The sequence below is a fragment of the Pseudomonas sp. UMAB-40 genome (assembly GCF_900095275.1).
Classification (GTDB): Bacteria; Pseudomonadota; Gammaproteobacteria; order Pseudomonadales; family Pseudomonadaceae; genus Aquipseudomonas; species Aquipseudomonas mandelii_B.
Genome location: NZ_LT607552.1, coordinates 24,657 through 137,621, shown reverse-complemented (window position 1 = coordinate 137,621; position 112,965 = coordinate 24,657). Strand labels below are relative to the sequence as shown.

The window sequence follows — 112,965 nt, the reverse complement described above, 5'->3', positions numbered from 1 at the left end:
GAAGTCACCGTAGATCAATTGAAACCCGAAACTTTTCATTGTCGACCCAAGGCTGAGGCGGGCGAGGCTTCTGCTGGCAGAAGACGATTATTATTGTATGCGTAACCCGATTCTACACAGCGTAAATAGGTTTGTCCGCCTTCTGTATCAAATCCCCTTTTTCCCTGCTCGCGCAAGGGGTTTGTTGCACAGGAAAATCCCCGCGAGAATCAGCCCACCTCCCAGGCACATCACCAGCGTCAAGTGTTCACCTAATAACAGCGCACCAAGGATCACGGCGGTCAGCGGATTCAGGGCAATGAACACCCCCGAACGCGTAGCGCCGATCTGGCGAATACCATCGTAATAGGCAATGTAGGCCAGCGCCGAGCCCAAGACGCCCAGGTACATCAAGCTCATCCATTGCTGCGGACCGAGGCTGATGAGCGCGCTGACACTCAGCTCCCCCCGTATCGCACTTGCCACCCACAGCATCAGGGTGCCGAGCAGAATCGAATACGTCACCGTCTGTACCGGCCCCAGCGAGTGGTTCAAGTCTTTGGAGAACAACGAGTAAATCCCCCAGCCGAGCACGCAGCCGAAAATCAGCAGGTCACCGATCCAGGCGTCGGCGTTGCCGGCCAGCAACTGCGGGTTGCGGCTGACGATCACCAGGCTCGCCCCGGCGATGCACACCGTGACGCCGATGACTTTCTCCCGGCTCAAGCGCTCCTTGAACAGCAGCCACGACGCCAGCCCGATCACGGCGGGGTTCAGCGCCACAATCAATGACGCCCGCGACGCATTGATGTAATGCAGTCCATAAAAGAAGCACAGGTTGTAGAAGAAGATGCCGAAGAACCCCAACAGCGCCAGTTGCAGCCACTGCCTGGGGCTCGGCTTCACCAGTGGCACGCGGGCCAGCAGCAAAAACAGCAGCAATGCCACGCTGGCCAAGAGGAATCGCAGGCTGGCGGCGAACAATGGGCTGAGGCTGTCCGCGAGAAACCGGCCGGCCACGAACGTCCCGCCCCAGATCATGGTGACAGCGGCGAGTTTCAAGTAAACCGGTATGTCCGATGAGGTTGTTTGCGCATAAGCATTCATGAGGCGTAAGGACTTCAGTCAGGGTAGATGACGTATCATTCGACTAATGCACGATCATCGTAAAATGAGTAAAGACTCATGACCCTGACACAACTCGAGATTTTTTCACTGGTCGCCGAACTGCGTGGTTTCACGGCGGCGGCCAACCGGCTGGGGATTTCCCAATCGGCGGTGTCGCATGCCTTGAAGTCGCTGGAACAGGAATTGGGGGTTGAGTTATTCCGGCGCCACCAGTCCCAAGTCGAACCGAGCGACATCGGTCTACAGCTCTTATTGCGCGCCCGGGCCATGCTCGGGTTGGCCAACACCTTGCGCCAGGAAGCGGCCGATGCTCGCGGGATGAAGCGCGGCACCCTGCGCATCGGCTCGTTCGGCCCCACCTCTTCGATCAAACTGCTGCCACAGATCCTGCAGCACTACCGCGCCGCTCATCCCGGTATCGAAGTCCACATCGACGAAGGTCCGGACCGGCAGATTATCCAGTGGCTGGAAGAACGACGAATCGATATCGGTTTCGTGGTGCTGCCCGAAGATCGCTTCGATACCTTCCCGCTGATCGAAGACCGGATGGTCGCGCTGCTGCCCTCCGATCATCCGCTGGCCAGTCGCGACAGCCTGAGTTTAAGCGACTTGTGTCACGACCCGTTCGTGCTGACCGAAGCCGGGTCTTCGGAGCTGGTTTCTCGACTGTTCACGACTGCCCGGCTGACACCGAACATCCGTTATCGCTGCTCGCAGTTGCTCAGCACCCTCGACACCGTAGGCCGAGGCGATGCCCTGACCGTGGTCGCCGAAGGTTCGTTGCCCGATGACAACGACAGCCGCTACGTGAAAAAACCGCTGTCGCCATCCGTCAATCGGCAGGTGGGCCTGGCAGTGCTCGACCAACGTCAATCGTCGCCCGCAACGCTAGCGTTTATCCAACTGGCTTCAAGCCTTGATTATCGTTGAGCGGCATAAGTCCCGACGGCCATCTATCATGCCCACTACCTGAACTCTTTATGGGAGACGTGCCGTTGTCTTCCCAGCATTTGAGAGCCGTATCCCATCGTCACAGGCTTTGCGAATGCCACTGAACGCCAAGACCCACAAACGCGGCAAACGAATGGCTGTAACCCTTCTTAGCGGGGTGCTCCCGGTGCTACTGGGGAGCGTCATTCTCTATATGCAGGCCGAACGTGCACTCAAGCAAAGCACCGAGCTGACGGCCGAAGAAGCCATCCGCCAATTCGAACTGATGCTCGACAGTAACGCCAAGGCCGCTCGGGAACTGCTGCCGCTGGCCGGCCAAAGCTGCAATGACGTCAAATTGGCCCTGCGTGAACAGGTCACCCGCGGTCCATTCGTGCGCGCGACGAATCTGGTGTGGGACGACAGCATTTATTGCAGTTCTTTGTTCGGTGACTACCACGAAAAGCTCAGTGCCGGCGACTACTCCAAAGGCCGGTTGCTGCTGATGAAAGGCAACCTGGTCACGCCTGACACCGCGGTATTGGTGTATCGGCTCGGTGAAGGTAAACAGGGCGCCTTGAGTACGCTGGACGGTTATCACCTGAGCAACGTGCTGCGCATGATTGGTCGCAAGACGATCCTGTTGCTGCAAGTCGGTCCCCACTGGTTATCCGCCGACGGCAAGGTTCACGATGACGCCCTGCCCGCCCCGCCTGTGGCCGAAAGCAAACTGACGTCCACGCGTTATGGCTTTACGGTCGCAGCCGGTTTCCCCGAGGGTGAAACCTGGCGCTACATGAGCAGCGAGTACCCGCCGCTGTTCAGTTTGCTGATCTTCTTCGGCGTGGTATCGAGCGCTATCGGGCATGTACTGCAACAGCGTTCGTCGTCGCCCAGCCACGAAATGCAGCGCGCGTTGGAGGCAGCCGAATTTGTCCCGTACTTTCAGCCCGTGGTGCATGGCGATACTAAAACCTGGTCCGGCGCCGAAGTGTTGATGCGCTGGAATCATCCAAAGGAAGGCCTGGTGCGCCCGGACCTGTTCATTCCGTTTGCCGAGCATTCCGGGTTGATCGTGCCGATGACCCGCTCATTGATGCGACAGACCACGGCGTTGTTGGCACCTGCCGCTGCCTCGTTCGACGGGCCGTTTCACATCGGCATCAACATCACCGCCAGCCACTGCAAGGACCTGGAGCTGGTCGAGGATTGCCGGGAATTTCTCAGTGCCTTTGCGCCGGGCGCCATCAACCTGGTGCTGGAGTTGACCGAGCGCGAACTGATCGAGCCGACGGCCATCACGCACCAATTGTTCGAGCAGCTTCACGCCTTGGGCGTAATGATCGCTATCGACGATTTTGGCACGGGTCACTCAAGCCTTGGTTACCTCCGCCAGTTCAATGTGGACTTCCTGAAAATCGATCAGAGTTTTGTCGCCATGATCGGCGTTGACGCGCTTTCCCGGCACATTCTGGACAGCATTATCGAACTGTCGGCCAAGCTTGATCTGGGGATCGTCGCCGAAGGCGTGGAAACCGAGGAGCAAAGTGACTATCTGGCCGCACACGGCGTGAACTTTCTGCAAGGTTATTTGTTCGGTCGACCGATGCCCGGTGCCGAATTCATTAATGCATTAAGGCGTCATTAACCTGCGGTTTTACGCGACGAGGCAACGAAGCAGCGCACCAAATTGAATCAAAAGACTACTGTAGTTACATGAAGAAAAAGACATGATTTACTCTTGGCCAATTAACTACTACAATTTTTCATGCCTGTGCAAGATTGGCAGGTGAGCCACTATCACCGAGTCGCTTCAAGGCTCTTGGCTTATAGCTTTGTTTGCGGTTGGTATCAGCCAAACACACTATTGGAGTAATGAATTTGTCCAGACTCGCTGAATTTCGTGCCGCTGAAAAGGCCCTTCAAGAACAGCTCAAGCAGCTGGAATCGCTGAAGAATGATGCCGGGCTCAAGAAAGAAATCGAATTCGAAGAAAAGCTCCAGGGGCTGATGAAAACCTACGGCAAAAGCCTGCGCGACATCATCGCCATCCTCGATCCGAACCCGGCAAAATCCGGTCTGCAGGCAGCAGCCCCTAAAACCCGCCGCGCTCGTGTGGTCAAGGTTTATCACAACCCGCACACCGGTGAGCTGATTGAAACCAAGGGCGGCAACCACCGCGGCCTGAAAGCCTGGAAGGAACAGTACGGTGCCGCTACCGTAGATTCCTGGCTGCGAGGCTAAGCACTCGCGGTGATAAAAAAAGCCCTGCCAATGCAGGGCTTTTTTTATGGACGGCCTCTAAACGCAACGAGGGGAGTCGTTCAACTCGCTACTTACCGACTAAACTTTATGCTTAATCCGTTTGGGTATCTAAAGATTTCAAATCGCGCTGAAATCTGCAGTCACGCAAACCCTCAACTAAAGTTTCAAGCTGTTACGAGCCGCCGCAATTTCATCCTCACTTGCCTTATAAGCCTCAGCCTGCCCCGCGTAGGAAAGAACATAGGCCTTATCGGCATCCACTGCCGCGACCAATGTTTGCGACAGCACATGTCGACCATTCTGTGTAATCGTGCAGGTAGTTTCCAATCCCGATAAGCGGCTCAAGGGCGCTGGATGAATTTTGTTGCAGACACTTTGATAGCCGCCTTGAAAGAAGTCCTTCTGCACCGACTTGCGCATTTCCAGCAACACACCCTCCAGATTGACCTGATGACCGCTTTCTACTTGAGTCATGGTCAATTCCATCACCATGACCGGCGTGCCGCCCTGGTCGACTTTCACCGCGCGCTGCCGGGAAACCCCTGGTTTGGCATCATCTTGCGGAATGGCTTCGACCTCCCAGCCGTTCGGCCAGGTCACCACCGGTGCATCCGCATGAGCGCTGGTAACACCTGACAGCAGGCAGAACAGGACGAAGGTCGATTTACAGAATCGGATCATTGCAATGAGCACTCACGGATTGAACCGTAAAGTCTGAGCCTCACCCGTCTGTCAGGCAATAGCCGACGGTTTGGGTTTGGTGATGTCAGAGCCCTTGCGTATCATTGTCGCCATTCGTTAGCCCCACTTATTTTCCGGAGGGCCCATGAGCCTGCACGAATTGAACACTTTCCCCGGCGTGACTGCTCAACCTGACACCGCCACCCAGAAGTTCGTCTTCAACCACACCATGCTGCGGGTCAAGGACATCACCAAGTCCCTGGATTTCTACACGCGCATCCTGGGTTTTTCGCTGGTGGAAAAACGCGACTTCCCGGAAGCCGAATTCAGTCTGTATTTCCTGGCGCTGGTTGATAAAAACCAGATTCCGGCCGACGCTGCCGCCCGTACCGAATGGATGAAATCGATCCCCGGTATTCTCGAACTGACCCACAACCACGGCACCGAGAACGACGCGGATTTCGCCTACCACAACGGCAACACCGACCCGCGCGGCTTCGGCCATATCTGCATCTCCGTGCCGGACATCCGAGCGGCTTGCGAACGTTTCGAAGCGCTGGGCTGCGATTTCCAGAAACGCCTGAACGACGGGCGCATGAAGAGCCTGGCGTTCATCAAGGACCCGGATGCTTACTGGGTTGAAATCATCCAGCCAGCTCCGCTCTAAGCCCCACCACACATCCCACATTGGGAATGTGTGAAGCACAAAAAACCCCATGATCGCTCATGGGGTTTTTGTGTTTTCAGCGTTGGCGTTTAAGCCGGCGCGGAGGTGCGGATCAGGTGATCGAATGCGCTCAGCGAAGCCTTGGCGCCCTCACCCACTGCAATCACGATCTGCTTGTACGGCACGGTGGTAACGTCACCGGCAGCGAACACGCCAGGCATCGACGTTTCACCACGGGCATCGACGATGATCTCGCCGCGAGGCGACAGCTCGATGGTGCCTTTGAGCCAATCGGTGTTAGGCAACAAACCGATCTGCACAAAGATCCCTTCCAGATCGACAGTCCGTGACTCGTCAGACTGGCGGTCCTTGTAACGCAGGCCATTGACCTTCTGACCGTCGCCCAACACTTCAGTGGTTTGTGCACTGGTGATCACGGTGACGTTCGGCAGGCTGTGCAACTTGCGTTGCAAGACCGCGTCGGCGCGCAGTTGTACGTCAAACTCCAGCAACGTGACGTGAGACACGATGCCCGCCAGGTCGATGGCCGCTTCGACGCCGGAGTTACCGCCGCCAATCACCGCCACGCGTTTGCCTTTGAACAGCGGACCGTCGCAGTGCGGGCAGTACGCCACGCCTTTGTTGCGGTATTGCTGCTCGCCCGGGACGTTCATTTCACGCCACCGCGCACCGGTTGCGAGGATCACAGTTTTGGCTTTCAAGGTCGCGCCGCTGGCGAAGTGGACTTCGTGCAGCTCGCCGTTCTTGCCCGGCACCAGTTTGTCGGCGCGTTGCAGGTTCATGATGTCGACGTCGTATTGCTTGACGTGTTCTTCCAGCGCCACCGCCAGTTTCGGGCCTTCCGTTTCCTGCACGGAGATGAAGTTTTCGATGGCCATGGTGTCGAGCACCTGCCCACCGAAACGCTCAGCCGCCACACCGGTGCGAATGCCTTTACGCGCAGCGTAGATCGCTGCCGAAGCACCGGCTGGGCCACCGCCGACGACCAATACGTCAAAGGCTTCCTTGGCGCTGATTTTCTCGGCCTGGCGCTCGATGCCGCTGGTGTCGATCTTGGCGAGGATTTCTTCAAGGCCCATGCGGCCCTGGCCGAAGTTCACGCCGTTGAGGTAAATGCTTGGCACGGCCATGATCTGACGATCATCGACTTCGGCCTGGAACAACGCGCCGTCGATGGCGACGTGGCGGATGTTCGGGTTCAGCACCGCCATCAGGTTCAGCGCCTGGACCACGTCCGGGCAGTTCTGGCAGGACAGCGAGAAGTAGGTCTCGAAGCTGAACTCACCTTTGAGCGAACGGATCTGTTCGATCACTTCAACACTGGCCTTCGAAGGGTGGCCGCCCACTTGCAGCAAGGCCAGCACCAACGAAGTGAATTCATGGCCCATCGGGATGCCGGCAAAGCGCAGGCTGATATCGGCACCCGGGCGGTTGATCGAGAACGATGGTTTACGTGCATCGTCACCGTTATCGAGCAAAGTAATCTGGCTGGAAAGACTGGCAACGTCTTTCAGGAGTTCGAGCATTTCCTGGGATTTCGCACCGTCGTCGAGGGAGGCAACGATCTCGATCGGCTGGGTGACCCGTTCCAGGTATGACTTCAACTGGGCTTTAAGAGTGGCGTCCAACATACGGGCGATTTCCTTTTTGAATTCGTAAAAAAACGCCCGAGCGAATTTCGCCCGGGCGTTTTTTGAGGGCGGTTGCAGCTTACTTAGGTGCGGATACCCGCCCTGATGATGCTTTCACAGACTTAGATCTTGCCGACCAGGTCCAGGGACGGAGCCAGAGTGGCCTCGCCTTCTTTCCACTTGGCTGGGCAAACCTGGCCTGGGTGAGCAGCGACGTACTGGGCAGCCTTGATTTTGCGCAGCAGCTCGGAAGCGTCACGGCCAACGCCGCCATCGTTCAGTTCAACGATTTTGATCTGGCCTTCAGGGTTGATCACGAAGGTGCCACGGTCAGCCAGGCCTGCGTCTTCGATCAGCACGTCGAAGTTGCGGGAGATGGCGTGAGTCGGGTCGCCGATCATGGTGTACTGGATTTTGCCAATGGCTGGCGAAGTGTTGTGCCAGGCAGCGTGGGCAAAGTGGGTGTCGGTGGAAACGCTGTAGATCTCGACGCCCAGTTTCTGGAACGCGTCGTAGTTGTCAGCCAGGTCTTCCAGTTCGGTCGGGCAAACGAAGGTGAAGTCGGCTGGGTAGAAGAACACGACAGACCACTTGCCTTTCAGGTCAGCGTCCGACACTTTTACGAAGTCGCCATTTTTGAAGGCGTCAGCTTTGAACGGTTTAACTTGGCTGTTGATGATAGGCATCGATGACTCTCCGTCAGGGTTGAAAAGTTTGGTTGAGAAGTTGATGGGGTGAATCCTACCCACTCGATCGCCGCCTGGCTCATTGGCAAAGCTCATGCTGCTGATTGGTTTTCGCTATTAGCAGACAGTATTAATAGAAGAAAACGGTATCTAGCGCGCCACTGGCTTCTCGGCGACTCGGGCCATTCCGAGAAACGGGCTGGCTTCAACATAGCGCATGGCTGACTTCACATCCTTCCAACCCACATAACTCATCAACGATTTCAGATCCCAACCACTCTGATGGGCCCAACTGGCAAAACCGCGTCGCAGGGAATGGCTGGTGTAGTGGTCGGCCGAAATGCCGGCCCGTTCCAGGGCCTGGCGCAGCAAAGGGATCACGCTGTTAGCGTGCAAGCCCTCCTCGCTCAAATGGCCCCAGCGGTCGATTCCGCGAAACACCGGCCCACGGACCAGCGCAGCTTCCGTGACCCATTGGATGTAGGCGTTCACCGGGCAGAGGCGCTGCAGGGCCGGGGTCTGGTAAGTCTTGCCGAGGTTCTCGCGATCGCTCTTGCTGCGTGGCAGGTAGAGGTTGATGCCTGAGCCGGCGCTCGCCTGCACGTGTTCGATCTGTACGCGGCACAACTCATCACTGCGAAAGCCACGCCAGAAGCCCAGCAAGATCAGCGCAGTGTCGCGTCTGGCGCGAAGCAATCCCGGCTGATCGTTTTGCGCCCTGGCGGTTTGCGCCTCCTGTTCCAGCCATGCCACCACTTGCTCCAGATGCTGAAGTTGCAATGGCTCAGCCTGTTTCTCCTGGGCGGGGTGCAACGCCCTTATACCCTTGAAGACCTTGCGCACCACCGGCGACTTGGTGGGGTCGGCGAAACCCTGGCTGTTATGCCACTGCGCCAGCGCGGACAAGCGCAGCTTCAACGTATTGATCGACAGCACCCCCGCATGGGCCACCAGGTAGCGCGCCACGCTGTCACTCGTCGCCGGCAGGAAACCACCCCAATTGACTTCGAAGTGTTCGATAGCCGCCCGGTAGCTGCGGCGCGTGTTGTCGCGGGTGGCGGCTTGCAGGTAGCGATCCAGATCAGTCATGGGCTCATCTCTCGAAAATTTACCGCTTTGGTGAAGTAAAACCTGTAACGCGGCGTATCACACGGGGTAATACCAGTATATCCCGCATGAATAACTTACATTTTTTATCTTTTTATTGATGATGGTACACTGCGTACTTTAGTGGCATGTACCACAGTACGAAATCGTAGGAGAACACATGGCTCGTGGCGGCGTAAATAAAGCGGTGGTGCAGGCGGCACGGTTGGCAATCCTCGCCCGTGGCGAAAACCCCAGCATCGATGCAGTACGGATTGAGATGGGCAATACCGGCTCAAAAACCACCATTCACCGCTATTTGAAGGAGTTGGACGATGGTGGCGAACGCGTCGAGACGCCTTCGGAACCCATCGATGACGAGATCGCCGGCTTGGTCTCGCGCTTGGCGCAACGCCTGAAGGAACAGGCGCAAGAACCCATCGAACAGGCACGCACGCAGTTCGATCAGCAACGAAAAGAACTGGAAATCCAGCTGACTGAAGCCCGGCAAGCCAACACTGAACTGCACCAGCAATACGAAATTCAAAGCCTGGCGCTGACTCAAGAGTCCGAAGCGCTGCACGAAACCCGCTCCATGCTGCAGACCGAGCAAACCCGCAACGCCGGACTGAAACAGGCGCTGGCCGATTTCGAACTGCGCTTGCAAGACAAGGATGAGCAAATCCGCTCACTGGAAGAAAAGCACCTGCACGCACGCGATGCGCTGGAACACTATCGCAACGCCGTCAAGGAACAGCGCGAGCAGGAACAGAGCCGCCACGAGGGCCAGGTGCAGCAGATTCAGATGGAATTGCGCCAAGCCCAGCAAAGCGCCTTGGTGCGTCAGGACGAGATCACTCAATTGCACCGCGACAACGAGCGCTTGCTCACCGAGAATCGTGGAACACTGCGCGAACTGGGGCTGCTGCAAGAGCAACTCAAACACACCCACAGCCGCCAGGATCAACTGCTGGAGCAGGTCAACCGCATCGACAGTGAACGCACCCTCCTCCAGGAACGCTTGCGTGCCGCGCTGCTGGAAAGTCAGTCGCTCAAGCAAAGCGTCGACGAGCAGTCGCAGTTAAACAAAGCGCTGGAAATCGATTTGCTCAAGACCCGGGCGAGCCTCGATGAAAGCCTGCGCCTGGCCGCTGTCATTGCAACAGCGCCAGACACATCAGAGCGCGAAAAGAACGATTAACCGGCAACCGGTGTGCGCATGGTGACGAACTCTTCGGCGGCAGTAGGATGCACGCCGATGGTTTCGTCGAAATCGCGCTTGGTCGCGCCAGCCTTCAAGGCAATCGCCAAGCCCTGAACAATCTCACCGGCATCCGGCCCAACCATGTGGCAACCCAAAACCTTGTCGGTCTTGGCATCGACCACCAGCTTCATCAGCGTGCGCTCCTGGCACTCGGTCAGGGTCAACTTCATCGGCCGGAAACGGCTTTCGAAAATCTGCACCTCGTGGCCAGCTTCGCGCGCGTCTTCCTCGCTCAAGCCGACAGTGCCAATGTTCGGCAGGCTGAACACGGCGGTCGGGATCATCTTGTAATCCACCGGACGATATTGCTCAGGCTTGAACAAGCGACGCGCCACGGCCATGCCCTCAGCCAGAGCGACAGGGGTCAGCTGGACACGGCCGATCACATCACCAAGCGCCAGGATCGACGGCTCCGCAGTCTGGTACTGATCATCGACCTCGACGAAACCTTTCTTGTCGAGTTTGACGCCGGTGTTTTCCAGCCCGAGGTTGTCGAGCATCGGCCGGCGACCAGTGGCGTAAAACACACAATCCGCCTCCAGCTCGCGACCGTCCTTGAGCGTCACCTTCAGGCTGCCATCGGACTGTTTGTCGATGCGCTCGATGTCGGAATTGAATTGCAGGTTCATGCCGCGCTTGGTCAGCTCCTCTTGCAAATGCTTGCGCACCGCACCGTCGAAGCCTCGCAGGAACAGCTCGCCGCGATACACCAACGTGGTGTCGGCACCCAGCCCGTGGAAGATTCCGGCGAATTCGACAGCGATGTAACCGCCGCCCACCACCAGAACGCGCTTGGGCAGCTCTTTGAGGAAAAACGCCTGGTTGGAACTTATCGCGTGTTCGTGCCCCGGAATCTCCGGAATCTGCGGCCAGCCGCCGGTAGCAATCAGGATGTTCTTGGCGGTGTGGCGCTCGCCATTGATTTCGACCGTGTTCGGGTCGACGATTTTGGCGTGGCCTTCATGCAAGGTCACACCGCTGTTGACCAGCAAGTTGCGATAAATGCCATTCAGGCGATTGATCTCGCGATCCTTGTTGGCAATCAGCGTTGCCCAATCAAACTTCGCTTCACCCAACGTCCAGCCAAAGCCCGAAGACTGCTCGAAGTCTTCGGCGAAGTGCGCGCCGTAGACCAGCAATTTCTTCGGCACGCAGCCGACGTTCACGCACGTACCACCCAGGTAACGGCTTTCGGCTACGGCCACTTTCGCACCAAAACCAGCCGAAAAACGTGCCGCCCGTACACCGCCGGAACCGGCGCCAATCACATAAAGGTCAAAATCGTAGGCCATTTTCAATCTCCTCGGCAGGCAACCAGCATAACCGCAGGTGTCCGTTGGGCAAGCGTTGCAAGCGATATGGGGGCGGAAAATGAAAAAGCCACCCGAAGGTGGCTTTTCAATACAAGCAGGTCAAACGCTATCAGTAAGCCTTGCCAGTCTTGTAGAAGTTCTCGAAGCAGAAGTTCGTCGCGTCGATGTAGCCTTCAGCGCCACCGCAGTCGAAACGCTTGCCTTTGAACTTGTAAGCCATGACGCAGCCGTTCTGGGCTTGCTTCATCAAGGCGTCGGTGATCTGGATTTCACCACCCTTGCCTGGCTCGGTCTGTTCGATCAGGTCGAAGATGTCCGGGGTCAGGATGTAACGGCCGATGATCGCCAGGTTCGACGGTGCATCTTCAGGTTTTGGCTTCTCGACCATGCTGTGAACACGGTAGATGTCGTCCCGGATCATCTCACCGGCAATCACGCCGTACTTGTGAGTTTCTTGCGGGTCGACTTCCTGGATGGCAACGATCGAGCAGCGGAACTGCTTGTACAGCTTGACCATCTGGGTCAGGACGCCGTCGCCTTCGAGGTTGACGCACAAGTCATCCGCCAGGACCACGGCGAACGGTTCGTCGCCGATCAGTGGGCGACCGGTCAGAATCGCGTGGCCCAGGCCTTTCATTTCGGTTTGGCGGGTGTAGGAGAACGAGCAGTTGTCGAGCAGCTTGCGGATACCGACCAGGTACTTCTCTTTGTCGGTGCCTTTGATCTGGTTTTCCAGCTCGTAGCTGATGTCGAAGTGGTCTTCCAGGGCGCGTTTGCCGCGACCGGTGACGATGGAGATTTCAGTCAAACCAGCGTCCAGTGCTTCTTCGACGCCGTACTGGATCAGTGGCTTGTTTACCACCGGCAGCATTTCTTTGGGCATGGCTTTAGTCGCTGGCAGGAAGCGAGTACCGTAACCGGCTGCTGGGAACAAGCATTTCTTGATCATATAAGTCCTTGAAAGGGCTGTGTGTACGAGTTTCGGCGCAGTCTAATCAGGCGGCGTGCACCTTACAATGCCCCGCGCTGGCTAACCGATGCCATCATAGAGAAATATTCCAGCGGATAGTTCCATCCAGATTTTTGCGCGGTCAAATCAGCGTAGCTCAAAGAGGCCGACAAACTGGACCACCATACGCTTATCGCCCCCCAATGCGAGCATTTGCCGGTATCATGGCGACTTTGAACCAGTGAACGAGACAGATAGATGACCGTAGCAAAAATCATCAACGGGTACACGGTCGACAAAGGAAAAGATGGCCAGTGGCACATTACCGCCGCGAATGGCGAAGATGTTTCCGGGCCGTTACCCAGCGAAGCGATGGCGATTGAAGTGGCGTCGGTGCTCGACTACACACCCCCCGCGCCGAAGCGACGCGGCAAGAGTCAGGACTGATCTCCTGCGGCATACGCAGAGCCCTGCCATCCAGCAGGGCTTTTTTATGGCCGGGTGCAAACAAGTGGCCATTCGCTATAACCTTTTGATGCCTGCGCTGTCACAGGCTTAGCCCCATCATCCTGACGACGACAACGACATGACTAAATTTTTGCCCCTGATTGCAATCCTGGCCCTGAGCGGCTGCGCCACTTCCGAGAAAATGTACCTGAACAACGGAGAGCAAGGTCTGGAAATCGACTGTTCCGGCGAAGCCAATTCCTGGGCCACGTGCTATGAAAAGGCCGATGCCTCTTGCGCGGGCACCGGCTACCGGATCGTCGGTACCGACGGAACGCCTTCCACCAAGGAAAGCGACAAAACCCTGGGGGTCGATGTCGGCAACTTCAAGAACCGCAGTGTCGTGGTGGTCTGCAAGTAGGGCGCCCTGCCCTACATGTGAATTTCCGCAAATTTGATTCCGAGACCACGCACGGTCTCGATCAAATCGTCGAGACGAGCAAACGATTCGACCTCGTCGTTATCATCCACCAGAAAATAGCTGCGCCCGGCGCTTTTCTTGAAAAACACGATCCATTCCCCCGGGTTCGCGGGATTTTGAATGACGTGGGTGGCAGAGATCAGTCCCTCTGCATGGCATTCCCGTAAATGTTCTCGCTTCATGCTCGACTCCAGAAAAGACAATGCCGCCAAAGCATGACTTTGACGGCATCGGTGTAAACGGTGGCCAGTCTATCAGCCGGAAATGCAGGCATTGGCGGCTTTTTGCACGTCTTTAGGACGCACCGGCACATTGGACATACGCTCGTGCAGCTTGATAGCACTGCCACCCGAACGGTCTTCGATGTCGAATACGGCTGCCGGGGCCGACGAGAATTTCGCCGGTACGATCACGCGCATCCCATCCTTGTGTGACTCCAGTTGCAGGGCGCCACGACTGTCGGCCAGTTTTTCAACCAGGCATTGCGCGTATTCATTGGGCTTTTTGCCTGAGATCACGTTCATGGTAGGCAGCGTCTCGTTAATCTCCGAGACACTCGCACAGCCACTCACTACCAATGCCAACGGCAAGGCCAACACACCCCACTTCATACAAAACCTCCGATAAAGACCCTCCGACAGCACAAATGCTGATTTTCTCCGAGGCTCGCTGCGTTTATCGCTCATAGAATTCCGAATAACTGTTTTTAATTGTCAAAGCGAACCTCGACGACCGGATAATAACCTGTTCGGGCTGATAAACTGCGCCAATCGCCCATGCTATCGTTTTGATTTTGTAGAAAAAGCCCTTCTGGAGGCGCCTCATGAAATTTATCCACCAGCGCGAGCACCTCAACGAAGACGACATCGTCGTCATCCAGTGCTCCCAAACATGCAACATCCGCTTGATGAACGACGCCAACTTCCGCAGCTTCAAGAACGGCGGTCGTCACACTTACCACGGCGGTGCGTTCGATACTTTCCCGGCCCGGATTACCGCGCCGAGCACCGGTTTCTGGAACATCACCATCGACACGGTCAACCGCCGGCCGATCAGCGTGACCCGCAAACCGACCCTGACACACTCGATCAAGATCATCCGTCGCTCCAGCACGAAACTGAGCTGAGCCACGTTCCCACACGAATAAAAGCAGGTATGACCGTGGCCCAAACGACCAAGTACGTCATCAAATACAAGCTCAACGGCGAACGCCGCTTCGAATTTGCCCAGCTCGAAAAAGGCACTGAAGAAGAAGCCAAGGCCGCGCTGGACGCCATTCATGGTTCGAGCGAAGACGTCATCAGCGACATCGCCGTCAGCAAAGCGCTGTAACGCGACACGGCACCCGGAGCAACAACAAGGACGTCATGCTCCGCGCCCGTTTTGAATTCGACCGCAAGCGCCGGAGTGTTCACTCCCTTGGCGCGCCCTAGACTGGCCACCTCGACCTTTGGTTAAGGAGTCAGAACATGCCTACTTCCCCGATTCGCTACATCGGCGGTACTTCCAGCCTCGGCGTCTTGTTGCTGGCATTCAGCGCCGAGGGCCTGTGCGCGTTGCTGCTCGGTGACGACTTGATCACGCTCGAACGCGATCTGGCGCGGCGTTTCCAAGGCCCGACGCCGCAGCGCGATAATGGTTTGATGCCGGCCCTGGAGCAAACTCTGCGCCACCTCGAAGACCCACGCACCGCACTCGATCTCCCACTGCACCTGACCGGCAGCGTATTTCAACGGCGAGTCTGGGAAGTCCTGCGGCAAATCCCCGTCGGCGAAACCGCCAGCTACCGTGATATCGCCCAACGCCTCGGTCAGCCCAGCGCTTCTCGGGCGGTAGCGAATGCCTGTGGAGCCAACCCGGTGGCCGTTATCGTGCCTTGCCATCGAGTGTTGCGCCAGGACGGCAGCCTTGGCGGTTACCGCTGGGGACTGGAGCGCAAACGGCAGTTGCTGGATCGCGAGGCTCAGCGATGAGCGAGCAAGCTTTCGATGCGCTGGACTGGGCAACCCTGGAGCAACAACTCGACCAGGATGGCTGCGCCGTCATCAAGTCGCTGTTGAGTGCGCAGGCGTGCGATGACGTCAGCGCCCTCTACCCCCAGTCAGCGCCCTTTCGCTCTCAAGTGATCATGGCGCGTCACGGTTTTGGCCGTGGCGAATACAAGTATTTCAACTACCCCTTGCCGGACACGGTCGCCCGCTTGCGCAGTACGGCCTACCCTCGGCTGGTACCGATCGCCAATCGCTGGTACGAATGCATGGACCTGCCGACCCGTTTCCCCGCAACCCACGAAGCATTTCTGCAACGCTGTCATGCCGCCGGTCAGGAACGCCCAACACCGTTATTGCTGCAATATGGCCCGCAGGACTACAACTGCTTGCATCAGGACCTGTACGGCGAACACGTGTTCCCGCTGCAAGTGGCGATTCTTCTGTCAGAACCGGACGAAGATTTTACCGGCGGCGAGTTTGTGCTAACCGAACAACGCCCGCGTATGCAGTCACGCCCGCAGGTGATCGGCCTGAAGAAAGGCGATGGTGTGATCTTTGCCGTGAGCCAGCGCCCGGTCAAAGGCGTTCGCGGCTATTACCGAGTGACGATGCGTCACGGCGTGAGTCGCCTTCACAGTGGAAAACGGCATACCCTTGGAATCATTTTTCACGATGCGTTATGACCCCATGAGTCCGACCACCTTCGATCTGTTTGCCGATGCCGAACCCGAGCAGGAGCCCAGGCGTGAGCAGATCGGTGAACAGTCCTGCGTCTTGCGCGGCTTTGCCCTGTCCCGGCTCGATCGGTTGCTGCCGGCACTGGAAGCGGTTCTGACAGCTGCACCGTTCCGGCAGATGATCACGCCCGGCGGCTTTACCATGTCGGTGGCTTTGAGCAGTTGCGGCACTTGGGGCTGGACCACTGACCGCAGCGGCTACCAGTACACGCGCAACGACCCACAGACCGGACGACCCTGGCCCGAGATGCCCGACGTGTTTTTCGAACTGGCACAAGCGGCGGCACGGGAAGCGGGATTTGCAGATTTTGTCCCTGATTCGTGCCTGATCAACCGCTATGTCCCCGGGGCGAAGATGTCATTGCACCAGGACAAGAACGAAGGTTCCTACGCCGCACCGATCGTGTCGGTGTCATTGGGGTTGCCGGCCATGTTCCTGTTCGGCGGGTTTGAACGAAGCGATAAAAGCCAGCGCATACCGTTGCTGCATGGCGATATCGTGGTCTGGGGTGGCGTCGATCGTTTGCGTTATCACGGCGTCTTGCCGATCAAGGACGGCCATCACCCGAGACTGGGCGAGCAACGGATCAACTTCACCTTTCGCACTGCCGGATGACACCCTCGAATTCAACCGCAAGACTCGGAGTGCGGCGGCGTTGCGGGCTGGTTAGTCTGAAAAAAACGGGTCAACGGACATGAATCCATGACAACTCATTCGACCAGGATTGCCACCGAGGACGATCCTCGCTGGGCCGCCGTTGTTGCACGGGATCCCGGCGCCGACGGGCAGTTTGTCTATGCCGTGAAAACCACCGGAATCTATTGCCGCCCCAGCAGCCTGGCGCGCTTGCCGAAACCGCAGAATGTCGAATTTTTCGACACGGCGGAACAAGCGCTGGCGGCGGGTTATCGTCCGAGCAAACGGGCCACGAAGGATCAAAGCGATGTCGCCGCACAACACGCAGCAACCGTCGCAGCCGCCTGCCGCCACATCGAATCCGCCGAAAATCCGCCGGCGTTAAATGAACTGGCGCAGGCAGCGGGCCTGAGCAGCTTCCACTTCCATCGCGTATTCAAAGCCGTGACCGGTCTGACACCCAAGGGTTACGCCACAGCCCATCGCTCACGCAAGGTTCGCGAACGCCTGACCGACGGCGGCTCGGTCACCGACGCCCTGTATGACGCCGGTTTCAACTCCAACAGCCGCTTCTATGAATCGGCCGATCATCTGCTGGGCATGAAGCCGGGGGATTACCGCGCGGCGGGCCAGAACAACGACATCCGTTTTGCCGTTGGCCAGTGTTCCCTGGGCGCGATTCTGGTGGCGCAAAGTGAACGTGGCATTTGCGCGATTCTGTTGGGGGAAGATCCGCATCAACTGGTCTGCGATCTACAGGACAAGTTTCGGCGTGCCAATCTGATTGGCGCCGATCACGCGTTCGAGCAATTGATTGCCAAGGTGGTCGGTTTTATCGAAGCCCCAGCGATTGGCCTGGATTTGCCGCTGGACGTGCGCGGCACTGCTTTTCAAGAGCGGGTCTGGCAGGCGCTGCGGGAGATTCCTGCGGGTAGCACCGCCAGCTACGCCGATATCGCTCAGCGTATCGGCGCGCCCAAAGCCGTGCGCGCAGTGGCTCAGGCCTGCGGCGCGAACAGTATTGCAGTGGCGATCCCGTGCCACCGCGTGGTGCGTAGCGACGGCAACCTCTCGGGCTATCGCTGGGGTGTCGAGCGCAAGCGTCAGTTGCTTGAACGCGAGACCGTGTAATCAGCGATTCACATCGACCACAACCCGCCCGCGCAATTGCCCGGCGAGCAAGCGGGGCGCGGCGTCGATGGCTTCGCTCAAGCCGATTTCATGGCTGATCAGTGGCAGCAACGCGAAGTCCAGATCCTTGGCCAGCCGATTCCAGGCTTCCACCCGCTTGGCTTTGGGCTGGGTCACGCTGTTGATCCCGGCCAACGTCACGCCACGCAAAATGAACGGCGCGACGGAGGCTGGAAAATCCATGCCTTGTGCCAGACCACATGCGGCAACCGTGCCATTGGCCTTGGTGCTGGCGCAAGCGTTGGCCAGCGTGTGGCTGCCGACCGAGTCAATCACCGCCGCCCAGCGCTCCTTGGCCAGCGGTTTGCCCGGCTCGGACAGCGTCGCGCGATCAATGATCTCGCTGGCCCCCAATTGCTTGAGGTAATCGTGCTCTGAGGTGCGGCCCGTGGACGCTACGACTTTATAGCCGAGCTTGCTTAGCAGCGCGATGGCGAAACTGCCCACGCCGCCGTTGGCACCGGTGACCAGGACTTCGCCCTGCTCAGGCGTTACACCATTATGTTCCAGCGCCAGGATGCACAGCATCGCTGTGTAACCGGCTGTACCGATTGCCATGGCTTGAGCCGCGGTGAATTCCTTGGGTAGCGCAATCAGCCAGTCGCCCTTCAGGCGTGCTTTTTGCGCCAGTCCGCCCCAGTGCCCTTCGCCCACGCCCCAACCATTGAGCAGGACCTGGTCACCGACCTTGTAGTCCGGATGCTCGCTGACTTCGACCGTGCCGGCCAGATCGATCCCCGGCACCATCGGGAATTTCCTGACCACCGGGCTGCTGCCGGTGATCGCCAGGCCATCCTTGAAGTTCAGCGTGCTGTACGCGACGCGCACCGTCACATCGCCTTCGGGCAGTTGATCGTCATTGATCTCTTGCAGTATGGCCCGGTAACCGCTGTCGTCTTTGTTGATCAAAATACCTTTGAACATCATTGCCTCTCAATGGAATGAATCCGGTTGTGGGGGGCATTGAAATACCACAAAGAAACACCTCGCCGTACAAGACTTTAGCCAAACGAACAAAGCGCCGAGCGTTTCCATGACGTGTGGCTATGCCTTTTTTGTGGGGGCCTGGAATAACGGAAAACGTCCCGGATACAAAAGTCGACTGGCTCTGCGTCAACCATTGCTGGTAAAAAAACGGTTCTACCCGTCGGAGAATCATTGAAATGAGCCAATGGCCAGACACCCGTATTCTTGACCTGCTCGGCATCGAACTGCCGATCATCCAGGCTCCCATGGCCGGCGCTACTGGCTCGGCCATGGTCATCGCCGCGAGTAACGCCGGCGGCCTGGGCTCGATGCCCGCTGCGATGCTGAGCATCGAGCAGTTGCGCGAAGAGCTGAAAACGATCCGCCAACACAGCCAGCGACCGTTCAACATCAACTATTTTTGCCATCAGACGCCAGCGGCCGATGAGCAACGCGCTCGGGACTGGAAACATTTGCTGGAACCGTACTATCGAGAACTGGGCGTCGATTTCGAAGCGCCCACTCCGGTCTCCAATCGCGCGCCTTTCGATAACGCCGCCTGCGATGTGCTCGAAGAATTCCGCCCCGAAGTCGTGAGTTTTCACTTCGGCCTGCCGGAAAAATCACTGCTGGATCGGGTAAAAGCCACCGGCGCGAAAATTCTCTCCTCGGCGACCACCGTCGAAGAAGCCGTCTGGCTGGAACAACATGGCTGCGACGCGATCATCGCCATGGGCTACGAGGCAGGTGGACATCGCGGGATGTTCCTCAGCGATGACTTGAGCAGTCAGGTGGGCACATTCGCCCTCGTGCCTCAAGTCGTCGATGCGGTGAAAGTGCCGGTGATTGCAGCGGGCGGGATCAGTGATGCTCGGGGGGTGGCGGCCGCTTTTCTGTTGGGCGCTTCGGCGGTGCAGGTGGGGACGGCTTACCTATTCACGCCGGAAGCCAAGGTCAGCGCGTCTCACCACAAGGCGTTGCGCACGGCCAAGGAAAGCGAGACGGCAGTGACCAATCTTTTCACCGGCCGCCCGGCACGAGGAATCCTCAATCGGGTGATGCGCGAACTCGGCCCCATGAGCGATAAAGCCCCGGCCTTCCCGTTGGCCGGTGGTGCGTTGATGCCGTTGCGGGCCAAGGGTGAAGCGGACTTCAGCAATCTCTGGGCGGGGCAGGCGTTCACGTTGGGCATTGAAATGAGCACGTCGGAGCTGACTCGGCGTTTGGCGGAGGAAGGTTTGGCCAAGTTGCTCCGTCGGTAAGTCACGCTGTTGTAGCAGGTGCCGAGCAACGCGAGGCACCTGCTACAAGTCGTGCGCAAACTCAGTACCGACACATTCCGTTCCCGGGCATTTCGCTATATATTCCGATATATAGCGTTTCACTCCCTCGTCGCATTCGCCTATCACGGAGCCGTTCCATGCCCCTGCGTGCCTCACGTTTTGCCCCGACCTGCCTCGCAAGCCTGCTCGCCGTCTTCGCTTTCGGTTCCGCCCAGGCGGACGAAGTCCAGTTGGCCGTCGCCGCCAACTTCACCGCGCCGATCCAGGCCATCGCCGCCGATTTCGAAAAAGACACCGGACACAAACTGGTCACCTCCTTCGGTGCAACCGGCCAGTTCTACACCCAGATCAAGAATGGCGCGCCGTTCGAAGTGTTCCTCTCGGCCGACGACACCACCCCGCAAAAACTCGAAGCTGAAGGCGACACCGTCAAGGGTTCGCGCTTTACCTACGCCATTGGCACGCTGGCACTGTGGTCAGCCAAGGAGGGTTACGTCGATGCCAAGGGCGATGTGCTGAAAAAGAACGAATACAAGCACCTCTCCATCGCCAACCCGAAACCCGCACCTTACGGCCTTGCCGCCACTCAGGTGCTGGCCAAACTGGGCCTGACCGACAAGGTCAAAGACAAGCTCGTTGAAGGCCAGAACATCACCCAGGCCTATCAGTTCGTTTCCACCGGCAACGCTGAACTCGGCTTCGTGGCCTTGTCGCAGATCTACAAAGACGGCAAAGTCACCGGCGGTTCGGCCTGGATCGTTCCAGCCGATATGCACGACCCGATCAAACAAGACGCGGTGATCCTCAACAAGGGCAAGGACAACCCGGCCGCCAAGGCGCTGGTTGACTACCTCAAGGGGCCGAAAGCCGCCGCTGTCATCAAGTCCTACGGTTACCAACTCTAAATGACGCTGACGAGTGCCGATTTTTCCGCCATCTGGCTGACCCTGAAACTGGCGTCCCTGACGACGGTTATCCTGTTGATCATCGGCACCCCGATTGCGTTATGGCTGTCGCGCACCCGCTCGTGGTTGCGCGGCCCGGTGGGGGCAATCGTCGCCCTGCCCCTGGTCCTGCCGCCCACGGTGATTGGCTTTTATTTGTTGTTGGCGCTCGGCCCTAACGGCTTTGTCGGCCAATTCACCCAGTCACTGGGGCTCGGCACGCTCACCTTCAGTTTTGCGGGGCTGGTGATCGGTTCGGTGCTGTACTCGATGCCGTTCGTGGTCCAGCCGCTGCAAAACGCCTTTTCTGCCATTGGCTCCCGTCCGCTGGAAGTGGCTGCGACTCTGCGCGCCAATCCCTGGGACACCTTTTTCAGCGTGATTCTGCCGCTGGCCAGGCCCGGTTTCATCACCGCTGCCATTCTCGGTTTCGCCCACACCGTCGGCGAGTTCGGCGTGGTGCTGATGATCGGCGGCAACATTCCCGACAAGACCCGCGTGGTCTCGGTGCAGATCTACGATCACGTTGAAGCCATGGAATACGCCCAGGCCCATTGGCTGGCCGGGGCGATGCTGGTGTTCTCCTTTGCCGTATTGCTGGCGCTCTATTCCAGCCGTAAAACCAAAGCGGGCTGGAGCTGATCGATGATTCATACGCGCCTGAAACTGAGTTATCCGGGATTCACCCTGGAGGTGGATCTGCAATTGCCCGGCCGCGGAGTGACTGCACTTTACGGCCATTCCGGGTCAGGCAAGACCACGTGCCTGCGCTGTATCGCCGGTCTGGAGCAGGCCGAGCAGGGCTTTATTCAGGTCAACGATGAAGTCTGGCAGGACAGTGACAAGAAGATTTTCGTACCGCCGCATAAACGTGCGCTGGGGTATGTTTTTCAGGAGGCCAGCCTGTTTCCTCACCTTTCGGTGCTGGCCAATCTGGAGTTCGGGCTGAAGCGCATCCCCAAGCCGCAACGTCGGGTCGACATGGCGCATGCCACTGAACTGTTGGGCATCGGTCACCTGCTGGACCGCCATCCGCAGCACCTGTCCGGCGGCGAACGGCAGCGAGTCGGCATCGCCCGCGCGCTGCTCACCAGCCCGAAACTGTTGCTGATGGACGAACCGTTGGCGGCGCTGGATAGCCAGCGCAAAAACGAAATCCTGCCTTACCTGCAACGCCTGCACGATGAACTCGATATCCCGGTGCTGTACGTCAGCCACTCACAGGATGAGGTCGCCCGACTGGCCGACCACATCGTCCTGCTCAGCGACGGCAAGGCGCTGGCCAGCGGACCTATCGGCGAAACTCTCGCGCGTCTCGATTTGCCCCTGGCGTTGGGCGACGATGCGGGCGTGGTGATTGAAGGCCATGTCAGCGCCTATGACCCGCACTATCAGTTGCTGACGCTGCAATTGCCCGATACCGACCTGAGCATTCGGGTGGCGCACGCTCCGATGACCCAAGGCCAGGCCCTGCGTTGCAAGGTCCAGGCGCGGGATGTCAGCCTGAGCCTGCAAGGCGTCGAGCACAGCAGCATCCTCAATCGCTTGCCGGTGACGGTGATCAGTGAAATCGGCGCCGATAACGCCGCCCACGTGCTGATCCGCCTGAATGCTGCCGGCACGCCGCTGCTGGCACGCATCACCCGCTATTCCCGGGATCAACTGGGCGTGCACCCCGGCCAGCAACTTTGGGCGCAGATCAAAGCGGTGGCCGTGTTGGCGTAAATTGTCGGCACCACGGCGAACGGGCGCGGTCAATGGCTTTACAGGCCCCCTGACTTCGTCGCCAAGGATCTTTTGCCATGTCCGATACCGCGCTGCCCGATGTGCTGCCACCCGACCTGCACTATGTCGATGACACGCAGCCTGGAATCACCCGCAAACTCTTGCGGGGCAAATTCTGCTACTTCGATCCCGCGGGCCAGCGCATTACCGATCCCGACGAAATCAAACGCCTCAACGCCCTCGCCGTGCCGCCGGCCTATACCAATGTGTGGATCTGCGCCGACCCACGTGGCCATTTGCAAGCCACCGGACGTGACGCTCGCGGTCGCAAGCAATACCGTTATCACGCGCGTTGGCGCGAAGTGCGCGATGCCGACAAATACTCGCGCCTGCGGGACTTTGGCCTGGCGCTGCCGAAATTGCGCAAACAGCTTGAAGCGCTGCTGGACGCTCCGGGCTTCAGCCGAGATAAAGTCATGGCCACCGTGATTACCTTGCTCGATGCGACGCTGATCCGGGTCGGCAACACCCAATACGCACGGGAAAATCGCTCCTATGGCCTGACCACCCTGCGCAGCCGTCACGTCGAGGTCAACGGCAGCGCGATCCTGTTCCAGTTCCGCGGCAAGAGTGGTGTCGAGCACCAGATCACCGTGAAAGACCGACGCCTGGCGCGCATCATCAAGCGCTGCCTGGAGATTCCCGGGCAAGACCTCTTCCAATACCTGGACGAAAATGGCGAGCGACACACCGTCAGCTCCTCAGACGTCAATGCCTACCTGCAAACCCTGACCGGCGCCGACTTCACGGCCAAGGATTACCGCACCTGGGCCGGGAGCGCGCTGGCGTTGTCGGTGCTGCGCGAGTTGCAGTGGGAGCCTGAGTCGGACGCGAAGCGGCATGTAGTCGAAATGGTCAAGAACGTTGCCAGGCAACTCGGCAACACCCCGGCGGTGTGCCGCAAGTGCTACATCCACCCGGCGGTGCTCGAAGGTTTTATGCTCGGCGCATTGGCCCAACTGCCCCGGCCGAGGCTGCGTAAAGGCCTCAGGGCGGAGGAAGTCGGACTGGCCATGTTTCTGGAAAAAATGATCGCGGCGGCCGAACCGACGAACTGACTGTCCATTTTTTGCACGATCACAAAGAACTTCTATAGTTGATGTGGACACGAATCAGCTGCGGTGACGCCATGGAAGACATTTTCGTTGTGAAGCGTTGCAACAAGATCATCATTCATGGCCGCCGGGCCGGAGAAACCGGCCACCCGCCACCCGACGCTGAAGTCTGGTTTCGCATCGCCGACACCCGCACCCAGGGCTTCATTGGTGACGGCTTCGATCTTGAAGAAGATGCCCGACGTGAATGCCAGCAGCTCAATGCCAGGTCCCAAGTGACGGCCCGACAGGCCTGAAGTCCGGGTCTATACTGAAATCAGCTGAAGGACCAGTGACCCCATCGGCAGAAAGCTCGCACCCAGCGGGCTTTTTGCTGCTATTTGTCAGGTTTCTTGAACGGAGGTGTTTGCCATGTCCGAAAAAGAGTCCATCACCACCCTGCTGACCCTGCTCGACTCCCGCCAGGCTCGACTTGCCGCAGCCTGCAAGGAGATTGCCGACTGGGTGGATCATCAAGGGGGGCACCCGACAGCCCTCAGAATTCGTGACCGCCTGAACGACATCGAAAAAGACGCGCCACTGATTCGAAACACCTTGTCTTCGTTAAAACCTGTCGACCCGCCTCTTCCGCGGTTCAGATGATTCGATCTGGACGCGTGATTAGAGAAACGGCCTGATTCAGGACGCATGAACGGCGACTTCATCGTCACCGCACCCGTGCCTGTCTGATTATCGTGCGCTTCACCCCCCACCCGGCCTGGCGCTGGGCTTTTTTTTGCGACCCTCTTTTCACGTAACGTTCACAACATACGCCTTACAGTGAGCCACTCCTTTGAAGTAATACCCCTGGTCTGCCCGCATGCAGACCTTTTTTTGCCTGTGATTTGAGGGCTTTCGAAGCGGTGGCTGCAATGACAGTTGTGGCGAGCGAGCTTGCTCCCTCGCCACAGGTTCTGCGCCTGCCGCACCGTCACCCCGGCAATTAACAACGCATTAACCCCCTGTCTTTTTCCTGTCGATACAAGCTGTTACTGTACGGCCCACAAAGCCCAAGCCGCCTGGATCGGATCTCTGACTTGAAGCGCCCCCTCCTCCTCTTCCTGATCAGCCTGGCCTTGAGCTCCACCGCAAGCGCGACGATCAGCGAAAGCCATGGTTATGCGCAGTTCGGCACGCTCAAGTACCCGGCCAGATTTACCCACTTCGACTGGGTCAACCCGCAAGCGCCCAAGGGCGGTACGTTGCGGGTGATGGCGTTTGGCACCTTCGATACGCTCAACCCCTACACATTCAAGGGCTCAAGCCCGGTATCCACTCCCAATTTCCTGCAATACGGCATCAACGAACTCAACGAACCGTTGATGGTCGGCACCGGCCAGTACGCGCCGTCCGGCGATGAGCCGACCTCCAGTTACGGCCTGATCGCGCAATCGGTGGAGTACAGCGAAGACCGCAGTTGGGTGGTGTTCAACCTGCGCCCCGAAGCGCGGTTCCACGACGGCACGCCGATTACCGCCTATGACGTGGCGTTTTCCTACCGCTTGCTGCTCAAGGAAGGTCATCCGCAGTACCGCACCAGCCTTCAGGAAGTGTTGCGAGTTGACATCCTCAACCCGCAGCGCATTCGATTCGTCTTCAAGCGCACCGGCAATCCGTTACAGATCCTGCGCCTGGGCGAATTGCCGGTGCTGCCACAGCATTACTGGAAAGGTCGCGACTTCAAGGCCACCACCTTCGAACCGCCGCTGGGCAGCGGACCGTACCGCATCACCTCGGTCACGCCAGGACGCCAGATCGTTTTCGAGCGGGTCAAGGATTACTGGGGCAAGGACCTGCCGGTCAATCGCGGCAAGTACAACGTCGACCGCATGGAAGTCGAGTTCTACCGCGACAGCGATGTGGCATTCGAAGCCTTCAAGGCTGGCGAATTCGACATCTACATCGAGCACCAGGCGAAGAACTGGGACAACGGTTACAACTTCCCGGCCGTGCGCCGCGGCGACGTGATCAAGGCGCAGATCCCGCACCAGATTCCGACGCAGACCCAAGGCCTGTTCATGAACAGCCGGCGTCCGACCTTCTCTGAGACCAAAGTCCGCGAAGCGCTGGGGCTGATGTTCGACTTCGAATGGACCAACCGCACCCTGTTCAGCGGCGCTTACAAACGCGCCATGAGTTACTACCCCAACAGCGAATTCTCCGCCACGGGCCTGCCGGTCGGTCATGAATGGCTGTTGCTCAAGCCGTATCGCGAACAGTTGCCCGCCAAGCTCCTCACCGAGCCGTTCAGCCTGCCAAAGACCGAAGGCCGCGGCATCCCCCGGGAAACCATGCGCAAGGCCCTGGCGCTGCTCGCCGAGTCCGGGTGGAAGCTCAATGGGCAACGGATCGAGAACGCCAAGGGCCAACCGCTCAAACTCGAGATCCTGCTGGTCAACCCGAACCTGGAGCGCATCCTTCAGCCTTACGTCGAGAACCTCGCCAGCATTGGCATCGACGCGCGGCTGCGCACGGTCGATCGCGCCCAGTACAAACAACGCCTCGATCAGTTCGATTTCGACATGATCCTGATGACGCTCAACCAGACCCTCAGCCCGGGCCTGGAGCAATGGCAGTATTTCCACTCCAGCCAGGTCGGGGTCAAGGGCAGTAAAAACTACGCCGGCATCGCCAACCCTGTGGTCGATCACCTGCTCGAACAATTGCTCGCCGCGCAAACCCGCGACGAACAAGTGGCCGCCGGCAAAGCCCTGGACCGGGTCTTGCTGTGGCAGCACTACATCATTCCCAACTGGTACCTCAATTATCACCGCCTGGCCTACCGCAACCGGTTCGCCTTTGTCACCACGCCGCCCTACACCCTGGGCCTGTCCGCGTGGTGGCTGAAATCTTCGGAGAAGGATCGATGAAACCCCTGAGCGCCCTGCTGTTGCAGGCCAGCGGTCTGCTGTTCGCCGGGCTGGCCTGCGCCGCCCCGCAACATGCCGTGACCCTGTACAACGAGCCGCCGAAATACCCGGCCGACTTCAAGCATTTCGATTACGTGAACCCCGACGCGCCCAAGGGCGGGATCTTTCGCCAGGCCGGATTCGGCGGCTTCGACAGCCTCAACCCGTTCATCAGCAAAGGCGTACCGGCCGACGACATCGGCATAATCTACGACACCCTCGCCAAACAGGGGCTGGACGAACCGTTCACTGAATACGGGCTGGTCGCCGGCAAGATCGAAAAAGCCCCGGACAACAGCTGGGTGCGCTTCTACCTGCGTCCTGAAGCGCGCTTCCACGACGGCCATCCGATGCGTGCCGAAGACGTGGTGTTCAGCTTCCAGATGCTGACCAAGGAAGGCGCCCCGCTCTATCGCGGTTACTACAGCGATGTCGAGGAAGCCGTCGCCGAAGACCCGCTCACCGTGCTGTTCAAGTTCAAGCACACCAACAACCGCGAACTGCCGCTGATCCTCGGCCAGCTGCCGGTGTTGCCCAAGCACTGGTGGGCGAACCGCGATTTCAACAAGGGCAACCTTGAAATGCCGCTGGGCAGCGGCCCCTACAAGGTGACCGAAGTGAAGGCCGGCCGCTCGATACGCTACGAGCGGGTCAAGGATTACTGGGGCAAGGACCTGCCGGCCAACCGTGGCTTCTACAACTTCGACGTAATGACCACCGATTACTACCGTGACAACACCGTCGCGCTGGAAGCCCTCAAGGCCGGGCAGTTCGACTACTGGCTGGAGATGAGTGCGAAGAACTGGGCCAACGCCTACAACATCCCGGCGGTCACCGAAGGCCGATTGAACAAGGAACAAATCCCAAACGGCAACCCGACCGGCATGCAGGGCTTTGTGTTCAACCTGCGCCGTCCGGTGTTCCAGGACGTGCGCGTGCGCCAGGCCTTTACGTTGCTGCTGGACTTTGAATGGACCAACAAGCAACTGTTCAACGGTGCCTACGTGCGTACCCGCAGTTTCTTCGAAAACTCGGAAATGGCCGCGACCGGCCTGCCCGACGCCGATCAGCTTGAAATTTTGAGTCCGTTCCGCGGCAAGATCCCCGAGCAGGTGTTCAGCGAAGCGTTCCAGAACCCGATGACCGACGCCAGCGGCATGATCCGCACCCAGCAGCGCAAGGCTTACCAACTGCTGCAAGAGGCCGGCTGGCGGATCGTCGACGACAAGATGGTCGACGCCAACGGCAAACCGGTGACCATTGAGTTCCTGCTTGCCCAGACCGAATTCGAACGTGTGCTGCTGCCGTTCAAGCGCAACCTCAGCGACCTGGGCATTGACCTGGTGATCCGCCGGGTCGATGTCTCGCAGTACATCAACCGCGTGCGTTCACGGGACTTCGACATGATCGTCGGCAGCTTCCCGCAATCCAACTCACCGGGCAACGAGCAGCGCGAGTTCTGGATGTCCGCCGCGGCCGACAAACCCGGCAGCCGCAATTCCATGGGCCTCAAGGACCCGGTGGTCGATCAACTGGTCGAGCAGCTGATCAACGCCGATTCGCGCAAAAGCCTGGTGGCCCATGCCCGGGCACTGGACCGCGTGCTGCAATGGGGCTATTACGTGATCCCCAACTGGCACATCAAGACCTGGCGCGTGGCCTATTGGAACCACATCGGTCACCCGAAAGTCTCTCCCAAGTACGACATCGGCACCACGACCTGGTGGGTCAAGCCTGATGCGAAACCTGCGGTAGAAGTCGAAACCAAACTGCAAGCCGACCCTGCGGGCACGGAGTAATCAGATGCTGGCGTATATTTTTCGGCGACTGCTGCTGATCATCCCGACCTTGCTCGGCATTTTGCTGATCAACTTCGTGATCATCCAGGCTGCCCCCGGTGGGCCGGTGGAGCAGATGATCGCCAAGCTCGAAGGCTTCGAAGGCGCCACCAGCCGCATTGCCGGCGGCGGTGCCGAAGTCTCGGTGGCCGGCTCGGCCTATCGCGGCGCGCAGGGTCTGGACCCGATGCTGGTCAAGGAAATCGAGCACATGTACGGCTTCGACAAATCGGCGCCGGAACGCTTGTGGATCATGATCAAGAACTACGCCACCCTGGACTTCGGCGACAGTTTCTTCCGCGACGCCAAGGTCATCGACCTGATCAAGGAAAAGATGCCGGTGTCGATCTCGCTCGGGCTGTGGAGCACGCTGATCATGTACCTGGTGTCGATCCCGCTGGGGATCGCCAAGGCGACGCGACACGGCAGCCACTTCGACGTCTGGACCAGTTCGCTGATCATCGTCGGCTACGCGATCCCGGCGTTCCTGTTCGCCATCCTGCTGATCGTGGTGTTTGCCGGCGGCAGCTACCTGGACTGGTTCCCGCTCAGGGGACTGACTTCAAACAACTTTGATGAGCTGAGCACTGGCGGCAAGATCCTCGATTACTTCTGGCACCTGGCATTGCCGGTGACAGCGCTGGTGATCGGCAACTTCGCGACCATGACCCTGCTGACCAAAAACAGCTTCCTTGATGAAATCAACAAGCAGTACGTGGTGACCGCCAAGGCCAAAGGCCTGACCAATCACCGTGTGCTGTACGGCCATGTGTTCCGCAACGCCATGCTGCTGGTGATCGCCGGGTTCCCTTCAGCGTTTATCGGGATCTTCTTCACCGGCTCGTTGCTGGTGGAAGTGATTTTCTCCCTGGACGGTCTCGGTTTGATGAGTTTCGAAGCAGCGATCAACCGCGATTACCCGGTGGTGTTCGGCACGCTGTTTATCTTCACGTTGCTGGGGCTGGTGGTGAAACTGATTGGCGATTTGACGTACACCTTTGTCGATCCGCGCATCGACTTCGAAAGCCGGGAGCATTGAGATGAATTTGTCCCCGCTCAATCGCCGGCGTTTCGAACTGTTCAAGGCCAACAAGCGTGGCTGGTGGTCGCTGTGGCTGTTTCTGGTGCTGTTCGGCCTGAGTCTTGGCGCGGAGCTGATTGCCAACGACAAACCGCTGGTGGTGCATTACGACAACGGCTGGTATTTCCCGGCGCTCAAGCGCTACCCGGAAACCGCGTTCGGCGGCGAATTCCCGCTGGAAGCCAACTACAAGAGCCCGTACATCCGCGAATTGCTCAAGGCCAAGGATGCCTGGGTGCTGTGGGCGCCGATCCCCTACAGCTACCAAAGCATCAATTACGACCTGAAAGTCCCGGCGCCGGCGCCACCTTCGGCCGACAACCTGCTGGGCACCGACGATCAGGGTCGCGATGTGTTGGCGCGGGTGATTTACGGCTTCCGCATTTCGGTGCTGTTTGCCCTGACGCTGACCATTCTCAGCTCGATCATCGGCGTGATTGCCGGGGCCTTGCAGGGGTTCTATGGTGGCTGGGTGGATCTGGCCGGGCAGCGTTTCCTGGAAATCTGGTCCGGGCTGCCGGTGTTGTATTTGCTGATCATCCTCGCCAGTTTCGTGCAGCCGAACTTCTGGTGGCTGCTGGGCATCATGCTGCTGTTCTCGTGGATGAGCCTGGTGGACGTGGTGCGCGCCGAGTTCCTGCGCGGGCGTAACCTGGAATATGTACGCGCGGCCCGGGCGCTGGGGATGCAGAATGGCGCGATCATGTTCCGCCACATCCTGCCCAACGCCATGGTTTCGACCATGACCTTCATGCCGTTCATTTTGACCGGCGCCATCGGCACCCTGACCGCGCTCGACTTCCTGGGCTTCGGTCTGCCGCCGGGCGCGCCGTCGTTGGGTGAACTGGTGGCCCAGGGCAAATCCAACCTGCAAGCACCGTGGCTGGGCATGAGCGCGTTTGCCGTGCTCGCACTGATGTTGAGTTTGCTGGTGTTTATCGGCGAGTCCGCTCGCGATGCCTTCGACCCGAGGAAGTGAAATGAATCAGGACAATCTGATCGAAGTGCGCGACCTGGCCGTCGAATTCGTCGTCGGCGATCACTGCCAGCGAGTGGTGGAAGGCGTCAGCTTCGACATCAAGCGCGGCGAAACCCTGGCCCTGGTCGGCGAAAGCGGCTCTGGCAAATCGGTGACCGCGCATTCGATCCTGCGCCTGCTGCCCTACCCGCTCGCCCGGCATCCGTCCGGGACCATCGAGTATTCAGGGCAAGACCTGCTGAGTCTGAAAGAGAAAACCATCCGCCACATCCGCGGCAACCGGATCGCGATGATCTTTCAGGAGCCGATGACCTCGCTCAACCCGCTGCACTCGATCGAGAAGCAGATCAACGAGGTGCTGGGCATCCACAAGGGCCTGGTCGGCAAAGTGGCGACCCAGCGCACGCTGGAATTGTTGGAGATGGTCGGCATTCCTGAGCCGCACAAGCGCCTCAAGGCCTTGCCCCATGAGTTGTCCGGCGGCCAGCGCCAGCGGGTGATGATTGCCATGGCCCTGGCCAACGAGCCGGAACTGCTGATTGCCGACGAACCGACCACCGCGCTGGACGTGACCGTTCAGCTGAAAATCCTCGAATTGCTCAAGGAATTGCAGGCCCGCCTGGGCATGGCATTGCTACTGATCAGTCATGATTTGAACCTTGTGCGAAGAATTGCGCATCGCGTATGTGTCATGCAGCGCGGTTGCATCGTCGAACAGGCATCGTGCGAAGAGTTGTTCCGCGCGCCGCAGCATCCGTACACTCGGGAACTGCTGGCAGCGGAGCCCAGCGGCAAGCCGGCGACCAATGTAATTGGCCCGCCGTTGCTGCAGGTCGAGGACTTGAAAGTCTGGTTCCCGATCAAGAAAGGCTTTCTGAAAAAGACCGTCGACCACATCAAAGCGGTGGACGGCATCAATTTCAGCCTGCCCCAGGGACAGACCCTGGGGATTGTGGGAGAAAGCGGTTCGGGCAAGTCGACGCTCGGTCTGGCGATTTTGCGGCTGATCGGCAGCAAAGGCGCCATCCGTTTTGAAGGCAAGCAGCTAGACTGCTTGACGCAGGCCGAGGTTCGGCCGTTGCGCCGGGAGATGCAGGTGGTGTTCCAGGACCCGTTCGGCAGCCTGAGCCCGCGGATGTGCGTGAGCCAGATCGTCGGCGAAGGCCTGCGGATCCACAAGATGGGCACCGAGGCGGAACAGGAACAAGCGATTATTGCGGCATTGAAGGAGGTAGGCCTGGACCCGGAAACCCGGAACCGCTACCCCCACGAATTTTCCGGTGGGCAGCGGCAGAGAATCGCCATTGCCCGGGCATTAGTGCTAAAACCGGCGTTGATTTTGCTGGACGAGCCGACTTCGGCCCTCGACCGCACCGTGCAACGCCAAGTGGTGGAGCTGCTGCGCTCACTGCAAACCAAGTACAACCTGACGTATCTGTTTATCAGCCATGACCTGGCTGTCGTCAAGGCGCTGAGCCACCAGCTGATGGTGGTCAAGCAGGGCCAAGTGGTCGAACAGGGAGACGCGCAAAGTATCTTTGCCGCCCCCCAACATCCGTATACACAGCAGTTGCTGGAAGCCGCTTTCCTGGCTCCGGCCACTGCGCAATAACCTGAAAGAGAGGAGCAACACATGGGTTTTCTCGCCGGTAAGCGCGTACTGATCGTCGGTGTCGCCAGCAAGCTGTCCATCGCATCCGGCATCGCTGCCGCCATGCATCGCGAGGGCGCTGAGCTTGCCTTCACTTATCAGAACGACAAACTCAAGGGTCGTGTCGAAGAGTTCGCACAAAGCTGGGGCTCCAACCCTGACCTGTGCTTCCCGTGCGACGTGGCCAGCGATGAAGAAATCGCCAAGGTTTTCGTTGAGCTGGGCAAGAAGTGGGACGGCCTGGATTGCATCGTGCACTCCGTCGGCTTCGCCCCGGGCGACCAACTGGACGGCGACTTCACTGAAGCCACCACCCGTGAAGGTTTCCGCATCGCTCACGACATCAGCGCGTACAGCTTCGTGGCCCTGGCCAAAGCTGGCCGTGAAATGATGAAAGGCCGCAATGGCAGCCTGCTGACCCTGTCGTACCTGGGCGCCGAGCGCACCATGCCGAACTACAACGTAATGGGCATGGCCAAGGCTTCGCTGGAAGCCGGCGTGCGTTACCTGGCCGGCTCCCTGGGCCCGGACGGCACCCGCGTCAACTGCGTTTCGGCCGGCCCGATCCGCACCCTAGCCGCTTCCGGCATCAAGAACTTCCGTAAAATGCTGGCCGCCAACGAAGCGCAAACCCCGCTGCGTCGCAACGTCACCATCGACGAAGTCGGCAACGCCGGCGCCTTCCTGTGCTCGGACCTGGCGTCCGGCATCAGCGGCGAAATCATGTACGTGGACGGTGGTTTCAACACCACTGCGATGGGTAGCCTGGAAGAGTGATCTTCTGCTAGCCCATAAAAAACCCGCCGGTTATGGCGGGTTTTTTATGCCTGCGATTCAGGCCTGATGCAAACCCCCTGTGGGAGCAGGCTTGCTCCCACAGGAATTTATGGCTTGCGTGTTCGTAAAAACACTATCAGCTCAGGATACCCAAGACTTTCGGACCTTGAGCTTCACTTGAGTCCAGATTAACCGCGAGGATGAGTCGATTGACGGTGCGCTGGACAATCATGTCAGTCAACCGGCCTGTTTGCTGCCGAACCACCCCAGAGTCACCAAAAGTAGGGTCGAGCTCACCGCCTTCGGTGGTACGCAGCCAGTACAGCTTTTGCACAGGAAAATTCTCACTCCCTGCGACCACGATTTTTTTATCCGGCTGTACGGTGACGGAAGGGATGTTTACAAAGTCGGAACCCAGATCAACCACCAACGGCAATCCACTGTTAAACGTTTCATCCGATGCGCCATTACCCGATACCCGCTGCACGGCAACATAACGTTTACCATCGTCATTAATCGACGTGGCAGCGGCGATGATTATCTTGTCATCATCCACCACCATCGAGCCAAAACTGGTGTAATTTTCGTTCTCCCAAAATCCGTCAATGCCGAAGGTTTTGTTCAACGTGCCGTCTCGGTTGTAGCAAGCCAAGACCGCTCTCGGGACTGATATGCCTGAAGACGGTCGGTCAACAATCCCAAACACAACGATGCGCCCGTCTGAAAGGACGCCGATGCTATGGATCGTCGTAATCAGCCCCTTGAATCTGACTTCAAAACCAGTGTCGGGATGACCTTGGTCATCTAGGGTGTATACCCTACCCGCCGAATCGATAGTTGTGCCCTCGTTGTCCACCCGTTGGTAACTTTCGGCCACTAAAACATGGTGGTCAGCAGTGAGACATCCCGTAGGTCCGAATGTCTGCAAACCCTGTTCCGGAGGAACGGGATCGACGGGTAAAGGCAATATTCTTGTGCCAAAGACTAAATCAGGACTTCCTCCCTCGTTGAATCGCGTAATCGCAGCCTGCCGGATAAAGGGCTCTTTACCCGAGTTACCAATCAACAGGAATTTGCCGTCTCTTCGAGCAAGTAAACGTGTGAAACTTTCGAATTGGCCTTTGGCGAAGTCCCACGCGAACGGTTGGAAAGTCGGATCGGAAGTGCCATCAGCCATGGCTCGATAAATCCATGAGACACGGCCTGTTTGAGCCACGTAAAGCAGTTTCCCGGCAGATGTTTCAACGACACATTGAGACGAACCTTGAGGAATATTGATCATCCCGTTGTCAGCAAATCCCACATCCAGATCACCTGGTGCTCGTTGCTGCGTGTTGGCTTGCGCTGTCATGCCGCTATCCTCCTGAAGTAAGGGCTCCATGCAATCAGGGGGAATGCAAAAAAACATCCATCCCGACAGCCAGATCCGTTTGACAGCGCCACGATAGTGCGAAAGCCGAGACACACATCACTGTCATAAATAACAGTTTTAATGTCTTCAAGAGCCAAAATTCATTCTTCACAGCACATAAATTGCCGCGCCTGAGTTAGCCGGCAGGTTGCGTCAGGCACTTGGCAAACAACTGCTGGATCGGCTGTGTGCGCTGGCTGTAGCGCTGCAGCAGCACGATTTCGCGGTAGAACGTCAACTCGCCCAACGGGACAATCCTGACCTTCGCCCCATGTTCAAGCCATAGCCCGGCCTCGGGCAGCAGTGAAACGCCGAACCCGCATTCGACCATCTTCACGATGGCTTCCAGCTCATCCAGCTCCATGGCCACGTGCACATCAATCTGCTGTTCACGTAAAAATCGCGTTATCAGGCGTCCACCGAACGAGTTGCTGTCGTAACGCACGTGCGGATGGCTCGCGAGGATCTGCAACGGATCATCGCCCTCAAGGTCCATCGGCACGATCAATACAAACGGCTCCCGGCGAATCACCTGCGCCGACAGCTCTTTGGGCAGTTCAAATGGCGGCTTGATCAATATCGCCAGATCCACCTCACCGGTATCTACCTGACTCAACAAACTCATCGACACGCCCGGCACCAGTTTCGGCTCCAGCAGCGGTGCCTGCTCCCTCAACCTTAAAAATGCCTGAGGCAACAACCCGGTCTGGACCGTGGCCACTGCGCCGATTTTCAACTCGCCACGGTACTCGCTGACATCATCACTGACGGCCATCCGGCTAAACGTGTCGAGGATCTGCTGCGCCATCGGCAACGCCCGTTGCCCTGCGGCATTGAGAATCGCCTGGCGCCCGGTGCGATCAAACAGGCGGATACCCAGCGCCTGTTCCAGATTGCGCATCTGTGCGCTGACCGCCGACTGCGTCAGGCCGATGTGCATGCCGGCAGCCGCGAACGTGCCGTAGCGCGTCACGGCGATGAAGGTTTTCAGTTCGCGCAGCATAAGCGTTCTCGATTGATCGAAATAATTTGAGCTCGACGCAAAAACTATCGTCTTTTAATCAAAAATCATAGCGCTAAACTCTGCTTCAACTCCTGAGAACCTGAGGCGAACCCGATGCAACTCTCCCCTTTTCACTTGGCCATTCCGGTTTACGATCTGGCGGCTGCCCGACGCTTTTACGGCGACATATTCGGCCTGGAAGAAGGCCGCTCCAGCGAGCATTGGGTCGACTTCAACTTTTTCGGCCATCAACTGGTGATTCACCTGGCACCGAAAAACGCTTCTCAGGAAGCGGCGCACACCAATGCCGTGGACGGTCATAACGTACCGGTGCCGCATTTCGGTGTGGTGCTGGGGATGGCGGAATGGGAGGCGCTGGCCGAGCGCTTGAAAGGCCTTGGGACACGCTTCGTGATCGAGCCGGGCATCCGCTTCCAGGGATTGGTGGGCGAGCAGTCCACGATGTTTCTCTTCGACCCGTGCGGCAACGCTTTGGAGTTCAAAGCGTTTAAAAATATCAGCCAGTTGTTTGCCAAATGAACCGCCCGGCCCTTGACGCGACCACCCTCAGTGAAGCGGTGGCCAATGGCGATACGACCGCTGCCGCCATCGCCGAATCCTTTCTTGAGTGCATTCAGGCGCGGGAGCCGGATATCCAGGCGTTCGTCTCGTTCGACGACCGGCAGGTGCGTGCCGATGCTGCGCAGAATACCGGGCGCGGCCTGCTGGCTGGCGTCCCCGTCGGCATCAAGGATATCTTCGACACCGCCACCTACCCCACGCAATTCTTCTCGCCCATCTACACCGACCATCAACCGTCCCGGGATGCCCACGTGGTGACGCTGCTGCGCCAGGCCGGCGCGCTGATCATGGGCAAGACCCACACCACCGAATTTGCCTACATGCACACCGGCCCGACCCGAAATCCTCACGATCTCGCTCGCACGCCGGGCAGCTCCAGCGCGGGTTCGGCGGCCGGGATGGCAGCGGGTTTCTTTGCCGTGGCGCTGGGCACCCAGACGGCTGGCTCGCTGCTCAAGCCAGCGTCCTATTGCGGCCTTTTCGCCTACAAACCGTCCCTGGGACTGGTGTCGCTGGAAGGTGTAAAGCCGCTGGCCCCGAGCTTCGATACCGTGGGCTGGTATGGACGATCGGTGCGCGATCTGCACCTTGTGGCACGGGTGTTGATTCCCGGTTTTGTAGTGCCGGACGTCGAGCGGCGTCCACTGAGGCTGGGTTTCTGCCGCACCTCACGCTGGGATCAGGTGGACGCCGAGGTGGCGTGCGCTCTGGAGCAGGCCACGGATCAGTTGCGCAGCGCCGGCCATTATGTGAGCGAACTGGAGCTGCCCGATGAATTTGCCGCAGTGTTCGACGACCATCAGTTGATCAACGATTGCGAAGGTGCCCGCTCGCTGGCCAAGGAATTCCAACGCCACCGCGCTCAACTGAGCCCTTCGACACTGGCCATGTTCGAGCGAGCGGCGGCAACAACCTGGGAGCAGGAATCCGCTGCCAAGGCGCGCCTGGCCACGCTTGCGCCCCGTTTGAATGAGCTCTGCCAACCGTTCGACGCCCTGCTCGGTGCCTCTTGCGGGATGGTCGCGCCGATGGGCCTGGAAAGCACCGGACCGTCGGACTTCATCAAGTTCTGGGGGGCGTTTGGCTGGCCGCAGGTGAACATCCCGCTGGTGCGCGCCCAACCGATGTTGCCGGTCGGGCTACAGATCATCGGGAAGTTCAGGGACGATGGCCGGCTGTTGCGAACGGCCGCCTACGTTGCCGCCGCTTTGCAAGGCGCCGCTCAACAATGACCCGTGTCGTGCATCGCTTTGTCGGCCAGGGCCAACACGTCTTCCGCTGTCGGGTGTAGCCGAGCATCAAACTCGACCTGGCCAATGCTGAAGTGAATGGCAAAGCTGCGATTGGCCGTGGCATTGCGCTCGGCGAGTATTTCTTCGAGCCGGGCCTTGATCGCGGACAGTTCGACAACGCTTGCACCCGTCAACAAGGCGACAAACTCATCGTTGCCCAATCGACCAATCACATCGCTTTCGCGAAAGGCGATACGCAGCACGTCAGCGAAGGTCTTCAAGGCGTGGTCACCTTCGGCGCGCCCGTACAGATAGTTGATTCGCTTGAAATTATCGAGGTCGAAAAACAGCAGCGTCGCCGGCAATCCCAGCTGCTGGCAGGCGTCCATCCCCTGTTGGGCCAGCGCTGTAAAACCGTGACGGTTGGGCAGCAGCGTCAACTCGTCCATGCTCGCCATCTGCACGCCCATCAGTTCTTGCTCGGCCTTGCGGGCCAGGTCACGCAGCAGCTCACGCTCCTGCAGTGGCGAACGTAACGGGTCTGTACAAGCACCGCGCTTGAACGGTTTGCCTGGGATCAGCATGACTCACTCCATTGGCGGATACGTACTTTAGAGTCGTGCATATCCGGTTTGACTCCCTGTTAACGGACCGCCGGTCAACTGCCCTGCACCGGACACGGGCCGCCAGCGTCCGCCCACAGCTTGAACTGGGTGACGAAAATGTCGTGCGGCACCGGCACCGGCGCCCTTCCCTCACCCGGATTCCAGCCCCACAGCACCAGCTTGTCCTCGCTGACGTGCTTGATCAGGGCCGCGAAATCACGGTCACCGTTACTGGAGCGATCCTTGATCATCGCGCACAACTGGTCGGCCGGCAGCCCGATCCAGGCCATCTTGTGCGCCGCCGGCGGCAAGCTCCAGTGCGGCGCTCCCGGCGGTGCATGCGGCCCGTAACTGGCGGGCGGATTGGTGTCGGCGTGACAGGTCGCGCAGGGCAAACCCGCTGCGCCCTTGCCGTCCATCCCGCGCACCACGCTCATGGCGTGGGGGATCCCAGCGTCGAACTGCAACGGCGAATCGCCTGGGATATGACAGTTCTGGCAACGCGGACTTTGAAAGACCTTCTGCACCGTACCAAACGCCTTGATGGCTTCCTTATCGTCCGCAAACAGGTGCTCGGCGTAGCCGACCAGGCCGATCAGCACCACCGCACCCAGAATCAGATGTCGTTTCATCTCACACCCCCGACAGTTGCAACGGCAGTTCCCGCAAGCGTTGCCCGGTCAGGGCGAACACCGCGTTGGCCACTGCCGGCGCCGTGGGTGGGACACCGGCTTCGCCAATACCGCCGGACCGTTCAGTGCTCGGCACGATATGCACTTCGACCACCGGCATTTCGTTGAGCCGCAGCACCTGATAGTCGTGGTAATTGGATTGCACCACCTGGCCGTCCTTGAACGTCAGTTTGCTGTGCAAGGTAAAGCCGAGGCCGAAGGTGATGCAGGACTCCATCTGCGCGGCGATGCTCATCGGGTTGACCGCAATTCCGCAGTCCACCGCGCACACCACCCGGTGCACGCGAATTTTCAGGTTGTCCTGGGACACCTCGGCGACCTGCGCGACGTAACTGCCGAAAGACTCATGCACCGCCACACCCAAGGCGTGGCCGTCTGGCAGTTCCGCCTTCCAGTTGGCTTTTTCGACGGCAAGGTTCAGCACGCCCAAATGTCGCGGATGCGCCTTGAGCAAGGTTCGTCGGTACTCCACCGGATCCTTGCCAGCCGCCTCCGCCAATTCATCGATCAACGATTCCATGACAAACGCCGTGTGGCTGTGCCCCACCGAACGCAGCCACAACACGCTGATGCCGGTAGTCGGCGAGTGCAGTTCCACTTGGTGGTTGGCCAAGCTTTCGAGGTAAGGGCTGTCGGCGACGCCTTCGACCGAGGTTTTGTCGACACCGTCCTTCACCATGGTCGCCGCAAATGCGGTCCCTTCCATGATCGACTGACCGACCATCACATGCTTCCAGGCCACGGGCATGCCGCCAGCATCCAGGCCGATGCGTGCCTGATGCAGGAACGCCGAGCGGTAGTAACCGCCGCGGACGTCGTCCTCCCGGGACCAGACGGTTTTCACCGGCCCGCCGGCCGCCTTGGCGACCTGCACGGCTTCAGCGACAAAGTCCGAGGTCGGATTGGCCCGACGACCGAAGCCGCCGCCGAGGAATTCGGTGTGGATTTCAACCTGCTCGGGTTTGAGCCCGGTGATCTTGCCCGCGATCATTTGATCCAGGGTCTGGAACTGAGTGCCGGTCCAGATCTCGCACTTGTCCTTGCTGATTTTCACCGTGCAATTGAGCGGCTCCATCGGCGCATGGGCCAGGTAAGGCACGCTGTATTCGACATCGACGGTCTTCGCCGCCTTGCCCAGTGCGGCGGTGGTATCGCCGGCCTTGCTGGCCGAGACGCCAGGCGTGGCCGCGAGTTTGCGGAAGCTTTCCAGCAGTTTCTGGCTGTCGAGGCCGGCATTCGGCCCCAGGTCCCAGTCAATTTTCAGCGCATCGCGCCCCAGCTTCGCCGCCCAGTAATGCTCGGCAATCACCGCCACGCCAGTGGGCACCTGCACCACTTTGTGCACGCCCGGCACGGCCAGCGCCTCGGCGCCTTCGAAAGATTTGACGCTGCCGCCAAACACCGGCGAACGGGCAACCATGGCCGTCATCAAGCCATCGAATTGCACGTCCATGCCGAACTTGGCCCGACCGGTGATTTTCTCCGGTGTGTCCAGGCGCTTGGTGGGTTTGCCGATCAGTTTCCAGTCCTTGGCCTCTTTGAACGTGATCGAGGCCGGATCCGGCACCGGCAGCTTGCCGGCATCGTCCGCCAGTTCGCCGTAGGTCGCGCGGTTGTCGCCGGCGATGACCACGCCTGACTCGGTGTGAATCGCCGAGGGCGCGACGTTGAAACGCTTGGCGGCCGCATCGATCAGCATCAGGCGCGCTGCCGCGCCGGCCTGCCGATAGCGGTCGAACTCCATCCAGGTCGAGGTCGAGCCGCCGGTGATCTGCATCCCGCCGAAACCCGCCATGCCGTAGTCAGCCGCCGACGCGGGTGAATGTTCAACACGGATTTTCGACCAGTCGGCGTCCAGTTCTTCGGCGATCAACATCGTCAGGCCGGTCCAGATGCCCTGGCCCATTTCCGAGTGACCGAGCAGTACGGTGACGACGTTGTCGTTGCCGATCCGTAAAAACGCATTGGGCGCAAACACGTTGCCTTCATTCTCCGCCCCCACGGCAAAGCGATGCGCGCCGGGAATGACAAACGCCACCACCAGACCACCGCCCAACAACGCGCTGCCCTTGAGAAAACCGCGACGTGACACAGGGTTGAGGCTGTTCATGGTTCAGACTCCCTTCAACGTGGCATCAACCGATTTCGGCAGCGCGTTTGACCGCGGCACGGATCCTTGGGTAGGTGCCGCAGCGGCAAATATTGCCGGAGAGCGCCTGATCGATGTCGCTGTCGGTGGGTTGGGGGATCTTCGCCAGCAACGCGGCGGCGGACATGATCTGCCCGGACTGGCAGTAACCGCATTGCACCACGTCGAGTTCGGCCCAGGCTTGCTGCACCGGGTGCGAACCGTCTGTGGACAGGCCTTCGATGGTGAGGATTTTTTGCCCGTGGGCCACCGCAGTGGCGGGCGTGATGCAGGAGCGCAACGGCGCGCCGTCGACGTGCACGGTGCAGGCGCCACACTGGGCCATGCCGCAACCGAATTTGGTCCCGGTCAGGTGCGCGACATCGCGCAGGACCCAGAGCAGCGGCATGTCCGCAGGGACATCCAGCTCCTGATCCTTGCCATTGATGTTCAGGGTCAACATTACGAATTTCCTCAGACTCACGGTGTTCTGAAGGGGCGTCGCTGTGACAACAAAATGCCTACGCGCGCCTCAGGTTATCCCTACAGCTAAGCGCAAAATGCCGGGCGAGACCGGTTCATCGACCACCGGTCAAAAAAAGGCCACCTTGATGGGTGGCCTTGGAATGAGGTTTTGTAGTGATGGCGCTTGGATGGTTAGCGGGCTTTTGTGCCTGGTGGGCATTTGTGGCGAGGGAGCTCCCTCGCCACAAAGATTGCGATCAGTAGTCGGTGGACACCGACACCTCGCGCCACGTCTGCAACTCATCGGCGACGAAGACGTTCTTGGCTTCGATCGCCGCGACGCAGTCACTGCCCAGCGGCAAGCGCAGCGGTGCTTTTTTCGCTTCCACCAGGGTGATCATGGTCTGGGCGAGCTTGTCCGGGTCGCCCGGCTGGTTCAGGGTCACGGCCTTGGCAATTTTGCGCACCTCACCCGCCGTGCTGTCGTAGTCCGCAATCGTGGACGGGGATTCAACCAGCGAATTGCCCTCGAGGAATTCGGTACGGAAGTATCCAGGCTCAACCACGGTGACTTTGACACCCACCGGCGCCAACTCGGCGTGCAGCGCCTCGCTCAGGCCTTCGACGGCAAACTTGGTCGAGCAATAGACGCCAAAACCCGCGCCCGACGCGTAACCGCCCACCGAAGACAGGTTGATCACATGCCCACTGCGGGCGGCGCGCATGTATGGCAACACGGCACGAGTGACGTTCAGCAAGCCGAAGACGTTGGTTTCGTACACGCGGCGCACTTCATCGGCGCTGGCTTCTTCCACCGCACCCAGCAAGCCGAAGCCGGCGTTGTTGACCAGCACGTCGATGCGCCCGAAGTGCTCGATGGCCGCTTTGGCGACCGTAACACCCTGGGCTTCGTTGGTGACATCCAGGGACACGGCGAGCAACGCGGGTTGAGTGCCGAAACGTTGGGTGACGCTGCTGGCATCACGGGCGGTGGCCACCACGGCGTCGCCATTGGCCAGTGCGGCGGCCGCGATCTTGGCGCCGATACCGCGGGAAGCGCCAGTGATGAGCCAGACACGTTTGAAGGTATGGGAAGTGGTCATGATCGTGTTCCTTGTTTGGGTTGGGGTGAGCACAAGGTACGCACGAAGATTGGTCTGAAAAATGCCCTCGTGTTACAAGCACTATGAAACTGTCTTTCATAATGGCGCCGCTATGACTCACGATCCTTTCGACGGCTTGACCGAGTTTCTGGCGGTGGCCGAGCACAAAAGCTTCACCCTCGCCGCCACCCGGTTGGCGGTGACGCCCACAGCGGTCAGCCACGCAATCAAGCTGCTGGAGCGGCGCACGGGCGTGTTGCTGTTCCAGCGCACCACACGCCGGGTGGCGTTGACCGAGGCCGGCGCCAGCCTGTTCGCCCGCTTGCGTCAGGCGGCCAGTGAAATCGACGAGGCGCTGGCGGTGCTCAGCGGTTTCCGCGACCAACCGATGGGCACGTTGCGCATCACCGCGCCGCGCCTGTCCGGCGCCTTGTTGATCGAGCCGCTGATGCCGCTGTTTCGTGAGGCGTACCCGCAGGTCAGCCTAGATATTTCACTGGACGACGCCACGGTCGACTTGATGGAGCGCGGTTTCGATGCCGGGATCCGGCTGGGAGAGTCCATCGAGAAAGACATGATCGCCGTGCGTCTGACACCGGACCTGCAATGGTCGGTGGTGGGTTCGCCAGCGTACTTCGCCAAGGCCGGCAAACCGCTCAGCCCGGAAGAGCTGACCCGGCATGCGTGCATCGGCTTCCGCTTTGCCAACTCCGGCAACGCGCATCGCTGGGAATTTCGCAGCGACGGGCGAGACTTCACGGTGGGCGTCGAGAGTGGCGTGCTCGTCAATGATCGCAAGCTACTGATCAGCGCCGCCCGAAACGGGCTCGGATTAGCTTACGCCTGCAACCTGGAGATCATCGACGAGCTGGCGAACAGTCAGCTGGAACGAGTGCTGCAGCCGTTTGTGCCGCTGAGTTCGGCGTTGTACCTGTACTTTCCCAGTCGTACCCAGACTCAACCGAAACTGCGCGCCTTCATCGATTTGACCACGCAGTGGATCGCTGATCGCGGCGGCCTCGGGCGTTAGCGCCTCCGCTTCAACAGGATGCCGGTGTAGTGCATGAGAAAAAGGCCGAAAGCGCTGCTCCACAGCAACGCCGAAAGACCTAGCCCCCACCCGGAAAACGGCACCAGAAACACCCGACTCATACCGGCGATCACCAGCAAGGCAAACCCCAGCACCACAGCGTTCGACGGCTGCAACAGTCGCCCGGTATGACCCAGGCTGACCCGTGCAATCATCGCCAGAATCAACCCGCCGATTCCGCCGACCGCCAAGGCGTGCGTGGCCAGACTTTGCGCCGGCATCACGCCTGCGTGCCACAACGCCATCGCCAGCGCAGCGACCACCAGCCAGGCATACGCGAGGTACAGCGACCAGAGCAACGGCACGCGCCAGATGCCCCGATCATGCCAGCGCCACAGCCGCAGGCCGTGCAACGCGCCCATCAGCAGAAATAACGTGGCCAGCCAAGGTCTGGGCGCATCGTTCAACCCGCTGGCAAAGGACATCGCCGCGAGCAGGCTACTCAGCAACAACACTCTGGTTGGCCACGCGTGCGCGGCGGGTGCTGCAGGACGGTTCAAGCCACGCTGGATGAAAAAGGGAATGACTCGGCCGCCAATCACCGTCATCAGCGCCGCCACCAGCCACAAGGCTGCCAACACGCCACGCCGTTGCAGGCCCGCGTCATCGATCGCGATGCCCCACAGCGTCATGGCCTGACAGCTGGCCATCAGGGCAATCACCAACAGAATCGGGTAGTTGTCGCGCTTGCCGGCGGCCACCAGATCCCGTCCGATCGCCCAGGCCAGCAGTGGGAGAAAAGGCACTTGCGAGGCTAGCAACAGGCTATCGGAAATGGGCAGCAACCAGGCCAGTCGCGCCAGCAGCCAGACCAGCACCAGCCCCATCAAGGGCCAGCCGTTAAGGCCTGGGCGCCCTGTCCAGTTGGGCACTGCGGTCAACAGGAACCCGGCGATGATGGCCGTGGCAAAACCGAACGGCATTTCATGCCGGTGCCAGGCCAACATCCCGCCAACAGGCTGCGCGCCCGGCAGTCGCCCGTACAACCAAAGCGCCCAGATCGCCACCGCGATCGCAGCGAACCCGGCGCCTGCCAGAAAGAACGGTCGAAACCCGAGACTGAAGACCGGCGCAACGGTGAGTCTGCGCATCAGGCCACCGCCCTGACCAGACCTGTGCCCAAGCGATGCTGAGCCAGCAGGCGCATGACGTAGCCGATCTTGAGCAAAGTCGGCCCGATAATAGTCATGGCATGCATCGTCACCAGCACCACAATGGGCACATGGCCGTCGTAGAGATACGCGCCGTAGATGCCCGCCAAAAGCAGCGCCAGACCCGCGACCAGCACGCGACTCGACAGGTGCAGAACGTTCTGAGGATTGTTGAAGAACTCGAACATTTTTCCGTACTCCTGAAGCAGTTCAGTTGTACGTTTTACTTATCAAGTCTCGTGCCAACTTTTTAGTCCTTCCAAATCAGCACCCTGAAGCGACATGAGTCATAACGACCACTTTAGCGATTGGTCTATATGACTCACATCCTTGTCATTTTGACTCTTCCGTGCACCACTACCTGAGGGCAAATGTCGATCTACGGTCCAGCCAATCGACGGCAAGCTGGCTACGCTGTTAATCCAGCATGAATCACCCGTAGAGGAGCATCACCATGCAACGCGTGCAAAAACTGACTCCCTGCCTCTGGTTCGACAATCAGGCCGAAGAGGCGGCGAGGTTTTACTGTTCGATCTTCGATCACTCGAAAATCACCGCCATCACTCACTACGGCAAGGCCGGCCAAGAGGTTCATGGCATGCCCAAAGGCTCGGTGCTGACGGTCAGTTTCGAACTCGACGGACAGCCCATGACAGGCCTCAATGGCGGTCCGTTGTTCACGTTCAGCGAAGCGATTTCCTTTCAGGTCAACTGCCAGACCCAAGAAGAAGTCGACTATTTCTGGGGCTCGCTTTCAGCCCAATCGGAGAACGAACAGTGCGGTTGGGTCAAGGACAAGTTCGGCCTGTCTTGGCAGATCGTGCCGGTTGCCATGATGGACATGCTCAAAGACCCCGACACGAAGAAATCCCAACGCGCGATGCAAGCCATGATGCAGATGAAAAAGCTCGACATTGCCGCGTTGCGGCGAGCCTTTGACGGCGAGAGCTAATACACTCCGTTGCTGGCCTGCCGAGGACACTGACGATGAAGCACACCGTTGCCAAAGACGCTGACACAGCACCCCGCTTCTGGCGTGACGATGCCCTGCCCTTCATTGAAGCGCGTTCCATCGCCGACGGCCGCGAGGTCTGCTACACCCGGCATTCCCACGAGCACTTTTCCATCGGTGCGATCACCGCCGGGCGCAGCACCTACCTCCATGAGCAAGCGCAGTTCCAGGTCAGCGCCGGCACCGTGGTGTTGATGAACCCTGATGATGTGCATGCCTGCAATCCGATTGACGACCAGCCTTGGTCGTACCTGATGCTTTACGTCGAGACGCCCTGGCTGACCGATCTGCAACATCAGCTCGGTTTCAGCCGGGACTCAACCTTCAGGCGGTTTTCCGTCACCCACACCCGCGATAGCAACCTGTTTGCCGGCCTCAACGGCCTGTACGAAATACTGGTTGATCCCTGGCAGGACGTGCTGCGCAAACACAGTGCGGCGGTGGAGTTTTTTACCGAGGTGCAACAGCGGCTCAACCCGATCGATCAAGCGCTGCGCGAACCCAATTTCAAGCTGGAACGGGCCGCCGACTACATTCGCAACAACTGCACCCACCCACTCAAGCTCGAGGATATTTGCGACGCGGCTCAACTGTCGCCGTCCTACCTGATTCGCGCCTTCAAGCACCATTACGGCATGACGCCCCATGCCTTTCTGGTCAACCGGCGTATCCAGTTCGCCCGTGATCAATTGCGCAGTGGCAGGTTGATTGCGGATGTAGCACTGGAAGCGGGTTTTGCCGATCAGGCGCATTTTCAGCGGGTATTCAAACAGCACTTGGCGGCGACGCCGGGACAGTACCGCGGTTAAGCCAAAACGGTTAATTAGTTAGTGAGTTATTTATTTGCATAGCAATTATGCAGACTTCACACGCTCTAAAAACATACAAAGACATATAACTTAAATGACAACGCAGTTATCGCTTACTTAAGCTCCTTTCAAATCACCCGCCAACTCGACACTAGAAGATGGAGCTTCTCACTTGAGCAATTCATATAACAATCTGTTTCGTTCCAGCAACCAACGAGAGAAACAATCAGTCACTGACGCCATTACCCACTTCCTCAGTGATGACGACGTCATGAATACTATTGAATGGTCTTGGGACCGTTTATCGGTCACACGCACGACCGACTCCCATCTGGATAACTTGCATCGCCCCGCCGCCCTGTGTCTGTCGAGACTTATTCGTCATCCTGACTTTTTAAAGATCCGTTCCGAACACTCCCTCCCTGCGACCAGTTCTTTTCAAGTCGATGAGTTGGGTCATCTCTATTACACCCATGAGAACGTCAGCAGCCGCACTGTCGATTCCGAAGTTGTCACCGTCGGCTACTTCTCTGTGCGCACAGACATCACTCACGCGCTCGAAGGCTATCAATCTTTCGAGGAAGATCTTCAACTGTTGGCAAGCATGGCCAGGTTGACCGGTGGATGGGTGACCGCCACCGAGAAAATGGCGGTCAGTCAGTGGTTGCGCGTTCACGGCTTGCCACTGCCTGGCACCGCAGAAAGCGCCCGAGAGTTGATCGACCTGATCAATCACTCGACATTGCCGGACAGCCCTGAGTACGAAGATTACTGGCAACTGCTGAATGCCCCGGAAGATTCTCCGTTCAATCTCACGGAAGAAAACCGGGCAATCATTCGTCGTGTTTCCGAGGACCAGACCGCCGGTGAGATCCCTCTGGTGACCCTGCTGGGCGATTCGCTGAGGCTCGAAAGTCGCTCGTCAGATGGATTGCCCACCAGCCAGAACTACCGGATGGCGCGGCTGATCGATATCGCCAAGTGGGCCTCCGACAATGGGCAAGAATACATAGATGCCTTGGGATGGTTCGCGGGAGAAACGGCCCCCAAACCCACTGAGCCGTTTATTGAGCAGTTGATCATTGCGGCGATGCTGCTTGACCTGGACCCTGACGCTGACCGGGCCAGTACCACATTTGCCGGTTTCGACCTCTATTCGAAACGTTACTTGCTTGCCAGTCCGGCAGCGGTGCGCAAGCAACTTGAACAGCATCTGGTTTCAGCCTGCAAACTCTATGAACTCTTTGCGCCGCTGGTGGCAGAACTGATCCTGGGCGGCATGGCGCCGGAATATCTGGTCCGTGATCTGCCGCCCGAATTACGCCTTGGAACGCCCGCCTGGGTTGTGTTCACCCAAGCCGTCCATTTCGCCGAATCGATGGTTCCCGGCGTCTCGCGAAACATGACTTATCAGCATTTGCTCGGTTTTGGCCGGCTAGCGGAATTGAGCCCGGCCATCAAAACCCTGTCGACGACGGTATCAGTCGACCCGGTCATCACCTGGGCCTTAATGAACAGGCTTGTCACCCGGGACGCTGAAGGCAACCTGAGCACGGATGCCGTGACCCTGGCCATGGATGAATATCAACGGCACGTCGATATGATCAACAGCGCCGTGAATCAACTGGGCAAGCCATTACCCCATCGCAAGACGCTTGCATTGCAGGAGCTGAAATCCTGGGAAGCGGATTGCGACCCTGAGGAGTTGTTGGTCAAACATCGCGGTACCGGTGGAGGGGCGGGAAGAAAGGTGTCGGTTGTAGATCTTTATATGGGCGATGAACTTCACACCGAGGAATGGGACCGGACTCATGGGGAAAGCATTTATAAATCTTTCCCTCACTTAGTCCGTATGCCGCCTGTTGCCGAACTGTACGAGCCCGTCTTTGACGACCATATCGATGCAATGACCCATGCGTTATCCGCCTCGATCAAAATTGCTTTTTCGCAACTTCTACCACAGGACAGACAGTTCATCGAAGAAGGGCATTTGGCGATCTATCAGGTTAATTCGTGGGGGCCGGGAGGACTTGACGGCGTCGTTCCATTGGGCGAAAGAGGTCCTTACGGAACCATTATCTATGCGCGAAAGGACTCGCAAATTCGCTGCTATGAACTTTTCCCACTCAGAATGGAATGCGTCATAAACAAACAACTGACGGAAGCGTATTGGTTAAAAGGCGTCGACGTTGACTTCGAAAAAAACTATCCAGAAAAAAGACTGTTTAGCGAGGCCCCCATAGACGACGAGGCTTATTATAAAAACCTGACACCCCGTAGTGACCGGCGCGCCCAAGTGATTCTCTACAAGCTCGGCGAGTTCAATACACCGTCTGACAATACCGACACCACCTCGCCAAACCGCTACTTCCGGTCCCAACGAAAAAATGAAATCAGCGATCTTATTGCCAAGGAGAACCCGTACTTCAACAAAGGCGCGCTGAAAACGCTGAGCCTTGACGAAACGGAGCGCGAAAAAGCAATCGCCAGTACCGATGCCGTATTCAATGTCATTTTGAACCTGATCATTCCGTTCAAAGGGTGCATCGAGGACCTTTCCTCAGGTGTTCCATCAAGACAGCGGAGCGCGATTCTGGGTTGTGTCATCGACGCCGCGGCACTGGTCATGTCGTTCGCCATCATCGGCGTCAAAGTCGTCGCGATCAGTGCAAAAGCCACGACCCTGGTTTCGAAGCTGTTGTCTGCCTCCACAGTCGTGGCCAGTACCGCGGTCAGCCTGGTCAATCCGGTCAGCGGCGTACCGCAGCTGTTCAAGGGTGGCGCCCGGCTGCTCGGCCGGAGCGTGGCGAAACTGAGCGGCAGCGCCCTTTCCGCTTCACACGCGGCCAGACAGCAATTGCGTTACCTCACCGGCGCGAACAGCTACAACCTGATCAAGGCCGTCGACCATGCTGGCGAGGCGCCCCGGATCCGCATGTCGCTGGACTCGGTTGCCCATGGCCGAGCGCTGTTCAAGGACGACAGCATTCAGACTGTCGAACAGATTGTGGCCCGTCTGGGGGACAAGAACATTCGATTACCCGAGAGTGCAACCCACCTCGAACTGGAGCATCTGTTCAATAATGCGGTCATCGAATCGGCGACCCAATTCAAGCAAGCGCAAGATCTGGAGGCGTTGATTGGTCGAACGGCGGTCGATGACCTGTTCGCGGCGGTCCTGGATAAATCGCAATACGGCTACACCACCGCACGTTCCGCATCGGGTGCCCAAGGTTATGCCGACACACTGGCCACCTTTGCCCAGGTCGAAGCAAAAAACGTCAATTACATGAAGGGTTACCAGCAAAACGTGCTGAAGCAGGACCTGGGCAAGGCGCCGTTCAACCAGGCCATGGCGGAATCAACGTTCAACCCGAATGGTTTTACGGATAATTCGCAGCGGGCAGGCGCCTGGATCGTCAACGGTTCGACCTCCCCCGGTAATGACGTTGACAGCATCGTTCAGGTCCTGCGCGACTACGCAGGCAACGAAAAATCGCTGACCGATCCGGCGGTGATCAAAGAGGTGCACGCACGGATTGCCCCTGCAACCTCGGACATCGTGCGCATTGGCGTCAATGACAAGAAGTACGCCAGCAACATCAGTGGCTTCGCCGCAATGGAACAGCATCTGAAAACGCTGGACACCGGCCATGAGCATTTCGACAAACATTTGCTGGCGACCGTCGTGGGTTTCCACGGTTTGGGTGACGGCAATGGCCGCACGGGTCGCGCGCTGTATGCCATCAGCCAACTGCGAAACAACCGCTTCACACCGCTGACAAAAAACGAGTTCAGTTTGTTGCACGGCCTCGATTGAGGTGAGTTGACTGGGGGCTAGGAAACCAGCAGATACACGGCACTTGCTCCCAGCAATAGCGCCATGACCCGGTTGAACCAGCGCATGCCTGCCGGGTTATTCAGATAGCCCTGCAGGAATGTTCCGGCATACGCCCAGCACCCCACCGACACGTAGCAAATCACCAGATACACCGCCGCAAACTGCCAGACCAACCGCGCCTCGCCGTCCGCGACGAAGGCGCCCATACCCGCGACACACGCCAGCCAGGCTTTCGGGTTGAGCCATTGCATCACCGCGCCGTACAGCATCGACGGTGCCCGACGCGACTCTTTCGCGTCGATCCGACCATCGTCCGCCGCAAGCTTCCAGGCCATGAACAACAGAAACGCCACGCCCGCCAGTTGCACCACCCGCGTCAGCGCGGGCCAAAGGCGCAACACCTCATGCAGCCCCAGGCCCATCAACACCAGCAACAACACAAAGCCCAACGTGGCCCCGGCCACATGCCACTGACTGGCGCGAAAACCGAACTGCGCCCCCGAACTCAACGCGACAATGTTCACCGGCCCCGGTGTTATCGACGCCACCAGGGCAAATGTCGCCATGGAGATAATCAGACTCATCGCACACCTTCTTCAATTCAGGAAATCAGCGCCCAAGGTACTGAGCGCCCTGTCCTGCGTATTGAAGAAAACTGCCTAATCGTCCTCATGCAACTTGATGCCACGAGCGTGCAGCAGATGCGGCACGATCAACACCAACAGGGTCAGCGCGAGGAATGACGCGGCAATGGGTTGCGTCAGAAAAATCATCCAGTCTCCTTCGCTGATGGACAACGCGTTGCGCAACTGCTTTTCCGCCATCGGCCCCAGCAGCATGCCTACGATCACCGGCGCGACGGGGAAATCGAAGCGCCGCATCAGCACCCCGCCCCAACCGATGGCCAGCATCAGCAGCAGGTCGAATGAAGAGTGGCGCATGCCGTACACGCCGATGGTGGCGAACACCAGAATGCCGGCGTTCAGGTACGGTCGGGGAATCTGCAACAACTTGACCCACAACCCCACCAGCGGCAGGTTCAACACCAGCAGGATGACGTTACCGATGTACAGCGAGGCGACAAGAGTCCAGACCAGATCGCCCGAGGTCTGAAACAACATCGGCCCCGGCTGCAGGTTGTAGTTCTGGAACGCGGCCAAGAGGATTGCCGCAGTCGCCGAGGTCGGAATGCCGAGCGTCAGCAGCGGCACCAGGGACCCTGTGGCGCTGGCATTGTTGGCCGCCTCGGGACCGGCAACCCCTTCGATGGCGCCCTCGCCCTTGCTGCCTGCGAACTCTTTGGGAAACTTGCTCAGTTTGCGTTCGGCCGAATAGGACAAAAAGGTCGGGATTTCCGCGCCACCGGCCGGAATCGAGCCAAAAGGAAAACCGATCAGCGTGCCCCGCAACCAGGCAGGGATCGAGCGTTTCCAGTCGGCGCGCGTCATCCACAACGACGTCAGCCGGTGCCGACCGGACGCCTCTTCTTTTTGATACAGCAGGCTGTACAACGCCTCGCCCACGGCAAACAAGCCGACCGCCACGAGCACCACTTCGATGCCGTCCACCAACTCCGGCACGCCCAGGGTGTAGCGGGCAATGCCCGAGGTCGAGTCGAGGCCGATCAAGCCGATGGTCAGGCCAATCCCCAGCGAAGCGAACCCCCGCAGCATTGACGCGCCGAGCACCGCCGACACGGTCGTGAAGGACAGCACCAGAATCGCGAAATACTCCGCCGGACCAAACTTGAGCGCCAACGTAGCAACGATGGGTGCAAACAGAGTGAGCAGGACCGTCGCGATGGTGCCGGCGACAAACGACCCGATGGCCGCCGTCGCCAGGGCCGGCCCTGCCCGTCCGTTTCGGGCCATGAGGTTGCCTTCCAGGGCCGTGACCATGGACGACGACTCCCCGGGCGTATTGAGCAGGATGGACGTGGTCGAGCCGCCGAACTGAGCACCGTAATAGATCCCGGCGAACATGATCAGCGCCCCGGTAGGGTCGACCTTGGCGGTGATCGGCAACAGCAGCGCAACGGTCAGCGCCGGTCCGATCCCCGGCAAGACGCCGATGGCCGTGCCGAGCAAACAACCGATGAACCCCCACATCAAATTGATTGGCGTCAGCGCGGCGGCAAAACCGATGGCCAGGCTAGAGAGAATATCCACCGTGTTTTATCTCCTCAGATCCAGGCGTTGATCAGGGGCGGAAGAGAAACCCCGAGCCCGGCGTTGAACAGCCAGTAAATCGGCAGCGTCAGGGCAATGCCGATGGCCAGGTCGCGCACCGGGCGGCGACTGCCAAACCCTCGCGCCGAACAGACGAATAACAACCCGGCCGCCAGTACGAACCCGATGAGGTTGATCAACACCGCCACACCCACCAACCCCGCAGTCACCCAGGCAGCCCCGAGTTTGCCGCCCGGCAGCGCTTTGGCAGACTCGTCCTCATGATCGGCCAGCTCGCGAAAACCTCCGGTGACGGCCTGATAGCACAGCAACAGACCAACCACGCCGAGGAACACCGCTAATGCGTAGGGATAGACGTGAGCGCCGAGAATGACGAACCCCATCTCCTCGGGAAAGCGGTAGGCGCCGAGCGCCAACACTGTACTGATGGCGACCACACCGAGGCCGATCGCCAGTTGCACCGGCAGGATTTTACGAGTCTGGTTCATTTCGCAATCAACCCGACCTCGACCAGCATCGCACGCAGCCGCACGTGTTCTTCGTCGACGAATTTGCCGAACTCATCGCCTGTCAGCACGTTGGGGGCCCATTTATTTTTCTCGACATTAGCTTTCCAGCCGTTGCTTTCGGCAGCGGCGAGCACGGCGTCAGTCACTTCCTTGCGCTGCTCGGGGGTGAGCCCACCCGCACCGTAAACACCCCGCCAGTTGCCGATAATCACGTCGTAGCCACTCTCTTTGAGCGTCGGCGCATCGATGCCGGCAATGCGCTCAGGCGCGCCAATAGCAAGCACCCGGAACTGGCCTTCGCGGATGTATTGACCCAGCTCGGCATAACCACCGGTGATCACCTTGATCTGGCCACCTAGAACCTGAGCAACCACCTCACCCCCACCCGCGAACGCCACATAGTTCACCTTGTTGACGGGGATTCCCATCTTACTGGCCAGATCGGCGATCCCGATGTGATCGATCGAGCCCTTGGAGCCACCGCCCCAGGTGATGCTGGACGGTTTGTCCTTGAAGGCTTTCAGCAAGTCCTCCAGGGTTTTGAACTCGGACTCCTTGCGCACCGCTATCACATTGTATTCGGTAAACAGCCGGGCGATCGGTGTCACGTCCTTCAAGGTAATTTGCGGCTTGTTCTGTTCAATCCCCGCGACCATGATCGCGCCGACCACCAGCAGCGCATTCGGGTCGCCCTTGGTGCTGTTGGCAAATTGCGCCAGCCCGAGCGTACCGCCGGCGCCTCCCTTGTTCTCGAAGGTGACTGATTTTGCAGCTTTTGCCTCGACCAGGGCTTTGCCCAGGTCCCGTGCGGTCTGGTCATAGCCACCACCGACCGAGCCTGGGGCCATGAACTTGACGGTGTCCAGCGCAAACGCCGGCGTAGTAAGCGCAGCAGCGGTGATGGCAACTGCAATGGAGCGGCTGAATCGACGGAACAAGGCGAGCATATGGAGTCTCCCGATATTGTTTTTGTGGGTGCCGATTGAATCTCGCTCAGGAGCAAACCCTGCTCACTGAACATGCGTCTGTGAACAAGCGTAGGCCATGCTTGTGTTTGACGACGCCCTTCGCTCAAGTGAATGCTTTACGAGATCCTTCGGCGGGCGACTTGGGCGGTGGTAAAGCGGCGGGAGCAACAGTTTGCGTGGGATTTTCCAAACGGATCTTGCGGGCGATGGCCACAAACGGCGTGACGATCAGGCTGTAGACCGTCAAGTAACGGTCGTGATCCTGCTCGCCGGTGCCGAAGCGGATGGCTTCCGGCGTCGAGGTGGTGACGTAGAGCGTTCCGAACATCCAGTCCCACAGTGACAGGTTGATACCGAAGTTCTTGTTGATGTGTCGGGGGGCGTCACTGTGGTGAATCTGGTGCTGCGCCGGGCTGTTCAGCACATGCTCGAACACCGGTCCGAACGACAGCCAGACATGGGTATGGCGCAGGTTGGCGGCGAAACCGTTGAGGATCAGCACCAGCCAGGTCACGCCAAACAAGGTGTAACGGCTGATCTCGCCGCCACAGGCGTACCAGAAGACCCCGGCAAAGGCGGCGATGCAGACCGTATTCGTCAGTTTCTCGACAACTTTTTCCACAAAGTGAACCCGGCTGGCGGTGGCCGGCACCAGGACCGGTGCCGAATGATGGACCTTGTGGAATTCCCACAGCCATCGGGTATGAAACGCCCGGTGGCCCCAATAGTTGGCAAAATCCTTGACCAGAAACACCCCCAATCCATACAGCAGCGAGAGTGCGAGATGGTCCTCCACTTGCAGGCGCGCGCCCCACAGGTTGGTCAGGAAACGGACGTAGTCACCGGAGCGCAGGATGTATGGGTCAACGAGACCGACGATGGGCACCACCAGCGCAACTTTCAGGATGGCGCGCACTAAGTAGTAGCGGTAATCCAGCAACGCCGAGCGATGCAAGTGAACCCGAGTCCCGCCGATGAATTGCCCGAAAGAACGCGCATCGGTCAGCCCGCGGGATTTGCGGTAGCGAAACAGGCCGTAGGCCACGCTGTAGGAGGAAAAGAGAAACACCAGACCGAAACGGCCGTTCAAATCGAAGATGCCAAGAAACTGGTCGGTGACCGGCGTAATCACCCACAGAGACAGGTAGTCATAGGCAAGCGCAAGAACGTCCACGAACGGCTGCCCTCCGTAAACGAGAAGAAAGTGTAGATCACGCCGCCCGGAATGGCTGCCCTACGTATAAGCCCCCACCACCCGCTTCACTTTCTCCAGTGCCACGCCAAGCGCGTCCATGTCCACCGAGCCCAATGCCAGGCGGATCGCGTGCGGCACATGCACGGAGGTGGCAAACGGTTCGGCGGTCGATACCGCCACCTGCTCGCGCATCAACGCCATGGCGATCTGGTCGGCCCGTGCGTCTTCCGACAAGGGCAGCCAGATAAAGTAGGAGGATGGATGGCGCACGAAGTGCAGGCCGGCCAGGTGCTGGTCGGCCACGGCCTGGCGGGCCTGTGCGTCTGCACGCTTTTGCGCTTCGAGCTGGCTAACGGTGCCATCATCGATCCACGCACAGGCAATCGCCGTCATCACCCCGGGGGTATTCCAGGTGGTCGCCCTGATCGTGCGCTCCAGTGCGGGCACGGTTTGCAAGGGCGCCGCGACGAATCCAACGCGTAGCCCGGTGGCGACGCTCTTGGAAAACCCTGAAACGTACACCGTTCTTTCGGGGGCCAGTTGCGCGAGCGGTGGCAGTGAATCCTCAGCCAGAAACGCGTAGGCAGCGTCCTCGATGATGTGCAGGTCGTGCTGGCGTGCAATCGCCACCAGGCGTTCACGCTGATCGGCGGCCATCACCCATCCCAGCGGATTGTGCAGCGTCGGCATGGTGTAGACGGCTCGCACCGATCGGCTCCGGCAGAGCTTTTCCAGCGCCTCCAGATCCGGCCCGATGTCGGTCCCAGGAACAGGCACGACTTCCAGATGCAGCGTTTCAGCCAGCACCTTAAACCCTGGATAGGTCAAGGCGTCGGCCGCGATCACATCACCCGGTTGCAGCAACGCCATCAACGCCACCGTCAATCCATGCTGCGCGCCACTGACGAGCAACACCTGCTCGGCCTGTACCGTCAGCCCGCGCGCCTCCAGATGGCGCGCGACCGATGCCCTCTCGTGCAGGCGCCCCGCGTGGGGTTGATAGCGCAGATGGGACTCCAGGTCGCCGGACAACGCGAGTTGACGCAGGGCATTGCGCAGCAGATCGGCCTGCCCCGGCACCGAGGGATAGTTGAAGTTGAGGTCGATCATCCCTGCCGCCACGTTGGGCTGATGAATGCCCAGGCTGGGCGGCAGCGAAGTCTCCCGGACGAAAGTCCCGCGCCCCGTTTCGCCGCTGACCAGGCCCATGGCTTCCAACTCTGCATAGACCCGGCTGGCAGTGACCAAGGCCAAGCCATGGCTGGCGGCGAGCAAACGGTGAGTCGGCAAGCGCGTACCGGGAGGCAAACGCCCCGAGCGGATATCCGCTGCAAAGGCGTCCACCAGCGACTTGTACCGGGAGCGAGGCATAGGGAAATGTATCCATGACAATTTTTTGATTGTATCGATAGTCGGTCATACGATGCGCCTCATGCAACCCGACTGAGTGAATTCAAAATGGAACATACCTCGAAGCTGCAAAACCAGACCATGGAAAAGAACACCAGCGGGCTGATCAACGGGCTCATCGGCGTGCTGATCTTCAGCGGTTCGCTGCCGGCGACTCGGGTGGCCGTCCTGGAATTCGACCCGGTCTTTCTGACCGTCGCCCGAGCCACCATCGCCGGCGTGCTGGCGCTGTGCCTGTTGTGGCTGTTCAAGGAAAAGCGTCCATCGCGCCACCAGATGCTGCCCTTGGTCATCGTCGCGATGGGCGTGGTGGTCGGGTTTCCGCTGCTGACCGCGCTGGCACTCCAATATGTGACGTCCGCGCACTCCATCGTCTTCGTCGGCATGTTGCCGCTCGCGACCGCCGCATTCGGCGTATTGCGCGGTGGCGAGCGTCCCCGACCGGCGTTCTGGTGCTTCTCGGTCCTGGGCAGTTTGCTGGTGGTCGGGTTCGCCGTTTCCCAAGGGCTCACCGCTTCGCCGGCAGGGGACATCCTGATGCTGCTGGCCATCCTTGCCTGCGGCCTCGGTTATGCCGAAGGGGCGAAACTGTCCAAAACCCTGGGCGGCTGGCAGGTGATTTCCTGGGCGCTGGTGTTGTCGCTGCCGGTGGTGGCCCCGCTGACCTGGTGGCTGACGCCCTCTTCGTTCTCGGGCATCAGTGCGCCGGCCTGGTTGAGCCTGGCGTATGTGTCGCTGTTCAGCATGCTGATCGGCTTCGTATTCTGGTATCGCGGCCTGGCCCAAGGGGGGATTGCGGCCGTTGGGCAGCTGCAGCTGCTTCAGCCATTTTTTGGATTGGCGCTGGCGGCCACGTTGCTTCACGAGCACGTCAGCCTCGGCATGCTGGGAGTTACCGTTGCGGTGATTTTGTGTGTGGTGGGTGCGAGGAGGTTTGCGAGGTAAACCGGCGGTGCTCGGCGAAACCGGCCGGTCTTGCGGCCAACAAAAACCCCCAGTGATCGGCTGACCACTGGGGGTTCTTCGCGTTTGAAACGCACGAGTCGCTGGTATGCCACTTCGGGCCCTGATTAACAGCCAAACATCAGTCAGCCACTCACCACCGCAAGCAGCACCTACTTGGGCAGATCAATCTTATCCAACACCCGGTTCGCCGTGATCTCCGCCGTCATGATGCTGTTGGAAATACCCAGCAGCGCGTAGCGCGACTCACCCTCCAGATGATCCACCAACTGATGGACCATCACATCGACCGAGGCCAGCGTCTCGACCAAATACACTGCCAGTGTTTCGGCCGTGGCCTCAGGGTCTACGGAAAACAGGGTGCTGCGGGTTCGCGGGACGGCTTTGATGTCGGCATTCGACGGGAAGTGGAAGTCGAGAGCTCGCTCGGCGGCCTCGTTGAGCTTCTTTGAATCAGATTCGTATGGGGAAACCGGATCGGTGTCCGGCGGGTTTGGTGTGACTTTGAACATGGTGAAACCTCGTTTACTGGTGAAGCTGCCACGTTCGTTTCCAAGCGAAGGGGTGGCAGCTGTACGCGGGTTGGAAAACCAGGGTAAACGAGCCCGGCAGACCTATAAGGTCTCCCACGCACAGCCGCCATAACGCAATGCACATAGTGCGAAAAAATACGTTATGAAGAGGTGCCTTCGTGTCGTTTACCCGTCGAGTTTCCAAGCCCGACCGCTGAGTGTTCAGCGGCACGGAAACGATAGAACCAAGGGCTACGGCACACAAGCCGGCGGATTCTGGCGCAGCCGTAGGCAACGGCGCAAGGATTTGTAGCTTTCAGGAAGTAAACCCGATGACGCTTAAACAAGCGCTCTCAAAACCTGTTGAATGAACGGACGCAACCTCACCACGAGCAACAAAAGTGTACGGCGACTTGCGTCCACCGCTGTACGGGGAAAGCCCCCCGCCGTCCATGATAAAAATACCGCGATCGTTACCGGAGACCTGTCATGGACCTCGCCACGCTTACGCTGTTTCTCCCCGCCTGCTTCGCCCTGAACATGGCGCCAGGCCCGAATAATCTGCTGTCGGTCAGCAACTCGACCCGTTACGGCTACCGCATCTCCTGCGTGGCCGGGATCGGGCGGTTGTTGGCGTTTGCCGGGATGATTGCCCTGGCGTCCGCCGGGTTGGCGGTGGTGCTGCAAACGTCTGAGTTGCTGTTCTACGGCATCAAGATTGTCGGCGCGGCGTATTTGTTTTACCTGGCGTGGCAATTGTGGCGCGCCGATCCGGGGGCCGAGAAACCAGTGACGGGCGCATCGGTTGGGGTATTGGCGTTGGCGCGGCAGGAGTTTCTGGTGGCGGCCGGCAACCCCAAGGCGATCCTGATCTTCACCGCGTTCCTGCCGCAGTTCGTCGACCCGACCCGCTCGGTCACACCGCAATTCGCGCTACTCGGCGCGTTGTTCCTGATGCTCGAATGGATCGCCATCAGCGCCTACGCCTACATGGGCCTGCACATGCGCCGCTGGTTTGCCGAGCCTCGCGGCAAGCGGATATTCAACCGTTGCTGCGCGGGGTTGTTGTCGGCGGCGGCTTCGGTGCTGTTGATGGCGCGCCGTGCGTGAGTACCAGGGTTGACCGGATGCTGCGCAGGTTCAAACTGCGGTGCGGAAATGGCGCAGTCACATCACTGCATACGTTCGACGCAGAACTAGAGGAGCTGGCCCATTGGGACATCTGACAACTGCGGAACGAGCAAGCATCCAGATCGCGCTGGCAGAGGCCTTTGTAGACAGCGTTGTCGACTACGCCTCTATCGCAGAACGAATCCGGGGCTACGACTTAAAGGTCGTTGAAGACATCTTGTACACAGAGGTCGCGCCAGTGTGTTTCAGCAACCTTGAAACGCCCGTCCCTCCTGTCTGGACTGGTTTTAAGGATGAATGGTTGCTAAATGAAATAGCCAAAGAACTAAAAGCGCGAGAAAACAGTTGGCTACGACGTAGCTTCGACTTGTTAAAAGTTACATGGCTTCGCTACAGCTACGGTTACATCTGGAAGGCGCTCATGAAATTTCGTGCTTAACGAGAACGAGGCGATACGCAACATGTGACCGTGGGAGCATTTGACCGGCGATGAAGCCGGCCGGTCTTGCGGCCAACAAAAACCCCCAGTGATCGGCAAACCACCGGGGGGTTTCATCGCGTTTGAAACGCCGCAAGTCGCGGCTATGTCACTTCTGGCCCTGATTAACAGCTAAACATCAGTTAGCCACTCACCACCGCAAGCGGCACCTACTTGGGCAGATCAATCTTATCCAACACCCGGTTCGCGGTGATCTCCGCCGTCATGATGCTGTTGGAAATACCCAGCAGCGCGTAGCGCGACTCACCCTCCAGATGATCCACCAACTGATGGACCATCACATCGACCGAGGCCAGCGTCTCGACCAAATACACTGCCAGTGTTTCGGCCGTGGCCTCAGGGTCTACGGAAAACAGGGTGCTGCGGGTTCGCGGGACGGCTTTGATGTCGGCATTCGACGGGAAGTGGAAGTCGAGCGCGCGTTCGGCGGCTTCGTTGAGTTTTTTGGAATCGGTGGATTCGTAGGGGGAAACGTCGTCCGTTTCCGGGGGATTGGGTGTGGCCTTGAACATGGTGATGCTCCTTGATTAGTGGAGCCGCCACCGTTCGCGGTCAAACGAGTAGAGGTGGCAGCTGTACGCGGGTTGACCGACCGGAAATCAAGGAATCCGGCACACCCGAAGATGTCCCGCGCACAGCCACCGCAAAAAAGCCGAAGCTTTTTTTGGACACTGGTGCGCCTTGATTGAGTCGGACGGTCAAATCCGGACGCTGAATTGGCAGCGACCCGGAAACGATAGAGCCCAGGCCCAAGGCGCACAAGCCGGCGGATTCTGGCGCAGCCGTAGGCAACGGCGCAAGGATTTGTAGCTTTCAGGAAGTAAACCCGATGGCGTTTAAACAAGCGCCCGCAAATTCTGTTGAATGGACGGGCGCGCGCTCACTTTGAGCAATAAAAGGCATGGACGTAGCGATAGCTAATGAGTAGCTATGCTTGGTCTACCGCCGGAATTAATTGAGTAGATTGGGCTTTGCGTCCATTTTCATCGGTTACCCGACTGTCACAACGCCCGGGCTAGTCAGGCTAGACGACCCAACGAGGAAGTTATCTACCAAGCCCGTGAGGGTGTTATCACCCCACTTGAGTTCAATTTAGAGTCAGGCCCAAAGAGGAGTCCGCCATGACCGTAGTCGATCGCCTCAGGTATTTGCGCGTCGTTCTAGTGTTGGCTGGCCTCGCGTGCCTTGCTCTCTACCCACTTATGTTGTTCTGGCCGTCCGGCTGGGCCTGGCACGCCGGTCACTCGGACTACCCGATGATGATCGTTGGCATCTACGCCACACTTGGCGTGTTCTTGATCTTGGCCGCACGAGATCCATTAGCCAATCTGAGCCTAATCTGGTTCACCGTGTGGTCTAGCGCCGTGCACGGCGGAATCATGACCGTCCAGGCGGTCACCCAGCCGGGGCAAATGGGGCACTTGGCTGGTGACGTGCCGGCGCTCTTCATCATGGCGGTTGCCTTGGCCATCTTGACGCGCCGCTCGCAATTGGCCGCTCGGCGCCGGACACACGATGGGGCCTAAGAGCGGGTTTGACTTTCAGGATCGAGACGAAAATCTCGTCTCTACGCAAATTTTTGCGTCTGCTGATCAACCAAGCGCCGTCAGATTTTACGTAGCAACGCAGTCTTCAAGACTGTGCCCGCTTTTTTTCAGCCTGAGGCGTTTTCTACCTGTCACGACTGACCGGCTGGGTCGTCAGCTAACCTCTGTGACCGGCAACTATCGGCCGAGGCTGTGTAAAAACGTTTTTGAGCGCGACAGGTACTCAAAACCGGACTGAAATTCGCGCTTCTACGCGAAATCCACATCTGGCTGACGTGCCGATAAATTTCAGATTTAATGCAGACCCACGCACTTCAATTTTGGCGAAGCGTTTTTACACGCTCTGGGCCAAAAGCGCTCACTAACGCGCACGCTTGTACTTGGGGGGAACACCCGCTTTTGCGTTAGTAAAAAAAATGCACAGCGGGTCAAGTGTGACCTGCCGCGTATTGTCAGCTTTTTGTGTCACTAACGTTTCTTTTATATTTTTCAATAAGATGCTTGTCATTTGCGCTCGCATATAACCGCCTTATGGCGTCGTCCGTAACAGAGGCCTTACTACACTTCGTGCCGTACACCCCATACGGCACGACTGCTTGTTTCTGCTCGAAGCCGCGAAGGATTAGACGTATTATTTCCAAAGCACTCAAATATCTTCCAGCAATCTCGACGAGATCACGCGATTTGATATCTGAGATTATGTATCGGTGAATAACGCGATTTCTCAAATTATAGAGTTCATTCAAACTGTCGAAAGTCTCCAAATCAATTACTTGAAATTTTAAAGCATCTTCGAAGACCTTTCTCTCCATGATACCCTTTTCCCCATCTGCCTGAAAAAGGTATCTAGTTTCGATATCATCCGTCTTTTCCTCAAGCTGCTTTGCAATTACCAGGCTCAATCTTAAATATGCATCTATTTGATTCGCTGCAATCGCAATGATCTCAATACACGCCTCTGCGTCAATTGCTGTGTATAGAAGATCATGTGACGCCGCAAGAGATCCTGTGAATCGATCAAACTTATCGAGGTCAGCAGCCAGCTTACGATCACTCTGTGGCACTATCACAACCGAGTTTAGAATTTGATTCACGATCGCAAGCTGCTCAGCAATCCTTTTGTCGCCTTCAAGGTCCGCATCGTAGATATATTTACCTATCAATGTCTGATCATAATAAGCGCCGAAGAACAGATGTGTGCAAAAGTCGTAATCATCTTCCCTAGACTCCTTCCAGCTTAACTTTCTGACGCCATTTGGATTAGCTTTGGCGATGCTAGGAGCAAGCTCGCTCAACGGATAGCAACTTAGCTGAAAGCAGCCTATGGGATCTTTATAAGGTTGAAATCCGTAAGGCGACCTCTCTTCATAGTCGATAAGACCTGAGTTAAGGTACTGCCAATCGATTGGAACTTTAATTAAAAGTATCCCATTCGGCTCAGTCCAGTGTTTCATATGTGCCTCCCACATCGCATTTTAGTCGTTCCAAAAAACCTAACTTAACAGTTGGGAGGCAGAAATGGCCCGATTCTTTTGGGCACTTGTGCCGCATGACGCTATTTGCCTATGCGTAATCTCTTTAACCAGTTATTCCATGCGCTAGTCACGCGAGAAGGGCAAAAGAGAATCACGACAAAATTTTTTCCGAGAATACGAAGTCATCAACATCGTGTCTACGCTCAATCGTGGGCTGAGCGTTTCAGTCCATTTATGTCCGCTTCTGGCCGATTGCCTGTCGTGAAGGATGAACCGTTTGTCAGGCATACAAGCCATACCCTGCCGCGATGATCAGCGGAGAAACCAGAAGCGTTGCCCAGAATCCAGATTTTGGAACAGCAATGATGCAAATGATCGAGATCATCAGCACATAGATGCCAACAATTTTAAGTAGCGCGAGATCGCCAACGGCTACGGCGTGGATCGCTGTCTGCCCTGCGAGCATAAAAAGCGGCCCCAGCATGGTAAACCAGAGGGCTGCACGCCGATCTTCGTGCGCCCTGAACTGGTCAACGAAGCCAGCATTTACAGCGGCGGCGAATGCTGCTTTGAACTTGAGAATACCGAATGGAATATGGAGCACGCCCAAGGAGAACAGGGTCCATGCGACGATGTTTGACATGTCTTATATGCTCCGTAACGGTAAGGTGGTTTAGAAGTGGTCACGGCAAATGCGACATTGTTCAGGGAGAAACGCAGCATGGATGACGGCAAGGACTGCAGCCCTCGAACGAAGCTATCCATTTGCCATCACCGTGTCCACCGTCCACTTTTGGCCGATTTCTGCCTGTCACGACCGGCTGAAACCGCCCCATAGCCGACATCGGCGGGACTTACGCTTAGCTGAATTGACGCTCATACAGGGTGACCTGCTTAGGAAACAGCTCGCCATAGAGAGGATGTGGAATGCCGAAAATGTTCACTTCGATGCACGGCGGCGAGAGCTCTTCGGAGTAGTCCAAGATGGCCAAGCCCGCACATGGAATTACCAGACCCGCTTCGGTCTGAACAGAAAGATCCAGAACGGTCTGGTCTTGATGGTTCGTGGAGCACTGGTTCTGAATTGCTGCGTACCCATCGGCAGGTTCGAGTTGGCCGAAAGCAACGCCCATAGGGGGATCTCCGTAATCGAGCGCCGAGTAGCCCACTAAAACCAATCCGCTATAAATTGAGAATCGCATCATGAGACTGCCTGTTTTTTGTCATGCATTGAACCTAACCGCGGTATATCACTCGGCTAGTCCTTAAGCGAGGGTGAAGCAGTTGAGCGACCGCAATTGGCCGATTCTGTTGAAAAAGTCGGTGATCCAAAACTGCCTGATCATTGACCGGTGAAATCGCCTTTTTTACACACTGCTACGTGAAATCTGCGTCTGGAAACCTATGCCGAAAGTAAAAATTTCAATCTCGGACGCGTACTTTTCAGCTGCGGAAACCATGGCCGACTTTTTCAACAGCGTCGGCCGAAAGCAGCCCCTCCAGGCATGGAGGCATCAAACTAGGCCCCAGCAACCCCAAGGCGATCCTGATCTTCACCGCATTCCGGCCCCAGTCCGTTGACCCGACCCGCTCGATGACGCCGCAATTTGCACTGCTCGGCGCGTTGTTCCTGATGCTGGAATGGATCGCCATCAGCGCCTGCGCCGCAGGAACGGCATGTATAAGGGAGTTGGCAACCCGGGCGGGCATCCGTATATTCGGATATCCATATATACGAGCTTTCAGCGATGAGCCCACTCCCCTCTCCCACCACCGTTCTCTTCATGTGCACCGCCAACAGCTGCCGCAGCGTGTTGAGCGAAGCGCTGTTCAATCACATGGCACCCGTGGGTTTTACGGCGGTGAGTTCCGGCAGCTTCCCAAGCGGCCGGCTCAATCCTCAAGCCTTGCAAACACTGCACACCCTCGGCATCTCGACCGAAGGCCTCTACAGCAAAGACTCTTCGGCATTCGCCGACTCCCCGCCCGACATCGTCATCACCGTGTGCGACAAAGCCGCCGGGGAAGCCTGCCCGGTGTATTTCGGCCCGGCGATCAAAAGCCACTGGGGACTGGCCGATCCGTCGGACGTGGATGGCAGCGAGCAAGCGATTCAGGCTGCGTTTGACGCCACCGTCAACACGATCAAGCAGCGGTTTGCAGCGTTTTTCGCGCTGGACCTGCAAAGCCTTTCGGACGCTGAATTGAAAATCGAATTGGACCGCATCGGAGCCCTGTGATGAACGACGACCTGCCCAATCTCGATCTGGCGCTGCTGACGCCTTCAACCGAAAGCACCCACAAACCGCGCATCCTGCTGCTTTACGGCTCGACGCGCGAGCGCTCTTTCAGTCGGCTTCTGACCGAGGAAGCCGCACGGATTCTGCGTTTGATGGGCGCCGAAACGGTGATCTTCGATCCCTCTGGCCTCCCGCTCCCCGACGATGCGTCCAGCGACCATCCCAAAGTCCAGCAACTGCGCGAGCGGGTGCTCTGGTCCGAAGGCCAGGTCTGGTGCTCACCGGAACGCCACGGTTCGATGTCGGCGGTGTTCAAGGCGCAAATCGACTGGATCCCGCTGACGATGGGCGCGGTTCGTCCGACCCAAGGCAAAACCCTGGCGGTGATGCAGGTCTGTGGCGGCTCGCAGTCGTTCAACACGGTCAATCAACTGCGTGTGCTGGGCCGCTGGATGCGGATGTTGACCATCCCTAATCAATCATCAGTGCCCAAGGCCTTCATGGAATTCGACGAGGCAGGCCGGATGAAGCCTTCGGCGTATTACGACCGTGTGGTGGACGTGATGGAAGAACTGATGAAATTCACATTGCTGGTGCGTGGCCGCGAGGATTTTCTGGTGGACCGTTATTCGGAACGCAAAGAGAGCGCCGAAGAGCTGTCGAAGCGGGTCAATCAACGTTCGATCTGAGTCAGCGAAATTCCCTGTCGATTTTCCGGTGGAGGCGACGGTCAACGCGTCTTATGCTCAGCCCATGAACCTACAAAACGCTTTGCTTCCGCCCCACGCCGAGATGGTTCGCGCCATGCTCGAACGAGACACCGCCTACGAGGGGGTGTTCTTTACTGCGGTCAAGACCACCGGGATCTTCTGCCGCCCCAGTTGCACGGCGCGCAAGCCCAAGCCGGAGAATGTCGAGTTCTTCGCTCACGCCGATGAGTGCATGTCGGCGGGCTACCGCGCGTGCCTGCGTTGCAAACCGCTGGACGCCGCGGCCATTGCGCCGGACTGGGTGCAGGCGTTGCTCAAGTCGGTCGACAACGATCCCGACCTGCGCTGGACCGATGCCCAGCTCGTGGCCGAGGGCATCGAGCCGCTGAAACTGCGTCGCTGGTTCAAGCAGCATTTCGGCATGACCTTCCACGCCTGGATGCGCACTCGTCGCCTGGGCATGGCGCTGGGCGGTATCAAACAGGGCGATTCCATCGACAACGCGGCGTTCGACTCGGGCTACGAATCCCTGAGCGGTTTTCGCGATGCGTTTCAAAAATCCTTTCACATCACGCCGGGCCGCGTGGCCAACAGTGAGCCGCTGTTGTTCACGCGCCTGACCACGCCGCTGGGGCCGATGATTGCCATGGCCGAACGCCGTGGGCTGGTGTTGCTGGAGTTTCTGGATCGACCGGCGCTCACCCGGGAAGTCGAAGAATTGCAGAACCGTTATGGCTATGCCGTAGCACCGGGGCACAACGCGCATTTGCAGCAGATTGAAGCCGAGCTGGCGCAGTATTTCGCCGGAAAACTCACCGAGTTCACCGTTGCCCTGCACTTGCCCGGCAGCGAATTTGCGCGGCAGGTCTGGGCTGAACTGGCGAAGATCCCCTACGGCCAGACCAGCACCTACGGCACCATCGCCGCGACACTGGGTAAGCCCGGCGCCAGTCGCGCCGTGGGCCTGGCCAACGGGCATAACCGTCTTTCGATTGTGTTGCCCTGCCACCGGGTGATCGGTGCAGACGGCTCGTTGACGGGCTATGGTGGAGGGCAACCACGCAAGGCTTTTTTGCTCCGGCTGGAAAAAGCCGCCGTGCAGGTGACCGAACAACTCGCATTCTGATCCCCTGATTTCTGCAAAGTCATAAGGAAGGACATTCGATGGACACTCAATTTCATCAACTGCACCACGACGGCTTGTTGATTCTGACCAACGTCGCCGACGCCACCGGGGCGCGCATCGTCGAGCAACTGGGCTGCAAAGCCGTGGCCACCAGCAGCGCGGCGGTGGCCTGGGCGCACGGGTATGCGGACGGCAATGCCCTGCCCCTCGAACGCCTGATATCGACCGTGGAATCCATCGCCCGGGTGATCTCGATGCCGTTGACCGTCGACATCGAGGCCGGTTATTCCGATGACCTGACGCGGGTGGCCGAAGTCGTTGATGCGGTGATCGCGGCCGGTGCGGTGGGGATCAATATCGAGGACGGTGCCTCTGCGCCAGAGCTGCTGGTGCGCAAGATCGAAGTCGCCCGGCAGGTGGCCGATCGGCGCCAGGTGAAGCTGTTCATCAATGCCCGCACCGACGTTTACCTCAGGGGCCTGGTGCCTGCCGAAGATCGCGTCGCCGAAACGCTGAAGCGCGCTGCGTTGTATCAGGCGGCGGGGGCTGATGGGCTGTTTGCGGCGGGCGTCACGGCGGAGTATGAGATCGCTGCGCTGTGCCAGGGCACACCGTTGCCGGTGAACGTGCTCGGGCTGCCAGGATTGCCGTCGCCTGAAGCGCTGCAAGCGCTCGGCGTGCGGCGCCTGAGTGCCGGTTCGGGCATCGCCGAGTTTCTTTATGGTGCGATGGCGTGCCTGGCCAAAGGTTTCCTGGAGACCGGCAAGCTCGACAGCAGCCACCTCAAGGCCTTCACGTATGGGGAAATCAATGCCCTGCTGAAACCTGCCGGGAACACTTGATCGTCATGCCCGATCCCTACCTGCCCGCGACCGAGTTTCTATCTTCCATCGATGACGACTGGCGGCGCCACATCGCCGCCGTTGGCCCCTGCCTGCATGAGCCCCACGCAGCTCGCGATCCTTATGAATCGCTGGTGCGGGCGATTGCCTATCAGCAACTGCACGCCAAGGCCGGGGATGCGATTGTCGGCCGGCTGCTGGCGTTGTTTCCGTCGACGACATTTCCAAGGCCTGAGCAGATTCTGGCGACCGGCTTTGATCCACTGCGCAGTTGCGGGTTTTCCGCGGGCAAGATCGCGACCATTCAAGGGATTGCGCAGGCGGCTCTGGACGGTGTGGTGCCGGATTACGCCACGGCACTGGCGATGGACGATGAGACGCTGATCGAGCGGTTAATCACCTTGCGCGGGGTTGGGCGCTGGACGGTCGAGATGCTGCTGATCTACAGCCTGGATCGCCCGGATATTTTGCCGGCGGATGACTTCGGGGTGCGTGAGGGGTATCGCCGGTTGAAGGGCCTGGAGGTGCAACCGACGCGTAAGCAGATGGTTGAGATTGGCTTGGCGTGGCGTCCGTATCGGACGGTGGCTTCGTGGTATTTGTGGCGGATGACCGGCAAGTAGACGGCGTTATCGTTCATCGCGGGCAAGCTCGCTCCCACAAGGTTTTTTGTGTACGAGCATCTGTTGCCCGACTCATAACCTGTGGGAGCGGGCTTGCCCGCGATGACGATTGCCCATTCACTGCATCACTCAAAGCCGCTCACAACCCGGATTTCAACCGACTAAACGCCCGAATCAGCGCGCGGTTGAACGCCTTGCCATTGTCATTCTTGCTATACAACGAGGCTCTCACCTGCGCCGACGGATACGTCCCCGGATCATTACGAATCGCCGGATCAATCAACCCGTCCGCCGCCGTAATCGCATTGGCGTAGTGAATGGTGTCGGTGATCGGCGCAATCACTTCGGGGGTCATCAGGTAGTCCATCAACGCCAGCCCGGCCTCGGGGTGCGGTGCATCCTTGGGAATGACCATGGCATCAAACCAGATCAACGTGCCCTCCTTCGGGATCCGGTAACTGAGCTTGAACGGTTTGTTCGCCGCCTCGGCCTGCCCGGCCGCGATGGCCACGTTGCCGTTCCACGACATCGCCACGCAGGTATTGCCGTTGGCCAGGTCGCTGATGTTCAGGTCATTGTCGAAGTAGCGGATGTAGGGCCTGATCTTCGCCAATTGTTGCTCGGCCAGTTTCAGGTCATCGAGGTTCTGGCGGTTGATGTCCAGGCCCATGTACTTCATGACTGCGGCAAACACCTCGTTCGGATCATTGAGCAGGCTGACCCCGCAATCGGCAAATTTCGACACCACCGCCGGGTCGAACAGCATCGCCCAACTGTCCCGAGGTGCGTCGGGCAAACGCTGTTTGATCGCCTCTTCCTGATAGCCGACGCCGGTGGTGCCCCAAGCGTAGATCCCGGCGTAACGATTGCCCGGATCGAACGCCGCCATGTGCTGGCGGAACTCCTCGCCGACACCGGCAAAGTGCGGCAGCCGTTGCAGGTTCAGTGTTTGAATCGCCCCGCTCTGGATCGCCCGGGACAGGTGCTGCCCCGCCGTCAGCACCAGGTCATACCCGCTGCGGCCGGTCAGCAGTTTGGTCTCGACGGTTTCCAGCGAGTCGAAGTGATCGGCCACCACCTGAATGCCGGTTTTCTTCTCGAAATTGGTCAGGGTATCCGGGGCCAGGTACTCGCCCCAGATGTACAGGTTCACCACCGGTTTCGCGGTGTCTGCGGCCTGCACACACAAGGGTGCAAGCACCAGCAATACTGCTTGAGTCAGTTTGTGCAGGCCCATATTTAAACTCCCTTCCTGTTACTGGCGGGGGCGGCGTATTGCGGCATGGTGATGCAGGCGACGTTGCCGCCACCGAGGAGGATCTCCCGGGAGTTTTCGATGCCGACGATTTTGTGCTGCGGGAACAATTCCGCCAGGGTTGCCTGCGCCGCCTGATCGTTGCGATCACCAAACAGCGGCACCACGATCGAGCTGTTGCCGGCGTAGTAGTTGATGTACGACGCACAGATTTGAGTCCCGGCCTGACGGGTATGGGTGCTGTCTTGCTGGTCCAGGCCTTCGGCTTCTTCAGCGGTCCATTCCAGCACATCCGGTTGCGGCAGCTTGTGCACGATCAACTCGCGACCACGGCTGTCACGGGTGCTGCGCAGAATGTCGTAGGCCTCTTGATAGATCTCCCACTGCGGGTCATCTCGATTGTCGGTCCATTGCAGCACCACTTCGCCGGGGCGCACGAAACAAGCGAGATCGTCGACGTGGCCGTCGGTTTCGTCGAACTTGCAACCCCGTGGCAGCCAGATGATTTGCTCGGCGCCGAGGTAATCGGTCAGGCGGAGAGTGACTTCATCCTTACCGAGATGCTGGTTGCGATTGCGGTTGAGCAGGCATTGCTCGGTGGTGAGGATGCTGCCCTGGCCGTCGCTCTGGATCCCGCCCAGTTCGGCAATCAACGGCGCGCGATAACGGTCGAAACGCTCTATTTCGAGGATCTTGCTGGCGATCTGATCGTCTTTGTCCCACGGGTAGTACAAGCCGCCGTCGAGACCGCCATAGGCGTTGAACTCGAAGTCGACGCCGCGCACTTCACCGCTGTCGTCGTTGACCACAAAGCACGGGCCACTGTCGCGGAACCAGGTGTCGTTGCAGGTCATTTCCACCACCCGGACCTGAGGCGGCAACTGGCGGCGGGCGGTGGCGAATTGCGCGGCGGAAGCACACACCGTCACGGGTTCACTCTGGGCAATGGCGGTGACGATTTGCACCCAGACTTTCTGCGCAGGCTTGGCCCCGTTGCGCCAGACGTCGGTACGTTCCGGCCAGCCGAGCCAGCAACCGGCCTTGGTTTCGAATTCGCCGGGCAGGCGGAAGCCGTCGAGTTTCGGGGTGGAATCGAGCAAACGTGCCATGGTCAGACCTCATCAGCGGGGATTGGAATGACCACAGGCTAAGGTCGTCAGCGCCCTCCTCGCCAACGATGATTATTTCGGAATACTTGAATTCAACTCATCAATCGATCAGCTGATCGTTGAACCATTCCAGCATCTGCGCCACGGCCGGACGCTCCAGGCGCACTCGCTCGCACACCAGCGCATATTGCCCGAGCGCGGTCATGCTGGCGGTGAACGGCCGGACCAGACGACCGCTGAGCAAGTCTTCCTGAGCCGTCAGATTGTCGCCCATGGCCACGCCCTGCCCTTGCGCCGCCGCTTCGAGCGCCAGGCCCGCGTGGGCGAAATACAGTTGCCGCTCGGGACGCTGATCGCCGGCATGACTGGTGAGCCACGCGGTCCAGGTCTTGCCGTCCTGATCGTCGTGGAGCAGGCAATGGCGCGTCAGGTCTTTCGGGGTTTTCAGAGTGCCCTGGTTGAACAGGCCGGGGCTGCACACCGGGAAGAATTGCAGCGCCGGCAAGGGTCGGACGAAGTACGCGCTGCTGTCGACCGGGCCCGTGCCGTAAGTGATTGCCAGGTCGATGTCTTCCCCCGGCGCCGTGGCGTCAATCGGTTGTTCGTAAAGGTGCAGGGTGATGTGCGGATAGCGCGCGTAGAAGTCCGTGAGCCGACTCATCAGCCACTTTTGCGCCAGCTCGGCGGTGACCGCCAGGCGCAACACCGCCAGTGACGACGGGTCGCGCAATTCATCGCAGGCTTCGCCGATCAGTTCGAAGGCGTGCTGCAGGCTTTGCATCAAACGGCCCGCGGCCATGGTCGGGCGGATTTGCCGGCCTTCGCGAATGAACAAAGAGACGCCCAAGTGCTCTTCGAGCTGGCGGATCTGATGGCTGACGGCGCTGTCGGTGACGCACAGCTCGGCGGCGGCCCGACCGAAATGGGCGTGGCGGGCAGCGCATTCGAAGGTTCTGAGTGCTGCTAGTGAAGGCAGTCGTCGCATGAATTCAGCCCCGGTGGTGAAGGCGACCATGCTGCCTTGGCCATGGGTGGGCGTCCAGTGAGACCGCTTTATCGTTCATCGCGGGCAAGCCCGGCTCCCACAGGGTCTTCTGTGAATACAAGTTTTGTATACGACAACAATCCTTGTGGGAGCGGGCTTGCCCGCGATGAGGCCAGCACATTCACCAAAAATCCTGCACTCCATCACCCGCCCTTATCCACCATGACATCCCTCAAAACCCGGCGCATGTTGGTGTCTCAACCGGAGGGATTCGCCATGCTCGACGCACTCAAACACATCAATTCAACCTCAGCCTTCAACCGCTGGGCCGGCTTCGAAGTGACCGCAGCCGCAAACGGTGAAGCCGAGCTGACCCTGGCTTTTCGCGAGGCTGACATGGCGCAATATGCCGGTTTCCTGCACGCCGGCCTGATTGGCGCGCTGCTCGACACGGCCTGCGGATTCGCCGCCGGGACGGTCGCTGGCAACGTGCTGGCTTCGCACTTTTCAGTCAACTGCCTGGCACCCGCCGTCGGTGAAGTGTTCATCGCGAGGGGCCGGGTGGTAAAAGCTGGCAAGAAGCAGGTGTTCGCCCGCGCCGAGTTGTTCGCGCAAACCGGCGACCAGCTGAAACTAGTGGCGACCGGCGATGCGATTCTGGTGCCGGTTGACGTTCGCTGACGGTCTAGGCTGTCAGGGATAAACCAACCCTCGTCGGAGGTTCCCATGCAGCTCGAAGGTGCCTGCCATTGCGGCGCTGTGTCGTTCAGTTTGAACAGCGCCCACCCCTACCCGTATCAGCGTTGCTACTGCTCGATCTGCCGCAAGACCCAAGGCGGTGGCGGTTATGCAATCAACCTCGGCGGCGATGCCCAGAGCCTGAAAGTTCGCGGCCGCAAGCACATCGCGATTTATCACGCACGACTCAAGGACGAAGGCGACAAACGTGCCCACAGCAGCAGCGCCGAACGGCATTTCTGCAGCCTTTGCGGGTCAGGGTTGTGGCTGTTCAGCCCTGAGTGGCCTGAGCTGATCCATCCGTTTGCCTCGGCCATCGACACGCCATTGCCGGTGCCACCGGAACACACGCACTTGATGCTCGGCTCCAAGGCGCCGTGGGTGGAAGTTGATGCGCATCCTGCAGACCAGCAATTCGACGTCTACCCCGAGGAGTCCATCGCCCAATGGCATGAACGCCTGGGTTTGAGCCGCTAAAGCCGCTTCACAGTCTTTGACAGTTTCCCGACAAAGCTCTCAAAGATTGCCGGCCGGCAGCCGCCTAGCATGGGCGCATCCAACCTCCCCTCGGGTGCTCCCATGTTACGTTCGCTGTGTCTGTCGTTGACTTCGTTTTGCCTGCTGCTTCCCGCCGACTCATTACGCGCTGAAGACTGGCAATACACCTTGCGCGCCGGTGCCGCCAGCGTGCCGCGTTACAGCGGCAGCGACGAGCGCGTGGTGGCGCCGCTGCTGGGCGCCAAGGTGGTCAGCCCCTATGGCCTCTTTCTGGACACGGAAAAGGGATTGGGCTGGGCGTTTGATGAAGACGACTTCGGCCTGAGCGTGTACATCGGCGCAAGCGATGTGCGCAAGGATCGCAAGACCGGTTTCAAAGGCTCGGACGAGCTCAGCGGCATGGGTTCGATCAAGGCGCGGCCGGCGCTGGGTCTGGACGGCACTTACCACATGGGCCCGATCATTCTCGGTGCCAGTTTTGAGCATGCGCTGGAAAAGGACGATGACGATCACGATACCGGCTCGGCCTGGAATCGCCTGAAGCTGAGCATCAGCGCACCGTTTTATCAGGGTGACTACGGCAAGCTCGTGGGCAGTCTGAACAGTCAGTTTGGTGACAGTCATTACGTGCGCACCTGGTATGGAGTCAGCGCCGCCCAGGCTTCGCGCAGCCAGTTCAGGGCGCATGACACTCATGGCGGGCTGGTGAGTCGCGGGGCGGAGTTGACCTGGTTGATGCCGATTGATGATCAGTGGAGTGTGTCGACGATGCTGGCCGTGCAGTATCTGGCGGGTGATGCGGCGGACAGCCCGATTGTCGAGCGGCGGATGCAGGCATCTCTGGCTGGGCAGCTTGTGTACACCTTCTGACAATGCGGTGTTGCTGAGGGCCTCTTCGCGGGCAAGCCCGCTCCCACAGGACCGAGTCGTATACAAATTATGTTTACGACATAAAAACTGTGGGAGCGTGGCTTGCCCGCGATGGGGCCCGCGAGAAACACATCATTAATCCTGATGCGCCCACGTCATGCGAAACGACGCCCCACCCCAAGGCGAATCCCCGACTTCCACCTGCCCGCCATGGGATTGCGATACCCGCCGCACCAATGCCAGCCCCAAACCAAACCCGCCCGTGCGGCGATCACGGCTGGCGTCGAGGCGCGAGAACGGTTCGAAGATTTTCTCGCGCCCGTCCACCGGCACACCCGGCCCATCATCGTTGACTCGCACTTCGTAGCGATCACCGGTACGGACCAACGACACCTCCACCCGCTCATCGGCATAGCGAATGGCATTGCGCAGCAGGTTGATCACCGCCCGGGCCATGAACCGCGGTTCGATACGAACCTCGTCGACCTGACACTCGACAATCAACAACTGCACCCCGGCAGCCTCGGCCTCCAGGGCCACGCTGCCGACCACGCTGTCCAGCCAACTGTTGGCCTGGATGTTTTCCCGGGTGATGACCGTGGCGCCGCGCTCAAGGCTGGCGTAGGTCAGCAGTTCAGAAACCATTTCCTCGAGTTCCCCTAGGTCGGCGTACATGTCGGCAATCAGTTCGCGGTTCTGGGTCGGATCGGGTTGTTGCTTGAGCTGATCGAGTTCGAATGACAACCGGGCAATCGGCGTGCGCAACTCGTGGGACACCGCGTTGGTCAGTTCGCGCTGATTGGCGATCAAGCCTTCGATGCGCGCCGCCATCAGGTTGAAGTGCCCGGACAGGTCACGAATGTTCGAGCGTTTGGACAGCTGGATCCGCGACGACAGGTCGTTATCGCCAAAACGTTCGGCCGCCAGCCGCAGTTTCTCCAGGTCTCGCCAATGCGGGCGGACCCAGAACATCAACACGAAACCGATCATCACCGCGATCATCAGATACGCCGCGGCAATGTAGAACGGCATCAGGCTGGGCTCGGCCGGCAGCTTGATGCTGAGCAACTGCGAACCCTCGTCAATGCGTGAAATGAACTGCGTGTACTTGTCGCGAATCACCAGCAGCCCTTGGGCCAACTCGGCTTTTTCCTGATCGGTCAGGGACAGTTGACTGCTCTCGACCAGCGTCAGGCCCAAGCCATAGTGCGGGCGCACCGCTTCCAGTTCGCGCTCCCGGTCCGAGCTGTCCAGATCGCGTAACTGCTCGGCCAGCGACCAGGCCTGGCCACGCACCGCCTCGCGGTTGTAGCTCTGCATCTGACCATCGAGAAGTGCATCGAACGTGCGCTCGACCGTTTGCAACCCCAGTACCAGGCCGACTGTCATCACCAGAAACAGCCCAAGAAATAACCGCAGCATTTACAGCTCCCACGCAAACGGATTGAACAAGTAACCCTTGCCCCAGATGGTCTTGATGCACACCGGTTCGCGCGGGTTGTCCTTGAGCTTGCCGCGCAACTTGCTGATGTAGACGTCGACACTGCGGTTGAGGCCATCAAACGCAATACCGCGCATGCGGTTGAGGATGTCGTCGCGGGACAGAATCTTGCCGGCGGCACTGGCCAGCAACCACAGCAGTTCGAATTCCATGGTGGTCATTTCGATGACCTCCCCCGCCAACCGCACTTCGCGACAGCTGCGGTCGATGCTCAGGTTGCCGAACTCCAGGGCGCTGCACACGCTGCTGTCCGGCGCCTGACGCCGTTGCAACGCACGCAGGCGGGCCAGCAGCACTGGCGGTTTGATCGGTTTGATCACGTAGTCGTCGGCACCGGACTCCAGGCCGAGGATGTGATCGAGGTCATCTTCCTTGGCGGTCAGGATGACGATCGGCGTGTCGGACACGCTGCGGATCTCGCGGCACACGTGCAGGCCACTCTGCCCCGGCAGCATCAGGTCGAGCACGACGATTTTAGGTTTGAATTCGAGGAACGCGGCCAACGCGAGGTCGCCGCGGTGAACCTGGCGGACCTCGAAACCATGTTGGGACAGGAAATGCGCGATCAGCCCGGCGAGCTTCTCGTCGTCTTCCACCAGCAATACTTTGCCAAAACCCAGGTTATCCATAACGACCGTCTGCCAACCCTTGTGTGAAGTGGGGCGGCATTATGGCGCCAATCGGTGACGGGACGGTGATGACGGGCAGCAAAAACCGGCCTCGGGGGCCGGTTTTCAGTGATCTTTCATACTCTTAAGAGTTTTTAACAATTCAGTCGCAAAAGATTGCAACGTGCGGACGGCGGATCACGCCGCTGCCGGGACACCGCTGTGAAAACGGAACTCCACGTCCGGCGACTCGATCAATTCCTGCTCGGCGGCGCGGACCCGGTCAATGACCTGGGTAATGTCCTTGGCGTCGCCGTACTGGTAAGCCAGTTTCAGGTAACCCTGGAAATGCCGCGCTTCGCTTTTCAGCAAGCCGAAATAGAACTTGCCCAGTTCTTCGTCCAGATGCGGCACCAGCGCCTCGAAACGCTCGCAGCTGCGGGCTTCGATAAACGCGCCGACCACCAGCGTGTCCACCAGCTTGACCGGCTCGTGGCTGCGCACCACTTTGCGCAGGCCTGAGGCGTAACGCCCGGCAGACAGCTGACGCAATTCGATCTTGCGCTTTTTCATCAGGCGCATGACCTGCTCGTGGTGCACCAGCTCTTCCCGGGCCAGACGCGACATCAGGTTGATCAGGTCGACATGGGAGTGATACTTGGCAATCAGGCTCAACGCCGTGCTGGCCGCCTTGAACTCACAGTTCTTGTGGTCGATCAGCAAGGTTTCCTGATCGGCAAGCGCGGCCTGGACCCAGCCATCGGGGGTGCGGCAGCCGAGGAACTCGTGAATTTCGGGAAGGATCATGGGGCTCACGGAATAAAAGGTCTGAATCGAAGGGCGCCGATTATACCGGCCTGCCGCCAGACCACCAGTCGCCGCCGTTGATATGCATCAAGTACCGGGTTGGCGGCGAACAACTATAGTTGTCCAACGCAGTATTTTTTACCTTCCTGGAGATCCCGATCATGCAAGCCATTCGCAGCATCCTGGTGGTCATCGAACCCGAACACTCGGAAAGCCTGGCGCTCAAACGGGCCAAACTGATCGCTGGCGTGACCCAGGCTCATCTGCATCTGCTGGTGTGCGATCGCAAGCATGACCATAGCGGCATGTTGGGCGTGCTCAAGGCGGCGCTGCTGGAGGACGGTTATAGCGTTACCACCGAGCAGGCCTGGAATGAGAGCCTGCACGAAACAATCATCGATGTGCAGCAGGCGGAAGGCTGCGGGCTGGTGATCAAACAGCATTACCCCGACAGCCCGTTGAAAAAAGCCCTGCTGACCCCGGCGGACTGGAAACTGCTGCGTTATTGCCCGACGCCGGTGCTGCTCGTCAAAACCTCGAAACCGTGGACCGGCGGGGTCATTCTCGCGGCCATTGACGTCGGCAATACCGATGGCGAGCACCGCACGTTGCACGCCACGATCGTCGATCACGGTTACGACATCGCCAGCCTCGCCAAGGCCCATCTGCACGTGGTCAGTGCCCATCCGTCACCGATGCTGTCGGCGGCCGACCCGACGCTGCAGCTCAGCGAAACCATCGAGGCGCGCTATCGCGAGCAGTGCAGATCGTTTCAGGCCGAGTTCGATATCGATGATGACCACCTGCACATCGAGGAAGGTCCGGCGGATGTGTTGATTCCGTTCATGGTGCACAAGCTTCAGGCGGCGGTGACGGTGATAGGTACCGTGGCACGGAGCGGGTTGTCCGGGGCGTTGATCGGGAATACGGCGGAGGTGGTGCTGGATGCGGTGGAGAGCGATGTGCTGGTGCTGAAGCCGGATACGATCATGGATCATCTGGAGGAGATTGTGACTCAGCATTGAGATGGGCGGTGCCTGGTAGATCGCCTTCGCGGGCAAGCCACGCTCCCACAGTTTTTTGTCGATCACAACCATCGTGCAAGACACAAACCCTGTGGGAGCGTGGCTTGCCCGCGATGCTTTTCAGCCACCGAACGCATCCCGGAGGAAACCGGGCGCAATGTAGCGCTGATAATGCGCCTCAGAGAGCAAAAAGAATTCCCGATCAATGGCGTCACGCAATTCCGGCAGGTTCCAGTCGCGAAACTCCGGCATCAACACCATCCCGTAGGCTTCCAGATTGTTGATCACCCGCGCACCACGGGCGATCAGCTGATAAGCCCAGCAATACTCGGATTGATGCGGCACAAAGCGGATCTTGCGCTGCTCCAGTTGCAAGCGCAGGCGCTGGGGATCGAAGATTTCCAGCTTGCTGGCCATCACTTGGGACAACAGCTGCTCAAGACGCAGCCACACCGCGCGCTTTTCCTCCTCGTTGTAACCATTCCAGTTGATCACTTCATGGTGGAAACGCTTGCAGCCACGGCACACCAGATCACCGTAAACAGTGGAGCAGAGGCCGACGCAGGGGGTCTTGATGGTCTGATTGGGCATAGGTCAGGGGAACACGGGAAAGCAGAACAGGCCGGCATGTTAGCCCTTTGTCTAACATTGATCACCCCTCAATCTTGAGGGGCTAACTTACCTTTATATTTTTTTTGCCGTAGAATCAGCCAGCCTTTTAAGGCGCCAATGTCCGTTAGAAGCTGTTTTCAAAGCGTCACGAGCACAGTCGTTCCTTCAGAGCGGAGTTGGCGATGGGTTTTTCCAGCGGGGAAAAGCCCAACGCCAACCCTCATCAGCTCCCCGTTCTGCAGGCGTAAAACTTTGAAAGCAGCTTCTGTAAGGAATTGCCGGTAATTCTGGCTAAGTGGCCCACAACGCCACGCAGCGCATGAGTACGGCAATTTCGGGATGAGCGTCCCGGACACCCATTTGGGACCACTGATGAGGGTAATAACTGTGCTTGAAGCCTACCGCAAACATATCGAAGAGCGTGCAGCACTGGGTATCGTTCCCCAGCCGCTAAACGCCGAACAAACTGCAGGCCTGGTCGAGCTGCTGAAGAATCCCCCGGCTGGCGAAGAAGCTTTCCTCGTTGACCTGATCACCAATCGCATTCCACCAGGTGTGGACGAAGCCGCCTATGTAAAGGCCGGTTTCCTGTCTGCCCTCGCCAAAGGCGAAGCAACCTCCCCTCTGATCGACAAGAAACGCGCTGTTGAACTGCTCGGCACCATGCAAGGCGGCTACAACATCGTGACCCTGGTTGACCTGCTCGACAGCGCCGAACTGGCCCCAGTCGCTGCCGCTCAACTCAAGCACACCTTGCTGATGTTCGATGCATTCCACGACGTCGCGGAAAAAGCCAAGAACGGCAACGAACACGCCAAAGGCGTGCTTCAGTCGTGGGCTGACGGCGAGTGGTTCAAGAACCGTCCTGTGCTGGCCGACAAGATCAGCCTGCGCGTGTTCAAGGTCACCGGCGAAACCAACACCGACGACCTGTCCCCTGCTCCGGACGCCTGGTCCCGCCCGGACATCCCGCTGCACGCCCTCGCCATGCTGAAAATGGCCCGTGAAGGCATCGTGCCTGACGTCCAGGGCGTCACCGGTCCGATGAAGCAGATCGAAGAAATGCGCGGTCAAGGCTTCCCGATCGCCTACGTCGGTGACGTGGTCGGTACCGGTTCGTCGCGTAAATCCGCCACCAACTCGGTACTGTGGTTCTTCGGCGACGACGTTCCTAACGTGCCGAACAAGCGTGCTGGCGGTTTCTGCTTCGGCAGCAAGATCGCTCCAATCTTCTACAACACCATGGAAGATGCTGGCGCACTGCCAATCGAGTTCGACGTTACCAACATGCACATGGGCGACGTGATCGACCTGTACCCGCATGCTGGCAAAGTCTGCAAACACGGCACCGACGAAGTCCTGACCACCTTCGAAATGAAGACTCCGGTTCTGTTGGACGAAGTTCGTGCTGGCGGCCGTATCCCGCTGATCATCGGCCGCGGCCTGACCGACAAGGCTCGCGCCGAACTGGGCCTGGGCCCTACCGACCTGTTCAAGCTGCCTGAAGCACCTGTCGACACCGGCAAAGGCTTCACCCTGGCACAGAAAATGGTCGGCAAGGCGTGCGGTCTGCCAGAAGGCAAAGGCGTTCGTCCTGGCACCTACTGCGAACCGAAGATGACCACCGTCGGTTCTCAGGACACCACCGGTCCTATGACCCGTGACGAACTGAAAGACCTGGCGTGCCTGGGCTTCTCGACCGATCTGGTGATGCAGTCTTTCTGCCACACCGCGGCCTATCCAAAGCCGATCGACGTGACCACCCACCACACCCTGCCAGACTTCATCATGACCCGCGGCGGCGTTTCCCTGCGCCCGGGCGACGGCATCATCCACAGCTGGCTGAACCGCATGCTGCTGCCGGACACCGTCGGTACCGGTGGTGACTCCCACACCCGCTTCCCGATGGGCATTTCGTTCCCGGCCGGTTCTGGCCTGGTAGCGTTCGCCGCCGCCACTGGCGTTATGCCGCTGGACATGCCGGAATCGATCCTGGTGCGCTTCAAAGGCAAAATGCAACCGGGCGTTACCCTGCGTGACCTGGTTCACGCCATTCCTTACTTCGCGATTCAGGCTGGCCTGCTGACCGTCGAGAAGAAAGGCAAGAAGAACGCCTTCTCCGGCCGCATCCTGGAAATCGAAGGCCTGGACAACCTGAGCATCGAGCAGGCTTTCGAGCTGTCCGACGCCTCGGCTGAACGTTCGGCTGCCGGTTGCACCATCAAGCTGTCGAAAGACTCCATCACCGAGTACCTGAACTCCAACATCACCCTGCTGCGCTGGATGATCGGCGAAGGCTACGGCGATGCGCGTACCCTGGAACGTCGTGCTCAAGCGATGGAAGCCTGGGTTGCCAACCCTGAGCTGATGGTTGCCGATGCTGACGCGGAATACGCTGAAATCATCGAAATCGACCTGGCCGACATCAAAGAGCCTGTGCTCTGCGCGCCAAACGATCCGGACGACGCCCGTCTGCTGTCCAGCGTTGCTGGCGAGAAGATCGACGAAGTGTTCATCGGTTCGTGCATGACCAACATCGGTCACTTCCGCGCTGCCGGTAAACTGCTAGATCAGGTCAAAGGTCAGCTTCCAACCCGTCTGTGGCTGTCGCCGCCGACCAAAATGGACGCTCACCAGCTGACCGAAGAAGGCTACTACGGCATCTACGGCAAGGCCGGCGCACGCATGGAAATGCCAGGCTGCTCGCTGTGCATGGGTAACCAGGCACGTGTAGAGCCGAACTCCACCGTGGTGTCGACGTCGACCCGTAACTTCCCGAACCGTCTGGGTGACGGCGCGAACGTCTACCTGGCCTCGGCCGAGCTGGCGTCTGTTGCTTCCATCCTGGGTCGCCTGCCGACCGTCGAGGAGTACATGGAATACGCTGGCAAGATCGACAGCATGGCGGCTGATGTTTACCGCTACCTGTCCTTCGACCAGATCGCCGAGTTCCGTGAAGCTGCTGCGAACGCCAACATCCCGGTCGTTCAAGCCTAACGCTGCAACGCAATAAAAAACGCCGCCCATCGTGAGATGAGCGGCGTTTTTTTATGCCAGCCGGTTTGTGCCCCCCCCTGTGGGAGCGAGCTTGCTCGCCCCCACAGAGTTAAGTGGATGGATTGAGGGCTTGTTGCACCGCACCGTCGACGCTCAAGCCACTGAGCATCACCTGCTCCAGTTCCTGCGTCGGTAACGTCGCGAGCACCGCTTTGGCTTCGTGCTTGAGCCGCGCCAGGATCAACAGCATGTCCAGCGCTCGCACCTGCAAAAAGAACGCTTCCAGCGCTTCGATGCTGGTGCCGTCCAGGTCGGGGGATTCTTCCAGGCTGAGTATGATCGTATGCACCGGCGGCTCCGCGTGCCGGGCCAGATGCAGTGCGCCGCCCAGAATGCGCTCCACGTTAGCGAAAAACAGCGCCTCGCTGGGCCTCACGATCAGCACGCCGGGGATTGCCCGGGCATCGGGATGGCGTTGCAGGTCGACATAATCATGGCCGTCACCCATTTGCCCCAACACTTGAATATCTGCCGAAGACATCTGTTTGAGCATCAGCACCACGCTGATCACCACCGCCACCAGCAAGCCGTCCAGCACGCCAAGCACCAACACCGCAGCCACCGCGCAGATCACCAGCAAGCGGTCGCGACGCCAGATGAAATACCGACCCAATGGCTGCAGGCTCAAGCCGCGCGCCAGTGCATGAATGACGATGGCGGCCAGCACCGGTTCGGGCGTCAAGGCAATCCAGGGCAGCACGGTCAAGACAATCAGCAACACCACCCCCGCCGCTACCGCACCGGCCAGGCGTGAACCGGCACCGGCCGCCTCATTGGCCGACGTCGCGGAGTAACCGGCGCCCGTCGGCATGCCGTGGAACAAGCCTGACAGCAGATTGGCCGCACCGAGGGCCAGCAAATCGCGGTTCGAGGAAACCCGGTCACCATGCTTGAGTGCAAACGAGGTAATCGATCCATAGGATTCGGCATACAGGATCATCACCATGGCAAACGCCAATTCCCCCAGGTGCAGCCAGTCAGCAAACGGCAGCACCGGCAGGCGGGGCACTTCCAGGCTCAGGTCGATCACACCGATCAGCTTCACCCCATATGCCGGCAGGTTCAGCCATTGCCCGGCGGCAATGCCGAGTGCCACCACCAGCAGGCCTCCCGGTAATCGCCGAAAACGTGCGCACACCCACAACACCAGCAGCGACACCGCTGCGACCAGCAAGCCAACCCGATTCCACTGCGGCCATTGCTCCAGCAATTGCGGCAGGAAACGGATCAGGTTGCCGTTGCTCAAGTGCACGTCAACGATGCTCGCCACTTGCTTGAGGATGATGGTCACGGCCAGCCCGAATGCGAAGCCGCGCAGTACCGGTTTGGCGATAAATGACGTCACGCTGCCGAGTTTGAACAGCCCGGCCAACAGGAAGAAACCACCGGTCACCAGCACCAGGCCGATCGCCAGGGTCATGCGCAGGCCTGAATCACCGTTGGCCAGCGTGGCGGTGGCGGCGGCCAGCACCGCTGCCGAGGAAGAGGTCGCGGAAACAATGGCGAAACGGCTGGTGCCGAACAGTCCGTAGCACAACAACCCGGCAAACAGCGCAATCACCCCGGCCTGGGGCGGCAGCGCCGCAATGCTGGAATAGGCAACGGCCTCGGGCAACAACAAACCGGCAATCGACACACCGGCCACAACGTCGAGCCAGCGGTTTGGCGTATCGGCACGGGGTTGCACCGATGCGCCGTGGGCATCTGCCATAAAGCGTCTCCAGACAAAGGGGCAATCCTGCGGCAAACGGTCTACGACGCGCTGATGCAGCCGCAAGCTTAGCCGCTAATCCCGGGGAACGGCTGCGCTGTGTCAGGTGTGTGCGTTCTGCTACGCAATAAAAAACGCCGCCCATCGAGAGATGAGCGGCGTTTGTTTTAGCTTTAGTTCAGTGAGACCGCGTTATCGTTCATCGCTGGCAAGCCACGCTCCCTCAGGTCCTGCGCAATTCCTGTGGGAGTCGGGCTTGCCCGCGATGACGCTCTCAAAACCCCAAAGAATCTTTCAGGGAGAAAATCAACGCCGAAATCGCCACCAGGCCCACCGCCGTCACGAAGACATTGGACGCCTGGCCACGGAAGCGCGCCATCGCCGGCACTTTGCGGATCGCATACATCGGCATCAGGAACAGGATTGCCGCAATGACCGGGCCACCGAGGGTTTCGATCATCCCGAGGATGCTCGGATTCAGGGTTGCGACAATCCAGCACACCACCAGCATGAACGCGGCGGTCATGCGGTCCAGCGTCTTGGGCGCCGGGCGTTTGCCGCTTTTCACGATCAAGCCTTTGAGGCCTTCGCTGGCGCCGATGTAGTGCCCCAGGAACGACTTGGAAATGGCCACGAAGGCAATCAACGGCGCCGCGAAGGCAATGGTCGGATTGCTGAAGTGGTTGGCCAGGTACGACAGGATCGACAGGTTCTGCGCCTTGGCTTCCGCCAGTTGCGCCGGCGACAGGGTCAGCACGCAGCTGAAGACGAAGAACATCACCATCACCACCATCAAGATGTGGGCGCGGGACAGGATCTGCGAGCTGCGTTCTTCAGCGTGTTCGCCATAACGACGCTTCTGGTCCACCGCGAACGCCGAGATGATCGGCGAGTGGTTGAACGAGAACACCATCACCGGAATCGCCAGCCACAGCGTGTGCAATAGCGCCGACGGCTCAGGCAGGGTCGACGCCGTGGCCAGGATGCCGCCGTTCCAGTGCGGAATCAGGAACACCGCGAGGAACAGCAGCGCCACAATGAACGGATAGACCATCAGGCTCATGGCCTTGACGATGACTTGCTCGCCGCAACGCACCACGGCCAGCAGGCCGAGGATCAGCACCAACGACAGCACGGCGCGCGGTGGCGGCATGATGTGCAGTTGATGCTCGAGGAAGCTGCCCACGGTGTTGGTCAGGGCCACGCTGTAGATCAGCAGGATCGGGAAGATCGCGAAGAAGTACAGCAAGGTGATCAGCGCACCGGCCTTGATGCCGAAGTGTTCTTCCACCACTTCGGTGATGTCCGCGCCTTCGCGGCCCGACAATACAAAGCGGGTCAGGCCGCGGTGCGCATAAAAGGTCATCGGGAATGCCAGCACCGCCAGAATCAGCAACGGCCAGAAACCGCCCAGGCCCGCGTTGATCGGCAAAAACAGGGTACCGGCTCCAATGGCCGTGCCAAACAGGCCGAGCATCCAGGTGGTGTCATGGCGATTCCAGCTGGTGAGAGTCGCTGGTGTCGCCGCTACATAGCGTTCGTCGACGCTATTGGCCTGATCATTCATCCGGTGGGATCTCCGCATTCCGGTCATTTGCTACCCGGTCAGGACGAGTCGGAAAAATCCGACGGGCAGCGCCCTGGCCGAAACAGGGGCGCGATTGTCCGGGATTAATGAACAGAAGCAAAGACTTAGCTGAGGAATGGTTGTGCGGATCAGATCCAGACCCTGTGGACGCGTGCCTTTGTGGCGCTCTCCTACACTGGACCCGTGGCGCCCTTACATCGGAATAAAATAGATGTTTTGAAAAATCTATTTAATAAAGTATTGGCGTCATGTATTTTAAATTCACCTGCTGACCGGCAGCCCTCTTTTACGGAGACCTCCCATGCCACTCGTTCGCGTCGATATCAAAAAGAACCAGGACCCGACCTTCGCCAAGCGCATCGGCAAACTGATCTACACTGCCATGCATGCCACTATTGGCGTCCCCGAGAACGATAACTTCCAGATCCTCGCCGAACACGACGAGAACCACTTCATCTTTGACCCCGTTTACATGGGCATCAATCGCACGGACAACCTGGTGATCATCCAGATCACTTTGCGGGAAGGCCGCACCCTCGAGCAGAAAAAACTGCTCTACAAGACCATCGCCGAAAGCCTCAACGCTGAACTGGCTGTTCGCCTGGAAGATGTCTTCATCAATCTGGTGGAAGGCAAGCCCGAGAACTGGTCATTCGGCAATGGCATCGCTCAATACGCCAACTGATTGCCGTCACGCCTGGCGTTTTACAAGGTCCCCGGAGGACATCTCATGAAACAGGCCGCGTATATCGCGTTCGCTTTGCTCGGCCTGATCTGGGGCACCAATTTCATTTTCATGAAGTGGGCCGCGGAATGGATTACTCCTACCCAAATCGTGTTTCTGCGGGTGTTGTTCGGGTTCTTGCCGATACTGGCATTCGCCCTTGCGCGTCGTAGCCTGAGCTGGTCGCACCTGCGCTTCAGCCATCACTTCCTGGTGATGGCGCTGCTGGCAACGGTGATTTACTACTACGCCTTCGCCAAAGGAACTTCTTTGTTGCTGTCCAGCGTGGCCGGGATGCTCAGCGGTGCGATCCCTCTGTTTTCCTTCGTCACCGCGTGGCTGTTCCTGCGTGCCGAACCGCTTAATTCCCGCACGGCTTTTGGCATCTTCCTTGGTTTTGTCGGCGTGATTCTGATTGCCCGGCCCTGGAACAGCCTGGCGGCCGGTGTCGATGTCAGCGGTGTGCTGTACATGATCGCCGGCTCGCTAAGCGTCGGCTGCTCGTTTGTCTACGCCCGACGCTTCATCACGCCGCTGGGTTTGTCGCCGCTGGCGCTGTCGACCTATCAGATCGGTTTCGCCCTGGTGCTGATCACGCTCATCACCGACATGCACGACATGGCGCGCATCTCGCTGGACCCGGTGGCGTTGGCGGGTGTGATATTGGGCCTGGGGCTGGCCGGCACTGGTGTCGCCTACATCCTTTATTACTTCATCGTGCAACGGCTGGGCGCCCTCGCCGCTTCGGGCGTCACCTATATACCGCCGGTGATTGCCTTGCTGATCGGCACGCTGCTGGTCGGCGAGCCGATCAAGAGCCTCGACTTGCTGGCGATGCTGCTGATCCTCGGCGGCGTTTACGTCCTGCAATCGGGAAAGAAAAATCCTTCGGCCGGGCCGACTGTTGCCGTGAAAGTCATTCACTGACACGCGCCCGACAGTTCCTTATGATGCTAGTCATCTAAACACCTTCCCTACCTGTGAGCCGCCATGCCTCGAGTCTCCCGCAAACAAGCCGAACTCAACCGCGAGATCATCGTCGAAGCCGCCACGCGACTGTTTCGAGAGCGCGGCCTGCACGGGATCAGCGTTGTCGACGTGATGGGCGCGGCCGGCCTGACCCATGGCGGGTTCTATGGTCATTTCGACTCCAAGGAAGCGCTGGCGAAAGAGGCCTGCACCCGGGCGTTCACCCAGTCGATGGAACGCTGGAAGCAGAAAATCGACGCCAACGATGACAGCGTTTCGGCCCGCACGAGCATCATCGCGCCCTACCTGTCGGCGGCCAATCGCGACAATCCGGGCGAAAGCTGCCCGGTCACGGCGTTTGCCGGCGACATGTGCCATGAAACCGCCGAAAGCGGTTTGCACCAGACCTACACCCAGGGGCTGGAAGCCTTACTGCAGATGCTCACCCCCTTGATGGGTTCGGATCAGCCCGACGCCAATCGCCAACAAGCCTTGGTGGATTATTCGTTGATGGTCGGCGCGCTGACCCTGGCTCGCGCCACACGCGGGGATGGACTGTCCGATGAGATTCTCGACGCCGCCCGCCATTTTCTGACCTCGCAAGATGAATCAGTCTGATCAACGGCGTGTGCAATCCCCGGTCGTTGCTAAACTCCTCTGGAATCAGCAATCTGAAGCAACATTCGAGATCCGACATTCAATACCCACAGGAGCCCAGCATGCCTGCAACCGTTCTGGTACTGGTTGAAACCATCAACGATTACTTGCCGATTCTCGAACATCAGGGCTTTCACCTGATTCTGGCACCGACGCCGGCCGAGCGCGCCGCCGCCATCACACGGCATGGCCCTCAGATTGATGCGGTACTGACTCGCGGTCCATTGGGTCTGTACGCCGATGAAATTGCCGCCCTGCCCAACCTCAAAATCATCTGCGTGATCGGCGCCGGTTACGAACACGTCGACCTGCAGGCCGCCGCCGACCGGGACATCACCGTCACCAATGGCGCCGGCGTCAATGCTTCTTCCGTCGCCGACCATGCCATGGCGATGTTGCTGGCGCTGGTTCGCGACATTCCCCGTTGCGACGCCGCTGTACGCCGCGGCGAGTGGCCGAAGATCATGCGCCCCTCCCTGGCCGGCAAGCGCCTGGGAATCCTTGGCCTCGGCGCGGTCGGCATGGCCATCGCCAAACGCGCCGCCGCCGGCTTCGACATGACCGTGAGTTACCACAACCGCCAGCATCGCAGCGACGTCCCTTATACCTTCTGCTCGACGCCGACCGAACTGGCTCGCGCCTCGGACTTTTTGATCGTTGCCACGCCCGGCGGCCTGGGCACCAAACACCTGATCAATAAACACGTCCTCGACGCCCTGGGCCCCAAGGGGTTCGTCGTGAACATCGCCCGAGCCTCGGTGATCGCCACGGCAGACCTGGTCAGCGCGCTTGAACAGCGACGCATTGCCGGAGCCGCGCTGGATGTGTTCGATGCCGAGCCTCATGTGCCGGACGCATTCAAGTCGCTGACCAACGTGATCCTGACGCCGCATGTCGCGGGGTTGTCGCCGGAAGCGACCCAAGGCACCGTTGAACTGGTGGGGAAAAACCTGGTGGCGTTCTTTTCCGGCCTGCCGGTGATGACGCCCATTGAGTTACCCGCGCCAGTCACCCCCGTACTCGTTCGCTGACTGAAAGACGCCCATCAGCGTCCAGAGACGGGGCGCTGGGCGCACCTGAGCTCTGATCCCTCCCGCGCCTGTCCCCGCACATCAGGAACGCTGATTATCCAGCAACACGCTAACCTATAAGACCGCGCCACGCTTGTGGCTACCCCGGCGCACCATTAGATTAGCCAATGATGTCTGGCCTCCAAAATAAGCAGAAGGGATAAGCATGGCGCTTACTGACCAGTCCACCCGTATCCGCACCGGCGAAGAACTCGATGCCAGCCTGATCGATCCGTACCTCAAGGCCCACATTCCGGGCCTGAGTGGCTTGCCTCAGATCAGCCAGTTTCCAGGCGGTGCGTCGAACCTGACCTACCTGCTGGAATACCCGGAGCAGGAGTTCGTCCTGCGTCGGCCACCGTTTGGCCACAAAGCCAAGTCCGCACACGACATGGGCCGCGAATTTCGCATCCTCAATCAACTGCGCGACGGTTTTCCGTATTGCCCCAAAGCCTATGTGCACTGCACCGACGAATCGGTGATCGGCGCCGAGTTCTACGTGATGGAACGGGTCAACGGCATCATCTTGCGCTCGGAACTGCCACCGGAACTGGGCCTGGATTCGGCGCAAACCGAAGCTTTGTGCAAAAGCTTCATCGACAAGTTCGTTGAACTGCATCGGGTCGACTACAAGGCCTACGGCCTGGGCGACCTGGGCAAGCCCGAAGGTTATGTGGCGCGGCAGATCAAAGGCTGGAGTGACCGCTACGAAAAAGCCCTGACCCCGGACGCGCCGCAGTGGGAAGCGGTCAAGGCCTGGCTCAACGACAAGATGCCGGCCGATCACCCGACCTCCAGCATCGTCCACAACGACTACCGTTTCGACAACGTGATCCTCGACCCGAACAACCCGATGCAAATCATCGGCGTGCTCGACTGGGAACTCACCACCCTCGGCGACCCGCTGATGGACCTTGGCAACACCCTCGCCTACTGGATCGAAGCCGCAGACCCGGCGCCGGTGCAACTGATGCGTCGCCAGCCGAGCCACGCCCCGGGGATGCTGACCCGCCGCGAATTCGTCGATTACTACGCCGAGCGCTCTGGCATCCAGATCGACAATTTCGACTTCTACTACACCTACGGCCTGTTCCGCCTGGCCGGCATCGTGCAGCAGATCTACTACCGCTTCTTCCACGGTCAGACTCAGGACAAACGCTTCGCGCAGTTCATTCACATGAACAAACTGCTGGAGCAGATGAGCCTGCAAGTCATCTCGAAATCCAGCCTCTGATTGTGCGGCTCTGATTGCATTCCCTGGCCCAATAACAAGGAAAAAACATGTCCAAGACTCAGTTGTTCGACCTCGACGGCAAAATCGCCTTCGTCTCCGGTGCCAGCCGCGGCATTGGTGAGGCCATCGCCAAACTGTTGGCCCAGCAAGGCGCCCACGTCATCGTCTCGAGCCGCAAGCTCGACGGCTGCCAGCACGTGGCCGACGCAATCATCGCCGCCGGCGGCAAAGCCACCGCTGTCGCTTGCCACATCGGTGAAATGGAACAGATCAGCCAGGTCTTCGCCGGCATCAAGGAACAGTTCGGGCGCCTGGACATCCTGGTCAACAATGCGGCGACCAACCCACAGTTTTGCAACGTACTGGACACCGACCTCAGCGCCTTCCAGAAGACCGTCGACGTCAACATCCGCGGCTACTTCTTCATGTCGGTCGAAGCCGGCAAACTGATGCGCGAAAACGGCGGCGGCAGCATCATCAACGTCGCCTCGATCAACGGCATCTCGCCGGGCATCTTCCAGGGCATCTACTCGGTGACCAAGGCCGCCGTGATCAACATGACCAAAGTGTTCGCCAAGGAATGCGCGCAGTTCGGCATCCGCTGCAACGCCCTGCTGCCTGGCCTGACCGACACCAAGTTTGCCTCGGCATTGGTGAAGAACGACGCGATCTTGAAGACCGCGTTGCAGCAGATCCCACTCAAGCGCGTAGCGGATCCGAGCGAAATGGCCGGTGCGGTGCTGTACCTCGCCAGCGATGCGTCGAGCTACACGACCGGGGTTTCGTTGAATGTGGATGGCGGGTTCTTGTCCTGACTCACGGCTCAGATGAACAAAAGGCAGCCTCAGGGCTGCCTTTTGCCGAGCAAGTTCCGGCTCACTCTTTACGCAAACGCACCCTTGTCACTCGCCGCTCTTCGACCTCGACAACGGTCATGCTCCACTCCTGCCAATTGAGCTTGTCGCCAATGACCGGCAGACGATCCAGCAAACTCATGACCAACCCTGCGAGCGTCTGATAGTCATCCGTCGCTTTAGCCTGGAAGCCAATGTGTTCGCGAATCTGGCAGAGATTCAGCGCACCGCTGACGAGGAAACCTCCCTCCTCGGCAACGATGTTCGGGCCTTCGATTTCACTGGCGTCCGGCAACTCACCCGCGATGGATTCGAGGATGTCGGTCATGGTCAGAATACCCATGAAGTCACCGAATTCGTTCACCACGAACGCGATGTGAGTCGACTCTTTGCGCATCTGTTCCAGTGCGTTGAGAATCGTGAAGTTGTCCAGCAAGTTGATGGCCTGACGGGCAATGGTTTCCAGGTTGGGCTGGTGACCGGCCAACAGCTCTTTGAGCAGCTCCTTCTTGTGGACGAACCCCAATGGCTCATCAACGCGTCCCTCGCGGATCAACGGCAATCGGGAGTACGGCGAGTGCATCAGCTGGTTGCGGATATCTTCCGCAGAATCGGCCAGGTCAATGTGGTCGATTTCCGCACGCGGGGTCATGACACCGCGTATCGGGCGTTCCGCCAACTGCAGCACGCCACTGATCATGACGCGCTCCCGTCGATGGAAAACCTGCTCGGCGTCTTCGCCTGACAGCATGTCAGCGATTTCCTCGCCGACTTCATCGGCTCCCAACTTGTGGCCACCCAGCAAACGCAAAACGGCATGCGCGGTACGCTCACGCATAGGTCGATGACCTTGCACGCTCTTCTTGCGGCGTGAACGAGCCACCTGATTGAACAGCTCGATCAGGATCGAGAAGCCGATCGCTGCGTAGAGATAGCCTTTTGGAATGTGGAAGCCAAGGCCCTCAGCGGTGAGGCTGAAGCCGATCATCATCAAGAAGCCCAGGCAGAGCATGATGACGGTGGGGTGCCCGTTGACGAAGTTGGTCAATGGCTTGCTCGCGATGATCATCAAGCCAATGGAGAAAATCACGGCGATCATCATGATCGACAAGTGCTCCACCATGCCCACGGCAGTGATCACAGCATCCAGCGAGAAGACGGCATCCAGCACCACAATTTGCGCGACGATAGGCCAGAACATCGCATAGGCCGCATTGCCTGAGCGTTGTGTCACATGCCCTTCAAGTCGCTCATGCAATTCCATGGTTGCCTTGAACAGCAAGAACACACCACCGAACAGCATGATCAAATCCCGGCCCGAGAACGTCTTGTCGAAGACCTCGAACAAAGGTTCGGTCAGGGTGACCATCCAGGAGATGCTGGCCAGCAAGCCAAGACGCATCAGCAACGCAAGGGACAGCCCGATGACACGCGCACGATCCCGCTGCTCTGGCGGTAGCTTGTCAGCCAGGATGGCAATGAACACAAGGTTATCGATGCCGAGCACCAGCTCCAGCACGATCAGGGTCAGCAGGCCAAGCCAGGCCGTGGGATCAGCAATCCATTCCATAGGAATTATTCAGTCTCTCGTAGAGTGGGGGCGAATGAGTGAATGGCAGAAACACACGAATGCCTGCTCGACGGAGCGGATTGGATGTTCAGGACGAAAGGCGCAAGAAAGAGAGATTTCACCGAGGGCAAGCAAGGAGGTGAAGCCCTGGAGATGACACGGTCAGTCCTGGAGAAGGACACCGCTGAGCAACCTGCAGCCGGGATTTCGAGGTTAAGCGATATTAGAAAACGGGACCTGCGCCGAATAGCGGAGACCGAATGGACGCGTGCAGATTGAAAATAACAACTGGGAGGTTCCAGTAGGGTGTTCATATAGGCCTGAAAGAAATGGGGGATGAGATCCTACAATGTTTCGGAGCGGCTCATACGAGACGAGTTATTTCAGGATCTGACAAAGCGGCAAAAGAGATCAGCAATGGCGGTCCACCGAATGTTGCCACCAATGACTCGCCCTCCTCCGGCCAGCACCTCTTCCTGACCGCATAGCGTGTCGCCATTTCGCTGATGCCCTACACAAACCGTTAAACGAATTATTATTCCACCGATTGCATTTGGGGAATTTATATTCCATAAATGGCCTTCCCAACGACAAAAATCCCAAAAGGCCCCAGCTATGCGCGAACTCGGTATCGGACTCATCGGCACAGGTTTCATGGGCCGCGCCCACGCCCTGGCCTTTCGCAACGTCAGCGCGGTGTTCGAGCTCCCGCTGAAGCTCAGGCTGGCCGCCCTCGCCGACGCCGATCCACACCGCGCACGGCACTGCGCCGACGCCTGGGGTTTCGAAACCGCTCACACCGACTGGCAACAGCTGATCGATGACCCCAGGGTCAATCTGGTCGCCATCACCACCCCCAATCACCTCCACTACCCCATGGCCATGGCCGCCCTCGCGGCTGGCAAAGCGGTGTATTGCGAGAAGCCTCTGGCGGTGAATCTGCAGCAAGCCAACGCCATGCGACAGGCCGCCAACGCCGCGGGCATCGTGACGCGGGTGGGTTACAACTATCAGCACAACCCGATGATCGGGCTTGCCAGGGAGCTGATCGACAGCGGCAAACTGGGGCAGCTCATCAGTTTTCAGGGCGAATTCAGCGAAGACTTCATGGCCGATCCTGCTTCGCCATGGTCGTGGCGCTGTGATGCCGAGCACGCGGGCGGCGCGCTGGCGGATCTGGGCAGTCATTTGCTGGCAATGGCGCGCTATCTGGTGGGCGAGGTCGAATCGGTGTGCGCCGACGCTCAAACCGTGCACCGGCAGCGTCCTGCGACGGTTGGCAGCCAGGAGCAACGGCACATTGCGGTCGACGATCAAGTCCACGCGCTGCTGCGGTTTGCCAACGGCGCACGCGGTACGTTCAGCAGCAGTTGGCTCAAGCATGGCTACAAGAACCACCTGAGCTTCGAGATCAGCGGCACTGAAGGCACACTGGCGTTCGACCAGGAGCGCTTGAGCGAGCTGCGGCTGTATCGCGCCGGCCAGGACGGTTTCCAGCGCTTGCTCGCCGGGCCGAATCTGCCGGGTTACGCGGCGTTCAGCCCGGCGGCGGGTCATCAGTTGGGATACAACGAACTCAAGACGCTGGAAGTACATGACCTGGTGATGGCCCTGGCCGGCCATTCACAGGGCGGAACTGACTTTGAGCAAGCGTGGGAAGTGGAACGCCTGGCGACGGCGATCCGGTTGGCGGCAAGTGAGTCACGCTGGGTCAGGATCGAGGACGTCTGAGGTTCAGGCACCGATGACTTTCGGCAACTGCCAGCCATAACTCACCGACGCCAAACGCAGCGCCAGGCACGCTGCTCCCGCCAGCAACGCGCAGGCCACGGGCGGCACACCCAAACGCCGCCCGATAATCAGCACTGCGGCGCCGACAAAGGCCGAACTCGCATACAGATCGGCCTGCAACACCACCGGCACACGCGCCAGCACGATGTCGCGCAGCATGCCGCCGCCCACGCCGGTAATCGTGCCCATGAGCATCGACACGAACGGCGAGATGCCAAAATTCAGCGCTTTCTGCGCCCCGGCCACGGCGAACAACGCGAGCCCGGCGGCATCCAGTACGATCAACGTCGAACCAGACCAGCTCAGCACCTGTTCATGCAAGACAAACGCGACGCCGCCCATCAAAAAGGCCAGCGCCGGATAGCGCCAATCGGCGACGGCATTGGGCGGTGTGGCGCCAATCAATAAATCCCGGGTGACCCCGCCACCCAGGGCAACGATGAACGCAATCACCATCACCCCAAGCAGGTCGAGGTTGCTGCGCATGGCGCTGATCGCGCCTTCAACGGCAAACACCGCGGTGCCGACCAGGTCGGCCACCAACACGATTTTTTCTACACGGGGCTTCAACGATGCGGTCGCCCTGGCTTACTGAGTGACGCAACGGGTCAGCGTCGTTTGCCGGGTTACTTCCTCGGTCACTCTCGCGTCGCCCATCACATCGGTTTGTTCAGTGGTATCACACGTGCGCTGCGGTACAGGCGGTGGAGCGGCGGGCGGTGGAGGTGGCGGACTGGCGCAACCGCTGAGAATCGCTACGTAGAAGGCGAGCGACAAAGGCGAAAAAGCACGTTTCCCAAGACTGTTCATAGGCTGTCCCGCGATAAGTCATCGACACTTTCCGCGACCCGACACCCCTGCCGCGAAGCCGCGGATTGGTCACAGAAAACAATACCCTCGCATTTCTTATAGCCTAGTCAGCTGCCAATGCCAGCAAATGTGGCACTTAGCCCCTTTTCAACGCTGAAAAACGACAGCTCCTACGAAACTGCATCCGACCGCCGATCCAGACTATTGCTCTCAAGCTCATAACGCAGCTCCTCAATCAACGCCGTGATCGCTTCCGGGGTCCTGAGGTGCGCGACATTCAACCCACTGACCACTAGATCCACCTGCCCCGACACCGGGTGATACAGTTTCACCGTCACCGAGTTGTCACCCGATACGCTGCATTCACAAGCCAGCGGGGAAAAGTGCTGTTCCAGTTGCGCGCGCAATTGCGTCAGATAAATCATTGCGATTCACCCACGGGCCGGCTGACCCCATCGACTGAAAACCTGTTGAATTGGCCAAGCATGTGACTGTTCCTTAAGCTGTTTCGTAGAGGACACGACACCGGTCAAGGACCTGTGTCGCACCGTTACAGACTAATAATTGTCACCGTCCGCCAGAACATCTATTTGCACTGCCCCATCTAGTGCATTTGCACCTTATCGCTGCCCCTTCGGCCTCCACTCGCTGGAGAACAAACCGCGCTCCCGCGCCCACACAATCGCCTCGCTGCGACTGTGCACATCAAGCTTGGAATACACCGTCGACACATGGTTGCGCACCGTGTTCGGTGCCAGTTTCAGGCGTGCTGCGATTTCCTTGTCCGCAAGGCCTTCGCAGATCAGGCCAAGCACATCGCGCTCGCGGGCGGTCAGGTCGGTGAAGGACACGCTGGGTAATTGCGGCGAGTTGATATTCTTCACGTTGGCGAGTTTTTCAATCAGCGTGCGGGTAAACCAGGAGGCGTCTTTCATCACCTCCTCGATCGCCGACACCAGTTCCAGCTCGGTGCGCTTGCGTTCGGTGATGTTCATCAACACCAGCAGGTAGCAAGGATTGTCCTGAATGTTCACGGTGTCGGCCGACACCGTGCAATCAATCACGGTCGAGTCTTTGCGGCGGACCCTGATGTCGACCCGATCCAGGCTTCCGGCCTTTTCCAACGCCGCAAACAGGCGGGTGCGCGCGCCTTTGTCATCGATGAAGTCGATCTCTGCAACGGTTTTTCCGAGCACCTCTTCACTGGGATACGCGAGGGTATCCAGGAAAGCTTCGTTGGCGTCGATCACCACCTGATCCTGCGCATCGCAAACCAATGTCGGCACCGGCGTCAGGCGAAACGCCTTGGCAAATCGCTCCTCGCTCTGGCGCAGGGCAACCTCGGCCTTGTGCCGCGGCTCCATGTCGACGAAGGAAAACAGCATGCAGTCTTCCTCGTTGAACTCCAACGGTTGACCGGCGACGATCACTTGCTTGCTGCCGCCGTCAGGCAACCTCAGCTCGGCCTGCATCTGCGGGATCGTGGCGTGCTCGCGTAGACGTTCGATGGCCAGGTCTTTGTTTTCGGCCCCGTCCAGAATGTCCAGCTCATAGGTCGAAACCCCGATCACCTGGTCGCGGGCATAGCCGGTCATTTCCAGGAAGCCCGCATTGACCTTGATGTAACGCAAATCGCTGAGACGACAGATCACCGCCGGCGCCGGGTTGGCGTTGAAGGTCTTTTCGAAACGCTGCTCGGCGCTGGCCCATTCCGTGACATCGTCCATGATCAACACCAGCGACTCCGGCTCCCCGGCGCTGTCGGCCAGCACCATGCTGCGCACGTTGTGAACCCAGGTGCGTTCTTCGTCGCCGGTCGGTGTCACCTCAACCAGCACATCGGCAAACGTCTCGTGCTTGGCCACGCGGTTGAGCGGGTAGTTCTCTGGTGGCACCGGGTGATTGTTGCGATAACGCAAGGCAAAACGCTTGGCGTATTCCTTGGCATTGAGGCCCAACTCGCCGACCCGACTGACGCCATGCATGGCCAACGCGGCTTCATTGGCCCACAGGATGGTCTGATCGAGCTCCAGCAGAATCACCCCATCGGACAAACCGGCGATGATCTGCTGCAACTGACGGCGATTGGTTTCGGTGGTCAGGACGTCCTGGCTCATTGGATCTCCAAGGTTGCGGCGGCGCAGTGACGCGCCGCCCTGTGAAGATTACGACCGCAGGGGGTTGGGATAGTGCGAAGCAGCTGCAGCTGCATTGGTTGCGCGGCTGTTGTGAAATCAAGCTGTGCGGTGTTTCAGGTAAACCGCGATTACAGGTTTTACGACGGCTTCGTCGCCGAACGCAGCCTCGCGAGCTCGACAGCTGCTACAGCGGCTACGGCGGCTACAGCTAATGGGCGAGTCGTTCGGCGAGGGCTTTGGCCTGGCTGGCCACGTCGGTGACGGCCGTGCTTTCCCACCACATGCCGCGCAACGGCGGGCCCATGGCGAACAGGCGTTGGGCGACCTGTCCGTCAGCGTCCAGCACGGCGCCATCAACCGCCGCCGCAATCCCCAACGCCAATGGCCCCGGGCGAATCAGCCCGCGCGCCAGCAGTTGCTGCGGCAGCGGTCGGGCCACCCGGCGCCAGTCGTATTCGATGCCGCTGGAATTGATCAACGCTGCGCCGCTGACCACCGTGGTTTCAACCTCGCCACGACGGCGGATGCGGATGCTCACCTGCCCCTCGACCGTCGACTCCAGCCCTTTGAACGACGCCGCCTGAATCCGCAACCGCCCTTCCTCGTGCAGCCGTGCCACCAGCTCGGCACTCAACGGCGGCGAGCGGTGGTGATGGCTTTCCCACCAGGGCCGCACATGCCGCACAAACTGTCGGCGCTGTACGTCCGTCGCCTGATTCCACAACCGGCCGATATGCGCCCGCACGGTATCGAGCGGCGCCTGCCAGTCGATGCCCTGCGCGAGGGCGTCCCGGCAATGCCGGCGCAGTTCGCGCACCAGCTGTCGAGGCGTGCGAATGCGCTGATCCTCAGCGAGAAAATCCACCCAGGCCGGCGGTTGCCGGCGCACGTGCGGCAGCAAGCCGTGCCGGGAAAACACTTCGATCGGCCCGCGATGCCCGGCCTGCTCCAGCGACACCACGGCATCGACCATGGTCAGGCCCGAACCGATGATCAACACCGTCGACTGCGGGTCCAGCTGGCGCATGGCCGCGACATCCCACGGATCCAGCGCCGCCGCGTTCAAACCGCTGGATTCGGTTTGCGGTGTGCGCGCAGCGGGAAACATCCCCGTGGCCAGCACCGCGTAAGCGCCTTGCAAGCGTTGCCCGTCACTCAGGGTCAGCAGCACCGAGTCGTCGCGGGTTTGCAGATCAACCACCTCGGCCCACACATGCTCGACCGTTGAACCGTTCACCATCCCCACCGCTTGCGCTTCCGCCAGGCGCTGCTGCACGTACACCCCAAAAAGCCCTCGCGGCGGAAACAACTCGCTGACCGGCACATGCTGCTCATCGGACTCCGGCCAACCACCGGCCGCGATGTGCCCGGTCAGCCATTGGGTCAGGTCATCGGCGTTGTCAGGGTCGACGCTCATGCGCGCGGCATTACCGTTGAGCGTATGGCCCAGCTCGACCGCGCTGTACGCCTCGCCCCGGCCGAGTTCCGCGCGCGGCTCGATCACCAGCACCGAACGCTTGCCAGGCAAGCGCAACAACTGCGCCGCCAGCATCGCGCCGCTGAGGCCGCCGCCGACGATCAGGATGTCCGCGTGGCGGATGGCGTCGGTCGCCTGTGCGCGTTGGGTTTGAGTCATGGCGTTCTCACTGGTCAATGTTTACCTAAATAGAAATCGTGCAGGTCGCCCCGCGCCAGCAACGACTCGCTGCTCCCGGACAGCACCACTCGGCCGGTATCGAGGACGTAGGCCGTCGATGCGTAGTTGAGTGCCACGTTAATGTTTTGCTCGGCAATCAGGAAGCTCACCTGCTCGTCACGATTGAGTTGCGCGACGATCTCGAAAATCTCCTGGACGATAATAGGCGCCAAATCCAAGGAGGGTTCATCAAGCAGTACCAAAGTAGGACGTGTCATCAGCGCCCGGCCAATGGCGACCAGGTCGCTCATCGTTTCCAATGAGCGATAGTCCGAAGTCAAATCACCACGTTGCGCACAAACCGCGTCGCCACAACCCCATCATTGCGATAGGCATGCGGCTGGTTGCTGGGGAACATGTAGAACTCGCCGGCGGCGATCTCATGCGGCGTGTCGCCCAGCATCAAGGTCAGGCAGCCTTCAAATACAAAGATCTGCTCACTCCAGCCCTCGGCATCCGGCTGCGAGGGGTAGATTTCTCCTGGTTGCAGGCACCACTCCCATTGCTCCACTTCGCGAGTAGCGGTGGCTTTGGACAGTAGAACGGCTTTGCTCCCGGGGATCGTACCGGCCCAGGCCACTTCGTTGATACGGCTCGGATCTCGGGCATCCGGCGCCTGGATCAAATCACTGAACGCCACGTCCAGCGCTTCTGCCACGCGGTCGAGGGTGGTCAGGCTGACGTTCTTCTCGCCGGCCTCGATCGCCACCAGCATGCGCCGGCTGACCCCTGACTTTTCGGCCAGCGCGGTCTGGCTCATGTCGGCGGCATGGCGCAGGCGTCGGACGTTCTGGCTGACGTGCTGGAGGACCGAAGCCCGTGGGGTAGAATCTTTGTGCACTATATTGCTCACTCGGTGGGGTTGGGCAGTATACTGCGCAACATTCGGCGCATTGTGCGTCCCCCTCAGGTAGCGCGCAAGGTCATGACGTCTGTGAATGCCTCTCACACTTCTTCCCGTTTCTCGCGGTTCAGCAAGGCCGAGTGCGTGCTGGTGCTGATCACCATGGTCTGGGGCGGGACATTCTTGCTGGTGCAGCATGCAATGACCGTCAGCGGGCCGATGTTTTTTGTCGGCCTGCGCTTTGCCGCGGCGGCGATCATTGTGGCGCTGTTCTCCTGGCGTCAGCTGCGGGACCTGACCCTGTTCGAATTGAAGGCCGGTGCCTTTATCGGCGTGGCGATCATGCTCGGTTACGGCTTGCAGACCGTGGGTTTGCAGAGCATTCCCAGCAGTCAGTCGGCGTTTATTACCGCGCTGTACGTGCCTTTCGTGCCGTTGCTGCAATGGCTGGTGCTGGGGCGGCGTCCGGGGCTGATGCCGAGCATCGGCATCATGCTGGCGTTTACCGGGTTGATGTTGCTGTCGGGACCTTCCGGCGCTTCGTTCAATTTCAGCCCCGGTGAAATCGCTACGCTGATCAGTGCGGTAGCGATTGCAGCGGAGATCATTTTGATCAGCACCTATGCCGGCCAGGTCGATGTGCGGCGGGTGACGGTAGTGCAACTGGCGACCACGTCGTTGCTGGCGTTCCTGATGGTGGTGCCGACCCAGGAAGTGATTCCGGATTTTTCCTGGTTGCTGTTGAGCACCGCGTTGGGCCTGGGTGCAGCGAGTGCGGCGATTCAGGTAGCGATGAACTGGGCGCAGAAAAGCGTTTCGCCGACCCGGGCGACGTTGATTTATGCGGGGGAGCCGGTATGGGCCGGAATTGTCGGGCGGATTGCCGGGGAGCGGTTGCCGGCGATTGCGTTGGTGGGTGCGGGGTTGATTGTTGCGGCGGTGATTGTGAGTGAGTTGAAGACCAAGGGTAAGGCAATACCCGAAGTTGAAGAAGATTCGGTACAGGAAACCGAACACTGATCGTTCCCACGCTCTGCGTGTGAACGATCAATGAAGTGGCACTCCCTTGAAACAATGTAAACAAGGCTTTTCTCGTCTACCTTGAAGGATTCTGCGACAGCTTCGCGTTTGGTGATCCGGGAGCTGGCACGTATGATGCTTCACAAACTTCCGCAGATTAGAAGCCTATGTCCCTGATAGTTCTACTGCTTCTGCCTTTTATCGGCAGCTGTCTGGCGGCTTTGCTGCCACACAACGCGCGCAATACCGAATCTTTGTTGGCTGGCCTGGTGGCTTTGATAGGCACCGTCCAGGTTGCCCTCTTGTACCCGCAAATCGCCGATGGCGGCGTCATTCGTGAAGAATTTTTCTGGCTGCCCAGCCTGGGCCTGAACTTCGTGCTGCGCATGGACGGTTTCGCCTGGCTGTTCTCGATGCTGGTGCTGGGCATCGGCACGCTGGTTTCTTTATACGCCCGCTATTACATGTCGCCGGACGATCCGGTGCCGCGCTTCTTTGCGTTTTTCCTGGCGTTCATGGGCGCGATGCTCGGGTTGGTGATCTCCGGCAACCTGATCCAGATCGTGTTTTTCTGGGAGCTGACCAGCCTCTTTTCATTCCTGTTGATCGGCTACTGGCACCACCGCGCCGATGCGCGACGCGGTGCCTATATGGCGCTGATGGTCACCGGCGCAGGCGGATTGTGCCTACTGGCGGGGGTCATGCTGCTCGGCCATGTGGTCGGCAGCTATGACCTGGACAAGGTCCTGGCCGCCGGCGATCTGATTCGCGCACATGCTCTCTACCCTATCCTGCTGCCCCTGATCCTGATCGGCGCCTTGAGTAAAAGTGCGCAATTCCCCTTCCACTTCTGGCTGCCCCACGCAATGGCGGCGCCGACTCCGGTTTCGGCTTATCTGCACTCGGCGACCATGGTCAAGGCCGGGGTGTTTCTGCTCGCGCGGCTCTGGCCGTCGCTGTCCGGCAGTGAAGAATGGTTCTACATTGTCAGCGGCGCCGGGGCTTGCACCCTGTTGCTTGGCGCGTACTGCGCGATGTTCCAAAACGACCTCAAGGGTTTGCTGGCCTACTCGACCATCAGCCACCTCGGCCTGATCACCCTGCTATTGGGCCTGAACAGCCCACTGGCCGCCGTGGCCGCCGTGTTCCACATCCTCAACCACGCCACGTTCAAGGCCTCGCTGTTCATGGCCGCCGGGATCATCGACCACGAAAGCGGCACCCGTGACATTCGCAAGCTCAGCGGCCTGATCAAGCTGATCCCGTTCACCGCCACCCTGGCGATGGTCGCCAGCGCCTCGATGGCCGGCGTACCGCTGCTCAACGGCTTCCTGTCGAAAGAGATGTTCTTCGCCGAAACCGTGTTCATCAATGCAACGGCCTGGGTCGAGATGACCTTGCCGATCGTCGCGACCATCGCCGGGACGTTCAGCGTCGCCTACTCGCTGCGCTTCACCGTCGACGTGTTCTTCGGCCCGACCGCCACCGACCTGCCCCACACCCCGCACGAACCGCCACGCTGGATGCGCGCACCGGTGGAGTTGCTGGTGTTCGCCTGTCTGGTCGTGGGGATTTTCCCGGCGCAGGTGGTCGGCCCGTTGTTGTCCGCGGCGGCCCTGCCAGTGGTGGGCGGCACCTTGCCTGAATACAGCCTGGCGATCTGGCACGGATGGAATGCGCCGATGATCATGAGCCTGATCGCCATGTCCTGCGGCATCGTGCTCTACCTGCTGCTACGCAATCAGCTCAAGCGCGGACTTTTCAAATACCCACCGCTCATTGGCCGCTTCAACGGCAAGCGTCTGTTCGAACGTAGCCTGGTGGTCATGATGCGCCTGGCCCGTCGGCTGGAGCGGCGGATCAGCACCCGACGCCTGCAAGCCCAATTGTTCCTGGTGGTGCTCGCCGCCGTGCTGGCCGGGTTGATCCCGATGCTCCACAGCAGCCTGAGCTGGGGTGATCGACCGAAGATTCCGGGCTCGATCGTGTTCGTGACCCTCTGGCTGTTGGCGATTGCCTGTGCCCTCGGCGCAGCGTGGCAGGCCAAGTATCACCGGCTCGCGGCCCTGACCATGGTCAGCGTCTGCGGCCTGATGACCTGCGTCACCTTTGTCTGGTTCTCGGCGCCGGACCTGGCGCTGACACAACTGGTGGTTGAAGTGGTGACCACGGTACTGATCCTCCTCGGTTTGCGTTGGTTGCCGCGGCGAATCGAAGAGGTGTCGCCGCTGCCGAGCACCCTGCGCAAGGCACGCATCCGCCGTATCCGCGACTTGCTGCTGTCGACCGTGGTCGGCGGCGGCATGGCGTTGTTGTCCTACGCGATGCTGACGCGCCAGACGCCCAACTATATTTCTTCGTTCTACCTCAGCCGCGCCCTGCCCGAAGGCGGCGGCAGCAACGTGGTCAACGTGATGCTGGTGGACTTCCGTGGCTTCGACACCCTCGGTGAAATTACCGTGTTGGCGGCCGTGGCCCTGACCGTCTTCGCCCTGCTGCGCCGCTTCCGCCCGCCGAAAGAAAGCCTGCAGTTGCCGGCCCAGCAACGCCTGCTAGCACCCGACGTGGTCACCGACCTGGTCAACCCGCGCCAGGCCAGCGACACCGCACTCGGTTTCATGATGGTCCCGGCAGTGCTGGTTCGCCTGCTGCTACCGATTGCCGTGGTGGTGTCCTTCTACCTGTTCATGCGCGGGCACAATCAACCGGGTGGCGGTTTTGTCGCCGGGCTGGTGATGTCGGTCGCCTTCATCCTGCAATACATGGTCGCCGGCACCCAGTGGGTCGAGGCACAAATGAGCCTGCGGCCGCTGCGCTGGATGGGCACCGGCCTGCTGTTCGCCACGGTCACCGGGCTCGGCGCGATGGCGGCCGGGTATCCGTTCCTGACCACCCACACCTGGCATTTTGAACTGCCAGTGCTGGGCGACATTCACGTCGCCAGTGCGCTGTTCTTCGACATCGGCGTGTACGCCGTGGTGGTCGGTTCGACGCTGTTGATCCTCACCGCCCTCGCTCACCAGTCGGTCCGGGGTCACAAGACCGCGGCACTGCCCAGATCCGTCGCCACCAAAGGAGCCGTCTGATGGAAGAAGTCATCGCAATCGCCATCGGCGTCCTCGCCGCGTCCGGCGTCTGGCTGATCCTGCGGCCACGGACATTTCAGGTGGTGATGGGCCTGTGCCTGCTGTCCTACGGCGTCAACCTGTTCATCTTCAGCATGGGCAGCCTGTTCATCGGCAAGGAGCCGATCATCAAGGACGGCGTGCCGCAGGACTTGTTGCATTACACCGACCCCTTGCCGCAAGCGCTGGTGCTGACCGCCATCGTGATCAGCTTCGCCATGACCGCGCTGTTTCTGGTGGTGCTGCTGGCATCGCGCGGCTTGACCGGGACCGACCATGTCGATGGCCGGGAGCCTAAAGAATGAATGCGATGACGCACCTGATCGCCGCACCGATTCTGCTGCCGCTGCTGACCGCCGCCATCATGCTGATGCTGGGCGAGAAACACCGTCCGTTGAAAGCCAAGATCAACCTGTTCTCCAGCCTGCTGGGCCTGGGGATTTCCGTGCTATTGCTGCAATGGACGCAAACCACTGGCGTACCTGGTTCGATTGGCGTCTACCTGCCGGGCAACTGGCAGGTGCCGTTCGGTATCGTGCTGGTGGTCGATCGCCTGTCGGCGTTGATGCTGGTGCTGACCGGGATCATCGGCGTCAGCGCCTTGCTGTTCGCCATGGCCCGTTGGGACGGTGCCGGTTCGAGTTTCCACGCGCTGTTCCAGATTCAGATGATGGGCCTCTACGGCGCGTTCCTGACGGCGGATCTGTTCAACCTGTTCGTGTTTTTCGAGGTACTGCTGGCGGCTTCCTACGGGCTGATGCTCCACGGTTCGGGCCGGGCGCGGGTGTCGTCGGGGTTGCATTACATCTCGATCAACCTGCTGGCGTCGTCGTTGTTCCTGATCGGCGCGGCGTTGATTTATGGCGTCACCGGCACGCTGAACATGGCCGACCTGGCGCTGAAAATCCCGCTGGTCCCGGAGGCTGATCGCGGCCTGCTGCATGCCGGCGCGGGGATTCTCGCGGTGGCGTTCCTGGCCAAGGCCGGGATGTGGCCGCTGAACTTCTGGCTGGTGCCGGCCTATTCCGCCGCCAGCGCACCAGTGGCGGCGATGTTCGCGATCATGACCAAGGTCGGCGTCTACACCTTGCTGCGCCTTTGGACCTTGCTGTTCTCCGGCCAGGCCGGGGCGTCGGCGTACTTTGGTGGCGACTGGCTGATCTACGGCGGCATGGCGACCATCGTCTGCGCCGGCGTGGCGATCCTCGCCGCACAACGGCTGGAACGCATGGCCAGCCTGAGCATTCTGGTGTCGGCGGGGATTCTGCTGTCGGCCATCGGCTTTGCCCAGCCGAACCTGATCGGCGCTGCGCTGTTCTATCTGGTCAGCTCGACCCTGGCGTTGAGCGCGTTGTTCCTGTTGGCCGAGTTGATCGAGCGCTCCCGTTCGGCCAATGAAATGCCGCTGTTCGACGACGGCGACCTGCTGCCTCGGCCGATGGAATCCCTGCAACCGCCCAAGGGCATCAACCTCGATGACGAACAGAAAGCCGTGGTCGGCCAGGTGATTCCCTGGACCATGGCCTTCCTTGGCTTGAGCTTTATTGCCTGCTCGCTGCTGATTATCGGTATGCCGCCGTTGTCCGGGTTTATCGGCAAACTCAGCTTGCTCAGTGCCCTGCTCAACCCGTTGGGATTGGGCAATAGCACCGATGTGCCGGTGTCGAACGCGGCGTGGGGTTTGCTGGCGTTGCTGATCCTGTCCGGACTGGCGTCGTTGATTGCCTTCTCGCGGTTGGGCATCCAGCGTTTCTGGACCCCCGAAGAGCGGCCATCACCGTTACTGCGACGCTTCGAGTGCGTGCCGATCATCGTCCTGCTGGGGCTGAGCGTTGCGCTGACCTTCAAGGCCGAACCCCTGATGCGCTACACCCAGGCGGCCGCTGATGCGTTGAACAATCCGCAGCAATACGTCATGGCGGTGCTGGGCACGCGTGTGGTGCCGAGCCCGGAAGCCAGGGCGGCGATGCTGGAGGTGCAGCCATGAGGCGTCTGTTTCCGGCACCGTGGTTGTCGCTGGCGTTGTGGCTGTTGTGGCTGGTGCTGAACCTGTCGATGAGCCCCGGCAACCTGTTGCTCGGCGCGGTGCTGGGGTTCTGCGCGCCGCTGATGATGCGCAAGCTGCGGCCGCTGCCGATCCGTATTCGTCGTCCGGGGGTGATCCTGCATTTGTTCTTCCTGGTCGGTCGTGACGTGCTGGTGTCCAACCTCGTCGTGGCCTGGGGCGTGCTCAACGCCGGTCGCCGTCCACCGCGCTCGCGCTTCATCAAGGTCCCGCTGGACTTGCGCGATGCCAACGGCCTCGCGGCACTGTCGATGATCTGCACGGTGGTCCCCGGGACGGTCTGGTCGGAACTGGCGCTGGACCGCAGCATTCTGTTGCTGCACGTGTTCGATCTGGATGATGAAGCGCTGTTTATCGAGCATTTCAAGGCGACCTACGAGCGCCCCTTGATGGAGATCTTCGAATGAGCGAATTGCTGTCGAACGCCATCCTGCTGAGCCTGTTCATCTTTTCGCTGGCGATGATCCTGACCCTGATTCGTCTCTTCAAAGGCCCGTCGGCCCAGGACCGGGTTCTGGCACTGGACTACCTGTACATCATCGCGATGCTGATGATGCTGGCGCTGGGCATTCGGTATGCCAGTGACACTTACTTCGAGGCGGCGCTGCTGATCGCCCTGTTCGGCTTCGTCGGCTCGTTTGCCCTGGCCAAATTCCTGCTGCGTGGCGAGGTGATCGAATGAACGCGGAACTGTCTCTGTGGGTTGAAGTTCCGGTGGCGATCCTGCTGGTGCTCGGCAGTCTGTTTGCGCTGATCGGCGCCATCGGCCTGGTGCGGATGAAGGATTATTTCCAGCGAATGCACCCGCCGGCACTGGCCTCGACCTTGGGGGCGTGGTGCGTGGCGCTGGCCTCGATCTTTTACTTTTCGGCGCTCAAATCCGGGCCGGTGCTGCACGCCTGGCTGATTCCGATTCTGTTGTCGATCACGGTACCGGTGACCACGTTGCTGCTGGCACGGGCGGCGCTGTTTCGCAAGCGCATGGCGGGGGATGATGTGCCGGCTGAAGTAAGCAGTCGGCGCACAGAAAGCGGGAGTTAGGTTTGGAAGTTTGTGTTGTTTGACCGGGCCTCATCGCGAGCAGGCTCGCTCCCACAGTGGAACGCATTCCCTTTTAGGAGCGAGCCTGCTCGCGATGGCTATTTCAGCAACGACTCAGATCCAGGCAACAGCCAACAACCCCGCCCCCAACACCACACACAGCGGCGAATACGCCCAGGTGTCGAGCCGGGCAAACTTAGAATCCTTGACCTGCTTGAAGAACCCCACCAGATTCGAATCACCGATCGCCCGGGCAAACATCAGCATCGCAATGGCGCTGATCACCCATTGCAGCGACCGGTGATGCACCGTCGGCAAATACAAACCGACCCGCAGGCACACCAGCATCGCGATCAACAGCAATCCCACCGCGACCAGCAACGTGGCAAACCCCGACGGCTTGAACGCTGGCCTGGATTCCCCGCCACCCTCTGCCGATATTCGCGGGACCGCAGCCTCGCTCCCCAGCTTGCCGCCCGCCGCCCAGTACAAATGGACCAGGCTGATCAAGAGAAAGATTGCAGCAATCCATTGCGCGACCATTAGGCTCATATTCAGACATCCAGCGTGAAATGTCGCAGCAGGATGAACCTCATTGAACGATTTTGTAAGGGTATTTGTCATCGACGGTGGTAAAGTGCCGCTCCATGAAACTCGCCCGAACTGACCGCACATTGATAGCGTGGATGCTTTATTGCTGTGTCCTGTTCAACGTGTTTGCCTGCAGTATTGGTCACGGGCAAATGGTCGGGATGCAACTCAATGGCGTCGGCGGCCAGTTCTGTTCGGTTGATCCGGCCACCCAGGCACCGGCCTCAACGAACACCTCCGAAGACAACCTGCCGACCCTGTCCAAAGCCTTCGGCTGCCCGCTATGTTCCACCGGCGGCATGGGCCCGGCGCTCAACTCCAGCCTGACGCTGGCGATCCTCCCGGAGCAACACAGCCCGCCCTTGGCTGTCGTCGCCAATGCCGACCTCCCTGCCCGCTTCACCTGGCCCTCGGCCAATCCTCGCGCCCCGCCTTTCGCCTGAAGTTCTTCGCCTTTTCCGATCAGCCCACTGCGCCAACGCGTGGCGTTTGTCTGTGCGCTGTTTCCTAGACAAGTCTTCAGGATTCATCGATGAAACATGCTTCTTTGTTAGTAAGCCCGTTGTTGGCCAGCCTGTGCGGCTGCCTGTCTGTAAACGCCTGGGCGCAATCCACCGTCGACCTCGCACCCATTACCATTGATGGCGAAGCGACGGATGAGCCGGGGTTGAGCCTTGATCAATCCAGCGGCATGGCCTCGCGTCTGGGCCTGAGCGTGCGTGAAACCCCCGCCTCGGTGGCCATCGCCGACCGCAACGACATCGAGCGCCACGGCGCGCAAAACTTCCAGGACGCCGCCAACACCCTGCCCGGCGTCAATGCCAGCGCACCGCCGGGGTTCGGCGGGTTCATCTCCTACCGCGGTTTCACCAGCAGCCAGATCACCCAGATGTTCAACGGCATCAACGTCTCCAGCGGCCTCGCCCGGCCGGTGGATGCGTGGATTTACGATCGGGTCGAACTGGTGGGCGGCCCGTCGTCGCTGATCAATGGCGCCGGTTCCGTGGGCGGCTCATTGAACTACGTGACCAAACTGGCGACCCGTGAAGAACAAGCGGTCGAAGGTCGCGTCAGCTACGGGACTTATGACACCACCGAGACTGCGTTCGGCCTCAACCACGCACTCAGCGAAGCCGACGCCGATGTGCAGCACTACGCGCGGCTCGACGTCAGCCACAACACCGGCAATGGCTACATCGACCGTCAGGAGCGCGATGCCTGGAGCGTCGCGTTCTCGCTGCTCAGCGACCTGACGCCCAACCTGTCCCACACCCTGGCGCTGGAATATCAGGATGAGCACGAAGACAGTCCTTACTGGGGCACGCCGGTGCTCAACCCCAAGGCCGGCGAGCTGAAGATCGACAAGCACAATCGCTTCAACAACTACAACGTTGAAGACGGTCGTTACGAGCAACGCACGATCTGGGTTCGCTCGATCATCGACTACCGGATCAACGACAGCACCACCTTGCGCAACACCCTGTACCACCTCGACAGTCAGCGCGATTACGGCAACCTGGAAACCTATCAGTACAACGCCGACAACAGCGCGGTGAATCGCTCCACGGCGTATCAGGTCCGGCATCAGGGCGAGCAGAACGGCAACCAGTTCGAACTGCGCCATGACAACACGCTGTTTGGCCTGGACACCACCTGGTCTGGCGGTTTCGAGTACAAGGTCAACCAGACCACCAACTCGCCGCTGAACGTCAAAGGCGCCAGCACCGTCGACCCGAACAACTTTCAGCCAGGGCACTTCTATGACATCCCCGGCACCCGACCGGGGTTTGTCAGCGACAAGACCAACGAGGTCACCACCAAAGCCCTGTTCGCCGAAAACCGCCTGGCGCTGACCGACAAACTGGCGTTACTGACCGGCGTGCGTTATGACGATATCGATCTGGACGTGACCAATCACCGGGCAGTGACCGCCAGCAATCCCCGGCATTTGAAACGCAGCTGGGATCCGGTGACCGGCAGGGTCGGCCTGACCTACCAGTTCATTCCGTCCGCCAATGTCTACGTGCAATACAGCACCGCCGCCGAACAGCCTAACGGCACGCAGGATTTCAACGTGTCCACGGGCAAGCAATGGGAAGTCGGCAGCAAGCTCGATTATCTGGACGGGCGCGGTTCGGCAACGGTGGCGGCGTACACGATTGAGCGCAAGGATTTCGCAGTGACTGATCCATTGGACCCGACCCTCAGCATTCCAGTGGGTCAGCAGACGTCGAAGGGGATTGAATTGGCCAGCTCGTTGCAGATCACCGACAAGCTGCTGGCCGAGGGCAACGTCGCATGGGTTGACGCGCAGTACGACGAGTTCACCGAGAAGAATGCGGCCGGCGTGGTGGTTTCACGCAAGGGCAACACGCCGACCAACGTGCCGGACCGGGTCGGCAATCTGTGGCTGACCTATGACTTCGCACCGCAATGGCAAGGGGGTGTCGATGCGCGGTATGTGGCCTCGGTGTTTGCCGACAGCGCCAACACCATGACGGTGCCGTCGTACACGCTTTACGGCACGTTCCTCAGTTACAAGGTCGACCGGCACACCACCGTCACCGGCCGGGTGCGAAACCTGACCAATGAGGTGTATGCCGAGTTTGCGCATGTGTCGCCAGCGTATTACCTCGGGACACCGCGGACTTTTGAATTGGCGGTGCAGACCCGGTTTTAAAAGCATTGTCGGAATGCCACAGGATCAGATGCCAGCCACCAATCCTGTGGCAAGCTCCCTCACCACAATAGTCACTGAAGACTGGCGGAGACTTTATCCGCCACATCCTTCGGCACCCACGCCTGCCACACCTCAGGATGCGCCTTCATGAACGCCTGCGCCGCCTGACGTGGCGGGGTGTGTTTCTCGCTCATTTCAGCCAGCGCCTTGTTCAAGGGGTCGATCGGAAAATCGACCTTGCTGAAGAAATCGGCAATCTGCGGGTACTGCTTCTGAAAAGGCGTAGACACACCAATCGACAGCTTCGAGGCCAGTGAGCGCGTCGGTTTCGGATTGGGGTTGTCAGCGTCCGTCAGGGTTTTCCAGGCTTCGGCATCAAAGGGCGGCTCCTCGAGCTGAATCAGCTTGAAGCGCCCGAGCAGCGGCGTTGGTGACCAGTAATAAAACAGCACCGGCTTGCCACGACGAATCGACGAACTGATCTCTGCATCCAGCGCCGCGCCGGAACCGCTGCGGAAATTCACATAGCTGTCGTTCAGGCCATAAGCCGTGAGTTTCTGTTTGTTCACCACTTCCGATGTCCAGCCAATCGGGCTGTTGAGGAAGCGCCCCTTGCCCGGGCTTTCCGGATCGCTGAACACATCCTTGTACTTAGGCAGGTCGCTGACACTGCGCAAGCCTGGAGCCAGTGGCTTGATGCCCTTGGCCGGGTCGCCCTTGATCACATATTCCGGCACCCACCAGCCTTCAGTCGCGCCCTTGACCGTATCGCCCAGGCTCACGACTTTGCCCTCGGCTTCAGCCTTGACCCAGACCGGACTGCGACCGGCCCACTCCTCGCCAATGACCTGAATGTCATTGTTGGCCAAGGCGGTTTCCAGGGTGATGGTGGTCCCGGGCAAGGTGTCGGTCGGCAGGCCGTAGCCCTTCTCGACGATGATCCGCAGGATGTCTGTGATCAGGCTGCCACTTTCCCAGTTCAGGTCGGCAAAGTGGATCGGCGCCTGGGCAGCGGATACCGGAACGGGCGAACTCAACACCCCCAACGTGGCCAGGGCAACGGCCAACAACCGTCGAAATCCTTTCATGCTTTTGCACCTCGTGCTGTTCACAGCAATAGCAGGATGGCCTGACAGAAGACCGCAAGCCTCTGAATACTCAGTCAACTGACTGTAGTAGAGGTTCCTGCTTTCGAGGGGTGTGATTTAATTTTCGGAAGTTTCCTGCAAGCGTGCCAGCTCTCTTCTTACCATGCAGGCGTAAGCCGCCGGGCGCAGCGTGTAAATCTGTGACGCCACCCACGTCAGCCAGCCTCCCTGCAGAACAGCCTTGTGCTCGAACAGTCGTCGGGCTTCGACGTGCGCACTGGCCTGGTTCTGCTCGTGGAAATCGGCGCGGGTCAGGGTCATTACTCGCTGGCCTTGAACGTGATCAGTTCGCCTTTGCGCCACTTGGCGGCTTTGGCGGTCACGGCTTTCAGGGTTTTGGTCAGGCCTTCCTGCAACTGCTGGTGCGCGGCGAAGACCATCACCACGCTATGACCTTCCTTGAACACAATCGCGTGACCCTCTGCGGTGGTGACAAAGGCGTAATCGCCCAGCCCGTAAACCGTCAGTTTGATTTCACGGAACTTGATGTCGAGCTTGCCGCCTTCACGACTGGGCAGAACCGAAGCGCTGAAATGATCGCCGACCTTGAGCTTCAGCCCTGGCTTGTCGTCGACCACCAGCGCCTCTTCGGTGTCGATTTCGGCAATATAAATGCCTTCAGCGTTCTGTTCGGTGATGTAAACGAAACGTGACTGGAACTGTTTAACCAGCTTTGCGCGCAAATCACCCAGCACGAACAAAGCATGCATAACGAGATTACTTACTGCCAAGGAAACATCCCCACATCTGAAAATGATGCCGCACGCAGAAAAAGCGCACAGCAGAAAAAAGCGGCCATGCCGAAGTGTTGCCGTAAGACCCGGGTTGAAATCTTGAGCCGAGCTGAGCGCTCATGCCTCGCGAGGTCAGTGAGATTACTGGAATATCGCTCGCGCCGTCCTCTGTGAAAGTCGTCAGATGTTGAAGGAAAACGCCCTTCTTGCAGCCAGAGGAAACCGGATTACCAACTTTAGGGAAAAAACTCTCTAAAAAAAGCACTTTTCCGACATATCGCAAGTAAAAAATTGCTTTAGATGAACACCGTTCGCCCACCAATGCAGGTGATTCTAGAGCAGCGATGCTCACCGAGACTACCCAAAACGACGTACACACGTCGGTAAAACAATGAAAAGGACTTCACATGTGCACCATGACTCATTTCGCTTCCCCCCAGACAGCGCGCGCAAACAATTACGCCCCGTTGCACCCGACGGCGTTCCAGCCGCATCAATTGCAGCCTGAAAGCCTACTGCTGCCACGCTTCCAGGTCGTGCTGGCCGGTAACGCCTTCTTCCATATCAAGGACATTTCCACGGGTCGTGTAAGAGGTTTCCGTGGCTGCCATAACGAAGCCTGCGCACTTGCCCGCTCACTTGAATCTCGCCTCTGACGCGCTCGCCTGCCTTCATGTCTATAGACGTTTCGTCATGCCGGCGACTTAACTCAGCCGCCGGCAGGCAACTGCTGCCATACTGCCCGACCAATGAAATCCGTCCCCAGGACGGACGGCATTCAACACAACAATATATTTCCAAGGGAAGGCAGCTACGTGACGGAATTTGATATCGGTGAATTTTTTATCCGGGGCGAAGCCAGAGAGGTCGAAGGCGAATTCCAGGCAGTCATTGTCATGCGTGCCAAACCGCCGTTGACCACGGTGACGTATCACCAGGTCGAGAAGGATCGCTGGTTCAAGACCTCGGACGTCGCTGCCATCGCCGCCAAAGAAGCTGCCCAGGCTCTGAAAACGGCTGTCGATGAAGGTGCATTGAAAGCCTGATCGGCGGATTTGCAGTCTATGCTCTCTCCTGCTTCCCCACATCGCAATCGAACTCCTGAAGCGCGGCCCCCTCAGATGCCATGAAGCCGCACCTCAGATCGCGACCCGCAAGGAGATGAAGATGGATTCACCTACACACGACTTGAAAGGTTTGTTCGACCAGCTCGGTCTGGACTCCAGCGAGAAAGCCATTGACGATTTCATCGCCAGCCATTCGCCGCTGGCCGACGACAAGAAACTCATCGATGCCGAGTTCTGGACGCCGCAACAAGCAGGCTTCCTCAAAGAACAATTGCGTGAAGACGCCGATTGGGCGCGGGTGGTCGACGACCTGAACCTG

The 112,965-nt window shown here is 59.3% G+C and carries 114 protein-coding genes and 2 pseudogenes; 66 read left to right on the top strand and 50 right to left on the bottom strand.

The features are described from left to right. Positions 1-147 precede the first annotated feature (147 nt). Positions 148-1,086: a DMT family transporter gene (locus K0F88_RS03335; RefSeq protein ID WP_094467317.1), complete on the bottom strand. Its 939-nt coding sequence runs from the start codon at positions 1,084-1,086 to the stop codon at positions 148-150. A gap of 78 nt (positions 1,087-1,164) precedes the next feature. On the opposite strand from K0F88_RS03335, the gene K0F88_RS03330 reads away from it, so the two are divergent. From K0F88_RS03330 to K0F88_RS03320, 3 genes are all read left to right on the top strand, one after another. After that, positions 1,165-2,037: a LysR family transcriptional regulator gene (locus K0F88_RS03330; RefSeq protein ID WP_094467316.1), complete on the top strand. Its 873-nt coding sequence runs from the start codon at positions 1,165-1,167 to the stop codon at positions 2,035-2,037. 115 nt (positions 2,038-2,152) lie between these two features. Continuing rightward, positions 2,153-3,685: an EAL domain-containing protein gene (locus K0F88_RS03325; RefSeq protein WP_219093981.1), complete on the top strand. Its 1,533-nt coding sequence runs from the start codon at positions 2,153-2,155 to the stop codon at positions 3,683-3,685. Between the two features lie 233 nt (positions 3,686-3,918). After that, entirely contained in the window at positions 3,919-4,281 is a 363-nt protein-coding gene (locus K0F88_RS03320) for a histone-like nucleoid-structuring protein, MvaT/MvaU family (RefSeq protein WP_077747869.1), read from the top strand. A 177-nt stretch (positions 4,282-4,458) separates the two neighbouring features. On the opposite strand, the gene K0F88_RS03315 is transcribed toward K0F88_RS03320, so the two are convergent. Continuing rightward, positions 4,459-4,983 carry a DUF4946 domain-containing protein gene (locus tag K0F88_RS03315; RefSeq protein WP_094467314.1) on the bottom strand — a complete coding sequence of 175 codons (525 nt, stop codon included), beginning with the start codon at positions 4,981-4,983 and terminating at the stop codon, positions 4,459-4,461. Positions 4,984-5,128: 145 nt separating this feature from the next. On the opposite strand from K0F88_RS03315, the gene gloA reads away from it, so the two are divergent. Beyond that, a complete protein-coding gene (gene gloA / locus K0F88_RS03310; protein ID WP_219093979.1) occupies positions 5,129-5,650 on the top strand; it encodes a lactoylglutathione lyase in 522 nt (173 codons plus the stop codon). Between the two features lie 89 nt (positions 5,651-5,739). Here gloA and ahpF read toward each other — a convergent pair whose 3' ends face one another. From ahpF to K0F88_RS03295, 3 genes are all read right to left on the bottom strand, one after another. Beyond that, positions 5,740-7,302, bottom strand: a complete 1,563-nt coding sequence (gene ahpF, locus K0F88_RS03305) for an alkyl hydroperoxide reductase subunit F (protein WP_219093977.1) — start codon at positions 7,300-7,302, stop codon at positions 5,740-5,742. A gap of 122 nt (positions 7,303-7,424) precedes the next feature. After that, a complete protein-coding gene (ahpC, locus tag K0F88_RS03300; protein ID WP_010460707.1) occupies positions 7,425-7,988 on the bottom strand; it encodes an alkyl hydroperoxide reductase subunit C in 564 nt (187 codons plus the stop codon). A gap of 150 nt (positions 7,989-8,138) precedes the next feature. Next, positions 8,139-9,077 carry a site-specific integrase gene (locus K0F88_RS03295; protein WP_219093975.1) on the bottom strand — a complete coding sequence of 313 codons (939 nt, stop codon included), beginning with the start codon at positions 9,075-9,077 and terminating at the stop codon, positions 8,139-8,141. A 178-nt stretch (positions 9,078-9,255) separates the two neighbouring features. Between K0F88_RS03295 and K0F88_RS03290 the strand changes: the two genes are divergently transcribed. Then, positions 9,256-10,275, top strand: coding sequence for a DNA-binding protein (locus K0F88_RS03290; RefSeq protein WP_219093973.1), 1,020 nt, complete (start codon positions 9,256-9,258; stop codon positions 10,273-10,275). Here the strand turns inward: K0F88_RS03290 and gorA are convergent. Both gorA and galU read right to left on the bottom strand, forming a co-directional pair. Continuing rightward, a complete protein-coding gene (gorA, locus tag K0F88_RS03285; RefSeq protein ID WP_219093971.1) occupies positions 10,272-11,630 on the bottom strand; it encodes a glutathione-disulfide reductase in 1,359 nt (452 codons plus the stop codon). The two genes, K0F88_RS03290 and gorA, sit on opposite strands and share 4 nt — an antisense overlap. A gap of 130 nt (positions 11,631-11,760) precedes the next feature. Beyond that, a complete protein-coding gene (gene galU, locus K0F88_RS03280) occupies positions 11,761-12,600 on the bottom strand; it encodes a UTP--glucose-1-phosphate uridylyltransferase GalU (protein WP_010460715.1) in 840 nt (279 codons plus the stop codon). Between the two features lie 258 nt (positions 12,601-12,858). Between galU and K0F88_RS03275 the strand changes: the two genes are divergently transcribed. Further along, entirely contained in the window at positions 12,859-13,047 is a 189-nt protein-coding gene (locus tag K0F88_RS03275) for a hypothetical protein (protein WP_094467303.1), read from the top strand. 139 nt (positions 13,048-13,186) lie between these two features. Further along, positions 13,187-13,468 carry a hypothetical protein gene (locus tag K0F88_RS03270; protein WP_094467302.1) on the top strand — a complete coding sequence of 94 codons (282 nt, stop codon included), beginning with the start codon at positions 13,187-13,189 and terminating at the stop codon, positions 13,466-13,468. 11 nt (positions 13,469-13,479) lie between these two features. On the opposite strand, the gene K0F88_RS03265 is transcribed toward K0F88_RS03270, so the two are convergent. Both K0F88_RS03265 and K0F88_RS03260 read right to left on the bottom strand, forming a co-directional pair. Continuing rightward, positions 13,480-13,710, bottom strand: coding sequence for a hypothetical protein (locus K0F88_RS03265; protein ID WP_094467301.1), 231 nt, complete (start codon positions 13,708-13,710; stop codon positions 13,480-13,482). 72 nt (positions 13,711-13,782) lie between these two features. After that, a complete protein-coding gene (locus tag K0F88_RS03260) occupies positions 13,783-14,139 on the bottom strand; it encodes a hypothetical protein (RefSeq protein ID WP_094467300.1) in 357 nt (118 codons plus the stop codon). 212 nt (positions 14,140-14,351) lie between these two features. Here K0F88_RS03260 and K0F88_RS03255 point away from each other — a divergent pair, with 212 nt between their 5' ends. The 6 genes from K0F88_RS03255 (at position 14,352) to ada (ending at position 18,024) form a co-directional block, all read left to right on the top strand. Then, complete coding sequence (locus K0F88_RS03255) at positions 14,352-14,654, top strand: DUF1883 domain-containing protein (RefSeq protein WP_007946189.1); 303 nt, start codon at positions 14,352-14,354, stop codon at positions 14,652-14,654. A 29-nt stretch (positions 14,655-14,683) separates the two neighbouring features. Next, a complete protein-coding gene (locus K0F88_RS03250) occupies positions 14,684-14,860 on the top strand; it encodes a hypothetical protein (protein WP_094467298.1) in 177 nt (58 codons plus the stop codon). Between the two features lie 137 nt (positions 14,861-14,997). Continuing rightward, complete coding sequence (locus tag K0F88_RS03245; protein ID WP_094467297.1) at positions 14,998-15,501, top strand: methylated-DNA--[protein]-cysteine S-methyltransferase; 504 nt, start codon at positions 14,998-15,000, stop codon at positions 15,499-15,501. Continuing rightward, the gene (locus tag K0F88_RS03240; protein WP_094467296.1) at positions 15,498-16,202 is read left to right on the top strand and encodes a 2OG-Fe(II) oxygenase; all 705 of its coding nucleotides are present in this window, start codon (positions 15,498-15,500) and stop codon (positions 16,200-16,202) included. The genes K0F88_RS03245 and K0F88_RS03240 overlap by 4 nt, the downstream gene beginning before the upstream one ends. Continuing rightward, the gene (gene alkB, locus K0F88_RS03235) at positions 16,192-16,872 is read left to right on the top strand and encodes a DNA oxidative demethylase AlkB (protein WP_094467295.1); all 681 of its coding nucleotides are present in this window, start codon (positions 16,192-16,194) and stop codon (positions 16,870-16,872) included. Before K0F88_RS03240 ends, alkB begins: the two co-directional genes overlap by 11 nt. 87 nt (positions 16,873-16,959) lie before the next feature. Beyond that, positions 16,960-18,024, top strand: coding sequence for a bifunctional DNA-binding transcriptional regulator/O6-methylguanine-DNA methyltransferase Ada (ada, locus tag K0F88_RS03230; RefSeq protein WP_094467294.1), 1,065 nt, complete (start codon positions 16,960-16,962; stop codon positions 18,022-18,024). Here the strand turns inward: ada and K0F88_RS03225 are convergent, their stop codons facing one another. Continuing rightward, a complete protein-coding gene (locus K0F88_RS03225; protein ID WP_094467307.1) occupies positions 18,025-19,008 on the bottom strand; it encodes an MDR family oxidoreductase in 984 nt (327 codons plus the stop codon). Between the two features lie 239 nt (positions 19,009-19,247). On the opposite strand from K0F88_RS03225, the gene K0F88_RS03220 reads away from it, so the two are divergent. From K0F88_RS03220 to fabI, 13 genes are all read left to right on the top strand, one after another. Next, positions 19,248-20,312, top strand: coding sequence for a nitronate monooxygenase family protein (locus K0F88_RS03220; protein WP_219093969.1), 1,065 nt, complete (start codon positions 19,248-19,250; stop codon positions 20,310-20,312). Positions 20,313-20,470: 158 nt separating this feature from the next. Then, on the top strand, positions 20,471-21,238 hold the full coding sequence (gene modA, locus K0F88_RS03215) for a molybdate ABC transporter substrate-binding protein (protein ID WP_257605174.1): 768 nt from the start codon (positions 20,471-20,473) through the stop codon (positions 21,236-21,238). Further along, entirely contained in the window at positions 21,239-21,919 is a 681-nt protein-coding gene (gene modB, locus K0F88_RS03210; RefSeq protein ID WP_219093967.1) for a molybdate ABC transporter permease subunit, read from the top strand. A gap of 3 nt (positions 21,920-21,922) precedes the next feature. Continuing rightward, positions 21,923-23,002, top strand: a complete 1,080-nt coding sequence (gene modC, locus K0F88_RS03205; protein WP_219093965.1) for a molybdenum ABC transporter ATP-binding protein — start codon at positions 21,923-21,925, stop codon at positions 23,000-23,002. 77 nt (positions 23,003-23,079) lie between these two features. Next, positions 23,080-24,120, top strand: coding sequence for a DNA topoisomerase IB (locus K0F88_RS03200; RefSeq protein WP_219093963.1), 1,041 nt, complete (start codon positions 23,080-23,082; stop codon positions 24,118-24,120). 71 nt (positions 24,121-24,191) lie between these two features. Continuing rightward, positions 24,192-24,413, top strand: a complete 222-nt coding sequence (locus tag K0F88_RS03195) for a hypothetical protein (protein ID WP_094467306.1) — start codon at positions 24,192-24,194, stop codon at positions 24,411-24,413. Positions 24,414-24,528: 115 nt separating this feature from the next. After that, the gene (locus tag K0F88_RS03190) at positions 24,529-24,759 is read left to right on the top strand and encodes a hypothetical protein (RefSeq protein WP_010460746.1); all 231 of its coding nucleotides are present in this window, start codon (positions 24,529-24,531) and stop codon (positions 24,757-24,759) included. Between the two features lie 458 nt (positions 24,760-25,217). Further along, positions 25,218-27,026: an extracellular solute-binding protein gene (locus K0F88_RS03185; protein ID WP_374039704.1), complete on the top strand. Its 1,809-nt coding sequence runs from the start codon at positions 25,218-25,220 to the stop codon at positions 27,024-27,026. Next, positions 27,023-28,864, top strand: coding sequence for an extracellular solute-binding protein (locus tag K0F88_RS03180; RefSeq protein ID WP_219093959.1), 1,842 nt, complete (start codon positions 27,023-27,025; stop codon positions 28,862-28,864). The genes K0F88_RS03185 and K0F88_RS03180 overlap by 4 nt, the downstream gene beginning before the upstream one ends. Positions 28,865-28,868: 4 nt before the next feature. Further along, entirely contained in the window at positions 28,869-29,942 is a 1,074-nt protein-coding gene (locus tag K0F88_RS03175; RefSeq protein WP_010459785.1) for a microcin C ABC transporter permease YejB, read from the top strand. Between the two features lies 1 nt (position 29,943). Next, positions 29,944-30,963, top strand: a complete 1,020-nt coding sequence (locus tag K0F88_RS03170) for an ABC transporter permease (protein WP_010459784.1) — start codon at positions 29,944-29,946, stop codon at positions 30,961-30,963. A 1-nt stretch (position 30,964) separates the two neighbouring features. Next, positions 30,965-32,575 carry an ABC transporter ATP-binding protein gene (locus tag K0F88_RS03165; protein ID WP_219093957.1) on the top strand — a complete coding sequence of 537 codons (1,611 nt, stop codon included), beginning with the start codon at positions 30,965-30,967 and terminating at the stop codon, positions 32,573-32,575. Positions 32,576-32,596: 21 nt separating this feature from the next. Beyond that, a complete protein-coding gene (fabI, locus tag K0F88_RS03160) occupies positions 32,597-33,391 on the top strand; it encodes an enoyl-ACP reductase FabI (protein ID WP_008152082.1) in 795 nt (264 codons plus the stop codon). A 136-nt stretch (positions 33,392-33,527) separates the two neighbouring features. Here the strand turns inward: fabI and K0F88_RS03155 are convergent, their stop codons facing one another. Both K0F88_RS03155 and K0F88_RS03150 read right to left on the bottom strand, forming a co-directional pair. After that, complete coding sequence (locus K0F88_RS03155; protein WP_094467696.1) at positions 33,528-34,742, bottom strand: hypothetical protein; 1,215 nt, start codon at positions 34,740-34,742, stop codon at positions 33,528-33,530. Between the two features lie 196 nt (positions 34,743-34,938). Further along, on the bottom strand, positions 34,939-35,805 hold the full coding sequence (locus K0F88_RS03150) for a LysR family transcriptional regulator (protein ID WP_094467675.1): 867 nt from the start codon (positions 35,803-35,805) through the stop codon (positions 34,939-34,941). Positions 35,806-35,919: 114 nt separating this feature from the next. Between K0F88_RS03150 and K0F88_RS03145 the strand changes: the two genes are divergently transcribed. Beyond that, complete coding sequence (locus tag K0F88_RS03145) at positions 35,920-36,345, top strand: VOC family protein (protein WP_094467676.1); 426 nt, start codon at positions 35,920-35,922, stop codon at positions 36,343-36,345. Next, positions 36,342-37,619, top strand: coding sequence for an amidase (locus K0F88_RS03140; protein ID WP_219093955.1), 1,278 nt, complete (start codon positions 36,342-36,344; stop codon positions 37,617-37,619). Before K0F88_RS03145 ends, K0F88_RS03140 begins: the two co-directional genes overlap by 4 nt. On the opposite strand, the gene K0F88_RS03135 is transcribed toward K0F88_RS03140, so the two are convergent. The 5 genes from K0F88_RS03135 to K0F88_RS03115 form a co-directional block, all read right to left on the bottom strand. Further along, positions 37,610-38,203 (bottom strand): GGDEF domain-containing protein, encoded by a 594-nt coding sequence (locus K0F88_RS03135; protein WP_094467678.1) that lies wholly within the window; start codon positions 38,201-38,203, stop codon positions 37,610-37,612. The two genes, K0F88_RS03140 and K0F88_RS03135, sit on opposite strands and share 10 nt — an antisense overlap. A gap of 74 nt (positions 38,204-38,277) precedes the next feature. Continuing rightward, positions 38,278-38,856, bottom strand: coding sequence for a hypothetical protein (locus K0F88_RS03130; protein WP_094467679.1), 579 nt, complete (start codon positions 38,854-38,856; stop codon positions 38,278-38,280). A 1-nt stretch (position 38,857) separates the two neighbouring features. Beyond that, the gene (locus tag K0F88_RS03125; protein ID WP_094467680.1) at positions 38,858-41,026 is read right to left on the bottom strand and encodes a xanthine dehydrogenase family protein molybdopterin-binding subunit; all 2,169 of its coding nucleotides are present in this window, start codon (positions 41,024-41,026) and stop codon (positions 38,858-38,860) included. Positions 41,027-41,051: 25 nt separating this feature from the next. Next, positions 41,052-41,507 carry a (2Fe-2S)-binding protein gene (locus tag K0F88_RS03120; RefSeq protein ID WP_094467681.1) on the bottom strand — a complete coding sequence of 152 codons (456 nt, stop codon included), beginning with the start codon at positions 41,505-41,507 and terminating at the stop codon, positions 41,052-41,054. 259 nt (positions 41,508-41,766) lie between these two features. Continuing rightward, positions 41,767-42,612 carry an oxidoreductase gene (locus K0F88_RS03115; RefSeq protein ID WP_219093953.1) on the bottom strand — a complete coding sequence of 282 codons (846 nt, stop codon included), beginning with the start codon at positions 42,610-42,612 and terminating at the stop codon, positions 41,767-41,769. A 112-nt stretch (positions 42,613-42,724) separates the two neighbouring features. On the opposite strand from K0F88_RS03115, the gene K0F88_RS03110 reads away from it, so the two are divergent. Next, positions 42,725-43,642, top strand: a complete 918-nt coding sequence (locus K0F88_RS03110; RefSeq protein ID WP_257605173.1) for a LysR family transcriptional regulator — start codon at positions 42,725-42,727, stop codon at positions 43,640-43,642. Here the strand turns inward: K0F88_RS03110 and K0F88_RS03105 are convergent. Together K0F88_RS03105 and K0F88_RS03100 are read right to left on the bottom strand one after the other, a co-directional pair. Further along, positions 43,639-44,793, bottom strand: coding sequence for an NnrS family protein (locus tag K0F88_RS03105; RefSeq protein ID WP_219093949.1), 1,155 nt, complete (start codon positions 44,791-44,793; stop codon positions 43,639-43,641). The two genes, K0F88_RS03110 and K0F88_RS03105, sit on opposite strands and share 4 nt — an antisense overlap. Beyond that, positions 44,793-45,041, bottom strand: coding sequence for a transmembrane sensor/regulator PpyR (locus K0F88_RS03100; RefSeq protein WP_094467686.1), 249 nt, complete (start codon positions 45,039-45,041; stop codon positions 44,793-44,795). Before K0F88_RS03100 ends, K0F88_RS03105 begins: the two co-directional genes overlap by 1 nt. A 266-nt stretch (positions 45,042-45,307) precedes the next feature. Here K0F88_RS03100 and K0F88_RS03095 point away from each other — a divergent pair, with 266 nt between their 5' ends. The 3 genes from K0F88_RS03095 to K0F88_RS03085 all read left to right on the top strand — a co-directional run bounded on the left by K0F88_RS03095 (position 45,308) and on the right by K0F88_RS03085 (position 50,494). Further along, positions 45,308-45,805 carry a VOC family protein gene (locus K0F88_RS03095; RefSeq protein ID WP_094467687.1) on the top strand — a complete coding sequence of 166 codons (498 nt, stop codon included), beginning with the start codon at positions 45,308-45,310 and terminating at the stop codon, positions 45,803-45,805. A gap of 35 nt (positions 45,806-45,840) precedes the next feature. Further along, positions 45,841-46,674: an AraC family transcriptional regulator gene (locus tag K0F88_RS03090; RefSeq protein WP_094467688.1), complete on the top strand. Its 834-nt coding sequence runs from the start codon at positions 45,841-45,843 to the stop codon at positions 46,672-46,674. Between the two features lie 172 nt (positions 46,675-46,846). Next, positions 46,847-50,494 carry a hypothetical protein gene (locus K0F88_RS03085; protein WP_219093947.1) on the top strand — a complete coding sequence of 1,216 codons (3,648 nt, stop codon included), beginning with the start codon at positions 46,847-46,849 and terminating at the stop codon, positions 50,492-50,494. A gap of 17 nt (positions 50,495-50,511) precedes the next feature. On the opposite strand, the gene K0F88_RS03080 is transcribed toward K0F88_RS03085, so the two are convergent. The 6 genes from K0F88_RS03080 to K0F88_RS03055 form a co-directional block, all read right to left on the bottom strand. Beyond that, on the bottom strand, positions 50,512-51,099 hold the full coding sequence (locus K0F88_RS03080; RefSeq protein WP_094467689.1) for a LysE family translocator: 588 nt from the start codon (positions 51,097-51,099) through the stop codon (positions 50,512-50,514). A gap of 75 nt (positions 51,100-51,174) precedes the next feature. Beyond that, entirely contained in the window at positions 51,175-52,683 is a 1,509-nt protein-coding gene (locus tag K0F88_RS03075; protein ID WP_094467690.1) for a tripartite tricarboxylate transporter permease, read from the bottom strand. A gap of 14 nt (positions 52,684-52,697) precedes the next feature. Further along, on the bottom strand, positions 52,698-53,192 hold the full coding sequence (locus K0F88_RS03070; RefSeq protein WP_094467691.1) for a tripartite tricarboxylate transporter TctB family protein: 495 nt from the start codon (positions 53,190-53,192) through the stop codon (positions 52,698-52,700). Next, the gene (locus K0F88_RS03065; RefSeq protein WP_094467692.1) at positions 53,189-54,160 is read right to left on the bottom strand and encodes a tripartite tricarboxylate transporter substrate binding protein; all 972 of its coding nucleotides are present in this window, start codon (positions 54,158-54,160) and stop codon (positions 53,189-53,191) included. Before K0F88_RS03065 ends, K0F88_RS03070 begins: the two co-directional genes overlap by 4 nt. A 124-nt stretch (positions 54,161-54,284) precedes the next feature. Beyond that, entirely contained in the window at positions 54,285-55,355 is a 1,071-nt protein-coding gene (locus K0F88_RS03060; RefSeq protein ID WP_219093945.1) for a sterol desaturase family protein, read from the bottom strand. Positions 55,356-55,415: 60 nt separating this feature from the next. Further along, positions 55,416-56,747 carry a PLP-dependent aminotransferase family protein gene (locus K0F88_RS03055; RefSeq protein ID WP_094467693.1) on the bottom strand — a complete coding sequence of 444 codons (1,332 nt, stop codon included), beginning with the start codon at positions 56,745-56,747 and terminating at the stop codon, positions 55,416-55,418. A gap of 87 nt (positions 56,748-56,834) precedes the next feature. On the opposite strand from K0F88_RS03055, the gene K0F88_RS03050 reads away from it, so the two are divergent. Next, positions 56,835-57,731: a DMT family transporter gene (locus K0F88_RS03050; RefSeq protein ID WP_219093943.1), complete on the top strand. Its 897-nt coding sequence runs from the start codon at positions 56,835-56,837 to the stop codon at positions 57,729-57,731. Between the two features lie 170 nt (positions 57,732-57,901). Here K0F88_RS03050 and K0F88_RS03045 read toward each other — a convergent pair whose 3' ends face one another. Then, entirely contained in the window at positions 57,902-58,261 is a 360-nt protein-coding gene (locus tag K0F88_RS03045) for a DUF6124 family protein (protein ID WP_219093941.1), read from the bottom strand. Positions 58,262-58,750: 489 nt separating this feature from the next. Between K0F88_RS03045 and K0F88_RS03040 the strand changes: the two genes are divergently transcribed. After that, complete coding sequence (locus K0F88_RS03040; protein WP_219093940.1) at positions 58,751-59,371, top strand: LysE family translocator; 621 nt, start codon at positions 58,751-58,753, stop codon at positions 59,369-59,371. Positions 59,372-59,474: 103 nt separating this feature from the next. Further along, entirely contained in the window at positions 59,475-59,831 is a 357-nt protein-coding gene (locus tag K0F88_RS03035; protein ID WP_219093939.1) for a hypothetical protein, read from the top strand. Positions 59,832-60,040: 209 nt separating this feature from the next. Here the strand turns inward: K0F88_RS03035 and K0F88_RS03030 are convergent, their stop codons facing one another. After that, positions 60,041-60,403: a DUF6124 family protein gene (locus K0F88_RS03030; protein ID WP_094467695.1), complete on the bottom strand. Its 363-nt coding sequence runs from the start codon at positions 60,401-60,403 to the stop codon at positions 60,041-60,043. Between the two features lie 609 nt (positions 60,404-61,012). On the opposite strand from K0F88_RS03030, the gene K0F88_RS03025 reads away from it, so the two are divergent. Further along, positions 61,013-61,417 carry a DUF6632 domain-containing protein gene (locus K0F88_RS03025; RefSeq protein WP_094467904.1) on the top strand — a complete coding sequence of 135 codons (405 nt, stop codon included), beginning with the start codon at positions 61,013-61,015 and terminating at the stop codon, positions 61,415-61,417. 473 nt (positions 61,418-61,890) lie between these two features. Here the strand turns inward: K0F88_RS03025 and K0F88_RS03020 are convergent, their stop codons facing one another. The 3 genes from K0F88_RS03020 to K0F88_RS03010 form a co-directional block, all read right to left on the bottom strand. Then, the gene (locus K0F88_RS03020) at positions 61,891-62,892 is read right to left on the bottom strand and encodes a hypothetical protein (protein WP_219093938.1); all 1,002 of its coding nucleotides are present in this window, start codon (positions 62,890-62,892) and stop codon (positions 61,891-61,893) included. A 301-nt stretch (positions 62,893-63,193) separates the two neighbouring features. Continuing rightward, complete coding sequence (locus K0F88_RS03015) at positions 63,194-63,556, bottom strand: DUF6463 family protein (protein ID WP_094467958.1); 363 nt, start codon at positions 63,554-63,556, stop codon at positions 63,194-63,196. A gap of 217 nt (positions 63,557-63,773) precedes the next feature. Further along, a complete protein-coding gene (locus K0F88_RS03010; RefSeq protein ID WP_219093937.1) occupies positions 63,774-64,046 on the bottom strand; it encodes a hypothetical protein in 273 nt (90 codons plus the stop codon). 398 nt (positions 64,047-64,444) lie between these two features. Between K0F88_RS03010 and K0F88_RS03005 the strand changes: the two are divergent. From K0F88_RS03005 to K0F88_RS02980, 6 genes and pseudogenes are all read left to right on the top strand, one after another. Further along, a pseudogene (locus K0F88_RS03005) lies at positions 64,445-64,633 on the top strand (LysE family translocator); the annotation flags it as partial. Between the two features lie 28 nt (positions 64,634-64,661). Then, positions 64,662-65,153: an arsenate reductase ArsC gene (locus K0F88_RS03000; protein ID WP_219093936.1), complete on the top strand. Its 492-nt coding sequence runs from the start codon at positions 64,662-64,664 to the stop codon at positions 65,151-65,153. After that, complete coding sequence (arsH, locus tag K0F88_RS02995; RefSeq protein ID WP_219093935.1) at positions 65,153-65,842, top strand: arsenical resistance protein ArsH; 690 nt, start codon at positions 65,153-65,155, stop codon at positions 65,840-65,842. Before K0F88_RS03000 ends, arsH begins: the two co-directional genes overlap by 1 nt. Positions 65,843-65,906: 64 nt before the next feature. Further along, positions 65,907-66,989: a bifunctional transcriptional activator/DNA repair enzyme AdaA gene (locus K0F88_RS02990; RefSeq protein ID WP_094467700.1), complete on the top strand. Its 1,083-nt coding sequence runs from the start codon at positions 65,907-65,909 to the stop codon at positions 66,987-66,989. Between the two features lie 38 nt (positions 66,990-67,027). After that, entirely contained in the window at positions 67,028-67,831 is an 804-nt protein-coding gene (locus K0F88_RS02985) for an isocitrate lyase/phosphoenolpyruvate mutase family protein (protein WP_094467701.1), read from the top strand. A gap of 5 nt (positions 67,832-67,836) precedes the next feature. Continuing rightward, the gene (locus K0F88_RS02980; RefSeq protein WP_094467702.1) at positions 67,837-68,454 is read left to right on the top strand and encodes a DNA-3-methyladenine glycosylase; all 618 of its coding nucleotides are present in this window, start codon (positions 67,837-67,839) and stop codon (positions 68,452-68,454) included. Positions 68,455-68,593: 139 nt separating this feature from the next. On the opposite strand, the gene K0F88_RS02975 is transcribed toward K0F88_RS02980, so the two are convergent. The 3 genes from K0F88_RS02975 to K0F88_RS02965 all read right to left on the bottom strand — a co-directional run bounded on the left by K0F88_RS02975 (position 68,594) and on the right by K0F88_RS02965 (position 71,803). Further along, the gene (locus K0F88_RS02975) at positions 68,594-69,691 is read right to left on the bottom strand and encodes an extracellular solute-binding protein (protein ID WP_094467703.1); all 1,098 of its coding nucleotides are present in this window, start codon (positions 69,689-69,691) and stop codon (positions 68,594-68,596) included. A 2-nt stretch (positions 69,692-69,693) separates the two neighbouring features. After that, positions 69,694-70,818, bottom strand: a complete 1,125-nt coding sequence (gene aguA / locus K0F88_RS02970; RefSeq protein ID WP_094467704.1) for an agmatine deiminase — start codon at positions 70,816-70,818, stop codon at positions 69,694-69,696. 100 nt (positions 70,819-70,918) lie between these two features. After that, a complete protein-coding gene (locus tag K0F88_RS02965) occupies positions 70,919-71,803 on the bottom strand; it encodes a LysR substrate-binding domain-containing protein (RefSeq protein WP_094467713.1) in 885 nt (294 codons plus the stop codon). 276 nt (positions 71,804-72,079) lie between these two features. Between K0F88_RS02965 and K0F88_RS02960 the strand changes: the two genes are divergently transcribed. The 3 genes from K0F88_RS02960 (at position 72,080) to K0F88_RS02950 (ending at position 73,909) form a co-directional block, all read left to right on the top strand. Beyond that, on the top strand, positions 72,080-72,484 hold the full coding sequence (locus K0F88_RS02960) for a PaaI family thioesterase (RefSeq protein ID WP_094467705.1): 405 nt from the start codon (positions 72,080-72,082) through the stop codon (positions 72,482-72,484). 45 nt (positions 72,485-72,529) lie between these two features. Further along, on the top strand, positions 72,530-73,018 hold the full coding sequence (locus tag K0F88_RS02955) for a GFA family protein (RefSeq protein ID WP_219093934.1): 489 nt from the start codon (positions 72,530-72,532) through the stop codon (positions 73,016-73,018). Between the two features lie 102 nt (positions 73,019-73,120). Then, the gene (locus tag K0F88_RS02950) at positions 73,121-73,909 is read left to right on the top strand and encodes a MipA/OmpV family protein (protein ID WP_094467707.1); all 789 of its coding nucleotides are present in this window, start codon (positions 73,121-73,123) and stop codon (positions 73,907-73,909) included. Positions 73,910-74,044: 135 nt separating this feature from the next. Here K0F88_RS02950 and K0F88_RS02945 read toward each other — a convergent pair whose 3' ends face one another. From K0F88_RS02945 to K0F88_RS02935, 3 genes are all read right to left on the bottom strand, one after another. Next, positions 74,045-75,331 (bottom strand): ATP-binding protein, encoded by a 1,287-nt coding sequence (locus K0F88_RS02945; protein ID WP_094467708.1) that lies wholly within the window; start codon positions 75,329-75,331, stop codon positions 74,045-74,047. Beyond that, complete coding sequence (locus K0F88_RS02940) at positions 75,332-76,039, bottom strand: response regulator (protein ID WP_219093932.1); 708 nt, start codon at positions 76,037-76,039, stop codon at positions 75,332-75,334. A 177-nt stretch (positions 76,040-76,216) separates the two neighbouring features. After that, positions 76,217-76,825: a tRNA-(ms[2]io[6]A)-hydroxylase gene (locus tag K0F88_RS02935; RefSeq protein ID WP_219093930.1), complete on the bottom strand. Its 609-nt coding sequence runs from the start codon at positions 76,823-76,825 to the stop codon at positions 76,217-76,219. 161 nt (positions 76,826-76,986) lie between these two features. Here K0F88_RS02935 and K0F88_RS02930 point away from each other — a divergent pair, with 161 nt between their 5' ends. Continuing rightward, a complete protein-coding gene (locus K0F88_RS02930) occupies positions 76,987-77,850 on the top strand; it encodes a universal stress protein (RefSeq protein ID WP_219093928.1) in 864 nt (287 codons plus the stop codon). 120 nt (positions 77,851-77,970) lie between these two features. Here the strand turns inward: K0F88_RS02930 and K0F88_RS02925 are convergent, their stop codons facing one another. Then, positions 77,971-78,441, bottom strand: coding sequence for a DUF1289 domain-containing protein (locus K0F88_RS02925; protein WP_094467712.1), 471 nt, complete (start codon positions 78,439-78,441; stop codon positions 77,971-77,973). A gap of 408 nt (positions 78,442-78,849) precedes the next feature. Between K0F88_RS02925 and acnB the strand changes: the two genes are divergently transcribed. After that, the gene (gene acnB / locus K0F88_RS02920) at positions 78,850-81,459 is read left to right on the top strand and encodes a bifunctional aconitate hydratase 2/2-methylisocitrate dehydratase (RefSeq protein WP_219094275.1); all 2,610 of its coding nucleotides are present in this window, start codon (positions 78,850-78,852) and stop codon (positions 81,457-81,459) included. A gap of 109 nt (positions 81,460-81,568) precedes the next feature. Here the strand turns inward: acnB and K0F88_RS02915 are convergent, their stop codons facing one another. Both K0F88_RS02915 and K0F88_RS02910 read right to left on the bottom strand, forming a co-directional pair. Beyond that, positions 81,569-83,230 carry a SulP family inorganic anion transporter gene (locus K0F88_RS02915; RefSeq protein ID WP_094467715.1) on the bottom strand — a complete coding sequence of 554 codons (1,662 nt, stop codon included), beginning with the start codon at positions 83,228-83,230 and terminating at the stop codon, positions 81,569-81,571. A 274-nt stretch (positions 83,231-83,504) separates the two neighbouring features. Next, a complete protein-coding gene (locus K0F88_RS02910; protein WP_219093926.1) occupies positions 83,505-84,797 on the bottom strand; it encodes a serine/threonine transporter in 1,293 nt (430 codons plus the stop codon). 322 nt (positions 84,798-85,119) lie between these two features. On the opposite strand from K0F88_RS02910, the gene K0F88_RS02905 reads away from it, so the two are divergent. From K0F88_RS02905 to K0F88_RS02880, 6 genes are all read left to right on the top strand, one after another. Beyond that, entirely contained in the window at positions 85,120-85,503 is a 384-nt protein-coding gene (locus K0F88_RS02905) for a tautomerase family protein (protein WP_094467717.1), read from the top strand. A gap of 45 nt (positions 85,504-85,548) precedes the next feature. Further along, positions 85,549-86,469 carry a DMT family transporter gene (locus K0F88_RS02900; protein ID WP_219093924.1) on the top strand — a complete coding sequence of 307 codons (921 nt, stop codon included), beginning with the start codon at positions 85,549-85,551 and terminating at the stop codon, positions 86,467-86,469. Between the two features lie 63 nt (positions 86,470-86,532). Further along, positions 86,533-87,129 carry a TetR/AcrR family transcriptional regulator gene (locus K0F88_RS02895; protein WP_094467718.1) on the top strand — a complete coding sequence of 199 codons (597 nt, stop codon included), beginning with the start codon at positions 86,533-86,535 and terminating at the stop codon, positions 87,127-87,129. A gap of 101 nt (positions 87,130-87,230) precedes the next feature. Further along, positions 87,231-88,199 carry a 2-hydroxyacid dehydrogenase gene (locus K0F88_RS02890; RefSeq protein WP_094467719.1) on the top strand — a complete coding sequence of 323 codons (969 nt, stop codon included), beginning with the start codon at positions 87,231-87,233 and terminating at the stop codon, positions 88,197-88,199. Between the two features lie 205 nt (positions 88,200-88,404). Beyond that, a complete protein-coding gene (locus K0F88_RS02885; RefSeq protein WP_219093922.1) occupies positions 88,405-89,472 on the top strand; it encodes a phosphotransferase family protein in 1,068 nt (355 codons plus the stop codon). A 47-nt stretch (positions 89,473-89,519) separates the two neighbouring features. Beyond that, a complete protein-coding gene (locus K0F88_RS02880; protein WP_219093920.1) occupies positions 89,520-90,287 on the top strand; it encodes an SDR family oxidoreductase in 768 nt (255 codons plus the stop codon). Between the two features lie 61 nt (positions 90,288-90,348). On the opposite strand, the gene K0F88_RS02875 is transcribed toward K0F88_RS02880, so the two are convergent. Next, positions 90,349-91,896 carry a TerC family protein gene (locus tag K0F88_RS02875; RefSeq protein ID WP_219093918.1) on the bottom strand — a complete coding sequence of 516 codons (1,548 nt, stop codon included), beginning with the start codon at positions 91,894-91,896 and terminating at the stop codon, positions 90,349-90,351. Positions 91,897-92,511: 615 nt separating this feature from the next. Here K0F88_RS02875 and K0F88_RS02870 point away from each other — a divergent pair. Beyond that, positions 92,512-93,627: a Gfo/Idh/MocA family protein gene (locus K0F88_RS02870; RefSeq protein ID WP_219093916.1), complete on the top strand. Its 1,116-nt coding sequence runs from the start codon at positions 92,512-92,514 to the stop codon at positions 93,625-93,627. A 3-nt stretch (positions 93,628-93,630) separates the two neighbouring features. Here the strand turns inward: K0F88_RS02870 and K0F88_RS02865 are convergent, their stop codons facing one another. From K0F88_RS02865 to K0F88_RS02840, 6 genes and pseudogenes are all read right to left on the bottom strand, one after another. Beyond that, positions 93,631-94,257 carry a trimeric intracellular cation channel family protein gene (locus K0F88_RS02865; protein WP_257605172.1) on the bottom strand — a complete coding sequence of 209 codons (627 nt, stop codon included), beginning with the start codon at positions 94,255-94,257 and terminating at the stop codon, positions 93,631-93,633. A gap of 410 nt (positions 94,258-94,667) precedes the next feature. Beyond that, positions 94,668-94,922: a DUF1652 domain-containing protein gene (locus K0F88_RS02860; protein ID WP_094467725.1), complete on the bottom strand. Its 255-nt coding sequence runs from the start codon at positions 94,920-94,922 to the stop codon at positions 94,668-94,670. Positions 94,923-95,117: 195 nt separating this feature from the next. Continuing rightward, positions 95,118-96,614 carry a helix-turn-helix transcriptional regulator gene (locus K0F88_RS02855; RefSeq protein ID WP_219093914.1) on the bottom strand — a complete coding sequence of 499 codons (1,497 nt, stop codon included), beginning with the start codon at positions 96,612-96,614 and terminating at the stop codon, positions 95,118-95,120. Between the two features lie 229 nt (positions 96,615-96,843). Continuing rightward, the gene (locus K0F88_RS02850) at positions 96,844-98,271 is read right to left on the bottom strand and encodes an FAD/NAD(P)-binding protein (protein WP_219093912.1); all 1,428 of its coding nucleotides are present in this window, start codon (positions 98,269-98,271) and stop codon (positions 96,844-96,846) included. 14 nt (positions 98,272-98,285) lie between these two features. Continuing rightward, a pseudogene (locus K0F88_RS02845) lies at positions 98,286-98,573 on the bottom strand (ABC transporter ATP-binding protein); the annotation flags it as partial. 35 nt (positions 98,574-98,608) lie between these two features. Further along, on the bottom strand, positions 98,609-99,172 hold the full coding sequence (locus tag K0F88_RS02840; protein ID WP_077749709.1) for a helix-turn-helix domain-containing protein: 564 nt from the start codon (positions 99,170-99,172) through the stop codon (positions 98,609-98,611). Between K0F88_RS02840 and K0F88_RS02835 the strand changes: the two genes are divergently transcribed. From K0F88_RS02835 to K0F88_RS02805, 7 genes are all read left to right on the top strand, one after another. After that, a complete protein-coding gene (locus K0F88_RS02835) occupies positions 99,167-100,195 on the top strand; it encodes a DMT family transporter (protein ID WP_219093910.1) in 1,029 nt (342 codons plus the stop codon). The two genes, K0F88_RS02840 and K0F88_RS02835, sit on opposite strands and share 6 nt — an antisense overlap. 167 nt (positions 100,196-100,362) lie before the next feature. Continuing rightward, positions 100,363-103,281, top strand: a complete 2,919-nt coding sequence (locus tag K0F88_RS02830) for a monovalent cation/H+ antiporter subunit A (protein ID WP_219093908.1) — start codon at positions 100,363-100,365, stop codon at positions 103,279-103,281. Further along, positions 103,281-103,625 carry a Na+/H+ antiporter subunit C gene (locus K0F88_RS02825; RefSeq protein WP_007986256.1) on the top strand — a complete coding sequence of 115 codons (345 nt, stop codon included), beginning with the start codon at positions 103,281-103,283 and terminating at the stop codon, positions 103,623-103,625. Before K0F88_RS02830 ends, K0F88_RS02825 begins: the two co-directional genes overlap by 1 nt. Further along, positions 103,622-105,307, top strand: a complete 1,686-nt coding sequence (locus K0F88_RS02820; protein WP_219093906.1) for a monovalent cation/H+ antiporter subunit D — start codon at positions 103,622-103,624, stop codon at positions 105,305-105,307. The genes K0F88_RS02825 and K0F88_RS02820 overlap by 4 nt, the downstream gene beginning before the upstream one ends. Further along, positions 105,304-105,792 (top strand): Na+/H+ antiporter subunit E, encoded by a 489-nt coding sequence (locus K0F88_RS02815; RefSeq protein ID WP_219093903.1) that lies wholly within the window; start codon positions 105,304-105,306, stop codon positions 105,790-105,792. Before K0F88_RS02820 ends, K0F88_RS02815 begins: the two co-directional genes overlap by 4 nt. Further along, positions 105,789-106,067, top strand: a complete 279-nt coding sequence (locus K0F88_RS02810; protein WP_007935991.1) for a K+/H+ antiporter subunit F — start codon at positions 105,789-105,791, stop codon at positions 106,065-106,067. The genes K0F88_RS02815 and K0F88_RS02810 overlap by 4 nt, the downstream gene beginning before the upstream one ends. Further along, on the top strand, positions 106,064-106,426 hold the full coding sequence (locus tag K0F88_RS02805; protein ID WP_219093901.1) for a Na+/H+ antiporter subunit G: 363 nt from the start codon (positions 106,064-106,066) through the stop codon (positions 106,424-106,426). Before K0F88_RS02810 ends, K0F88_RS02805 begins: the two co-directional genes overlap by 4 nt. A gap of 114 nt (positions 106,427-106,540) precedes the next feature. Here the strand turns inward: K0F88_RS02805 and K0F88_RS02800 are convergent, their stop codons facing one another. After that, complete coding sequence (locus K0F88_RS02800; protein ID WP_094467734.1) at positions 106,541-106,978, bottom strand: DUF3995 domain-containing protein; 438 nt, start codon at positions 106,976-106,978, stop codon at positions 106,541-106,543. Between the two features lie 95 nt (positions 106,979-107,073). Here K0F88_RS02800 and K0F88_RS02795 point away from each other — a divergent pair, with 95 nt between their 5' ends. Both K0F88_RS02795 and K0F88_RS02790 read left to right on the top strand, forming a co-directional pair. Next, positions 107,074-107,460, top strand: a complete 387-nt coding sequence (locus K0F88_RS02795) for a DUF2946 domain-containing protein (RefSeq protein ID WP_219093900.1) — start codon at positions 107,074-107,076, stop codon at positions 107,458-107,460. An 89-nt stretch (positions 107,461-107,549) separates the two neighbouring features. Beyond that, entirely contained in the window at positions 107,550-109,697 is a 2,148-nt protein-coding gene (locus K0F88_RS02790) for a TonB-dependent siderophore receptor (protein WP_219093898.1), read from the top strand. A 71-nt stretch (positions 109,698-109,768) separates the two neighbouring features. On the opposite strand, the gene K0F88_RS02785 is transcribed toward K0F88_RS02790, so the two are convergent. The 3 genes from K0F88_RS02785 to K0F88_RS02775 all read right to left on the bottom strand — a co-directional run bounded on the left by K0F88_RS02785 (position 109,769) and on the right by K0F88_RS02775 (position 111,555). After that, the gene (locus K0F88_RS02785) at positions 109,769-110,785 is read right to left on the bottom strand and encodes an ABC transporter substrate-binding protein (protein WP_219093896.1); all 1,017 of its coding nucleotides are present in this window, start codon (positions 110,783-110,785) and stop codon (positions 109,769-109,771) included. Between the two features lie 117 nt (positions 110,786-110,902). Next, on the bottom strand, positions 110,903-111,106 hold the full coding sequence (locus tag K0F88_RS02780; protein WP_094467738.1) for a hypothetical protein: 204 nt from the start codon (positions 111,104-111,106) through the stop codon (positions 110,903-110,905). Then, positions 111,106-111,555 carry a hypothetical protein gene (locus tag K0F88_RS02775; protein ID WP_010459647.1) on the bottom strand — a complete coding sequence of 150 codons (450 nt, stop codon included), beginning with the start codon at positions 111,553-111,555 and terminating at the stop codon, positions 111,106-111,108. The genes K0F88_RS02780 and K0F88_RS02775 overlap by 1 nt, the downstream gene beginning before the upstream one ends. Before the next feature lie 431 nt (positions 111,556-111,986). Between K0F88_RS02775 and K0F88_RS02770 the strand changes: the two genes are divergently transcribed. The 3 genes from K0F88_RS02770 to K0F88_RS02760 all read left to right on the top strand — a co-directional run. Then, the gene (locus K0F88_RS02770) at positions 111,987-112,235 is read left to right on the top strand and encodes a hypothetical protein (RefSeq protein WP_094467740.1); all 249 of its coding nucleotides are present in this window, start codon (positions 111,987-111,989) and stop codon (positions 112,233-112,235) included. Positions 112,236-112,394: 159 nt separating this feature from the next. Continuing rightward, positions 112,395-112,625 carry a hypothetical protein gene (locus K0F88_RS02765; RefSeq protein ID WP_010459643.1) on the top strand — a complete coding sequence of 77 codons (231 nt, stop codon included), beginning with the start codon at positions 112,395-112,397 and terminating at the stop codon, positions 112,623-112,625. Positions 112,626-112,746: 121 nt separating this feature from the next. Beyond that, a partial coding sequence (locus tag K0F88_RS02760; protein WP_219093894.1) for a DUF2789 domain-containing protein occupies positions 112,747-112,965 on the top strand: 219 nt, incomplete at its 3' end.

Bases quoted from the DNA above. Each gene is read 5' to 3' on its own strand.
- K0F88_RS03335 (WP_094467317.1), bottom strand. From the start codon at position 1,086: ATGAATGCTTATGCGCAAACAACCTCATCGGACATACCGGTTTACTTG.
- K0F88_RS03330 (WP_094467316.1), top strand. From the start codon at position 1,165: ATGACCCTGACACAACTCGAGATTTTTTCACTGGTCGCCGAACTGCGT.
- K0F88_RS03325 (WP_219093981.1), top strand. From the start codon at position 2,153: ATGCCACTGAACGCCAAGACCCACAAACGCGGCAAACGAATGGCTGTA.
- K0F88_RS03315 (WP_094467314.1), bottom strand. From the start codon at position 4,983: ATGATCCGATTCTGTAAATCGACCTTCGTCCTGTTCTGCCTGCTGTCA.
- gloA (WP_219093979.1), top strand. From the start codon at position 5,129: ATGAGCCTGCACGAATTGAACACTTTCCCCGGCGTGACTGCTCAACCT.
- ahpF (WP_219093977.1), bottom strand. From the start codon at position 7,302: ATGTTGGACGCCACTCTTAAAGCCCAGTTGAAGTCATACCTGGAACGG.
- ahpC (WP_010460707.1), bottom strand. From the start codon at position 7,988: ATGCCTATCATCAACAGCCAAGTTAAACCGTTCAAAGCTGACGCCTTC.
- K0F88_RS03295 (WP_219093975.1), bottom strand. From the start codon at position 9,077: ATGACTGATCTGGATCGCTACCTGCAAGCCGCCACCCGCGACAACACG.
- K0F88_RS03290 (WP_219093973.1), top strand. From the start codon at position 9,256: ATGGCTCGTGGCGGCGTAAATAAAGCGGTGGTGCAGGCGGCACGGTTG.
- gorA (WP_219093971.1), bottom strand. From the start codon at position 11,630: ATGGCCTACGATTTTGACCTTTATGTGATTGGCGCCGGTTCCGGCGGT.
- galU (WP_010460715.1), bottom strand. From the start codon at position 12,600: ATGATCAAGAAATGCTTGTTCCCAGCAGCCGGTTACGGTACTCGCTTC.
- K0F88_RS03275 (WP_094467303.1), top strand. From the start codon at position 12,859: ATGACCGTAGCAAAAATCATCAACGGGTACACGGTCGACAAAGGAAAA.
- K0F88_RS03270 (WP_094467302.1), top strand. From the start codon at position 13,187: ATGACTAAATTTTTGCCCCTGATTGCAATCCTGGCCCTGAGCGGCTGC.
- K0F88_RS03265 (WP_094467301.1), bottom strand. From the start codon at position 13,710: ATGAAGCGAGAACATTTACGGGAATGCCATGCAGAGGGACTGATCTCT.
- K0F88_RS03260 (WP_094467300.1), bottom strand. From the start codon at position 14,139: ATGAAGTGGGGTGTGTTGGCCTTGCCGTTGGCATTGGTAGTGAGTGGC.
- K0F88_RS03255 (WP_007946189.1), top strand. From the start codon at position 14,352: ATGAAATTTATCCACCAGCGCGAGCACCTCAACGAAGACGACATCGTC.
- K0F88_RS03250 (WP_094467298.1), top strand. From the start codon at position 14,684: ATGACCGTGGCCCAAACGACCAAGTACGTCATCAAATACAAGCTCAAC.
- K0F88_RS03245 (WP_094467297.1), top strand. From the start codon at position 14,998: ATGCCTACTTCCCCGATTCGCTACATCGGCGGTACTTCCAGCCTCGGC.
- K0F88_RS03240 (WP_094467296.1), top strand. From the start codon at position 15,498: ATGAGCGAGCAAGCTTTCGATGCGCTGGACTGGGCAACCCTGGAGCAA.
- alkB (WP_094467295.1), top strand. From the start codon at position 16,192: ATGCGTTATGACCCCATGAGTCCGACCACCTTCGATCTGTTTGCCGAT.
- ada (WP_094467294.1), top strand. From the start codon at position 16,960: ATGACAACTCATTCGACCAGGATTGCCACCGAGGACGATCCTCGCTGG.
- K0F88_RS03225 (WP_094467307.1), bottom strand. From the start codon at position 19,008: ATGTTCAAAGGTATTTTGATCAACAAAGACGACAGCGGTTACCGGGCC.
- K0F88_RS03220 (WP_219093969.1), top strand. From the start codon at position 19,248: ATGAGCCAATGGCCAGACACCCGTATTCTTGACCTGCTCGGCATCGAA.
- modA (WP_257605174.1), top strand. From the start codon at position 20,471: ATGCCCCTGCGTGCCTCACGTTTTGCCCCGACCTGCCTCGCAAGCCTG.
- modB (WP_219093967.1), top strand. From the start codon at position 21,239: ATGACGCTGACGAGTGCCGATTTTTCCGCCATCTGGCTGACCCTGAAA.
- modC (WP_219093965.1), top strand. From the start codon at position 21,923: ATGATTCATACGCGCCTGAAACTGAGTTATCCGGGATTCACCCTGGAG.
- K0F88_RS03200 (WP_219093963.1), top strand. From the start codon at position 23,080: ATGTCCGATACCGCGCTGCCCGATGTGCTGCCACCCGACCTGCACTAT.
- K0F88_RS03195 (WP_094467306.1), top strand. From the start codon at position 24,192: ATGGAAGACATTTTCGTTGTGAAGCGTTGCAACAAGATCATCATTCAT.
- K0F88_RS03190 (WP_010460746.1), top strand. From the start codon at position 24,529: ATGTCCGAAAAAGAGTCCATCACCACCCTGCTGACCCTGCTCGACTCC.
- K0F88_RS03180 (WP_219093959.1), top strand. From the start codon at position 27,023: ATGAAACCCCTGAGCGCCCTGCTGTTGCAGGCCAGCGGTCTGCTGTTC.
- K0F88_RS03175 (WP_010459785.1), top strand. From the start codon at position 28,869: ATGCTGGCGTATATTTTTCGGCGACTGCTGCTGATCATCCCGACCTTG.
- K0F88_RS03170 (WP_010459784.1), top strand. From the start codon at position 29,944: ATGAATTTGTCCCCGCTCAATCGCCGGCGTTTCGAACTGTTCAAGGCC.
- K0F88_RS03165 (WP_219093957.1), top strand. From the start codon at position 30,965: ATGAATCAGGACAATCTGATCGAAGTGCGCGACCTGGCCGTCGAATTC.
- fabI (WP_008152082.1), top strand. From the start codon at position 32,597: ATGGGTTTTCTCGCCGGTAAGCGCGTACTGATCGTCGGTGTCGCCAGC.
- K0F88_RS03155 (WP_094467696.1), bottom strand. From the start codon at position 34,742: ATGACAGCGCAAGCCAACACGCAGCAACGAGCACCAGGTGATCTGGAT.
- K0F88_RS03150 (WP_094467675.1), bottom strand. From the start codon at position 35,805: ATGCTGCGCGAACTGAAAACCTTCATCGCCGTGACGCGCTACGGCACG.
- K0F88_RS03145 (WP_094467676.1), top strand. From the start codon at position 35,920: ATGCAACTCTCCCCTTTTCACTTGGCCATTCCGGTTTACGATCTGGCG.
- K0F88_RS03140 (WP_219093955.1), top strand. From the start codon at position 36,342: ATGAACCGCCCGGCCCTTGACGCGACCACCCTCAGTGAAGCGGTGGCC.
- K0F88_RS03135 (WP_094467678.1), bottom strand. From the start codon at position 38,203: ATGCTGATCCCAGGCAAACCGTTCAAGCGCGGTGCTTGTACAGACCCG.
- K0F88_RS03130 (WP_094467679.1), bottom strand. From the start codon at position 38,856: ATGAAACGACATCTGATTCTGGGTGCGGTGGTGCTGATCGGCCTGGTC.
- K0F88_RS03125 (WP_094467680.1), bottom strand. From the start codon at position 41,026: ATGAACAGCCTCAACCCTGTGTCACGTCGCGGTTTTCTCAAGGGCAGC.
- K0F88_RS03120 (WP_094467681.1), bottom strand. From the start codon at position 41,507: ATGTTGACCCTGAACATCAATGGCAAGGATCAGGAGCTGGATGTCCCT.
- K0F88_RS03115 (WP_219093953.1), bottom strand. From the start codon at position 42,612: ATGACCACTTCCCATACCTTCAAACGTGTCTGGCTCATCACTGGCGCT.
- K0F88_RS03110 (WP_257605173.1), top strand. From the start codon at position 42,725: ATGACTCACGATCCTTTCGACGGCTTGACCGAGTTTCTGGCGGTGGCC.
- K0F88_RS03105 (WP_219093949.1), bottom strand. From the start codon at position 44,793: ATGCGCAGACTCACCGTTGCGCCGGTCTTCAGTCTCGGGTTTCGACCG.
- K0F88_RS03100 (WP_094467686.1), bottom strand. From the start codon at position 45,041: ATGTTCGAGTTCTTCAACAATCCTCAGAACGTTCTGCACCTGTCGAGT.
- K0F88_RS03095 (WP_094467687.1), top strand. From the start codon at position 45,308: ATGCAACGCGTGCAAAAACTGACTCCCTGCCTCTGGTTCGACAATCAG.
- K0F88_RS03090 (WP_094467688.1), top strand. From the start codon at position 45,841: ATGAAGCACACCGTTGCCAAAGACGCTGACACAGCACCCCGCTTCTGG.
- K0F88_RS03080 (WP_094467689.1), bottom strand. From the start codon at position 51,099: ATGAGTCTGATTATCTCCATGGCGACATTTGCCCTGGTGGCGTCGATA.
- K0F88_RS03070 (WP_094467691.1), bottom strand. From the start codon at position 53,192: ATGAACCAGACTCGTAAAATCCTGCCGGTGCAACTGGCGATCGGCCTC.
- K0F88_RS03065 (WP_094467692.1), bottom strand. From the start codon at position 54,160: ATGCTCGCCTTGTTCCGTCGATTCAGCCGCTCCATTGCAGTTGCCATC.
- K0F88_RS03055 (WP_094467693.1), bottom strand. From the start codon at position 56,747: ATGCCTCGCTCCCGGTACAAGTCGCTGGTGGACGCCTTTGCAGCGGAT.
- K0F88_RS03050 (WP_219093943.1), top strand. From the start codon at position 56,835: ATGGAACATACCTCGAAGCTGCAAAACCAGACCATGGAAAAGAACACC.
- K0F88_RS03045 (WP_219093941.1), bottom strand. From the start codon at position 58,261: ATGTTCAAAGTCACACCAAACCCGCCGGACACCGATCCGGTTTCCCCA.
- K0F88_RS03040 (WP_219093940.1), top strand. From the start codon at position 58,751: ATGGACCTCGCCACGCTTACGCTGTTTCTCCCCGCCTGCTTCGCCCTG.
- K0F88_RS03030 (WP_094467695.1), bottom strand. From the start codon at position 60,403: ATGTTCAAGGCCACACCCAATCCCCCGGAAACGGACGACGTTTCCCCC.
- K0F88_RS03025 (WP_094467904.1), top strand. From the start codon at position 61,013: ATGACCGTAGTCGATCGCCTCAGGTATTTGCGCGTCGTTCTAGTGTTG.
- K0F88_RS03020 (WP_219093938.1), bottom strand. From the start codon at position 62,892: ATGAAACACTGGACTGAGCCGAATGGGATACTTTTAATTAAAGTTCCA.
- K0F88_RS03015 (WP_094467958.1), bottom strand. From the start codon at position 63,556: ATGTCAAACATCGTCGCATGGACCCTGTTCTCCTTGGGCGTGCTCCAT.
- K0F88_RS03010 (WP_219093937.1), bottom strand. From the start codon at position 64,046: ATGGGCGTTGCTTTCGGCCAACTCGAACCTGCCGATGGGTACGCAGCA.
- K0F88_RS03000 (WP_219093936.1), top strand. From the start codon at position 64,662: ATGAGCCCACTCCCCTCTCCCACCACCGTTCTCTTCATGTGCACCGCC.
- arsH (WP_219093935.1), top strand. From the start codon at position 65,153: ATGAACGACGACCTGCCCAATCTCGATCTGGCGCTGCTGACGCCTTCA.
- K0F88_RS02990 (WP_094467700.1), top strand. From the start codon at position 65,907: ATGAACCTACAAAACGCTTTGCTTCCGCCCCACGCCGAGATGGTTCGC.
- K0F88_RS02985 (WP_094467701.1), top strand. From the start codon at position 67,028: ATGGACACTCAATTTCATCAACTGCACCACGACGGCTTGTTGATTCTG.
- K0F88_RS02980 (WP_094467702.1), top strand. From the start codon at position 67,837: ATGCCCGATCCCTACCTGCCCGCGACCGAGTTTCTATCTTCCATCGAT.
- K0F88_RS02975 (WP_094467703.1), bottom strand. From the start codon at position 69,691: ATGGGCCTGCACAAACTGACTCAAGCAGTATTGCTGGTGCTTGCACCC.
- aguA (WP_094467704.1), bottom strand. From the start codon at position 70,818: ATGGCACGTTTGCTCGATTCCACCCCGAAACTCGACGGCTTCCGCCTG.
- K0F88_RS02965 (WP_094467713.1), bottom strand. From the start codon at position 71,803: ATGCGACGACTGCCTTCACTAGCAGCACTCAGAACCTTCGAATGCGCT.
- K0F88_RS02960 (WP_094467705.1), top strand. From the start codon at position 72,080: ATGCTCGACGCACTCAAACACATCAATTCAACCTCAGCCTTCAACCGC.
- K0F88_RS02955 (WP_219093934.1), top strand. From the start codon at position 72,530: ATGCAGCTCGAAGGTGCCTGCCATTGCGGCGCTGTGTCGTTCAGTTTG.
- K0F88_RS02950 (WP_094467707.1), top strand. From the start codon at position 73,121: ATGTTACGTTCGCTGTGTCTGTCGTTGACTTCGTTTTGCCTGCTGCTT.
- K0F88_RS02945 (WP_094467708.1), bottom strand. From the start codon at position 75,331: ATGCTGCGGTTATTTCTTGGGCTGTTTCTGGTGATGACAGTCGGCCTG.
- K0F88_RS02940 (WP_219093932.1), bottom strand. From the start codon at position 76,039: ATGGATAACCTGGGTTTTGGCAAAGTATTGCTGGTGGAAGACGACGAG.
- K0F88_RS02935 (WP_219093930.1), bottom strand. From the start codon at position 76,825: ATGATCCTTCCCGAAATTCACGAGTTCCTCGGCTGCCGCACCCCCGAT.
- K0F88_RS02930 (WP_219093928.1), top strand. From the start codon at position 76,987: ATGCAAGCCATTCGCAGCATCCTGGTGGTCATCGAACCCGAACACTCG.
- K0F88_RS02925 (WP_094467712.1), bottom strand. From the start codon at position 78,441: ATGCCCAATCAGACCATCAAGACCCCCTGCGTCGGCCTCTGCTCCACT.
- K0F88_RS02915 (WP_094467715.1), bottom strand. From the start codon at position 83,230: ATGGCAGATGCCCACGGCGCATCGGTGCAACCCCGTGCCGATACGCCA.
- K0F88_RS02910 (WP_219093926.1), bottom strand. From the start codon at position 84,797: ATGAATGATCAGGCCAATAGCGTCGACGAACGCTATGTAGCGGCGACA.
- K0F88_RS02905 (WP_094467717.1), top strand. From the start codon at position 85,120: ATGCCACTCGTTCGCGTCGATATCAAAAAGAACCAGGACCCGACCTTC.
- K0F88_RS02900 (WP_219093924.1), top strand. From the start codon at position 85,549: ATGAAACAGGCCGCGTATATCGCGTTCGCTTTGCTCGGCCTGATCTGG.
- K0F88_RS02895 (WP_094467718.1), top strand. From the start codon at position 86,533: ATGCCTCGAGTCTCCCGCAAACAAGCCGAACTCAACCGCGAGATCATC.
- K0F88_RS02890 (WP_094467719.1), top strand. From the start codon at position 87,231: ATGCCTGCAACCGTTCTGGTACTGGTTGAAACCATCAACGATTACTTG.
- K0F88_RS02885 (WP_219093922.1), top strand. From the start codon at position 88,405: ATGGCGCTTACTGACCAGTCCACCCGTATCCGCACCGGCGAAGAACTC.
- K0F88_RS02880 (WP_219093920.1), top strand. From the start codon at position 89,520: ATGTCCAAGACTCAGTTGTTCGACCTCGACGGCAAAATCGCCTTCGTC.
- K0F88_RS02875 (WP_219093918.1), bottom strand. From the start codon at position 91,896: ATGGAATGGATTGCTGATCCCACGGCCTGGCTTGGCCTGCTGACCCTG.
- K0F88_RS02870 (WP_219093916.1), top strand. From the start codon at position 92,512: ATGCGCGAACTCGGTATCGGACTCATCGGCACAGGTTTCATGGGCCGC.
- K0F88_RS02860 (WP_094467725.1), bottom strand. From the start codon at position 94,922: ATGATTTATCTGACGCAATTGCGCGCGCAACTGGAACAGCACTTTTCC.
- K0F88_RS02855 (WP_219093914.1), bottom strand. From the start codon at position 96,614: ATGAGCCAGGACGTCCTGACCACCGAAACCAATCGCCGTCAGTTGCAG.
- K0F88_RS02850 (WP_219093912.1), bottom strand. From the start codon at position 98,271: ATGACTCAAACCCAACGCGCACAGGCGACCGACGCCATCCGCCACGCG.
- K0F88_RS02830 (WP_219093908.1), top strand. From the start codon at position 100,363: ATGTCCCTGATAGTTCTACTGCTTCTGCCTTTTATCGGCAGCTGTCTG.
- K0F88_RS02825 (WP_007986256.1), top strand. From the start codon at position 103,281: ATGGAAGAAGTCATCGCAATCGCCATCGGCGTCCTCGCCGCGTCCGGC.
- K0F88_RS02820 (WP_219093906.1), top strand. From the start codon at position 103,622: ATGAATGCGATGACGCACCTGATCGCCGCACCGATTCTGCTGCCGCTG.
- K0F88_RS02815 (WP_219093903.1), top strand. From the start codon at position 105,304: ATGAGGCGTCTGTTTCCGGCACCGTGGTTGTCGCTGGCGTTGTGGCTG.
- K0F88_RS02810 (WP_007935991.1), top strand. From the start codon at position 105,789: ATGAGCGAATTGCTGTCGAACGCCATCCTGCTGAGCCTGTTCATCTTT.
- K0F88_RS02805 (WP_219093901.1), top strand. From the start codon at position 106,064: ATGAACGCGGAACTGTCTCTGTGGGTTGAAGTTCCGGTGGCGATCCTG.
- K0F88_RS02800 (WP_094467734.1), bottom strand. From the start codon at position 106,978: ATGAGCCTAATGGTCGCGCAATGGATTGCTGCAATCTTTCTCTTGATC.
- K0F88_RS02795 (WP_219093900.1), top strand. From the start codon at position 107,074: ATGAAACTCGCCCGAACTGACCGCACATTGATAGCGTGGATGCTTTAT.
- K0F88_RS02790 (WP_219093898.1), top strand. From the start codon at position 107,550: ATGAAACATGCTTCTTTGTTAGTAAGCCCGTTGTTGGCCAGCCTGTGC.
- K0F88_RS02785 (WP_219093896.1), bottom strand. From the start codon at position 110,785: ATGAAAGGATTTCGACGGTTGTTGGCCGTTGCCCTGGCCACGTTGGGG.
- K0F88_RS02780 (WP_094467738.1), bottom strand. From the start codon at position 111,106: ATGACCCTGACCCGCGCCGATTTCCACGAGCAGAACCAGGCCAGTGCG.
- K0F88_RS02775 (WP_010459647.1), bottom strand. From the start codon at position 111,555: ATGCATGCTTTGTTCGTGCTGGGTGATTTGCGCGCAAAGCTGGTTAAA.
- K0F88_RS02770 (WP_094467740.1), top strand. From the start codon at position 111,987: ATGTGCACCATGACTCATTTCGCTTCCCCCCAGACAGCGCGCGCAAAC.